The organism is Rhodanobacter sp. MP1X3 (assembly GCF_014207165.1).
Lineage (GTDB): Bacteria > Pseudomonadota > Gammaproteobacteria > Xanthomonadales > Rhodanobacteraceae > Rhodanobacter.
Map to the genome: position 1 here is coordinate 115344 of NZ_JACHCO010000007.1, position 115343 is coordinate 230686.

General features: G+C 60.6%; 92 protein-coding genes and 3 tRNA genes (2 of these 95 cut by a window edge). 47 read left to right on the plus strand and 48 right to left on the minus strand.

The features are described 5' to 3' along the window. The 3 genes in view from HDE79_RS17630 to HDE79_RS17640 are tightly spaced (at most 5 nt apart) and all read left to right on the plus strand, a layout consistent with a single transcriptional unit that may run on beyond the window. A protein-coding gene (locus tag HDE79_RS17630; protein ID WP_184603876.1) for a PilC/PilY family type IV pilus protein crosses the window boundary here: on the plus strand, positions 1–288 show its 3' end. Its footprint begins 3447 nt before the window's first position; 288 of the gene's 3735 nt are visible here — the last part of the coding sequence; its start codon lies off the left edge, out of view; its stop codon occupies positions 286–288. Beyond that, positions 278–736, plus strand: a complete 459-nt coding sequence (locus HDE79_RS17635; protein WP_221440228.1) for a type IV pilin protein — start codon at positions 278–280, stop codon at positions 734–736. The genes HDE79_RS17630 and HDE79_RS17635 overlap by 11 nt, the downstream gene beginning before the upstream one ends. A 5-nt stretch (positions 737–741) precedes the next feature. Then, the gene (locus tag HDE79_RS17640) at positions 742–1338 is read left to right on the plus strand and encodes a GspH/FimT family pseudopilin (protein WP_184603877.1); all 597 of its coding nucleotides are present in this window, start codon (positions 742–744) and stop codon (positions 1336–1338) included. 114 nt (positions 1339–1452) lie between these two features. Here HDE79_RS17640 and recD read toward each other — a convergent pair whose 3' ends face one another. The 3 genes from recD to recC are packed head-to-tail and all read right to left on the minus strand — an operon-like array spanning position 1453 to position 10453. Next, a complete protein-coding gene (gene recD / locus HDE79_RS17645) occupies positions 1453–3306 on the minus strand; it encodes an exodeoxyribonuclease V subunit alpha (protein ID WP_184603878.1) in 1854 nt (617 codons plus the stop codon). Next, the gene (locus HDE79_RS17650; protein WP_184603880.1) at positions 3303–6947 is read right to left on the minus strand and encodes a UvrD-helicase domain-containing protein; all 3645 of its coding nucleotides are present in this window, start codon (positions 6945–6947) and stop codon (positions 3303–3305) included. The genes recD and HDE79_RS17650 overlap by 4 nt, the downstream gene beginning before the upstream one ends. Beyond that, the gene (gene recC, locus HDE79_RS17655; RefSeq protein WP_184603881.1) at positions 6944–10453 is read right to left on the minus strand and encodes an exodeoxyribonuclease V subunit gamma; all 3510 of its coding nucleotides are present in this window, start codon (positions 10451–10453) and stop codon (positions 6944–6946) included. Before recC ends, HDE79_RS17650 begins: the two co-directional genes overlap by 4 nt. 201 nt (positions 10454–10654) lie before the next feature. Here recC and HDE79_RS17660 point away from each other — a divergent pair, with 201 nt between their 5' ends. Next, the gene (locus HDE79_RS17660) at positions 10655–14419 is read left to right on the plus strand and encodes an EAL domain-containing protein (protein WP_184603888.1); all 3765 of its coding nucleotides are present in this window, start codon (positions 10655–10657) and stop codon (positions 14417–14419) included. A gap of 184 nt (positions 14420–14603) precedes the next feature. Here HDE79_RS17660 and HDE79_RS17665 read toward each other — a convergent pair whose 3' ends face one another. Further along, positions 14604–15209, minus strand: coding sequence for a helix-turn-helix domain-containing protein (locus HDE79_RS17665; RefSeq protein ID WP_184603889.1), 606 nt, complete (start codon positions 15207–15209; stop codon positions 14604–14606). Positions 15210–15629: 420 nt separating this feature from the next. Here HDE79_RS17665 and HDE79_RS17670 point away from each other — a divergent pair, with 420 nt between their 5' ends. The 5 genes from HDE79_RS17670 (at position 15630) to HDE79_RS17690 (ending at position 24565) form a co-directional block, all read left to right on the plus strand. Next, positions 15630–17444: a CocE/NonD family hydrolase gene (locus HDE79_RS17670; RefSeq protein ID WP_184603891.1), complete on the plus strand. Its 1815-nt coding sequence runs from the start codon at positions 15630–15632 to the stop codon at positions 17442–17444. Positions 17445–18317: 873 nt separating this feature from the next. Then, positions 18318–18611 (plus strand): hypothetical protein, encoded by a 294-nt coding sequence (locus tag HDE79_RS17675; protein WP_184603893.1) that lies wholly within the window; start codon positions 18318–18320, stop codon positions 18609–18611. 1174 nt (positions 18612–19785) lie between these two features. Continuing rightward, positions 19786–22197, plus strand: coding sequence for an RHS repeat domain-containing protein (locus HDE79_RS17680; protein WP_255488493.1), 2412 nt, complete (start codon positions 19786–19788; stop codon positions 22195–22197). Positions 22198–22207: 10 nt separating this feature from the next. Then, positions 22208–24103, plus strand: coding sequence for an RHS repeat-associated core domain-containing protein (locus tag HDE79_RS17685; RefSeq protein WP_255488494.1), 1896 nt, complete (start codon positions 22208–22210; stop codon positions 24101–24103). A gap of 18 nt (positions 24104–24121) precedes the next feature. Further along, entirely contained in the window at positions 24122–24565 is a 444-nt protein-coding gene (locus HDE79_RS17690; protein WP_184603898.1) for a hypothetical protein, read from the plus strand. A gap of 165 nt (positions 24566–24730) precedes the next feature. On the opposite strand, the gene HDE79_RS17695 is transcribed toward HDE79_RS17690, so the two are convergent. Next, a complete protein-coding gene (locus HDE79_RS17695) occupies positions 24731–24907 on the minus strand; it encodes a hypothetical protein (protein ID WP_221440230.1) in 177 nt (58 codons plus the stop codon). 186 nt (positions 24908–25093) lie between these two features. After that, positions 25094–25168: transfer RNA gene (locus tag HDE79_RS17700), tRNA-Val, on the minus strand. Positions 25169–25321: 153 nt separating this feature from the next. On the opposite strand from HDE79_RS17700, the gene HDE79_RS17705 reads away from it, so the two are divergent. Then, positions 25322–25663, plus strand: a complete 342-nt coding sequence (locus tag HDE79_RS17705; RefSeq protein WP_184604124.1) for a lipid-A-disaccharide synthase N-terminal domain-containing protein — start codon at positions 25322–25324, stop codon at positions 25661–25663. Between the two features lie 28 nt (positions 25664–25691). Here HDE79_RS17705 and metH read toward each other — a convergent pair whose 3' ends face one another. The 3 genes from metH to HDE79_RS17720 form a co-directional block, all read right to left on the minus strand. Further along, positions 25692–28388: a methionine synthase gene (gene metH, locus HDE79_RS17710; RefSeq protein ID WP_184603900.1), complete on the minus strand. Its 2697-nt coding sequence runs from the start codon at positions 28386–28388 to the stop codon at positions 25692–25694. Continuing rightward, on the minus strand, positions 28389–29489 hold the full coding sequence (locus tag HDE79_RS17715) for a homocysteine S-methyltransferase family protein (protein WP_184603902.1): 1101 nt from the start codon (positions 29487–29489) through the stop codon (positions 28389–28391). A 71-nt stretch (positions 29490–29560) separates the two neighbouring features. Beyond that, positions 29561–30490, minus strand: coding sequence for a metalloregulator ArsR/SmtB family transcription factor (locus tag HDE79_RS17720; protein ID WP_184603903.1), 930 nt, complete (start codon positions 30488–30490; stop codon positions 29561–29563). 297 nt (positions 30491–30787) lie between these two features. Here HDE79_RS17720 and HDE79_RS17725 point away from each other — a divergent pair, with 297 nt between their 5' ends. Further along, positions 30788–31948 (plus strand): acyl-CoA dehydrogenase family protein, encoded by a 1161-nt coding sequence (locus HDE79_RS17725; RefSeq protein ID WP_184603905.1) that lies wholly within the window; start codon positions 30788–30790, stop codon positions 31946–31948. A 134-nt stretch (positions 31949–32082) separates the two neighbouring features. Here HDE79_RS17725 and HDE79_RS17730 read toward each other — a convergent pair whose 3' ends face one another. Further along, positions 32083–35319, minus strand: coding sequence for a multidrug efflux RND transporter permease subunit (locus HDE79_RS17730; RefSeq protein WP_184604126.1), 3237 nt, complete (start codon positions 35317–35319; stop codon positions 32083–32085). A gap of 15 nt (positions 35320–35334) precedes the next feature. Continuing rightward, a complete protein-coding gene (locus HDE79_RS17735; RefSeq protein WP_184603906.1) occupies positions 35335–36606 on the minus strand; it encodes an efflux RND transporter periplasmic adaptor subunit in 1272 nt (423 codons plus the stop codon). A 568-nt stretch (positions 36607–37174) separates the two neighbouring features. On the opposite strand from HDE79_RS17735, the gene HDE79_RS17740 reads away from it, so the two are divergent. The 3 genes from HDE79_RS17740 (at position 37175) to HDE79_RS17750 (ending at position 44063) form a co-directional block, all read left to right on the plus strand. Beyond that, the gene (locus HDE79_RS17740; RefSeq protein WP_184603909.1) at positions 37175–42121 is read left to right on the plus strand and encodes an NAD-glutamate dehydrogenase domain-containing protein; all 4947 of its coding nucleotides are present in this window, start codon (positions 37175–37177) and stop codon (positions 42119–42121) included. A gap of 123 nt (positions 42122–42244) precedes the next feature. Then, positions 42245–43018 (plus strand): NAD kinase, encoded by a 774-nt coding sequence (locus tag HDE79_RS17745; RefSeq protein WP_184603910.1) that lies wholly within the window; start codon positions 42245–42247, stop codon positions 43016–43018. A 97-nt stretch (positions 43019–43115) separates the two neighbouring features. Next, positions 43116–44063 carry a 5'-nucleotidase gene (locus HDE79_RS17750; RefSeq protein WP_343206001.1) on the plus strand — a complete coding sequence of 316 codons (948 nt, stop codon included), beginning with the start codon at positions 43116–43118 and terminating at the stop codon, positions 44061–44063. Positions 44064–44082: 19 nt separating this feature from the next. On the opposite strand, the gene HDE79_RS17755 is transcribed toward HDE79_RS17750, so the two are convergent. Next, entirely contained in the window at positions 44083–44958 is an 876-nt protein-coding gene (locus HDE79_RS17755) for a DMT family transporter (protein WP_184604130.1), read from the minus strand. A gap of 134 nt (positions 44959–45092) precedes the next feature. Beyond that, positions 45093–45746, minus strand: a complete 654-nt coding sequence (locus HDE79_RS17760) for a hypothetical protein (RefSeq protein ID WP_221440232.1) — start codon at positions 45744–45746, stop codon at positions 45093–45095. A 67-nt stretch (positions 45747–45813) separates the two neighbouring features. Here HDE79_RS17760 and HDE79_RS17765 point away from each other — a divergent pair, with 67 nt between their 5' ends. From HDE79_RS17765 to HDE79_RS17785, 5 genes are read left to right on the plus strand one after another with little or no spacing between them, the layout of a single operon-like run. Beyond that, positions 45814–46983 (plus strand): acyl-CoA dehydrogenase family protein, encoded by a 1170-nt coding sequence (locus tag HDE79_RS17765; RefSeq protein ID WP_184603912.1) that lies wholly within the window; start codon positions 45814–45816, stop codon positions 46981–46983. 17 nt (positions 46984–47000) lie between these two features. Continuing rightward, a complete protein-coding gene (locus tag HDE79_RS17770) occupies positions 47001–47549 on the plus strand; it encodes a GNAT family N-acetyltransferase (protein WP_184603914.1) in 549 nt (182 codons plus the stop codon). Beyond that, on the plus strand, positions 47546–48046 hold the full coding sequence (locus HDE79_RS17775; protein ID WP_184603916.1) for a hypothetical protein: 501 nt from the start codon (positions 47546–47548) through the stop codon (positions 48044–48046). The genes HDE79_RS17770 and HDE79_RS17775 overlap by 4 nt, the downstream gene beginning before the upstream one ends. After that, positions 48040–48642 carry a glutathione S-transferase family protein gene (locus tag HDE79_RS17780; RefSeq protein ID WP_184603917.1) on the plus strand — a complete coding sequence of 201 codons (603 nt, stop codon included), beginning with the start codon at positions 48040–48042 and terminating at the stop codon, positions 48640–48642. The genes HDE79_RS17775 and HDE79_RS17780 overlap by 7 nt, the downstream gene beginning before the upstream one ends. Before the next feature lie 40 nt (positions 48643–48682). Beyond that, complete coding sequence (locus tag HDE79_RS17785) at positions 48683–50968, plus strand: thiamine pyrophosphate-dependent enzyme (protein WP_184603919.1); 2286 nt, start codon at positions 48683–48685, stop codon at positions 50966–50968. Between the two features lie 20 nt (positions 50969–50988). Here the strand turns inward: HDE79_RS17785 and HDE79_RS17790 are convergent, their stop codons facing one another. The 3 genes from HDE79_RS17790 to rnd form a co-directional block, all read right to left on the minus strand. Next, a complete protein-coding gene (locus tag HDE79_RS17790) occupies positions 50989–52722 on the minus strand; it encodes a diguanylate cyclase (protein ID WP_343205995.1) in 1734 nt (577 codons plus the stop codon). Between the two features lie 693 nt (positions 52723–53415). Further along, positions 53416–53491 (minus strand) — tRNA-Ala (locus HDE79_RS17795). 101 nt (positions 53492–53592) lie between these two features. Continuing rightward, positions 53593–54708, minus strand: coding sequence for a ribonuclease D (rnd, locus tag HDE79_RS17800; protein WP_184603921.1), 1116 nt, complete (start codon positions 54706–54708; stop codon positions 53593–53595). Positions 54709–54808: 100 nt separating this feature from the next. On the opposite strand from rnd, the gene HDE79_RS17805 reads away from it, so the two are divergent. Next, positions 54809–56749 (plus strand): formylglycine-generating enzyme family protein, encoded by a 1941-nt coding sequence (locus HDE79_RS17805; RefSeq protein ID WP_184603927.1) that lies wholly within the window; start codon positions 54809–54811, stop codon positions 56747–56749. 96 nt (positions 56750–56845) lie between these two features. Here HDE79_RS17805 and HDE79_RS17810 read toward each other — a convergent pair whose 3' ends face one another. From HDE79_RS17810 to HDE79_RS17915, 22 genes are all read right to left on the minus strand, one after another. Next, positions 56846–58495 carry an FAD-dependent oxidoreductase gene (locus HDE79_RS17810; protein ID WP_184603929.1) on the minus strand — a complete coding sequence of 550 codons (1650 nt, stop codon included), beginning with the start codon at positions 58493–58495 and terminating at the stop codon, positions 56846–56848. Positions 58496–59087: 592 nt separating this feature from the next. Further along, positions 59088–59173 (minus strand) — tRNA-Leu (locus HDE79_RS17815). 25 nt (positions 59174–59198) lie between these two features. After that, positions 59199–59780 (minus strand): cysteine dioxygenase family protein, encoded by a 582-nt coding sequence (locus HDE79_RS17820; protein WP_184603930.1) that lies wholly within the window; start codon positions 59778–59780, stop codon positions 59199–59201. A gap of 127 nt (positions 59781–59907) precedes the next feature. Continuing rightward, positions 59908–61074 carry an alpha/beta fold hydrolase gene (locus HDE79_RS17825; RefSeq protein WP_184603932.1) on the minus strand — a complete coding sequence of 389 codons (1167 nt, stop codon included), beginning with the start codon at positions 61072–61074 and terminating at the stop codon, positions 59908–59910. Then, positions 61074–62135, minus strand: a complete 1062-nt coding sequence (locus HDE79_RS17830) for a hypothetical protein (protein ID WP_184603934.1) — start codon at positions 62133–62135, stop codon at positions 61074–61076. Before HDE79_RS17830 ends, HDE79_RS17825 begins: the two co-directional genes overlap by 1 nt. Beyond that, on the minus strand, positions 62132–62590 hold the full coding sequence (locus HDE79_RS17835) for a cytochrome c-type biogenesis protein (protein WP_184603936.1): 459 nt from the start codon (positions 62588–62590) through the stop codon (positions 62132–62134). The genes HDE79_RS17830 and HDE79_RS17835 overlap by 4 nt, the downstream gene beginning before the upstream one ends. After that, entirely contained in the window at positions 62590–63132 is a 543-nt protein-coding gene (locus HDE79_RS17840) for a DsbE family thiol:disulfide interchange protein (RefSeq protein ID WP_184603937.1), read from the minus strand. The genes HDE79_RS17835 and HDE79_RS17840 overlap by 1 nt, the downstream gene beginning before the upstream one ends. Then, a complete protein-coding gene (locus HDE79_RS17845; protein ID WP_184603939.1) occupies positions 63129–65111 on the minus strand; it encodes a heme lyase CcmF/NrfE family subunit in 1983 nt (660 codons plus the stop codon). Before HDE79_RS17845 ends, HDE79_RS17840 begins: the two co-directional genes overlap by 4 nt. Further along, positions 65108–65575 carry a cytochrome c maturation protein CcmE gene (gene ccmE / locus HDE79_RS17850; RefSeq protein ID WP_184603941.1) on the minus strand — a complete coding sequence of 156 codons (468 nt, stop codon included), beginning with the start codon at positions 65573–65575 and terminating at the stop codon, positions 65108–65110. The genes HDE79_RS17845 and ccmE overlap by 4 nt, the downstream gene beginning before the upstream one ends. A 34-nt stretch (positions 65576–65609) precedes the next feature. Then, positions 65610–65807 carry a heme exporter protein CcmD gene (ccmD, locus tag HDE79_RS17855; RefSeq protein ID WP_184604135.1) on the minus strand — a complete coding sequence of 66 codons (198 nt, stop codon included), beginning with the start codon at positions 65805–65807 and terminating at the stop codon, positions 65610–65612. An 11-nt stretch (positions 65808–65818) separates the two neighbouring features. Continuing rightward, entirely contained in the window at positions 65819–66577 is a 759-nt protein-coding gene (locus HDE79_RS17860) for a heme ABC transporter permease (RefSeq protein ID WP_184603942.1), read from the minus strand. Positions 66578–66848: 271 nt separating this feature from the next. Next, the gene (gene ccmB / locus HDE79_RS17865; protein WP_184603944.1) at positions 66849–67535 is read right to left on the minus strand and encodes a heme exporter protein CcmB; all 687 of its coding nucleotides are present in this window, start codon (positions 67533–67535) and stop codon (positions 66849–66851) included. After that, complete coding sequence (ccmA, locus tag HDE79_RS17870) at positions 67532–68182, minus strand: cytochrome c biogenesis heme-transporting ATPase CcmA (RefSeq protein WP_184603946.1); 651 nt, start codon at positions 68180–68182, stop codon at positions 67532–67534. Before ccmA ends, ccmB begins: the two co-directional genes overlap by 4 nt. Positions 68183–68239: 57 nt before the next feature. Next, positions 68240–68650 carry a DUF3293 domain-containing protein gene (locus HDE79_RS17875; RefSeq protein ID WP_184603947.1) on the minus strand — a complete coding sequence of 137 codons (411 nt, stop codon included), beginning with the start codon at positions 68648–68650 and terminating at the stop codon, positions 68240–68242. Beyond that, a complete protein-coding gene (locus tag HDE79_RS17880; protein WP_184603949.1) occupies positions 68643–70046 on the minus strand; it encodes an NAD(P)/FAD-dependent oxidoreductase in 1404 nt (467 codons plus the stop codon). The genes HDE79_RS17875 and HDE79_RS17880 overlap by 8 nt, the downstream gene beginning before the upstream one ends. A 114-nt stretch (positions 70047–70160) precedes the next feature. After that, positions 70161–70922 (minus strand): acetoacetyl-CoA reductase, encoded by a 762-nt coding sequence (gene phbB, locus HDE79_RS17885; RefSeq protein WP_184603951.1) that lies wholly within the window; start codon positions 70920–70922, stop codon positions 70161–70163. A gap of 117 nt (positions 70923–71039) precedes the next feature. Beyond that, positions 71040–71537, minus strand: coding sequence for a polyhydroxyalkanoate synthesis repressor PhaR (gene phaR / locus HDE79_RS17890; protein ID WP_184603953.1), 498 nt, complete (start codon positions 71535–71537; stop codon positions 71040–71042). A 100-nt stretch (positions 71538–71637) separates the two neighbouring features. Further along, positions 71638–73206 carry a DHA2 family efflux MFS transporter permease subunit gene (locus tag HDE79_RS17895; protein WP_184603955.1) on the minus strand — a complete coding sequence of 523 codons (1569 nt, stop codon included), beginning with the start codon at positions 73204–73206 and terminating at the stop codon, positions 71638–71640. A gap of 285 nt (positions 73207–73491) precedes the next feature. Next, positions 73492–74718, minus strand: a complete 1227-nt coding sequence (locus HDE79_RS17900; RefSeq protein WP_184603956.1) for an HlyD family efflux transporter periplasmic adaptor subunit — start codon at positions 74716–74718, stop codon at positions 73492–73494. After that, the gene (locus tag HDE79_RS17905; protein WP_184603958.1) at positions 74705–76231 is read right to left on the minus strand and encodes an efflux transporter outer membrane subunit; all 1527 of its coding nucleotides are present in this window, start codon (positions 76229–76231) and stop codon (positions 74705–74707) included. The genes HDE79_RS17900 and HDE79_RS17905 overlap by 14 nt, the downstream gene beginning before the upstream one ends. Before the next feature lie 25 nt (positions 76232–76256). Further along, on the minus strand, positions 76257–76781 hold the full coding sequence (locus tag HDE79_RS17910; protein ID WP_184603960.1) for a MarR family transcriptional regulator: 525 nt from the start codon (positions 76779–76781) through the stop codon (positions 76257–76259). Between the two features lie 88 nt (positions 76782–76869). Further along, positions 76870–77649: a TatD family hydrolase gene (locus tag HDE79_RS17915; RefSeq protein ID WP_184603961.1), complete on the minus strand. Its 780-nt coding sequence runs from the start codon at positions 77647–77649 to the stop codon at positions 76870–76872. A gap of 174 nt (positions 77650–77823) precedes the next feature. Here HDE79_RS17915 and HDE79_RS17920 point away from each other — a divergent pair, with 174 nt between their 5' ends. Both HDE79_RS17920 and HDE79_RS17925 read left to right on the plus strand, forming a co-directional pair. Further along, positions 77824–78441 (plus strand): glycine zipper 2TM domain-containing protein, encoded by a 618-nt coding sequence (locus HDE79_RS17920; protein ID WP_184603963.1) that lies wholly within the window; start codon positions 77824–77826, stop codon positions 78439–78441. A 30-nt stretch (positions 78442–78471) separates the two neighbouring features. Then, positions 78472–78948: a glycine zipper 2TM domain-containing protein gene (locus tag HDE79_RS17925; RefSeq protein WP_184603964.1), complete on the plus strand. Its 477-nt coding sequence runs from the start codon at positions 78472–78474 to the stop codon at positions 78946–78948. Between the two features lie 84 nt (positions 78949–79032). Here the strand turns inward: HDE79_RS17925 and HDE79_RS17930 are convergent, their stop codons facing one another. Next, complete coding sequence (locus tag HDE79_RS17930) at positions 79033–79467, minus strand: cell wall hydrolase (protein WP_255483571.1); 435 nt, start codon at positions 79465–79467, stop codon at positions 79033–79035. A 483-nt stretch (positions 79468–79950) separates the two neighbouring features. Next, positions 79951–80754, minus strand: a complete 804-nt coding sequence (locus HDE79_RS17935) for a folate-binding protein YgfZ (protein ID WP_184603966.1) — start codon at positions 80752–80754, stop codon at positions 79951–79953. 193 nt (positions 80755–80947) lie between these two features. On the opposite strand from HDE79_RS17935, the gene HDE79_RS22275 reads away from it, so the two are divergent. The 15 genes from HDE79_RS22275 to HDE79_RS18010 all read left to right on the plus strand — a co-directional run bounded on the left by HDE79_RS22275 (position 80948) and on the right by HDE79_RS18010 (position 94912). After that, the gene (locus tag HDE79_RS22275) at positions 80948–81052 is read left to right on the plus strand and encodes a DUF1674 domain-containing protein (RefSeq protein WP_343205996.1); all 105 of its coding nucleotides are present in this window, start codon (positions 80948–80950) and stop codon (positions 81050–81052) included. 89 nt (positions 81053–81141) lie between these two features. Then, the gene (gene sdhC / locus HDE79_RS17945) at positions 81142–81537 is read left to right on the plus strand and encodes a succinate dehydrogenase, cytochrome b556 subunit (protein WP_184603969.1); all 396 of its coding nucleotides are present in this window, start codon (positions 81142–81144) and stop codon (positions 81535–81537) included. Further along, positions 81534–81923 (plus strand): succinate dehydrogenase, hydrophobic membrane anchor protein, encoded by a 390-nt coding sequence (sdhD, locus tag HDE79_RS17950; RefSeq protein WP_184603971.1) that lies wholly within the window; start codon positions 81534–81536, stop codon positions 81921–81923. Before sdhC ends, sdhD begins: the two co-directional genes overlap by 4 nt. Before the next feature lie 20 nt (positions 81924–81943). Next, positions 81944–83731, plus strand: a complete 1788-nt coding sequence (gene sdhA, locus HDE79_RS17955; RefSeq protein ID WP_184603973.1) for a succinate dehydrogenase flavoprotein subunit — start codon at positions 81944–81946, stop codon at positions 83729–83731. An 84-nt stretch (positions 83732–83815) separates the two neighbouring features. Further along, positions 83816–84598 carry a succinate dehydrogenase iron-sulfur subunit gene (locus tag HDE79_RS17960; RefSeq protein ID WP_184603974.1) on the plus strand — a complete coding sequence of 261 codons (783 nt, stop codon included), beginning with the start codon at positions 83816–83818 and terminating at the stop codon, positions 84596–84598. An 86-nt stretch (positions 84599–84684) separates the two neighbouring features. Further along, positions 84685–84954: a succinate dehydrogenase assembly factor 2 gene (locus HDE79_RS17965; protein ID WP_255488495.1), complete on the plus strand. Its 270-nt coding sequence runs from the start codon at positions 84685–84687 to the stop codon at positions 84952–84954. Beyond that, a complete protein-coding gene (locus HDE79_RS17970; protein WP_184603976.1) occupies positions 84926–85363 on the plus strand; it encodes a protein YgfX in 438 nt (145 codons plus the stop codon). Before HDE79_RS17965 ends, HDE79_RS17970 begins: the two co-directional genes overlap by 29 nt. A gap of 169 nt (positions 85364–85532) precedes the next feature. Further along, the gene (locus HDE79_RS17975) at positions 85533–86774 is read left to right on the plus strand and encodes a lipoprotein-releasing ABC transporter permease subunit (protein WP_184603977.1); all 1242 of its coding nucleotides are present in this window, start codon (positions 85533–85535) and stop codon (positions 86772–86774) included. Continuing rightward, a complete protein-coding gene (lolD, locus tag HDE79_RS17980) occupies positions 86767–87498 on the plus strand; it encodes a lipoprotein-releasing ABC transporter ATP-binding protein LolD (RefSeq protein WP_184603978.1) in 732 nt (243 codons plus the stop codon). The genes HDE79_RS17975 and lolD overlap by 8 nt, the downstream gene beginning before the upstream one ends. Before the next feature lie 156 nt (positions 87499–87654). Further along, positions 87655–89997 (plus strand): DNA internalization-related competence protein ComEC/Rec2, encoded by a 2343-nt coding sequence (locus HDE79_RS17985; RefSeq protein ID WP_184604141.1) that lies wholly within the window; start codon positions 87655–87657, stop codon positions 89995–89997. A 141-nt stretch (positions 89998–90138) separates the two neighbouring features. Next, positions 90139–90804, plus strand: coding sequence for a MotA/TolQ/ExbB proton channel family protein (locus tag HDE79_RS17990; RefSeq protein ID WP_184603980.1), 666 nt, complete (start codon positions 90139–90141; stop codon positions 90802–90804). A gap of 10 nt (positions 90805–90814) precedes the next feature. Further along, a complete protein-coding gene (locus HDE79_RS17995; protein ID WP_184603982.1) occupies positions 90815–91246 on the plus strand; it encodes a biopolymer transporter ExbD in 432 nt (143 codons plus the stop codon). Continuing rightward, complete coding sequence (gene msbA, locus HDE79_RS18000; protein ID WP_184603984.1) at positions 91243–93063, plus strand: lipid A export permease/ATP-binding protein MsbA; 1821 nt, start codon at positions 91243–91245, stop codon at positions 93061–93063. The genes HDE79_RS17995 and msbA overlap by 4 nt, the downstream gene beginning before the upstream one ends. 8 nt (positions 93064–93071) lie before the next feature. Then, complete coding sequence (gene lpxK / locus HDE79_RS18005) at positions 93072–94067, plus strand: tetraacyldisaccharide 4'-kinase (protein ID WP_184603985.1); 996 nt, start codon at positions 93072–93074, stop codon at positions 94065–94067. Between the two features lie 116 nt (positions 94068–94183). Then, positions 94184–94912 carry a hypothetical protein gene (locus tag HDE79_RS18010; protein ID WP_184603987.1) on the plus strand — a complete coding sequence of 243 codons (729 nt, stop codon included), beginning with the start codon at positions 94184–94186 and terminating at the stop codon, positions 94910–94912. 34 nt (positions 94913–94946) lie between these two features. On the opposite strand, the gene hutI is transcribed toward HDE79_RS18010, so the two are convergent. The 3 genes from hutI to HDE79_RS18025 form a co-directional block, all read right to left on the minus strand. Next, complete coding sequence (hutI, locus tag HDE79_RS18015) at positions 94947–96179, minus strand: imidazolonepropionase (protein ID WP_184603989.1); 1233 nt, start codon at positions 96177–96179, stop codon at positions 94947–94949. A 23-nt stretch (positions 96180–96202) separates the two neighbouring features. Beyond that, positions 96203–97726, minus strand: a complete 1524-nt coding sequence (locus HDE79_RS18020) for a chloride channel protein (RefSeq protein ID WP_255488496.1) — start codon at positions 97724–97726, stop codon at positions 96203–96205. 115 nt (positions 97727–97841) lie between these two features. After that, positions 97842–99410: a bifunctional GNAT family N-acetyltransferase/carbon-nitrogen hydrolase family protein gene (locus tag HDE79_RS18025; RefSeq protein WP_184603993.1), complete on the minus strand. Its 1569-nt coding sequence runs from the start codon at positions 99408–99410 to the stop codon at positions 97842–97844. A 97-nt stretch (positions 99411–99507) separates the two neighbouring features. On the opposite strand from HDE79_RS18025, the gene HDE79_RS18030 reads away from it, so the two are divergent. Together HDE79_RS18030 and HDE79_RS18035 are read left to right on the plus strand one after the other, a co-directional pair. After that, positions 99508–100878: a formimidoylglutamate deiminase gene (locus HDE79_RS18030; protein ID WP_343205997.1), complete on the plus strand. Its 1371-nt coding sequence runs from the start codon at positions 99508–99510 to the stop codon at positions 100876–100878. Positions 100879–100998: 120 nt separating this feature from the next. Then, positions 100999–101169, plus strand: a complete 171-nt coding sequence (locus HDE79_RS18035) for a hypothetical protein (RefSeq protein ID WP_184603995.1) — start codon at positions 100999–101001, stop codon at positions 101167–101169. 96 nt (positions 101170–101265) lie between these two features. Here HDE79_RS18035 and HDE79_RS18040 read toward each other — a convergent pair whose 3' ends face one another. Continuing rightward, complete coding sequence (locus tag HDE79_RS18040) at positions 101266–101778, minus strand: Spy/CpxP family protein refolding chaperone (RefSeq protein WP_184603997.1); 513 nt, start codon at positions 101776–101778, stop codon at positions 101266–101268. Positions 101779–101944: 166 nt separating this feature from the next. Between HDE79_RS18040 and HDE79_RS18045 the strand changes: the two genes are divergently transcribed. The 7 genes from HDE79_RS18045 (at position 101945) to HDE79_RS18075 (ending at position 111867) form a co-directional block, all read left to right on the plus strand. Beyond that, on the plus strand, positions 101945–102631 hold the full coding sequence (locus HDE79_RS18045) for a response regulator (RefSeq protein ID WP_184603999.1): 687 nt from the start codon (positions 101945–101947) through the stop codon (positions 102629–102631). After that, positions 102628–104013 carry a HAMP domain-containing sensor histidine kinase gene (locus HDE79_RS18050; RefSeq protein ID WP_343205998.1) on the plus strand — a complete coding sequence of 462 codons (1386 nt, stop codon included), beginning with the start codon at positions 102628–102630 and terminating at the stop codon, positions 104011–104013. The genes HDE79_RS18045 and HDE79_RS18050 overlap by 4 nt, the downstream gene beginning before the upstream one ends. 253 nt (positions 104014–104266) lie before the next feature. Continuing rightward, positions 104267–105268 (plus strand): multidrug resistance efflux transporter family protein, encoded by a 1002-nt coding sequence (locus HDE79_RS18055; protein WP_184604001.1) that lies wholly within the window; start codon positions 104267–104269, stop codon positions 105266–105268. Between the two features lie 92 nt (positions 105269–105360). Further along, positions 105361–108480: a glycoside hydrolase domain-containing protein gene (locus HDE79_RS18060; protein WP_184604003.1), complete on the plus strand. Its 3120-nt coding sequence runs from the start codon at positions 105361–105363 to the stop codon at positions 108478–108480. Between the two features lie 404 nt (positions 108481–108884). Then, the gene (locus tag HDE79_RS18065) at positions 108885–110057 is read left to right on the plus strand and encodes an AAA family ATPase (RefSeq protein WP_184604006.1); all 1173 of its coding nucleotides are present in this window, start codon (positions 108885–108887) and stop codon (positions 110055–110057) included. A 149-nt stretch (positions 110058–110206) separates the two neighbouring features. Further along, a complete protein-coding gene (locus HDE79_RS18070; RefSeq protein ID WP_184604008.1) occupies positions 110207–111487 on the plus strand; it encodes an MFS transporter in 1281 nt (426 codons plus the stop codon). Then, positions 111484–111867, plus strand: a complete 384-nt coding sequence (locus HDE79_RS18075; protein WP_184604009.1) for a VOC family protein — start codon at positions 111484–111486, stop codon at positions 111865–111867. Before HDE79_RS18070 ends, HDE79_RS18075 begins: the two co-directional genes overlap by 4 nt. Before the next feature lie 9 nt (positions 111868–111876). Here the strand turns inward: HDE79_RS18075 and HDE79_RS18080 are convergent, their stop codons facing one another. Together HDE79_RS18080 and HDE79_RS18085 are read right to left on the minus strand one after the other, a co-directional pair. After that, entirely contained in the window at positions 111877–112791 is a 915-nt protein-coding gene (locus HDE79_RS18080) for a LysR family transcriptional regulator (RefSeq protein WP_184604011.1), read from the minus strand. A gap of 7 nt (positions 112792–112798) precedes the next feature. Next, a complete protein-coding gene (locus HDE79_RS18085) occupies positions 112799–114079 on the minus strand; it encodes an ectonucleotide pyrophosphatase/phosphodiesterase (RefSeq protein WP_184604024.1) in 1281 nt (426 codons plus the stop codon). A gap of 48 nt (positions 114080–114127) precedes the next feature. On the opposite strand from HDE79_RS18085, the gene HDE79_RS18090 reads away from it, so the two are divergent. Next, entirely contained in the window at positions 114128–114646 is a 519-nt protein-coding gene (locus HDE79_RS18090) for a hypothetical protein (protein ID WP_184604026.1), read from the plus strand. Positions 114647–114707: 61 nt separating this feature from the next. On the opposite strand, the gene HDE79_RS18095 is transcribed toward HDE79_RS18090, so the two are convergent. After that, complete coding sequence (locus HDE79_RS18095) at positions 114708–115229, minus strand: methylated-DNA--[protein]-cysteine S-methyltransferase (protein ID WP_184604028.1); 522 nt, start codon at positions 115227–115229, stop codon at positions 114708–114710. After that, positions 115226–115343: the final stretch of an AlkA N-terminal domain-containing protein gene (locus HDE79_RS18100; RefSeq protein ID WP_184604030.1), read on the minus strand. Its footprint extends 1400 nt past the window's final position; the window shows 118 of its 1518 coding nt (coding positions 1401–1518); its start codon lies off the right edge, out of view — the gene reads right to left on this strand; it ends in the stop codon at positions 115226–115228. The genes HDE79_RS18095 and HDE79_RS18100 overlap by 4 nt, the downstream gene beginning before the upstream one ends.

Here is a 115343-nt window from a genome sequence, read left to right on the forward strand (position 1 = left end):
GCACCACGTGGTGCCGTGATGTTTCTGGATGCAGCTACGGGAGGCGCTGCATCGGGCGTGGATTTCGGCAGCATTTCAGGCTGGCCATCCGGCTTCACGCAGGCGGGTGCGCTGGTAAAGAACCCGCCGACCGGTGGCTTCCTGCCGGTCGCCACGGCCGTGGGCGGTGGTCAGATCTATCTGCCGGGGCTGACGCTTGAAGGTGGCTCACAGGCGGGGAAAACACCGAGCGCAGGCGCACCAATCTGGCGCCGACGCTCATGGCGAGTACTCAATAATGACCAATAATGTCGGCAAGGGGATAAAGGTTGTGGCACGTGCGCGTGGCTTTACCCTGATCGAACTGATGATTGTGGTGGGGATTATTGCGATCCTCGCCGCCATCGCGATTCCAGCGTATGGCCGCTATGCATACCGTGCCCGCCGCGCGGATGGCCAGGCACTGCTGCTGCATATCGCCAATGCGCAGGAGCGAAATTATGCGACATACAATCAATACGGCACGCTCAGTGGCACACCGGGATTGGGCTATGACGACCCGGCGATTTCGGAGAAAGGCTATTACTCCGTTGCCGTGACGTTTCCGGGCGGCATCAGTTCATCGTTCCTTGCCCGGGCTACCCCGGTCAGTTCGCAGGCAAAGGACGTCTGCGGAACGTTGTCGATCGACAACACGGGTACCAAGTTGCCAGCGCAGACCGATGCCACCTACAACACCAATGGCAGCTGCTGGTGAGCATGATGATCAACAAGCCAGCTCGTCAGCATGGTTTCAGCCTGCTCGAACTGATGACCACGATTACGGTGGCGGCAATCTTGCTGGTGATCGCCGTACCCAGTTTTCGTGACGTGATCCATCGTAACCAGGTCAGTTCGGCCAGCAACGAAATACTGGCCAGCCTGGCGTATGCGCGTACCGAGGCGATCACCCGCGGCCAGCTGGTATCCCTATGTCCAAGTGCGGATGGCGCGAGCTGCACAGCAGGAGGTCAGGCATTCGGTCCAGGCTGGCTTGTCTACACCTATCCGGCGGGTGTGGTATCCGCCAACAAAGCTTACGACTCGACCAAGTCGATCTTGCTGCGTGCCACCACGGCGCGTACTGGCGTGTCGATCCAGTCCAAAAGCGCCGAGATCGTGACCTTCGGTCAGCAAGGCCAGCTGAAATCTGCCACGACCTCGCCCACGCTAACCATCGTAGCCTGCTACAGCGATAGCACTTCCAGCGGAAATAGCAGCAGCACCACGGCAGTGCTCGGCGTCGAGCTGGACGTGAACGGTTCCGGCAGCGTGCAAACGAAGACGTTGGCGGCTGGTGCATCTTGCACGCCTAGCTAAGCCGGTCTGCACCGCAGGACTGACACTGACGTGCCGGCTCACCGAGGTGTGAAACAACGGCGCAAGCATTCGTACATGGCATCTCGAACGGCTTCTGCGAATATTGAAGCCCCGCTACGGCTGACCCGGCTGCAGCCGCTCGCGCAAGCCACCCTGGCGCTGGACCGGACGGCTCAACGCTGCACACAGCGACGTATCCGTGGTCCAGATCTCGGCATGATCTCTTGCGCGCGAGATGGCGGTGTAGACCAGTTCGCGGGTTAGTACGCGACTGGTCGGGTCGGGTGGCAGCACGACGGCAACATTGCGGTATTCCGAGCCCTGGCTGCGGTGGATGGTGATAGCCCACGCGCTTTCGTGTGCAGGCAGTGCACGCGGAGAAAAACTGCACAGGCCGCTGCTGCCGTCGCGGTCGCTGAGTTCGAACCACACACGCAGTCCATCCGCACCGTCCAGCGCGATACCGACGTCACCGTTGAACAGGCCGCGCGTGTAATCGTTGCGGGTGATGATCACCGGTCGTCCGTGATGCCAGGTATGACTGACGTCGAGGTCGAACCGCGCGCCGAGTCGACGAGTCATCAGTGCGTTGATACCTTGTGCACCGAACGCGCCATCGCGCAGCGCGCAGAGTATTTGCAGCTGACGCAGAACTTGCAGCGCGGTTTCTGGAGTAACGGTTTCTGTCAGCAGCGATCGCAGCGCCTCGGCGTGACGCTCGATCCACGCATCGACACATGTGCGCAACGTATCGCTGTCGATGCAATGACGCAGATGCAGATCGCCGTCGGCGCGCTGCGCCAACAAGGCATCCAGCCACACCGGATCGGGTGTGTTGCGCAGCGCCTCGATACCGCGCTGCAGGCCGCTGCCCGCGCGCCAGGTGTGTGTGAGCGTCAGTACGTGGCCAGCAAGAGGTGCATGGCTGTCTGAGGTGTTCGGCACCTGCTGCACTAGCGGCTCCAGCAGATGGACCATTGCCGATGGCAACTGATTGATCGGTGTTGTCGAGACAATATCGGCGAGCACCGAACCGGCATCGACCGAGGCGAGCTGGTTCGGGTCGCCAAGCAGAATCAGCACAGCATCCGGACGCAACGCTTCCAGCAGCTGGCGCATCATCGCCAAGTCCACCATCGACGCCTCATCGACCACGACGATATCTTCGGCCAGGGGATGTTGGCGACCGTGATGGAAAGTGTTGTCCATTGGCCGATAACCGAGCAGGCGATGCAGGGTGCGCGCATCGACGTGTGGAATGGCCTGCAGCAGTTCGCGAAAGGGATTGTCGTCTGTCGCGCCCCAGAGATCACGCAGCTCGGCCTTGCTCTTGGCAATCGACTGCACCAGTCGCTGCGCCGCCTTGCCAGTGGGTGCCGCCAGCGCGATCGAAGGTTTTGCGGGCAGGCCGCATTCGGCTGCGTGCCGGAGCAGCATCAACAGCATGCGCAGCACCGTGGTCGTTTTGCCTGTGCCTGGGCCGCCGGTAAGTACGAAGAAATGCGTGCCGGGAACGGTCGCGACGGCGGCGCGTTGCCAGTCGTCCGCACCGGATGGTTTGTCGTTGAACAGGGTCGACAAATCATCGATCAGGGTTTTCGCAGCAATCGGCAAACGGCGACTGCGGCATCGCTGCAGAATGGCCGTTGCCAGCTTCGACTCGTGCTGCCAGTTGCGCCAGAAATAAAAGCGATGTTGAGCATCGAGCACAAAGGGCGTAAACCGCTGGCCGTTGCCAACCCAGTCGTGATTGCGCAGCAGTGTCACCGCGTCTGTGTCGAAGCCGGTACCAGTGTGTGGATCGACCAGCCATGCACACGAGTGACCCTGGCCTTCTGCCGTGCTGGTTGCGCGGACGGCGCGCGCGAGGAGACTCGAGCCTGTGCGCGCGAACACCCACTGCGCAAGGGTCTGATCGATGACGCGCTCATCGGATGGTGCCGTGTCCATCATGGTGATCTGGTTCATGCCGCCACTTCCTGCACACCGGCGAAGGCGTCGTCCAGCGCCTCGATCAAGGCCTCCGGCCAGCGGTGCCGCCATATGCCAAGGTCTTTTCGCTCCTCGGGTTCCAGCCCGATCGCACGCACAAACAAATACCAGCTGTCGCCGAGATGCTGAGCAGCGGTATAGCCGTCCATTCGCTGGCGCAGATAACGATGCAGTGCCACGGTATAGAGCAGGGCCTGCAGCGGATAATGGTGTTCGGCCATGGCCACGTTGAGCGACGATCCCTGATAATCCTGCAACCTCGTGCCGAGCCAGTTGGTCTTGTAATCGAGCACATGAAAGCGTCCATCCCATTGCACGATCAGGTCGGCAAAGCCGGTCAACATGCCGTTGAGCGTGGTGGTATCGAGGCTGGCAGGCACCACATCCGGCTGACCGTGGGCGACGCATAGTCGGCGCAACTGGGCAACGGCGACATGCTGTACCGGAAACTGGAATTCGAATTCGACCACACGCTGATCGGCGGGAATGTCGATCAGCCGCAAGCCGTCGCCAAGGTCACTCTGACGAACACGGTCGACCATTCGGCCTACACGCTCCGCGACTTCATCCGGCGACAGGCTATCTGCCTTGATCGCTTGTGCGGTGAGCTGGGTGTTAAGCAGCTGGCGCTGCTCGGGCCAGACGGGGGCAGGGCGCACCAACTCCAGCACCTGGTGGACAGCATCGCCGAAGCGTGGTCCTCGCAGCGGATACAGCGCGACCAGTCGGGCGTCGTCAGCGACTTCGAGCAGCGGCTCTTCCTCGACCTCGACGATATCCGAACCGACTTCATCGGCGGCACCGCTGTCGTCGATCACCACGGCCGCTGCGGCATAGCGGCTGAGGCCACTGAAACTGTGCAGCCACTGGAACGGTCGCGGACGCGGCAGTGGCGTTTGCGTAGCACGCGAACTGCTCGATTCCACCCGCTTTTGATAGCGACAGGGGACACCATCAAAGGCGGGTGTCAACGTCATGCCAGGGAGCAGGTCTGTCATGGTTTGCAGCGATGCCTCGCCTTGTTCAAGCCCAAGTTGCTGCTGCGCCTGCAGCACGATCGGGTCGATCGCGGCAATGCGCCAGGCGAAACTATCCGGGCTTGATCCATGGCCGCGATCGATCCAGTACACGTGGACCGCGTGGACGGCGCGAGTCAGCGCGACGTACAGCAGGCGCAGGCGTTCTTGCAGATCCTCGCGGAAATGGCGCCCCCGGTGCTCGATAAAGTTCGCCGAGCCGAGGTCGATGCGGCGCCCACCAGCATCGTCGTGGTAGCGAAGCACGCTCGGTGCACGTGTGCCGCTGCGATCGCCTACGCGCCAGATCAACGGCAGAAAGACGATCGGAAACTCCAGCCCTTTGCTGGCATGGATGGTAAGCAGCTGCACACGCCGCGCATCGCTTTCGATTCGCAGCTGGCGTTCGTCGGCAGCCTCCGCATCGCCGTCGCTACCTTCCTGGCGCATCTCGGTCAGCCAGGCATAGAGACCATCCAGTCCTTGCAGGCCACTTTCCTCGGCGGCCAGCAACTCACCCAGATGGCGCAAGTCGGTGAGTACGCGCTCCCCCTCGGGCAGTGCCAGCAAGACCGTCGCGCGCTCGGCGAGAAGCGCATCGATCAGGGCCAGTACACCGCGCGTGCGGATCAGCGCACGCCATGATTCAAAGCGTTCGAGTTCGCGTTCAAACGCGGCGGCATCGCTTTGCCACATGTTGAACTGATCCAGCGTCGCGCCGAGTAGAGGGGTAGCCAGCGCACCGCGCACGGCCTTGTCATCATCGGCATGCAGCACGGCGTAAAGAATCAGCTCCAGCTCGCGTGCGACATCACCCGCAAAAATATTGCCGCGGCCACTGCCCACGCACGGAACGCCGCGCGCGAGAAGGCGCGCACGCAAAGCGACGATTTGAGTGTTGGTCGAAAGCAACACGGCGATATCGCCTGGGGAGACACGCCTGCCGTCGATCTCGTGCTGCGGATCATTGAGCAGCTCGACGATGCGATCGGCGCAATCATCCAGCGCCAGTGGTTCGAGTGCGGTGGCGCTGCTCAGTGGCTGGCCTTTCTTGTCGATCGCGTCACCGCGAAAATCGTGGATGATCAGCGGCCGTGTAACTGCTTCGCCATTCACCGTATACGGCTGCTTGTTCGTTTTGTCGGCGGCGCTTACGCGCTGGTAGCGGATTTGCGGATGATCGAAGCCGCCATCGGTGTGGCTATACAGCGCATTCATCGCTTCGACCAGGGCGCTGCTTGAACGGTAATTGGTTACCAGCGAAAAGCGTTGGTTCGCCTGTGCGCTGGCGCGCAGATAGGCCGCGATATCGCCGCCACGAAAACTGTAGATGGCCTGCTTGGGGTCGCCGATCATCACCAGCGTGCCGCGCTCGCGATAGATGCGGTCGAAGATCGCGAACTGGCGTTGGTCGGTATCCTGGAACTCGTCGATCAGCGCAACCGGAAACGCCTCGAATAGTCGATCGGCCAACGTGCTGTCAGCGGCTTCACTGCACAGCCGCTGATACACCGCGTCGATCAGCATGGAAAAGGTCAGCACGTGACGCTGTTGCGCGCGACGGGGAAGCTCATCGCGGCAAGCATGTGCGGCATCGGCCAGCACCGCACCACGGGTGAAGATGATACGCAGTGAAAGCAATGAATCGATTTCCTGCAGCGCAATGATCAACGGATGCCGGCTCAGTGCCCCGGAATGTTCGGCAGACTCTTGCTTGGCAACATTTGCAGGATCCAATTTATCTTTGAAAAGGCTTGCGAGTGAATCCTCGATGCTATTGGTGTCGCCACTTTTAAGGAGCTGTGCCACATCTTTCAACAGACCAGACAAGGCGCGGACTCTCGGAGCGAAGAGCTTCTTGTCTTCCGCGAGGCGCAACAGCCCGGTAGCGGTTTCTTCCGTGCATAGCGCTGCGATGCTTTGCTGCAGATATTCAAGGCCGCCTGATTCGATTTTGGCATCCGGGCTGTTCGCCACCACGGCCAGATCCCAAAGCAGCTTTTCCGGGCCATCCCTCAGTAGCAGCGCCGCTTCGCGTGGGTCGACGGTGCCGACCAGGTAACGTCGACGCCAGAAGTCCTCGACGCATTCGCGCAGTAACTGCTGTTCGTCGAAGAGTTTGTCGCTGGCGAATGCGGCGCCGCTTTCCAGCGGGTAATCGCGCTGGATGCGTTGGCACAGTGCGTGGATGGTCGAGACCGGTGCGCGATCCAGATCGGCACGAGCCAGCTGGATCTTTCGCAGTGCACGCCGCCGGCTTTCCTGATCAGGGCACAGTACAGCGAGATAATTTTCCAGCGAATGATCGTCCGCCGCTACGGAGTCGGTCGCCGTCGAATCGAGTAGCCAACGCTCGGCTTCGATGAGCCGTCGGCGCAGACGTTCGCGCAACTCCTGCGCGGCGGCATCGGTGAACGTGGTAACCAGAATCTGTTCCACGCGCAGTTCGCGTTCCAGCAGAAGACGCAAGTAGATCACGCCGATGTTCCAGGTCTTGCCGGTGCCGGCGCTGGCCTCGATCAGGATGCGGCCGTGTAGCGGCATGCGTTGCCAGTCGAGCGCGGTCGGCGTTGTCGTATTGATGGTGCTCGTGCTGATCATGCGTCCGCTCCGTTGACGTCAACGGATTCGTTGGCGTGCGGCTTCAACAGCAGCGTATGTATGGGATCAAGCACGTCGCAGACCAGCTTCGTGGCTTCCACAAAGGCCCGGTGAGCGGGGCTGTGCTCGTCGAAAAAATCCAGTCCCTGACACAGCAGTGCGGCGTAGCCTGGCGCGTAATTGCGCTCGCCCATGCCGCCGTGATCGCTACCCTCCCATGCGGCGGCAGCCTTGAACAGTCGATCGTTCGGCGAGCCGCTGGCGTAAGCGAGGGCGGTTTTGGGAAAGAACAGTAGCGGCTGCTGGTCGGTTGCCAGCGACGTTTCGATCAGTCGGCGCAATCCGCGCCTGAGATCGTCATTGCCCTGTTTCAACACAGGATCAAGTCGCTTTGACTGAACAGCGTTGCCTGAGGATGAGTACTCGAGCAGAATGCCTTGCAGCTTTTCATGTTGCATCAGACGCAATGCGGCCCAGTCGATATAGAAGGCTAGAAGCTCTTTCAGCCCGGCTGTGCCGGTGGGCTTGGCGTCGAACAGCATCAGGCCAGCCGCCGCCGCATGAAACACGCGGTCAACGGTACCGGTCAGGCGCATGCCGCTGCCGAGGTCCAGATCGATGACCTGTGCATCGGCTATTGCCGAGCCATCGGCAAAGAAGGGTTTCGCATGATCGAGCATGCCCTGCACCGATTCGCGCAGTTGACGATAAGCCTGGATGCCGATGGCGCCGCCAGCGAGCATGCCGGAACGGGCGAGCCATGCCGGCGGCTCCTTGGGCAAATGATTTTCCCCGGCAATCAGTGCGTCGAACAATAGCTGGCTCTCGACGCGTTCGATCCGACTGACGCCGGTTTCGAGCGGTTCGCGGTCGGGCCAGCTGCTGCTTTCGAGTGCCTGCAAGCTGATGCCTTGGCTGCGCAGCAGATATTCCTTTACCGGATCGCGCCAGTAACGCTTGAGGCTGGCCAGTGAAACCTCGCCGCTAGCCACGGGGCTCGATTGGCCACGCTCTGCCGCGATGTCCTTGAGTTGAAGAAAGCTTGGGATGCTCTTTGTCGAGGGCAACGCGAGAAATGCTGGATCGTACGAGAACAGCCGTTGATCATGCTGCGGATGACCCTGGGCATCGCGTTCGTAGTAGCGCGCATCGAACGGCTGCAGCGGATGATGGATGCGCCACGGCCGATCGACTTTTTCATCATCGGCGATGCCGTGCTGCTCGTCGAGAAACTGCAGCAACTCGGCCAGCGGTGCAGCGGGATTGCGCGGCTTGCCGTCACGCACGCCTTCGCCGACGTAGCTGATGTGCAGGACATCGCGTGCCGACATCATTGCTTCGAGAAACAGATAGCGATCCTCGCTGCGCGTGTCGCGATCGCCACGCCGTGGCTGGCTGAGGATCTTGTTGAGGCCGGCGTCGTTGCTGGGGCGCGGGAATTCACCCTCGTTCATGCCAAGCAGGCAAACCACGCGGAAGGGAATCGAGCGCTGTGGCACCAGTCCGCAGAACGTCACGCCGCCGAGTAGAAAGGCCTGGCGCTCCGGCACGGCATCCAGTGCGCTACCGATGGCTTCGCGTACCACGCTCCACGGTAATGGCGTGCTGATGCCGGCTTCGCTGGCCTGGCTGCCAAGGCTGGCGGCTAGACGGCGCAGCGTGTCGAGCGCATTGTTTTCGGCGTCGTCGCGCATGTCAGTGAGGAATAGCGCGTCGATGCGCTCCAGCAACCACTGGCTCCAGGCGGCCAGCGGTCTCGGTGTGTTGAAGGCCTGGCGTATGGTCCGTAGCTCGCCAAGCAGACGGTCAAGCTGGCCGATGGCTTCGATCGTGCTACCGGAGACGCCATCGAGTGGAAGGATGTTGTCAAGCAAAAGGTCATGGGGCGATTGGCCGTCCAAATCGTTCTCGCTTTCTTCGGCTGATTCGTCTGTGCCTTCGCCGACGATCAGTCCGGCATACATGCGATCCAGTCCGAACTGCCAGGAATTGGCATCGGTGGCTGCAGCGCCTGCTTCAGCCTTCATCGCCGCATCCAGCCCCCACGCCACGTGCGCGCGCTGCAGCCAACGCTCCAGCGCATCGCGGCTGCTGCGGTCGATAGCGAAGCGGCGGGCCACGGCGGGCACGTCGAGAAAGTCCAGCACTTCGCTGACAGTGAAGCGACTCTCCGCCAGATCCATCATTTGCGCAAAGGCGCTCATCAGCGGATGCGTGCGCGCCAGCCCGACGTCGGCCAGATGCCATGGGATATGCAATGGATCGCTGCGGTACTGCGCTTGCTCACCAAACACGGCGGCCAGATACGGCGCGTACGCACTGATGTCCGGTGCCATGACGACGATGTCCCGATGTTGCAGGGTCGGGTCATCGGCCAGGGCGCGTAGCAGGGCGTTTTTCAATACTTCCAGCTCGCGCAGGCGTGTGTGGCAGGCATGCACGTGCAGACTGGCGTCCACGCGCAAGGCGATCAGGACGTTAGCCGGGTCAGTGCCGTTCTCGATGGCATTGCGAATCGGCTCACCCACCAGCTCCGGTTGCAGGCAACGGATGCTGGATTGCAGTTGCGCCAGCAGCGACGTTTCGCCGGGCAGCGGTTCGGCCTCGTCCAGCGGGTCGCGCTCGTCGATGGCCTCGCAGTCGTCCAGGGTGAGACAGAAATCCTGTGCGATGCGGCCAAGCGCAACCAGCAGCGGGTGGCCGACCTCGAAGTACAGCGCATCCGGATCATCCTGCCGCTCCAGCAGGAAACGCTGTCGGCGCAGATACACCCAGTGCTCGCGGCAAGGATCCGGAAAATAAAGATGCACTGGCCGGTGCAGTGCGCAGGCCTGCAGCGCCGCGAGCACGTCGGGCGGTAGATGACTGATGCCGAACACGTGCAGCGGTGTGATGTCGTGGCTGCGTTCGCTGCGCAGCGCATCGAGCAGGACGTTGCTGCGCTGCGCGCGATGTGGGCGGTTGATCGTGTGCTGCACCTGGCGCCACAGCGCGGCCTGCCAGTCGCGGTTGTGCTTGCCCGGGTGTTGCTCCCAGTCGAGGATCCAGTCCGGTCGGTAAATCAGGTATTGCGTGTAGAGCCCCGCCAGATACTCGGCTAGCTGGAAGCTGCGTCGCGCAGCATCATCTCCGGCCAGATAGGCGGTGACTTCCGGTGAGGCTAGCGCGGGCAGCGCCATCAGCAGGCGCCAGCGCAGTAGCTCGTGGCGATACGCGCCGCCGATCAGTGCCTCGTCACCCAGCGTGCCTCGCGCCACGCGCTCGAACCATTGCCACGGCAGGATCATTTCGATATTGGCGGCGATGCCGTGGCCACCGTTCGGTCCGGCACGATGGGCAAAACGACCGAGCAGCCAGCGTTTGAGTCCCGGATGCGCCACGACTACCGTTTGCGCGGTGAGCGGATTGGCCGGTCGCTCCGCTTCCAGATACTGTGCCAGCGCGTCGGCCAGCCGTTCGGTACGGCTGCCGCGGTGGACGATCAGACCGCCTGCATCTGCATTCATGGGGCCAGCCTAGAGTATGTCGGTCTCATCTGAGGACACAGGATACCTAGGCGTTTGATACATGGCTGGAGATTGCATTAGCTGGCGGTGGGTGATGGATCATGGGTTGAAGACGGGTGGCTGCAAACTTTCATGATATTGCCACTGACGTTCGCTTCATGATTCAGGCACGATGCGGGTGTAAGAGGGGTGGGGTGATTGATGTCCAGTCTGGAAAAGGCACGAGGGGAGCTGCGCGAGCGCTTTTATCAAAGCGTGGCAGAAACCTTGACGCTGTTGCATACCGCACCGGGCTACGACCGTCGACTGGCGATGGTCGAGATTACGCGCATCCTTTCATCGATTGTCGATTTGCCTCTTGTGTGGATTGGGCGGCGTGAGCCGCATCGGTTCGAGATCGAGATGGTCGCTGCGGGTGGGCCCGCCTCGGACTACGTGGCGCAGCTTCGGCTGAGCGTCGATGCGAACGAACCGGGTGGGCAGGGGCCGTTAGGGGCAACGTATCGCCAGGGCGGAGCCCGCATCACCTCCATCGATGCACCGATATTTGCGCATTGGCGTGATGCCGCCAGATCCTATGGCTTCGGTTCCAACATCGTCGCGGTATCGAGTACCCGCGATGGTGGTCAGATCAGCTTGAGCGCGTTTGCTCGCGAGGATGGTCTGGCGCTGAATGACGAGCTGCTGGACTGGGCGCAGCGGCTTGCCGAGGAGTTGGCGCGCTTCTGGGATCACCAGGGTCTGCTGGAACGCAACCAGCGGATGAGCCGTTATCGCGATGCGCAGCGCACGATTCAGCGTGCGCTGCTCGAACAACCTGATCCGGATGCGGTGTATCGCACACTCGCTCACGCATTGGCTGAAATTGCCGGTGCGGCCGCGGTGGATGTATACGCGGCCGACGACGCGGCTGAAACCCTGCAGCGCGTTGCCCTGGTCGGGCCGATGGCCGAGGCGATGCGCAAGCTGCCGCTGCCGGAGCGTTACAGCGCCGATGAGAATGCACCTTCGCGTACGCGCGTCTTCATGCATGGCCGGCCGATCGTTCTGATCCGTCCCTCCGACTATCCCGGCGTCTCTGCGCCGTGGCTCGAACTTCCGCTCTCGCAGACGGGCGCCGTGGGTTGCTGGCCGGTGTTTGCAGTCTCCGATGACCAAGGCGAGCCCACGCCGGTCGCCGTTTTTGCCGTGGTCACCATCGAGGCGGACGCGTTTGATGAAGAGATGCGTCGATTGTTCGATGAAATTGCCGACGCGGCCGGTCTTGCGCTGCGTCAGCACAGCCAGCGGCGCTCGCTGTTGCAGGAGCAGCAGCGGCAAACCTACCTCGCATTGCATGATGCGTTGACCAGTTTGCCCAATCGCCGCGCGCTGGATTTCCATCTTGAGAAGGTACTGGCCAAAGCAAAGCGACACGGTTACATGGTGGCGCTGGGTTTGCTGGATCTGGACGATCTGAAACCGATCAACGATCGCTATGGTCATGCGGTGGGCGACAGCCTTTTGATAGGGGTCGCTGCGCGCCTGCGTAGTGCGCTGCGAACCGAAGATTACGTGGCGCGCCTTGGTGGTGACGAGTTTGTGCTGCTGTTCGATCAGTTGGAGCGCGAGGAGGATCTCGACGCCTTGCTTGCGCGTGTGGGCGAGGCTTTGCAGCAGCCGATAGTTATCGACGATGCGACGTTCCAGCTGTCGGCCAGCCTCGGGATAGCGCTATTCCCGATTCACGCGGATGCCAATGGTGAGCAGCTGCTGCGGCGCGCGGATCAGGCGATGTATCAGGTCAAGGCGCACAAGCGCAAACGTGGCCGCTGGTGGTCGTTGCCCACATCACCGGAGCATGTGACGGTGTTGCCTGGTGAACTCGACAGGCATGGCATGGTGCCTTACGGGGACGCGGCGGGTGACCTGCTCAGGAATGGTTTTAGCGCCGTGGACTCGAAGCTTCCGCGCGTGATGGAGCATTTTTACGCCGAACTTCTGCTGCACGAGGGTATGGCTGGATTGCTTGGTGTGCTGCCCGTCGATGGTGTGGAAGAGTTCAAGAGTCGTCTGGCGAACCACATACAGATGCTCTTTGAAGCTGAGCTCAGTTTCGAGAATCACCGCAGTTACGCAATGCAGGCTGGGCTGGTCTATGCCGCCTGCGGCGTCGAGGAAGTCTGGGTGCTGGAAGTGATCGAGCGGCTTCGTGAGGTATTGGCATCGACACTGGGCTTTGGCGTGGAACGTGATGCTCGCCCGCTGAGTATCGTGCTGCAGCGGCTCGGGCTGGAGCGGCAGTGGCAGCTGGAGAGCATGCGCGCGCTCCAGCGACGCCGCGTTGCGGTGCTGGCCACACTCAACGCTTTGGCATGGTCGGCGGAAAGCTATCTGGATCTCATCGAGGGTGCAGTCAAGATCCTTGCCACGCATGACGAAGTTCTCGCCTGCACGGTAGGGCGCCCGGACATATCGGGTGAGCTCACCCACGAAGCGGTAGCAGGCGACGTGTTTGCAGGCTATCTGCGGGCGTTGGCACGCGGCGCGACAGCACTGATTCTTGTCAACGCCGATAGCGCCGAGGGTGGTGGCCCGAGTGGCCGCGCGTGGCGCACAGCGACCGTGCAGCGCTGCGCTCACTACGCCACCGACCCGGCAATGCTGAGCTGGCGTGAACTGTCGATATCCCTCGGGATTATTTCCAACGTCGCCATACCGCTGTGCCCCTTGCCACGCGCGCCAGCGGCGGTGCTTACGATCTACAGTGCCTATGCCGGTGGGTTTCAGAGCGAAGATCAGCAGGCCTTTATCGAACAGATCAAGACCGTGCTGGATTTAGCGCTATCGCGGCTGGCGCCGCCGCGGCCCGGTGCCGAACTGTTGCCATTCTTCGTGCGCGAACGATGGCGCACCATGATCACTACCGATGCGCTGCAGATGCATTACCAGCCGGTGGTAAGGCTGGCCGACGGGCAGGTCACCGAACTGGAAGCACTGGCCCGATTGCGCGATACCGATGGCAGCTTGTTGCAGCCGTCGCGGTTTCTTCCCGCACTTGGCGAGGATGAGCTGGTCCAGCTGTTTGGCCAGGGCCTCTCACAAGCGACCACGTGTCGCCAGCGGCTGGCGGTGGTTGGCCATACGCTGGATGTCTCGGTGAACATTCCCGCCGCTGCGGTGGAGGATTCCCGCTACGTCGAGATGGCGGCAACCGTGCTGGCGGCCAGCAGCTGTCCGCCAGACGCGGTGCTGCTGGAAATACTGGAGTCACCGATTGGCGCGGTTGATTCTTCACCCAGCGTACTCACTGGCATGAAGGCGCTGAAAGAGCTCGGTGTGCGCCTGGTCGAGGATGATCTTGGGGCGGGTTACAGCTCACTGATCCGGCTGCGGCAGTGGCCGTTCGATCGGGTAAAGATCGATCAGGCCCTGGTGCTGCAGGTGACGGAAGATCCCCTGCGTACCCTGCGCTTCATTCGTCAACTGATCCGTCTTGGCCACGACCTCGATCTGGAAGTGGTGGTGGAAGGTCTTGAGACCCGCGGATTGATTGAAGCGGCGTTGATCCTGGGCGCGGACCTGGGGCAGGGCTATGCGCTTGCGCGGCCGATGCCTGCCGAACGGCTCCAGCAATGGCTCACAGGTTTTCATTTGCGCGCGGATGCGGCACATCCGATGACGGCGTTGGGGGCCCTGGCCGCGGCACTTTTCTGGGAAGAGCGTTTTATGGGTTTGCCAGCCACTCCAACCTTCTGGAGAAAGCACGCTGAAGCCAGTTCTGCCCTGGTCAGCTACCTGGCATCCGGTGACAGCATATCCGCGAGCCTGATCGACAGCCATGCCGCCATGCATGAGGCATCCGTCAACGGCCCCATGAATCCGGCTTATCGGAAGACGCGCGGGGAATTCATTGCGCTATTGACCGAACACGTCCGCGCTGAAGAGAAACGCCAGGATCCCATCCTGTCGGACGCTTTGGCTTGATATCACCGAACTGAAATGATCGTTGTTGAAATAACAAAAGGCCATGGTAGTGCCGGGCCCTTTGTCGTGCCGATCATCATCCTGTGCTCCACATACCTTCTTGCCCGGCTTGAAGTGAAGCTGGTTCTTCGCGCTGAAATTTCGATGTTGGCGCATGGCGGTAATGCAAGCCAGATGAGATTTCTCAGTTGGCTTTTGGCGCATGTGCGCTGCGCTTGGCCGGCTTTACGTCTAGTGGCGCAAGCAGCCAGGTCAGTGCGATGAGTTTGCGTGCACGCGCCGGGCGCGGCCGGTCCAGAATTTTGGCAAGGCTGACGAGCAGACGATTGATTTCGGCAACATCTGTCGCACTGACCCAGCCTTTGAGTCGCGCTACCCAGAGTTCGCGCCGCGGGCCTTCAACGATCGTATCGTGTTGGTTTGAGGCACGGATAAAGTCACGCTCGGCCATGCGCAACATACCCGCGGCAACGCGGCGAACGGCTTTTGCATTGCCGGACTCACCCAGCTTGTAGCGCAGACGCACACGCTGACCTCGTGGTGTGGTCGACTGGAAGCGTTGGTCGCCGGCTTCGGTGTGCTCCTCCAGCAAACCACTGCTAACCAGCGCGCGCAAATGGTAGTAGAGCCCATCAGCTGGCCGCCCCATTTCGGCAGCCAATTCGGCAACGGTGGTCGGACTCGCCAACGCTTCCAGGGTCATGACGATCTCCATACGCGTCGGCGAGGCGAGCATGGCGATCTGATCGACATCCTCGACGGTTCCACGTATTTGCTTGGACTGTGCCATTGGTCTACTTGCAGTTTTTGAAAATTCATTGAATTATTCAATCAACGGTAATTTTCGGCAAGCGTTGAAATCATCGCAGGAGGGGCTGTGCACTTCAGGCGATCTATTCCGATGTCATGCGGCACGCTGCAAGAGCGCAAGAGGAAGTGCGCAAAGGGTGCAGCGAAGGATTCGTTCGCTTGCAGCGACCAGCGGTTATTCGATGGCGACGTATTGAAGGTTCTCAGAGTTGAAGGGCGGCACGTCGTACCATGCAGAATCGAGTCTCTGCGGGATAGCGCGGCGAACAGGAGCTAGCTGGTACTGGCCGATGGCATGCCGCTGACATGAGATGAAAAAGCGGGGTGTATGAAGTAGCGCGTTTTCCACAGTCTGTCGGATATTTTATCCGGCAAGGAATATCTACGGAGGGGAATCAACATGTTTCTTCGTTTCGCATTTCTGCTGCTGGCTGTGTTGTTTTCCGCTGACTCTGTTGCCGAACTATCAGCACCGAATGCTGACAAAGGCGGCCCGGTCGATTTCCAGTGGGGCGTCAAGATACCGCTGCATGACGGTATCAAGCTCAATGCCACGCTATACCATCCGCAGGGCCAGAAAGATCCGCTGCCATGCATCTTTACCCTCACACCGTATATCTCGCAGACCTATCACGAGCGCGGCATGTATTTCGCCGCGCACGGCTACGTGTTTCTGACTGTCGATGTGCGTGGTCGCGGCAACTCCGAAGGCGAGTTCACGCCGCTGCTGCAGGAGGCAAAGGATAGCCCCGAAATTGTCGAGTGGCTGGCGAAACAAAGCTACTGCAACGGCAAGGTCACGATGTGGGGCGGCTCCTACGCCGGCTACGATCAATGGGCAACGGCGAAGGAATTTCCGCCGCATCTGGCCACCATCGTGCCAGTCGCATCGCCGAGACCCGGTGTCGACTTTCCGGGATTCAACAACATCTATTACTCCTACGACATGCAGTGGATCACGCTGACCAGCGGCCATGCCGCGCAGGACAATATATTTGGCGACGGCGAGTTCTGGGATGCACAGTTCGAAAAAATGTATTCAGGCCATCGCGCATTCAAGGACCTGGATACGATCGTCGGCAATCCGTCGTCCAGCTTCCAGACCTGGCTCGCGCATCCTGCAGTCGACGCGTACTGGGACAGCTATAGCCCGACACCGCAGCAGTTCGCCAAGATCGATCTGCCGATTCTGACCATCACCGGCCAGTACGATGGCGATCAACCGGGTGCGTTGTCGTTCTACCGTGAGCATTTCCAGTACGGCTCGTCCGCAGCGAAGGCGAAGCACTACTTGGTCATCGGCCCCTGGGATCATGCTGGCACGCGTACACCAACGGCGAAATACGGCGGTCTCACATTCGGCCCGGCCAGCCTGCTCGACATGAACAAGCTACACAAGGACTGGTACGACTGGACACTGAAGAGCGGCAGCAAACCCGACTTTCTGAAGAACAAAGTCGCTTACTACGTACTCGGCGATGGCGCCGAACAATGGCGCTATGCCGATTCGCTGGATGCGATCACCGCCGAATCACGCCCGATGTATCTCACCTCGTCGAACGGCACTGCCAATGATGTGTTCGCCTCCGGCAGTTTGAGGGCAACCAAGCCTGGGAGTTCAAGCAAGCCCGATCACTATGTCTACGATCCGCTCGATACGCAATTCTGGGCATGGGATCCTACGGATTCGAGTGAGGACAACTTGACTGATGTTAGCGGGCTGCTTGCCTCATCCGGGAAGATTCTCGTCTATCACACACCAGCATTTGCACAAGACATCGAGCTTGCGGGCTTCTTCAAGCTTCCGGTGTGGATCGCGCTCGACCAACCGGACACCGATATCGCTGCCGCGGTCTACGAGATCAAGGCCGATGGCAGCAGCGCGCTGCTAGCCATGGATATGCAGCGTGCGCGCTATCGCCAAAGTCTGCGCGAAGCTGTGTTCGCAAAGCCGGGCGTGATCGAGCGCTATGACTTCGATCATTTCACCTTCATCGCACGGCGCATTACCAAAGGGAGTCGGCTGCGACTCGTGATCGCTCCCGTTAACTCGAGGTCTTTGGAGAAAAACTACAACGGAAACGGTGTTGTCGCCGAAGAGTCCGGCAAGGATGCACACACGGTAACGGTAACCCTCTACCACGACGCGGCACATCCAAGCGCACTCTATCTACCGATCGCGGCACCGGACAAAAGTGCAACGAAAAGCCAATAAGAAGGGACATTCACAATGGGGTATTTTGAATGTTGCCAGTTCCGCCTCTGCCGGATCGAGAATGGTAATCGCTTCATTCACGCGGCCCATTCGCGCGTTGGCTATGGCCATGTACGCTGACACGTTCTTCTGAGGTGCAGTCTTGATGTAGCGGAGCCAAGATGTCATACGCTTGCTGAGGCTGTCCCAATGCCAAGAGAAGGACTGCCTTATTCAATTGAATGCATTCCAATTCGCTTCACAGACGCCGTGGGCCTCAGCGATCCTTTGGTATGCCTCCCGCAATATCTGACGACCCCGTTCCGCAGTATGGGCACCCAGCGTCGCGACAAGACCCTATCGAGCTTGACCTATCTGCGCCACAAGTAGATTGATGGTACAGCTTGTGGTTGAGAGGCGCTGTTCGACCTCCACATATAGACCAGCACCACTTGCAAGTCGGGTCGACAACAACGCCTCCATACACGCGAGCGCCTTGGGGGAGGAACAGTTCTCTGGCTTTTTCCCGGTTGTTGGGGACTGGAATGGCGCTGCTGTGTCATTTGTAATTGATTTCTACCCCGATTTTCGTCACTGGCAATGAGCGCGACGTCGATCCGATCCTTCCTTTGGGCGGAAAGCGGCTTCCTGACGTTGAATAATGATATTGACAACTACGTGCCTGATGGGAGCAGAATAGCGCGCTGACTTACCGCTGCGACGGCAATCGGTCAGCCACAGGGGATCACGATGATAGGGACGTTGTCATTCGGGCACATAGCCAAGCGGCCGTCTGCGCCCGCGCGCGATGCTCATACGACAACAGCACCCGGTGGACATCCGTGCATTCGAAACGCGCACGACACCGTGCGTCTGGCCTCGTACGTAAGGCTCATGCCGATCGTAATTTTGCGACGCCCTATTCGCTCAAAAGTGAAAATTACTCGTCAATGGAGTGGTCATTCATTAACGGCGATCAATAAAAAAGTTACCGCTGAGAGGGTGATTTATGCCTTTCCAACGACAGGCTCTTCCGGCGGCGTGGCGATGATCGAGTCATTGCATCATTCATCACTCTGTGTCCAATACACGATCGTTCGCGCGACGCGCGATATCGACTTTGCACAGCAATATCTATTGAAATATATACTTAATCTCGGTGGAATATATGCAAAAACATTCCAATAAGAAGTCGACACATTTTCCCGTGCGAATAGTCATTTTTTTACTTTTATTGACTTCTTTTTCGGCCTATTGCGGGACTCCCGGTCTTCGTTTAACAACCACTAATTTGAGTGGCGTCAATGTTGTTGCCCAATATACGCCACCCACTCCCATGGTTGACCCCAGTCAAACTAACGGCGTATCCATAACCAATTTGAGCAGCGTCACTGTTACTGGACACTCGGGCAGTGGCAATAAATATTCACCCAATAACGCGACAGCCGCCGCCATTCCCACCAATGATAAAAATGGGTGTCCCGATATAAAAAGCGATCCCATTGAACTCAGTTTCGGTGCAAAAGTAGATTCGACGACCTATTTCAAATTGCCCGGTGAGATGGGGCTAAGTTATTCGCTCTACTATAATAGCTCTAGAAACAGCTCAAGTGCTGTGGCGCCATGGGCAGATAATCTTTCCTATAAGTTAGACACTATTTGTAACGGAGCCGTTACGTGTACCTCCATAACATTAAATCGTCCCGATGGATCCAGCATTCTTTTTAAAGGTCGCGCCGATGGAATCAACCGAATTCATACGGAGAGTGGTGGTGGTAATCTCGCCACTTTAGTCCAGAACGCAGACAATACGTATACGCTTCAGGACGAGGATTCCACCACACAGGTGTATTCGCAATCGGGCCAGCTGATTTCGATTAAAGACGCCTCGGGTATCGGCTGGACATTAACCTATTCCAGCAATTCAGCTGCCCAAACAAGTACGACGCAAGTTACGCATACGAATGGCCAGTCTTTCACCATTTCCTCCCAGAGCTATATCAGTAATGGTGTTTACACGACACAAGAGACCCTTACTGATCCCGGACAAAATGCGTATGTGTTTGTTTATGGACCTAACGGACTGATTTCAGCAAGCTTACCGGGAAGCCCATCGACGGTCTTTGCCTACAAGTATGCTCCCGGCGCGAATGTGAACGGCGGTCTTAATGAGGTGGATATAAATTCCGTTCCTTACGCCTATACCACTTATGATGCCAATTTACGAGCCAATGGCACTCATCTGGCGGATAACTCGCAAACGAGTTCGATTATTTATTCGACAAATAGTACGGGATTAGTCGCTGCCCTCACCAATCCTTTGGGCCATACGACTTCCAACCAATATAACGCGTTGAATCAGTTGGTTTCCGTCAGTGACAATGCGGTATCCGATTGCGGCGCCACGGTGAACTCGCGTCAGTACGACGGCAACGGCAACCTACAGCAGACGGTCGACAACAACGGCAACGTCCACACCTACACGTACGCCGTGAACGGCCAGCTGCAAACAGAGACCGAGGCTTCCGGCACCACGCAGGCACGAACCACCGATTACGTATGGGATCCCAATCAGCAACTCAATCGCCTGACCAGCGTGACGGTCGAAGGCTGGTCCAAGACCGCCTACACCTATAACGCGCAGAATCGCTTGGCGTCCGTGGCCGTCACCAACCTGTCAGCCAATGGCAGCGCCAACCAGACATTGACCACCACCTACAACTACACGTTGTACGGTAACGGCATGGTGCAGACGCTGTCGGTGACACACCCGTCACCGAACAACAGCGATACCGACGTATCAACCTACGATGCGCTGGGCAACCTGAGCACCTTTGCCGATGGCCTGGGCCACACCACGACTTACAGCAACTACAACGGGCTCGACGAAGTCCAGCATGTCGTTGGCCCCAATGGCGATGCCACCGATTACACCTACGATGCGCGCGGCCGGATCGCCACCAAGACGACGTATCCCTATGGCATTGCTGGAACGTGGACGTATACCTACGACGGCTTCGGGTTGCTCTATACGCTGACAACGCCGGATAACGAGGTGACCACCTGGAACCGCAATGCGGAAATGATGGTGCAGACCATCACCCACAACGACAAGGACGGCACGTCGACAGAGACCTTTGGCTACGACCCCAACGGCGATGTGACGAGCCACGTCGTGACGCGTGGCAGCGATGTTGGCTTGTCTGAGACGGCGCAGTACGACGCTTTGGGTCGGCTCTATCAGAAGATTGGCAATAATGGCCAGACACTGACCTACGGTTACGACGGCAACGGCAATGTGGTCTCCACCACCAATGCCGCCGGTCACGTCACCACGAATCAGTACGATCATCTGGACCGGGTCAGCCAGACGACCGAGACCGGTGGCGCGAGTCCGCCAATGCCTACAGCGGCACCGACACTGACGGTCCCGGCCACCAATGCGAGCGGTGCGTATACCGTGACCTGGACGACGGTGAGTGGGGCGACGAGTTACATTCTGCAGGAACAGACCAACGGGGGCGGTGCTGTCGTTGTCGCCAATGGCGCAGCGACGAGCTGGAGCACTAGCGGTAGAGCCAACGGCACCTATGCTTATCAGGTAAAGGCCTGTAACTCGACGGGTTGCGGTCCGTTGAGTGCGGCTAGTTCTGTGACGGTCAATGTACCGTCGCCACCCACCTCCGCCCCGTCACTCACGGTACCGGCGAGCAGCGCCACGGGCAGCTATTCGGTGACCTGGACCAGTGTCGCGAACATAAGCAGCTACACCCTGCAGGAGCGGTTGAACGGCGGTAGCTGGGCGACGGTGCAATCGGCAGCCGTCCTGAGCTGGAATCCTGTGGGGCGGGCCAATGGCAGCTACGGGTATCAGGTGCAGGCCTGTAATGCGGTGGGCTGTGGTCCGTGGAGTGCGGTGGGAACGATCACGGTCAGCTTGCCACCGGTGCCAAGTGCGGCGCCGGCACTGACGGTACCGGCGGCGAATGCTACGGGTAGTTACTCGGTGAGCTGGGGCACGGTGAGTGGTGCGGCCACCTATATCGTGCAGCAGCAGGTCAATGGTGGCGGCTGGACGACGCTGCAGAACTCCGCGTCGACGAGTGTGGCAGTCAGCGGCGAAACGAACGGGAGTTACGGGTATCGCGTGCAGGGCTGCAACATCAGTGGCTGTGGACCGAACAGCGCCACGGGTACGACCGTGGTGACCTTCGCTCCTACGGGTTCACCGAGCTTGACCGCACCAAGCAACAGTGCCACGGGAAGCTACACCGTGAGCTGGTCGGGGGTGGCCGGTGCGAGTACTTACCTTTTGCAGCAGCAGGTCAATGGTGGAAGCTTCACGACGGTACAAAATTCGGCGGCCACGAGTTGGGCAGCCAGCGCAGAAACGAATGGCAGCTACGGTTACAGGGTTCAAGCGTGCAACGCTGGCGGATGCGGACCAGTGAGCGGCGTTAGTACGGTTCTCGTCACCCAGGCGCCAGCGGCCCCAGGCGGCGTCACTGCTCCATCGTATGTCCATGGAGTTCAGTACTACGTGAGGTGGACAACTGCCGCCACGGCGACGTCCTATAACGTGCAAAGAACCAATGCTATTACCGGCGCTACGGCGCTCGCATACACCACGTCAGGCACCAGCGTAACCATAGCCGCACCGGGTGCGTCACAAACGCTCCAGTATGCCGTGCAGGCGTGTAATGCGTCGGGCTGCTCGGCCTATGCAAACGCACCAAACACCACAGAAACAGATCCACCTGGCCCAATTAACTGAGACTATGGATATGGATGCCTACCTGAAACTGCACCTAAGGCCCAGACTTCTACCGCTGCTGCTGTCATTGTTCCCGGGGTCGCTGCTAGCCCAGAGTGTCACTACGGTGATGACCTACGACGCCGGTGATCATGTGGCGAGCGTCACCGATCCGCGAGGTCTGGTGACGACCTATGCGCACGATGGCCTGGGCCAACTGTGGCGACAGGCCAGTCCGGACACGGGCACCACGAATTTCGCCTACGATGGCTATGGCCGTCAGTCCAGCATGACGCGTGCCGATGGCGTGCAGACCAACTATGGCTACGATGGCCTCAACCGCCGCACGAGCGTGAGTGCCGGTGGCCTGACCCAGACGTTCGCCTACGACAACTGCACCAACGGCCTGGGTCGTCTGTGCTCAGACAGCGATGCTACCGGCGCGACGTCCTACAGCTATACGCCGGAAGGATGGATCGGCGGGCGTGGCTTTACTATAGGTAGCACGACGTATGCGCTGGGTTTCAATTACGATGAAGTAGGTCGCCTTACCGTAGTGAATTACCCCGATAGCAATCAAGTCGTTTATTACTACACCAACGGCGTGGTCTCCGGCGTCTCCTTGAAGATCGGCAGCGCCTCACCGATCAACGGCGCGACGGCGATTACGTATCGGCCGACGGACATGGCGATGGCGTCGTGGACCTCCAGCAACGGGCTGATCAACACCCTGAACTACGACACCGATGGCCGGCTGGCGGGCATTAGCGTGCCTGGCAAGCAGAGCCTGGGTTTCACCTACGACACCACCGACCGCATCACGCAGATCACCAACGGCGTCGACAACACGCTGACGCAGAACTTTGGCTACGACTACATGTCGCGGTTGGCGTCGGTCTACTCCGGAGCGGATAACGAGAGTTACCAATATGACGCCAACGGCAATCGCACCTATCAGAGCGTCAACGGAGTGGTGCTAACCGAAACGCCCAGCAGCACGAGCAATCAATTGGCGAGTGTCGCTGGGACGCTCAATGCTACCTACGGCTACGATGCAAAGGGCAACAGCACGGTAGTCAATGGTGGAGCAGCCTACAACTACGACGCCTTCAATCGACTCAACACATCGTCAGGCATGACTTACTACGTCGATCCCGAAGGTCAGCGCCTGCGCAAAACCGGGAGTGCAGGTACGACTTATTTTGCTCCAGGCAGCGACGGGGGCATGTTGGCGGAGAGCCAGGGGAGTGGTTGGACAGACTACGTGTGGCTCAACGGACGATTGATCGGTCGCATGGCCAACGGTCAGGCCTACGCCATCCATGACGACCAGGTGGGTCGACCGGAAGCGGTGACGGATGCCTCGCAGAACGTGGTGTGGCGAGCACAGAACTTTGCTTTTACCCAGAAAGTGATCGTTTCGAACATCACGCTTAACTTGGGTTTTCCAGGGCAATATTACGATGCCGAGACGCTGACCTGGAACAACGGTTATCGCGATTTCAACTCAGGGCTGGGGCGCTATCTGGAGAGTGATCCCAGCGGCTTGGCAGGGGGCATCAATACCTACATTTACGTAAATAATAGACCTACTAGCCTTGTCGATCCAATGGGATTGTGGCCTTTCGGCTTACCGGGCAAAGCAGCAGCGACACAACAACTCCCAGGAATATTGCAAAGCTTTGTGCCATCACTAACGCAAGAAGAAAACGCTCAGATTTCAAGTGATGTTATCGATAGCCTAAGCTGGTCGGACGTAATGGCAGCTAGAAAAGTTTTTCCTGACATTCAGAATATGACAATGCCTGATTCTTTATCAGATTTAACGCCGGCACAGATAGCGTTAATATTGAAGTTCCTGAATAAATTGCCGGCGCGTGACAAGGAAGCTATCGGTAAAATTAAAACAAAATGCCCTTCTAAATAGGAATAGGATAATAATCTAATGAAAATTAACGTCATCGCGCTATTTTTTCTTTCAATTTTCCCTATCGTTGCATATTCAAATAGTCAGTCTTTTTTTTATAACAAAGGCGAGTTGAAAGTTAAGCTTTCAAATGAAGATCTGGGAAAGACAATTTCAGATCTGAAAAATGCCGATGCTGAGCATATACCTCATGGCATGGAGGGAGGCTCCCTCTTTGAAGCCGAGCTTGTGGAAAAATTACCATCGGATAAATTCGGACAATCAAACTGGCTTGTCAAGTTAAACAGCGTAATTCTTCCTGGAGATATTCGACCCGGAGCTGCAGAAATAAAATTAACTTCGCCAAAAATGACTGAGGGAGGAATTAATTTTTTGCGTAACAAAAAATATAAGATATTCGCAGTAAAAATTGACGGAAATTTTTACACGTGGAAAGGCCTGTCAGTGGAGTCGGGGTTGTAACAGGCGAGCTAAATATAGGTTGCAACTAAGTCGGGAATTGCTGTAGGAACAGCTCTAGGCGTTAAAGTAAAATTTAATCGGTTTCCGCCAGGAATTAATCGGCGTCGTTTCGATTTCTCAAAATTGGGACATGGCCATCAGACTGAGAGCAGCGTGTAGGCGCTTTCATCCCCGTGTTGCTTGCCAAACCACCAGTATCACGACGGTGATGGCGTACTTGATGTTGAAAAACTCATCCTTGGCCGCGACTTCGCTGATCGGGATCATCTGGGTGCCGTCTTTCTTGCCGCCCGGCGCATACAGAAACAGGTTACGGAAATTGCCCGGCCCCTTGCTTTCCATTCAACGCTTTTTTCAGATATTCGCCTCTCTAGGCAGGGCTCAATCCCCGTGGATCAATAGAGTTAGGGGCATTCATGTACAGAATTTGCTATGCACGACTATGCGCGACAGGGCTACTTGGTGAACGTTCCTCAGCCACAAAAGAATAAAGCCATCGCAAGGATGGCTTCAGACTTAGTGTTTTAGTGGTGGGCGATGCAAGGATCGAACTTGCGACACCTGCCGTGTGAAGGCAGTGCTCTACCGCTGAGCTAATCGCCCGCCGAGAGCGCGCAAATATACGGGGAGAGCGGCTTCGGGTCAATCTTTGTCGCCTTTGCGCCAGCATTTTGTTGTCGAAGTGGGGTTGGTGCGGGGCATCCGTTGGGGCGGATGGTTGGTAAACTGGCGCGCTTGACTGACGAGGCCGCCCCGATGGAATTCCTGCAGCACGAGTTCAACCATATTCTCGCGGCGCTGCACGGCTTCGAGATCACGCCATGGAAAACCGTTGGCCTGATCGGCTCGCTGATGTTCACCAGCCGCTGGTTTGTGCAGATGTACTACACGCGCAAGTTGAAGCGGGTGGTGATGCCGCTGTCGTTCTGGTGGTTGTCGGTGATCGGCAGCGCCCTGCTGCTGAGCTATTTCATCGTCGGCAAGAACGACTCGGTCGGCATTCTGTCGAACTTCTTTCCGGCCTTTGTCTCGGTTTACAACTTGATCGTGCATATGCGCGAGGTGAAGCGTCGCGGCGTGGTCGAAAGCGAAGTCTGATCAGCGTCAGACTTCGCTTTGGAATCGATTACTCGACTTCGTAGCCCAGGTACGGTGCCAGCCAGCGTTCGGCAAGCTCGCGTGTCCAGCCTTTGCGTTTGGCGTAGTCCTCGACTTGGTCGCGGCTGAGTTTGCCGACCACGAAGTACTGGCTTTGCGGGTGCGAGAAATACCAGCCGGAGACGGCGGCCGTGGGATGCATGGCGAAGCTTTCGGTTAGCTGGATGGTGGTGTGTTCGGTTGCGTTGAGCAGTTCGAACAGCGTGGCTTTTTCCGAATGCTCGGGGCAGGCAGGGTAGCCGGGGGCCGGACGGATGCCGCGGTATTTCTCGGCAATGAGATCGTCGTTGGCCAGGGTTTCGTCGGGCTGGTAACCCCAGAATTCCTTGCGCACGCGTTCGTGCAGGCGCTCGGCGAACGCTTCGGCCAGGCGGTCGGCCAGCGCCTTGAGCATGATCGACGAGTAGTCATCGTGGTCGGCTTCAAAGCGGGCTACGTGCGGCTCGATGCCGATGCCGGTGGTCACGGCGAAGCCGCCGACCCAATCCTTTACACCGCTGTCCTTGGGCGCCACAAAATCGGCGAGGCAGAAGTCCGGACGATCGGCAGGCTTCTCCACCTGCTGGCGCAAGTGGCGCAGCATGGCGACGGGTTTGGCTTTGGCCGTCGTATCGACGGCATAAACCTCGATGTCATCGCCGATGTTGGCGGCCGGCCAGAAGCCGATCACGCCCTTGGCCGTGAGCCAGCGTTCGGCGATCAGCTGATCGAGCATGCGGTTGGCATCGGTGTAGAGTTCGCGCGCCTGCGTGCCGACCACGTCGTCATCGAGGATGGCCGGGAATTTGCCGGCCAGCTCCCACGCATTGAAGAACGGCAGCCAGTCGATGTACTGGCGCAGTTCGGCCAGATCGTAGTCATCGAACACGGTGATGCCTGGCGTTTTCGGTACGGGTGGTTCGTAGGCCTGCCAGTCGCAGGTGAAGCGTTGCGCGCGCGCCTTGGCCAGCGGCACCAGCTGTTTGCCGGGACCGCGATCCTTGTGGCGTTCGCGCACGTCGGCGTACTCCAGCCGGATCTTGGCGATGAACTCTTCGACCAGATCCTTGCTGACCAGCGACTGCGCCACGCCAACGGCGCGTGAGGCGTCCTTCACCCACACGGTAGGCGACTTGTAGTGCGGCTCGATCTTCAGCGCGGTGTGCGCGCGGGAAGTGGTGGCGCCACCGATCATCAGCGGGATATGGAAATTCTGTCGCTGCATTTCGCGCGCGACCTGGCTCATTTCTTCCAGCGACGGCGTGATCAGACCGGATAGGCCGATGATGTCGGCGTTCTCGGCGATGGCCGCTTCCAGGATTTTCTGCGCCGGCACCATCACACCGAGGTCGATCACCTCGAAGTTGTTGCAGCGGAGCACCACGGCCACGATGTTCTTGCCGATGTCGTGCACGTCACCCTTGACGGTGGCCATGATGATCTTGCCGTTGTTCTTGCCCATGTCGCCGGTGCGCAGCTTTTCTTCCTTGATGAAGGGCAGCAGGTAGGCGACGGCTTTTTTCATCACGCGCGCCGATTTCACCACCTGCGGCAGAAACATTTTGCCGGCGCCAAACAGGTCGCCGACCACGTTCATGCCATCCATCAGTGGGCCTTCGATCACGTCGAGCGGGCGCGAGGAAAGCTGACGCGCTTCTTCGGTATCCTCGACCACGTATTGATCGATGCCGTGCACCAGCGCGTGGCTCAGGCGCTCGCGCACGGGAATTTCACGCCAGGCCACCGTCTCGACGACAACATCGCCTTTCTTCTTGCGGAAGTTGTCGGCGATCTCCAGCAGGCGCTCGGTGGAATCCTCGCGTCGATTGAGTACCACGTCCTCGACGCGCTCGCGCAGCTCGGGATCGAGGTTGTCGTAGATCGCCAGCGAACCGGCGTTGACGATGCCCATGTCCATGCCGGCCTTGATGGCGTGGTACAGGAACACCGAATGGATGGCCTCGCGCACGGTGTCGTTGCCGCGGAACGAGAACGAGACGTTGGAGACGCCGCCGGAAATATGGCAATCGGGGAAACGTTTTTTCAGCTCGCGCGTGGCCTCGATGAAATCCACCGCGTAGTTGTTGTGCTCCTCGATACCGGTGGCGACGGCGAAGATGTTGGGATCGAAGATGATGTCTTCCGGCGGGAAGTCGAGCTCACGGGTCAGCAGTTCGTAGGCGCGTGAACAGATCTCGACCTTGCGCGCGCAGGTGTCGGCCTGGCCTTGTTCGTCGAAGGCCATCACCACGGCGGCGGCGCCGTACTGTTGCACCTTGCGCGCATGGTCGAGGAACTGCGCCTCGCCTTCCTTCATCGAGATGGAGTTGACGATGCCCTTGCCCTGCAGGCAGCGCAGACCGGCCTCGATTACCGTCCACTTGGACGAGTCGATCATGAAGGGCACGCGCGCGATATCGGGTTCGGAGGAGATCAGATTGACGAAGCGCGTCATCGCTGCTTCGGAATCGATCAGACCCTCGTCCATGTTGATATCGATGATCTGCGCGCCGTTCTCGACTTGCTGGCGCGCCACGTCGATCGCCTCGTCGTAGCGTTCTTCCTTTATCAGCTTCTTGAACTGGGCCGAGCCGGTGACATTGGTGCGCTCGCCCACGTTGACGAACAGCAGCTCAGGCGTGAGTACCAGCGGCTCAAGACCCGACAGGCGGGTGTAACGTCTCACTTACGCAGCCTCCGCTTGCGTGGCAGACGGAATGACCCGTGGCGCGTAGTAGCGCACCGCCTCGGCAATCGCCTTGATATGCGCGGGCGTAGTCCCACAGCAGCCGCCGACCAGATTCAGCAGACCGTCGCGCGCGAAATCACCGATCACGCCGGCCATATGCTCGGGTGATTCGTCGTATTCGCCGAATGCATTCGGCAGGCCGGCGTTGGGATGCGTACTGACGAAACTCTGCGCGATGTTGGAGAGCGTCTGTACATGCGGACGCAGATCTTCCGCACCGAGCGCGCAGTTGAAGCCGACCGACAGCGGACGTGCATGCGCGACCGAGTAGTAGAACGCTTCGGCTGTCTGACCCGACAGCGTACGGCCGGAGCGGTCGGTGATGGTGCCGGAAATCATCACGGGCATGCGCGCGCCGCGCTGGTGAAACAGCTCGCTTAGCGCAAACAGGGCGGCCTTTGCGTTCAAGGTATCGAAGATCGTTTCGACCATGATGACATCGGCACCGCCATCGATTAGGCCGATGGTGGATTCGGTATAGTTTTCGGCCAGCTCTTCGAACGTGACGTTGCGATAGCCCGGGTCGTTGACGTCGGGCGACAGCGACGCGGTGCGGCTGGTCGGGCCGAGTACGCCGATCACAAAGCGCGGTTTGTCCGGCGTTTTTGCCGTCATTTCATCGCAGGCAGCGCGCGCGAGTCTGGCGCCCTCGCGGTTCAACTCATAGGCGAGATGTTGCAGCCTGTAATCGGCCTGGCTGATGCGGGTGGAGTTGAAGGTGTTGGTTTCGACCAGATCGGCGCCGGCTTCGAGATAAGCCGTATGCACGCCACGGATGATGTCTGGCTTGGTGAGGGTCAGCAGGTCGTTGTTGCCCTTCAGATCGCAGCTGCCAGGGTGATCGTGTGCGTGGCCATCGTCGGTCTGCGCGTGGCCATCGTGGCCGTGCTCGAAGCGCTCGCCACGAAAACCGCTTTCATCCAGCTCGTGCGCCTGCAGCATGGTGCCCATGCCGCCATCCAGGATCAGGATGCGCTGATGCAGCGCCTGTTCCAGCAGGGCAACGCGGTCGGGGTGTAGCCAGGGCAGGGCGCTCATTGTGGTTCCTTACGTTTTGCTTTTTCGCGTGCGGCGAAGCGGTATTCAAGATGGTGTTTGGTGTACGCCGATCAATGCGGCTTGCGCGCCAGCAGGCTGATCACTTCGAAATGCGGCGCCTTGCGCTCGCGGCTGATTTGATGGCAACTGATCACGTCCAGTTTCGCGGCATCGGCAAAGCCGCGTAGTTGGTCGCCATGAAAGCCGAGATTGCGGTGGTCGAACGGTTCGACCGCTGTGCGATGGTCGTGCTGGCCCAGCGTGACTGCGAGCAGGCGACCGCCGGGGCGCAAGACGCGAGCTGCCTCTGCCACGGCCAGGGCGGGATCCTCGGCATATGTCAGTGCGTGCAGCATCAAGACCAGGTCGAAGCGTTGCTCGCCGAGATCGAGCGCCTGCATATCACCCTGCATCACCTGCACGTTGGTGAATGCGCGCAGTCGCTTGGCGGCGGCGTCGACCACCCGTTCGCTGGAGTCCACGCAGGTGATCGAATGCGCGTGCGGTGCCAGCAGTTCGGCGGTGATGCCGTCGCCGGAGGCGATATCCAGTACATCGCCGGTTTCCAGCAATTGCAGCAATGACCGCGCCAGCGTTTCCCAGGTACGGCCGGGCGAGTAGTGGCGCTCCATGTCGCCGGCCACGGTGTCGGCCCAGCCTTCGGTGCCAGCTCGTTGCGCCAGAACAGCGGGCAGGCGCGCGGCGTCCTCGCGCAGCAGGGCGTCGTCGATGCTCTGGCGCAGCGAGTCGAGCAATTTGCGCTGCGCCTCCTCGCCTTCGCTGTTGGCACGGTAATACGCCGACACACCAGCACGGCGGTCACGCACGAGGCCAGCCTCCTTCAGTTTGGCCAGATGGGTGGACACGCGCGGTTGCGCCAGATGCAGCACGGCGGCCAGTTCGGCGACTGTCAGCTCCTCGTGTTCAAGCAGGGCCAGCAGGCGGACACGCGTCGGATCCGCGAGCAGGCGCAGAACGCTGGAAGCACTGGCCAGGTCCATCGAGCATCCTTTTATCGCGATAAAGAGATGACAAGGCTAGGCGCGGTTTGTCAGGGCGTCAAGCAGGGAAGTTGTTGATTGCCGTGCTTTGTTCAGTCCAGGGCCCAACGAGCCTGACGTTCGCGACAACAAAACGTGGTCCCAACGGAGGAGCGTCCACCGTGGCTTTGCGTCCGTATGTCATGTCTGTGATGCCCGGGATATGACTCGCGTTGATGTTGATGCTGCGTTCGCACAATGGTGTTTTATTGCCGCCGCTACAATGGGCGGCTGGCCAGTTCACTGCGGAGCTTTTCCATGGATTTCAGCTTTACCGAAGATCAGTTGTCGATCCAGTCGATCGCCCGCGACTTTGCCCAGAAACGCATTGCGCCGGTGGCTGCCGAGTTTGATGCCAAGGGCGAGTTTCCGCTGGAAAACATTCGCGAGATGGGCCGGCTGGGCTTGATGGGCATCGAGGTGCCTGAACAGTACGGCGGTGCGGCGATGGACACGATTGCCTACGTGCTGGCGATGATCGAGATCGCCGCGGCCGATGCGGCGACCTCGACCATCATGTCGGTCAACAATTCGCTGTTCTGCAACGCCATCCTCAAGCACGGCACCGAGGAGCAGAAGCAGACCTACGTACGCGCCATTGCCACCGGCGAAGCGATCGGTGCGTATGCGCTCACCGAGCCGCAGTCGGGCTCGGATGCGTCGGCCATGCACACCCGCGCAACCAAGAACGCGCAGGGCGACTGGGTCATCAACGGCAAGAAGAGCTGGATTACCTCCGGTCCGGTGGCCCGCTACATTCTGCTGTTCGCAATTTCCACACCGGGCGTCGGGGCGCGTGGTGTGTCGGCTTTCATCATCGATACGAAGCTGGCCGGCTTCCATGCCGGCAAGAGTGAGCCGAAGCTGGGCATTCGTGCATCGGCGACCTGCGAGATCGAATTCCTCGACTACGTTTGCCCGAAGGAAAACCTGCTGGGCGAAGTTGGCAAGGGATTTTCTATCGCGATGGGCGTGCTTGATGCCGGCCGTATCGGTATCGCTTCGCAAGCGATCGGGATTTCGCGTGCCGCGTACGAAGCGACCTTGCAGTGGGCGCGTGACCGCAAGGCGTTCGGTGCACCGATCGGTACATTCCAGATGACCCAGTCGAAGATTGCCGACATGAAGTGCAAGCTCGATACCTCGATGTTGTTGACCCTGCGTGCGGCATGGCAGAAGGGCGAGGCCGACAAGACCGGCGGGCGTTTTGGCACCGAAGCGGCAATCGCCAAGCTCACGGCATCGGAAGCGGCGATGTGGATTACCCATCAGGCCGTGCAGATTCATGGTGGCATGGGCTACTCGAAGGAGATGCCGCTGGAGCGCTATTTCCGTGACGCCAAGATCACCGAGATATACGAAGGCACCAGCGAGATCCAGCGAATGGTGATTGCTCGCGCGGAAACCGGTTTGCGTTGAGGCCAGCAGTCGCAAGTGGGATAGCACTTTTTCGCGAGCCAGATCGAAAGCGCATCGTCAAACGACAAGACGACAGGCAATAAAAAAAGCCCCGGCATGCCGGGGCTTTTTGTTGAGCACGTTACTTGGCTGGATCAGCCGCCGCGGTAGGGGTCCGCTTCCGGTGGTGACAGAGACTTCGGCTCGTTACTCACTGGCTGATCCTTGCCATCAACATCGAGCTTGTCACCCAGCATGCGACGCACGCTCACGTAGAACACCGGGATCAGCAGCAGACCGAGGAAGGTGGCGAAAAGCATGCCACCGATCACGCCGGTGCCGATCGAGTGGCGCGCGTTGGCGCCGGCGCCGGTGGAGATGAACAGCGGGAACACGCCGAGGATGAAGGCGAACGAGGTCATCAGGATCGGCCGCAGTCGCAGCCTGGCCGCTTCGACCACCGCTACGCCCAACGCCTTGCCTTCCTTCTGCAGGTCCACGGCGAATTCGATGATCAGAATGGCGTTCTTCGCCGCCAAGCCCATCACCGTCACCATGCCGATCTTGAAGAACACGTCGTTCGGCATGCCGCGCAACATCGAAAACACCACCACGCCGAGCAGGCCTAGTGGCACTACCAGCAGCACGGCCACGGGGATCGACCAGCTGTTGTACAGCGCCGATAGGCACAGGAACACGATCAGCACCGACAGCAGCAGCAGCAGGGTCGCGGTATTGCCGGCCAGCAACTCCTGGTAGGACTGGCCGGTCCAGTCGTAACCGAACTGAGCTGACAGGTTCTTGCCGACGATGTTTTCCATCGTCTTCATCGCTTGGCCGGTGGAATTGCCGGGCGCCGGGTTGCCGACAATCTCCACTGCCGCGTAGCCGTTGTAGCGCTGCAAAGCAGGCGAGCCGGTAGTCCACTTCGCATGCACCACGCTGGACAGCGGGATCATGTTCTGGGTGATGTCGGTTGTGCCGGAGGCCGTGCTTGAACTTGACGTCGTGCCACTTGACGTGGTGCCGTTCGTGCTGGGCGTGTAGAGATGATCCAGCGCGTCCACCCCCATGCGGTAAGGCGCATCGGCCTGGATCTCCACGCGCTTGACGCGGCCGCCGTAGCTGAAGTCGTTGACATACACCGGTGCCAGCGCCAGCGAGATCGCATTGTAGATATCGCTGACCGACAGGCCCATCGCCTGCGCCTGCACACGATCCACGGTCAAGCTCAGCTGCGGTGTCGGCGGCAACATGTTCGGGCGGATGCCGAGCAGCGTCTTGTCCTGCGCCGCCTTGCCCAGCACGGTCATCATGGCGCCGGCCAGCTCATCGCGGGTTTGCCCGGCACGTGCCTGCAGATACATGTCGACGCCGCCGAACTGGCTCAGGCCACGGATGGTCGGCAGATTCACCACGAAGATCTGTGCATCGCGGATGCCATGCAGCATGCCGTTGGCCTTGCCGATGAACTGCTCGATGGTAACGCTGCGTTGGTCCCAGTCCTTCATCTTGATAAAGGCCATACCGGTGTTCTCGGCATTGCCGACGAAGCTGAAACCGGCGATTTCGAACACGTCATCGACGGCTGGGTCTTTCTTCAGTATCAGGCGGGCCTGATCCAGTACGGCCTGGGTGCGCTGCATGGTGGCGCCCGACGGCAGCGACACAATCGCCAGTGCGAAGCCCTGATCTTCATCGGGTACAAAGCTGGTCGGTAGACGACTGAACAAGAAACCCATCAGCAAAGCCAGCACCACGAAAACTGTCATCCAGATTGGTGTGTGTTTCACTGCGCTGCTGATATGGCCGGTATAGGTGTGAGTGACCCGATCAAACAGCTTGTTGAAACCGCGGTAGATGAAGTTCTTGTTCTCGTTTTCGTTTTCTTCCCTGTGCTTCAGGAAACTCGCGCATAGTGCCGGGGTGAACGTCAATGCGAGGAAAGCGGAGAACAGCACCGACATCGCGATGGTCAACGCGAACTGCTTGTAGATCACGCCCACCGCACCGGCCTGGAACGCCGACGGCACGAACACCGCCGCAAGCACCACGGTAATCGCGATGATCGCGCCGCTGATCTGGCTCATCGCCTTGCGCGTGGCCTCCTGTGGCGAGAGATTGTCCTCGGACATGATGCGTTCGACGTTCTCGATCACCACGATCGCGTCGTCGACCACGATGCCGATCGACAGCACCATGCCGAACAGGGTCAACTGGTTCACGGTGAAGCCAAGCACCAGCATGCCGATGAAGGTGCCGAGCAAGGCGACTGGAATAACCAGGGTGGGGATGATCGTGGCGCGCAAGTTCTGCAGGAAGATCAACATCACCAGGAACACCAGCACGATCGCTTCGGCCAGGGTCTGGATCACTTCCTCGATCGAGGTCCGCACGAACGGCGTGGTGTCGTAGGGCACCTCGTACTTCACGCCGGGCGGAAACGACTTGGCCAGCTCGTCCATCTTGGCGCGCACGGCGGTGGCCACGTTCAGCGCATTGGCGCCCGGCAGCAGCTGTACGCCCATGCCGGCGGTCGGTTTGCCGGCCCAAGTCGAACCCGAGCCGTAGCTTTGCGGGCCGAACACGATCCGCGCGACATCCTTCAACTTTACCGTGGTGCCGTCGGAGTTGGCGCGCAGGATAATGTTGCCGAATTGCTCCGGTGTGGTGAAGCGGCTCTCCGCCGATACCGTGGCATTGAACTGCTGGCCAGCCGGCGCCGGGTCGGCGCCAAGCGATCCGGCGGCGAACTGCACGTTCTGGCCGGCGATGGCGGTTTGCACGTCGGTTGCCGATAGTCCGTAACCCTGCAGCTTGTCCGGGTTCAGCCAGATGCGCATGGCGTATTCGGAACCGAGCTGAAGCGTATTGCCGACACCAGAGATGCGGCCGATCTGGTTGATGACCTGCGACGCCACCAGGTCGTTGAGCCTGCCGTTGTCAATATCCGGATTGTCCGAGGTTATCGCGAGGAACATCAGGAAGTCGGGATTGTTCTTGGCTACCACAACGCCTTGCGAGATTACTGCGGTGGGCAGACGCGGATTGGCCAGATTCATCTTGTTCTGCACCTGCACCTGAGCGATATCCGCGTTGGTGCCGGTTTCGAAGGTGGCCGTGATGGTGGCCTGGCCGTTGGAGCTGGAAGAAGAGCTGAAATACAGCAGGTGGTCGATGCCGGTCAGTTGTTGCTCGATCACCTGGGTGACGTTCTGTTCCACTGTATCGGCACTGGCGCCGGGATAGGTGGCGGTTATCGAAACCTGCGGCGGTGCGATAGCTGGATAGGACTCGATGCCCAGTTCGAGCATGGAGATCGCGCCCACCAGACTGACGAGGATCGCCAGCACCCAAGCGAAAATCGGGCGGTCAATAAAGAAATTCGACAACATGTATGAGCTCCGTTACTGCTTGGCGGCAGGCTTGTTGCCGCCGTTTGCAGAGTTATCGGCTGGCTTGTCGCCAGGCTTGCCTGCGTCGGGCTTGGCCGAAGCGGCCCCCGGACCGGCGGCCCCTTTGTTGTCCTGGCCCGGCTGCCACGGCGTGGCCTTGGCCTGTATGCCTTCCTGCACCTGCGGCAGACCGGAGACGATCACCTGATCGCCGGCGACAAGGCCCTTGGTAATCACCCAGTTGTTGCCGCTGGACTGGTCGGCGTCGACGTTCTTGCGCACCACCTTGCCTTCGGCGCTCACCGTCAACGCATAGGCACCGGCGGTGTCGCGCAGAATTGCCTGCTGTGGCACCAGAAATACCTTGTTGCGTTCACCCAGATTCGCCTTGAGGGTGACGTACTGGCCCGGCAGCAGCGCCTGCTGCGGGTTGGGAAGCAATGCACGCAGACTGATCGCGCCGGTGGACTGGTTCACCGCGGTGTCGGAGAAATCCAGCGTGCCCTGCTGGTTGTACAAGGTGCCGTCGGGCAGGGCAACCTGCACGTGGGTCTGGTCCTGCGCGGACAAGGTGACATTGCCGTTGCTCTGCGCGTTGCGCAGCTGGTTGAAGTCGGACGAGCTGAGGGTGAAGTTGACGTACAGTGGATCGAGCTGATCGACCGTGGTCAGCAGGGTCGAGCCGGAACCGGTATCGGCCGTGCCACTGCCCACGATGGCGCCTTCGGTCACTTGCTGCTGACCGGCGTGGCCATCGATGGGTGAAACCACGTTGGTATAGCCGAGGCTGATCCGTGCGCTGGCCACGGCGGCCTGCGCCTGCTGAATCGCAGCAGCAGCGGTACGCTCGGTGGCTTCGTCGCTGTCCAGTTGGGCATGCGATATATAGCCTTGCGGAATGAGCGAGCGGTCGCGTTCAGCCACGACATGGGCATTGGTATAAGTCGCCTTGGCCGAGGTCAGGTTGGCCAGACTGGAATCAAGTGTTGCCTTGTAAGTAGCCGGATCGATCTGGAACAGCAGCTGGCCTTGCTTGACGTCGGAGCCTTCCTTGTACACGCGCTTAAGCAGCACGCCGGACACGCGGGCGCGTACATCGGCGCTGCGATAAGCGGACAGGCGGCCGACCAGATCCTTGGTCAGTGGTGCCGACTGCGGCTGCACGGTGAGTACGCCGACTTCGGGCGCTGGCGGCTTCTGTTGCTCCTGGCCTTTGCCACTGCAGGCAGCGAGCGCAAGCAGACTCAGGCAAAGAATCGGAGTGTGCAGTGACGAGAGCTTCATGAAGACTCCATGGCTTGTATTGGGGGATTCGAGGGTTACCGGCGATGTTGTGCTGGCTTGTTGAGGCGTAGTGTGCATTTTGGCCTTGCACTGCGATGCGCTTTTCCGTCCCCGCGCCAGGAATTTGACGCAGGGAAGAGGCAATCTTGCTTGTCACGCAGTCCTATACCGACCAGTTTACAATTTATCCGGAGCGTTGTGCCAGCCCTCAATTTAACGGTGGCGGCGGGGATGCCATCAAGCCGTAGTACTGGATCATTACGCTCTCGTGGTCGCTGGCTGGCACGGCAGCGAAATGCAAGATGCATGTATCGCGTGACAGTTTGGCCATGCTCGACTATGCCGGGGCACCTCCCCTTAGTCAGACGCCGCCATTACCGCGCGATGACGATAGTGACCGGCAAGTGGCGATCCGTTTGTTGCGATGCGCGTACGAGTGTGAACGTAGGGTCCATGCGTAGCAGCATGGTAGCCAAATGGATGGTGTCTGCTGTGGATTAGCCCCGGGTCGCGGCGTATCCTTTTGCGGCTAAGCCTTACCTTTGTATCCACTAGAACAGTAGATTCCATGAATGCCATTCGTGCAGCCAACGACATGCCCCTTCCGTCGGTCGTCCTCGACGCATTGAAACAACGCGGTCTGTCCGCTGACCGCCTGACGGAGGCGCGAGTTTTCTGCGACGCCTTTTTCGCCCGTGTCGCCAGTAGCGACATCGAACTTCACACGTCGGAGCAGTGGGCTGTATTGATCGCCAGCCTGCTGGACTTCGTGCAGCAACGACCGCCGGGCCATGCACTGGTGCGCGTGATCAATCCCGAGCAGGGTTCCGCCGGTCGCAGCCTGCTGCAGATCGTCACCGACGACATGCCGTTTCTGATCGACACCACCAGCATGGTGCTGTCGGACACCGTGCAGATTCACGCGGTGATCCACCCGGTGATCACGGTGGAGCGTGACGCGTCCGGCAAGCTGCTGCAGCTGTGTGATGAAGCGGATGCGGCGCCATCGCGCAAGCCCGAATCCGTGATGCATTTCGAGATCGACCGGGTTGCCGATGAAGCCGCGCAGGCGCAGTTGAAGGCGCATGTTGAAGCGGCGCTGGACGATGTGCGTTCGGTGGTGGGCGACTGGTCGGCGATGCGCGACATGGCGCTGGCTATTGCCACCGACCTGCCGCAGCGCAACTTGCCGCTGGATGCGGCCTCGGTCGAGGAGGCCAGCGAGTTTCTGCGCTGGATCGCCGATGACAATTTCACTTTCTTTGGTTATCGCGAATACGAAGTCGCCGACGCTGACGGCGAGCAGGAGTTGCGCTCTGTCGATGCTTCCGGCTTGGGTTTGCTGCACAAGAAAGAGCGCTCGATCGCACCGCGCTCGCTGCGTTCGCTGACTGCCGGCGAGCTGCCGCAGGCGGGTGCAACTGACGCCATCATTCTTACCAAGACCAATGCGCGTTCGCCGGTCCATCGTGCCGGCCATATGGATTACATCGGTGTGCTGAAGTTCGACGCTAACGGCCGCCCGGTGGCCGAGCAGCGTTTCCTTGGCCTGTTTTCGACCAACGCCTATATGGCACGGCCGCAGGATGTACCGCTGGTGCGCCAGAACGTCGAGGCGGTAATGACGCGCTCGGGGCTGAAGCGTGATTCCTACTCCGGCAAATCGCTGCGTCACGTGCTCGAAGCGTTGCCGCGCGAGGAACTGTTCCAGAGTACGGAAGACGAACTCTTTGAAACTGCGATGGGTATCCTGGAACTGAACCAGCGAGCGCGCACGCGGTTGTTCGTGCGCCGCGATCGCTACGGCCGGTTCTTTACCTGTCTGGTTTTTGTGCCACGTGATCGCTTCAACACCGCGGTACGCGAGCGGATTGCGGCGCTATTGGACACGGCGCTGCACGGCGAGCGGAGCGAATCGACGGTGCTGTTGGGTGAGGCGGCACTGGCACAGCTGACGATCGTGGTGCGACCGAAGATCGGTGATGAGTTCTCTTACGATCTGGCCGAGCTGGAACAGAGCGTCGCCGGCATCGTGCGCAACTGGCACGACGAAGTGCGCGATGCACTGGTGCGATCGCGTGGCGATCATCAGGGCGTGGTACTGGCCAACCGCTACGCGCGTTTGCTGCCGGCTGGGTACGTCGAAGACGTGACACCAAAGGTGGCTGCCGAAGATATCCATCAGCTGTCACTGCTACAGGGTGACAACGTGCTGCGCATGTCGTTCTACCACCCGCCGCAGGCACCGGAAACACTGCGCTTCAAGGTCTATCGCAGCGGTGGCGATATCGCGCTGTCCGAAGTGTTGCCGCAATTGGAGAACCTCGGCCTGCGTGTGCTGACCGAACACGTCTACGAAATTCCCTGCGATCCCGCACCGCTGTCGATCCAGGATTTCGAAGTGCAGCCGGCGGGCAAGCTCACTTTCACGGTAGAGCAGGTCGGTGCGTTGTTTGAGGATGCGTTCGAGCATATCTGGCGCGGCAACGCCGAGAACGACGGTTTCAACCGGCTGGTGCTCGGCGCCAAGCTGAGCTGGCGGCAGATCGCGATGCTGCGCGGTTATTGCAAATATCTGCTGCAGGCCGGCGTCGCGTTTTCGCAGCCGTATATGGAAGACACGCTCAATCAGTATCCGGCGATTGCCGGTTTGCTGGTTGAATTGTTCCTGGCCAAGTTCGATCCGCAGCGCGAAAGCCTGTCTGCCGAAGAACTGAAAGTCGCCAGCGACACGCTTGCCGTCGAAATGACCGCGCTGATTCCGCAGTCCGTGCAGGAATTGCACCCGACGCTGATCACTGATCTGGGTAACGCGCTGTTGCTGCCACGCGCCGAGCAGGTCAGTACGATCGAAAATGCTATTGGTGTGCTGCTGGAAAACGTGGCCAGCCTCGATGAGGACCGCATTCTGCGCAGCTTCGTGGCGGCAATCCATGCCACCTTGCGCACCAGCTTCTTCCAGCGTTGGGATGGCGCACACCGGGGTTACATCAGCTTCAAGCTGGACTCGCACAAGGTGCCCGAGTTGCCCAAGCCGGTGCCGTATCGCGAGATCTGGGTCTGTGCGCCACGCGTGGAAGGCATCCACCTGCGCTTCGGCGCGGTGGCGCGCGGCGGTCTGCGCTGGTCCGACCGTCGCGAGGATTTCCGCACCGAGGTGCTGGGCCTGGTCAAGGCGCAGATGGTCAAGAACACGGTGATCGTACCGGTCGGTTCCAAGGGAGGTTTCTTCGTCAAGAAGGCGCCAGTGGGTGGTGATCGTGATGCGCAGCTGGCCGAGGGTATCGCCTGCTATCGCCTGTTCATCAACGGCCTGCTCGACATCACCGACAATCTGGTCGAAGGCAAGGTGGTCAACCCGCACGATGTGGTGCGCCACGACGCGGATGACCCGTATCTGGTGGTGGCGGCCGACAAGGGCACGGCCACGTTCTCCGACATCGCCAATGCGATCTCGATCGAACACAACTACTGGCTGGGTGACGCGTTCGCCTCGGGCGGCTCCAATGGCTATGACCACAAGGGCATGGGCATCACCGCCAAGGGCGCATGGGAGTCGGTCAAGCGCCATTTCCGCTCGCTCGGCCGCGACTGCCAGACGCAGGACTTCACCTGTGTGGGTATCGGCGATATGTCGGGTGATGTGTTCGGCAACGGCATGCTGCTGTCACGGCATATCAAGCTGGTGGTGGCGTTCGATCATCGTCACATCTTCTTCGACCCGAATCCGAACATCGAGGCATCGTTCGTCGAACGCGAGCGCATGTTCAAGCTGCCACGTTCGAGCTGGGACGATTACGACCGTTCGCTGATTTCCGCCGGTGGCGGTATCTACCCGCGCAGCGCGAAATCGATTCCGGTCACGCCGGAAGTGCGCGCCGTACTGGGCATCAAGGCCGACGTGACGCAGATGGCGCCAAGCGACCTGCTCAGCGCGATCCTCAAGGCGCCGGTCGATCTGTTGTGGAACGGCGGCATCGGCACTTACGTCAAGGCCAGTAGCGAGACGCATGCCGATGTGGGCGATCGTGCCAACAACGCACTGCGTGTCAACGGTGCCGAGCTGCGCTGCAAGGTCGTGGGTGAGGGCGGCAACCTGGGCATGACCCAGAAAGGTCGCATCGAGGCGGCGCAGCACGGCGTGCTGCTCAACACCGACTTCATCGACAACTCGGCCGGCGTGGATACCTCCGATCACGAGGTCAACATCAAGATTCTGCTTAACGACGCTGTGCAGCGTGGCGAGCTGAGCGAGGATGCGCGCAACAAACAGCTCGCGGCGATGACCGACGAGGTCGGCCAGCTGGTGCTGTTCGACAATTATCGGCAGAACCAGGCCATTACCCTGATGGAGCACCAGTCGGTGCGTCGCATCGGCTCGCTGGCGCATTTCATCCGCACGCTGGAGGCCGAAGGCCTGCTCGACCGTCAGGTGGAAAATCTGCCCAGCGAAGCGGAGCTGACCGAGCGCAAGACGCGCGGCGTCGGCATGACCCGACCGGAGCTGTCGGTGCTGCTGTCCTACGACAAGATCAAGCTGTACCAGCAACTGCTCGATTCGGACGTGCCGGAAGATCCGTACCTGTCTAAAGAACTGGTGCGCTACTTCCCCGAGCCGCTGCATCAGAAGTACGCCGAGCACATGCAGCGCCATCGCCTGAAGCGCGAGATCATTGCCACCGCAGTGACCAACTCGACGCTCAACCGCATGGGCGCGACCTTCATGATGCGCATGCAGGAGGACACCGGCCAGCGGCCGGCAGCGATCGCCAAGGCTTACACCGCCGCCCGCGAGATTCTTGACGCGCGGGAACTCTGGGCGCAGATCGAAGCGCTCGACAGCCAGGTTGCCGAGAACACCCAGATCGACGCGGTGATGCAGATCTGGTCGCTGCTGCGCCATCTCACGCGCTGGTTGCTCAATCGTCCCGGCGGCACGCTGGACATTGCGGACAACGTGGAGCGCTATCAATCCAGTGTGTCGGCTCTGCGTGAGGCGTTGCCCGAAGTGCTGACGCCGACCGGGAAGGGCGACTTTTCCGGCAATCAGGAAAAGTGGGAAGGTCTGGGCTTGCCCGCCGAACTTGCGCTGCGCCTGGCACGCTTGCCGGTGCTGCGTGCAGCGCTGGATATGGCTGAAGTGGCGCAGCTCAGCGGCCGTCCGATTGCCAAGGTGGCCCAGGTGTTCTACGAGCTGGGCGAGGCGCTGGATCTCGAATGGCTGCGTGACCAGATCGAGGCGCTGCCGGTCGAAGGTCATTGGCATGCGCAGGCTCGCGGCTCGCTTCTGGATGAGCTCAACCATCAGCACCGTGCACTGGCCTCGCAGGTGCTGGCGCTGGCCAGCGATCGCACGGATGTCTCGCCGGTGCAGGCGTGGCTGCAGCGCGACAACGCCACGCTGCAGTACACCCGCAGCATGCTGGCGGAAATCCTCACCCAGAACGCCGATTACCCGATCGCCTCGGTCGCGGTGCGTCGTCTGGCCCAGCTGGCGCAGGTGCCGATCGGCTGATGGGTTTCAGTCGGTTGACCTGATGCGAAACGCATAGGTCAGCAGTGAAGGCGCAGGAGCCAGCATGGTCTTGCGCCTTCATGCTGTGTACTCTCCTCTCACTTGATTGCCAGGTGGATCAGCATGCGCTTTGCCTTCGTCGCCAGCGATACCAGCATTGCCCAGCAGGCGCGACGCAAACTGGTGGACCGCTATGGCGATGTACCGCCGGAGCAGGCTGAGCTGATCGTGGCGTTGGGCGGCGATGGTTTCATGTTGCGGACCTTGCACGATTGGCATGCGCTGGATGTGCCGGTGTATGGCATGAAGCTGGGTCGCGTCGGCTTTCTGATGAACAAGCATGTTGTCGATGACCTTCCTGGACGCGTCGAGCGCGCGCACACCGCCTCGCTGTTTCCGCTGCAGATGCAGGTGACCGACGTCAGCGGCAAGGAATATTCGGCGCTGGCTTTCAACGAGGTGTCGCTGTTGCGTCAGACCAACCAGGCCACGCATCTGGAAGTAAAGCTCAACGGCATTGTTAAACTCGACACACTGGTCTGCGACGGCATTCTGGTTTCCACGCCGGCCGGTTCCACGGCCTATAACCTCTCCGCGCACGGACCGATTCTGCCGCTGGATGCGAACGTGCTGGCGATTACGCCGATAAGCCCGTTTCGCCCGCGTCGCTGGCGTGGCGCGATTCTTCCGCATCGCACGGAAGTGGTCCTCAGTGTGCTCGATCCCGACAAGCGTCCGGTCAGCGCCACCGCCGATTTCCATGAAGTGCGCAACGTACTCACGGTGGCCATCCGTCAATCGGGCGGCGAGGGCGTGCGGCTTCTGTTTGATCCCGAACATAATCTTGAGCAGCGAATTCTCGACGAACAGTTCGCGTCGGAACAGCCTGCGGATTGAAGCGGCCGCACGCCAGATTGAGACATGCTAGATTGAAACCAGAGGGTCCACACCGGATCTCTGCGTGCTGCCCATCGTGAACGTGCCTCTCTTGCCAATCGATACTGCTGACTCTGTGGCTACGGGTGCCGATGCGCACGACGCCAGTGCCGCCGCCGACAATCGGCTGGTGGTGGCCATTTCTTCGCGCGCGCTGTTCGATCTCGGGGATAGTCATGCGTTGTTCGAGCGCGATGGTCTGGATGCCTACCGCAACTTCCAGATCGATCACGAGAACGAGATTCTGAAACCGGGCGTCGCCTTTCCGCTGGTGCAGAAACTGCTCGGTCTCAACAAACTGGCCGGTAACGTACCGCCGGTCGAGGTCATTCTGCTGTCGCGCAATTCCGGCGATACCGGCCTGCGCATCTTCAACGCGATCCAGCATTACGGGTTGCAGATCAGCCGTGCCGCATTTACCAGCGGCGCGCCGACTTCGGATTACATTGCACCGTTCAAGGCCGATCTTTTTCTTTCCGCCAATGCCGAAGACGTCGGTCGCGCGCTTGCCGCCGGTGTCGCCGCGGCGACCATCTTGCCCAGCACCGCGCCACCGCGCGCCTCCGAGCAGTTGCGCATCGCCTTCGACGGCGATGCAGTGATCTTCGGCGACGAGGGTGAGCGCGTGTCGCGCGAGGAGGGGCTGGAGGCCTTCCATCGCAGCGAAACCGAGCACGCCGCCGAACCGCTGTCAGTCGGTCCGTTCCAGGGTTTCCTCACGGCATTGCATCGCCTGCAGATCGCGTTCCCCGCCGAAGACTCGCCGATTCGTACCGCGTTGGTCACCGCGCGCTCCGCACCGGCACACAAACGGGTGATCCTCACCCTGCGTCGTTGGGGTGTGCGCATCGACGAGGCCCTGTTTCTCGGTGGTCGCGACAAGGGGCCGTTCCTGGATGCCTTTGGGGCCGACATCTTCTTCGACGACTCCCCGGTCAACGTGGAATCAGCGCGCAAGCACGTTGCTACTGGACATGTACCGCATGGTGTGAGTAATCGCGGCTGAGGCGTCGAGCTTGGCGGCCTCAAACCATCCTGGTCCGCTTCCACCAGCGCGTGACTTTGTATTCCCGCACAAATGTGAAAAGTCCCGAAGCCAGGATGATCACGATGCCGATCAGCATCGGCCAGTCCAGTGGATCGTTGAACAACAGGTAGCCGAATGCCACCGCCCACAGCATCTGGCTGTATTGAGTCGGCGCGACATGGTTGGCTGGTGCTTTTTGCGTAGCAAGCATCAGCAATACGGCGCCCAGTGCGGCGAGTAATCCATAACCGAGCAAGAGCAGCCACTGGTGCCACTGCGGCCAACGGAAGTCCCACAGCATGAGTATGCCGGTCAGCAGCAGCGGGCCGATCACGCCGGCGCCATAAAGCGTGATGCGCTTTTCCTGCGCACCGGTCATGCGCAAGGCGATCATCGAGATCGCGCCGGACAGTCCGCAGACCAGTGCGGCAAGGTGACCGATGCCCAAGGCGCGAAAGCCCGGCCGCAGCACCACAAGCACACCGATAAACCCTGCGATCACCGCCGACCAGCGGCGCCAGCCGACATGCTCCTTGAGAAATATAACCGACAGGATGGTGACGAAGATCGGCATCAGGAAAATCAGTGCAAAGGCTTCGGCCATCGGCAGTGCGGTAAAGCTGATCACGGCGGCCGTACTGCCGATGGCACCGAAGATCGCACGCACCAGCCACAGGCTTGGTCGCTTGGCGATCAGCACTTCGCGCCAGCGATCACCTTTGCGTTTTATGAAGGGCAGTGCGGTCAGGCCGAGCAGGGCGCCGAAAAACACTGCCTCATACGACGGCAGCGAACCGCGCAGCATCTTCACGAACGCATCGCTGATGGCATACGCCGCGAACGCCATGAAACCTAGCAGCACACCTTTGTACATTTTTCGCAGCTTTTCGAAACTAGGGATAGCCACAGTATCCGTGTTTCCAAAGTTCGCCGCATGAAAGGTTTTCAGATTTCGGCCAACTGCACTGTTTACCGGCACACCAGCAAAAGCTGGCGTGCCGGTTTGGATCAGAGACAGTCGACCAATCCGTCGTAAATCGACTTGCTCGTTCCCGGCAGAATCGCGTGTATGGGATTGGTCACATTCAGTGTTGCGATGAGATCGGCTATACGTGTCTTCGGCGCCAGCGGGCTGCGGCAGCGCCAGTGCTGGTTGTCGACGAGGATGTTGCCGGTTTTCGCGTTCACTTCCGTATTGCTGGCGGCGAATACCCAGACGCAGCGCCCGATGACGCCGGTGTTTTTCTCCACTGAGCAGCGGTAATCGAGTGACTCGATGTTGCTGTAGTCGCCCTCGCAGAACGTGTCGCCGCAAACGTCGTCGAAGTTCTTCCTCAGTTGGCTGGTGGCGCTATACCACGCGTTGATATCCGCGTCGCTGGTCAGGTATTCGCTGATATCGACATACTCAGCGCTGCGGCTTGCAACAGAGGATTGGGCGGTTTGCGGCGCCGCGTTGGCGGCATGGGAGGTGAGGGCAAGCAGAACAATCAACAGCCCGAAAAGGACAGTGCGCATGGAAAACTCCTCTAACGATGGTGTGTGGAAGCCTTGGTGGCTGCCGGTGGTGGCTTTGCAGAGCCGATCCGCCGACGTTTTCTTTTTAGAACGCTGGCAGGACGCCGTGCAGCGGGCTTTACCGATACCTGCCGTCAGTGTCACTGCCGGTGACCCTCATCCTCGTCCCCGCTACACTAGGCGGATTGCCTGACCACTTTGGACCTTGACCATGGCTACGCGCCTCGATCCGCTCGATCTTTACGATGTCCGTTCACTGCTCACCGACGAGGAGCGCATGGTCCAGGACAGCGTCGGCCGTTTCGTCGATGAACGCGTGCTGCCGATCATCGGTGACTGCTTCGATCAGGCGCGTTTTCCGATAGAACTGATCCCGGAAATCGCCAGTCTCGGCCTGCTGGGCGCGACCATTCCCGAGGAATACGGCGGTGGCGGCATGAACAGTGTCAGTTACGGCCTGATCTGCCAGGAGCTCGAGCGCGGTGATTCGGGTCTGCGCAGCTTCGCTTCGGTGCAAAGCTCGCTGTGCATGTACCCGATCTTTGCTTACGGTAGTGAAGAGCAGAAGCGCCAGTACCTGCCGGGCATGGCGGCGGGCGAGATCATCGGTTGCTTCGGCCTGACTGAGCCGCACGGTGGCTCCGATCCGGCCAACATGAAAACGAACGCGAAAAAGGATGGCGGTGACTGGGTCATCAACGGCGCCAAGATGTGGATCACCAACGGCAACCTCGCGCATATCGCCATCGTCTGGGCGATGACCGAGGACGGTATCCAGGGTTTCGTCGTGCCCACCGACACGGCTGGCTTCAAGGCGCAGGAAATCCATAAGAAGATGAGTCTGCGCGCGTCGGTCACGTCCGCGCTGTTCTTCGACAGCGTGCGTGTGCCCGACAGCGCTCGCCTGCCTAACGTCAAGGGTCTGAAGGGTCCACTGGGCTGCCTGACGCAGGCACGCTTCGGCATTACCTGGGGGCCGATCGGCGCCGCGCAGGCCTGTCTGAAGGAAGTGCTCGACTACACCGCCGAGCGCATCCTGTTTGATCGTCCGCTGTCGTCCAATCAGGCTGTGCAGTTGAAGATGGCCGACATGGCCCGCCGCATCACCACGGCGCAGCTGCTGTCGCTGCAGCTCGGTCGCCTGAAGGACGCTGGCAAGATGCAGCCGACTCAGGTGTCACTGGCCAAGTGGAACAACTGCCGCATGGCGATCGATATCGCGCGCCAGTGCCGCGATATCCTTGGCGGCGCAGGTATCACCACCGAACACGGCGCGATCCGTCATGCGCTCAATCTGGAATCGGTGATCACCTACGAAGGCACCGAAACCGTGCACGAGCTGGTGGTTGGCCGTGAGCTGACTGGTATCAACGCATTCTGAAGCGGAGTACCGCGCACATGAATCTCGATTCGCTGCGCATCGAAACGGATCGGCTGATCCTCCGCCCCACGCGGGCGGAGGATTTCGAAGGGTGGGCTGCGCTGATGGCTGATGGCGAAGGTTCCCGGCATATCGGTGGTCCGCAATCACGTGCTGTGGCATGGCGCGGGTTTCTCAGCATGGCTGGCGCGTGGGCAATCCAGGGTTACGCAATGTTTTCGGTGATCGAGAAATCCACCGGTCACTGGATTGGTCGGCTCGGCCCGTGGCAGCCGGAAGGCTGGCCGGGTACGGAAGTGGGTTGGGGCCTGGTGCGCGAGGCGTGGGGCAACGGCTATGCGCCGGAAGGTGCTGTCGCTGCCATGGACTGGGCTTTCGACGTGCTGGGATGGGACGAGATCATCCACTGCATCGCGCCGGACAACCTCGCTTCGCAAGCAGTGGCACACAAGCTTGGCTCGCAGTTGCTGCGGCCTGGCCGCATGCCCGAGCCGTTTCAGGATCATCCCATCGAGATCTGGGGCCAGACGCGCGAGCAATGGCGGAAACGCCGAGTCCGCGCGTGAATCAGTCCCTGCATGCTGAAACGCAGGCGGTCTTGCATGATGCACTCGTCATCGCACTGCCGGATTTGCAAAGCTGCTGCCGAGATCCATGGACCGTGATCGGCAGCGCTGCTGCGTGGCTTGTCGGTGCCGAGGTCGTGGTGGCTGATCTGGATGTATTTACCAGTGTTCGCGATGCGGAAACATTGATCGATCACTGGCAAGCCAAGCGTGTCGGTGATCATGCGCCAGCTGGCGCAGACCGCTTTCGATCGCACTTTGCGCGCTTCGCATTTTCCGCCCTGCCGGTAGAGGTCATGGGTGGCCTTGAAGTGTTCGGCACCCATGGCTGGGAGCCATTGCGGATAGATCAAACCATTACGGTGGATTTCGCCGGTCTGGCCATACCCGTTCCCACGATCGCGGAACAAATACGCGTGTTGAAGATCTTTGGTCGTCCCAAGGACCTGCAACGTGTGACCCTGCTGGAATCGATAAAAGGAAGTAAGCCATGCTGACCATCTACGGTATGCGTTCGTCCGGTAACTGCTACAAGCTGCAGCTGCTATTGGACCAGCTCGGCCGCGCTTATCGCTGGGTTGACGTGGATAGTGCTCATGGCGATACGCGCACGGCGGAGTACCTGGCCAAGAACCCCAATGGCCAAGTACCGCTACTGGAGTTGGACGATGGTCGCCGACTGGCGGAGTCCAATGCAATTCTCTGTTATCTCGCCGCAGGCACCGCGCTCTTGCCGGGCGATGCGTGGCTGCGTGCGTTGACCCTGCAATGGCTGTTTTTCGAGCAGTACAGCCACGAGCCATATATCGCGGTGGCACGCTTCATTTCGCTTTATCTGCCCTCGGATCACCCGCGTCGTTCGGAATTGCCGCAACTGCATCAGCGCGGTGCGCAGGCGCTGGCCGTGATGGAAAAGCATCTGCACGAACACGAATGGTTCGTCGGCGACTGCTACAGCATTGCCGATATTGCGCTTTACGCGTATACCCACTGCGCCAGCGACGGTGGTTTCGATCTGGCCATCTATCCGGCTATTACGGCATGGCTGGCGCGCGTGAAAGCGCAGCCCGGTCATTCGCCATTGCAGCGCTGACTCATTTACAAAATCCACTCTTCATTCCGATATCGAGCCCATGTCCATTCCGTTTGCCATTGCCGCGCGTCACAAGGGTTTCAACCGAGCCGAGATCGTCGATCAGAACTTCATCGAGTTCGTACAGCTCTGGCAGGGCGAGGCGCATGACGTGCCGCGGGATGACCAGCCCGTGCTGCCGGGCAGCGCGCTCGATGCCCGCGGCTTTCGCGAATTGCTCGAATCGCAGCTGATCAGCCGCCATCTGGACTTGATGGCGCGCGTGCTGCGCGTGCAGAACAAGGTGTTCTACACGATCGGTTCCAGCGGTCACGAAGGCAATGCCATGGTGGCGCGATTGACCCGGCATACTGATCCGGCGTTTCTGCACTATCGCTCGGGTGGTTTCATGGCCGAGCGCTTCCGAAAGTTGCCGGGTACTGATGGAAAACCACGTGACCCCGTGATGGATTCGGCGCTGAGTTTTGCGGCGAGCAAGGATGATCCGGCCTCGGGCGGCCGTCACAAGGTTTGGGGTAGCAAGCCGCTGTGGGTGTTGCCGCAGACGTCGACCATCGCCTCGCACCTGCCCAAGGCACTGGGTACCGCGGTAGCGATCGAGCAGGCGCGGCGCATCGGTCATACCTTGCCGATTCCCGAGGACAGCATCACCGTTTGCTCGTTCGGCGATGCATCGAGCAATCACGCTACGGCGCAGACCGCGTTCAACACGGCAGCGTGGACGGCATACCAGAAGCTGCCGGCGCCGGTGCTTTTCGTTTGCGAGGACAACGGCATCGGCATCTCGGTGAAAACGCCGACCGGCTGGGTCGCCAGCAATTTTCAGCAGCGCTCCAATCTCGATTATTTCTTTGCCGACGGACTGGATCTGGCGGAGGGCTATGCACAAGTGCGGCGCGCGGTGGAGCATTGTCGCGGCACACGTCGCCCGACGTTTCTGCACCTGAAGACGACGCGCGTGATGGGACACGCCGGCACCGATTTCGAGATTGAGTGGCGCAGCATCGAGGAGCTGGTCAGTGTGGAATCGACCGACCCACTGCTGCGTTCGGCGGGTATCGCGCTGGAGTCCGGCCTTTACAGCAAGGATGCGCTGCTCAATCTCTATGAAAGCACCCGCAAGCGCTGTTTCGCGGCTGCCGAAGATGCCGACTTGCGCCCGCGCCTCACTTCGCTGATCGACGTAATGAAGCCGCTGGCACCATACACGCCCGAAGCGGTGAAGGCCGAAGCCACGCGCGCCGATCACGTCGACAAGCGCCTTGCCGTATTCGGCAGTGAAGCAAAGCTGCCAGAGAACCAACCGCCGCGGCATCTGGCTATCCAGATCAATCAGGCGCTGCATGACCTGCTGGCCAAGTATCCGCAGTCGCTGTTGTTTGGCGAGGATGTGGCGCAGAAGGGTGGCGTCTACACCGTGACCAAGGGATTGAACAAAGTTTTCAAGGGCAGTCGCGTGTTCAACACGCTGCTCGACGAAACGATGATTCTCGGTCTGGCCCAGGGCTACGCCAATATGGGCATGCTGCCACTGCCGGAAATCCAGTATCTGGCGTATTTCCACAACGCCTGTGATCAGATTCGTGGCGAAGCGGCATCGCTGCAGTTTTTCTCCAACGATCAGTACCGCAATCCGATGGTGATGCGTGTGGCCTCACTAGGTTACCAGAAAGGCTTCGGTGGGCACTTTCATAACGACAACTCGATTACCGCCTTGCGTGATATTCCGGGTCTGGTAGTCGGTTGCTCCAGTCGCGGCGACGATGCGGCGATGATGCTGCGTACGATGATGGCCCTGGCGAAAGTTGATGGTCGCGTCTGCGCGTTCCTCGAACCCATCGCGCTGTACATGACCAAGGATTTGTACGAAGCCGGTGATGGCCAGTGGCAGTTCGCGTATCCCGCGCTTGATCAGGCGATGACCTTGGGCGAGGGTCGTGTCTACAACGAGTCGGCCAACGACTTGGTGATCTTCACCTTTGGTAATGGCGTACCGATGGCGTTGCGGTCCGCCAAAACCATCGAGGCAAATCACGGCTGGAAGGTCCGCGTGGTCGACCTGCGCTGGCTGGCGCCGCTCAACAATGCGTTTATCGCAGCTCAGGCCAAGACGGCCAAACGCATTCTCGTGCTCGATGAGGGGCGGCGCAGCGCAGGCGTTGGCGAAGGCGTGATCACGGCTATCGTGGAAGGCGGCAGCGGCGCCACACCGATGCATCGTGTGGTGGGCGCTGACACCTTCACGCCGTTGGCGGGCGCGGCCTTGCTGGTGTTGCCGGGCGAAGCTGAGATAGTTGCAGCGGCAGAACAACTGGCCTCGCAATAGCGCTTGCTGCAATGCCGAACTCAGATATCCCTGCGGCGCTTTTCAACAACGTGCAGGCCGGACGTAGTTGTTGCCGATGACTTGCTGCCACTATAAAGACTGACCTGATTTCTACCGCCGAGTTTGGCGGTATACATGGCCTGATCGGCACGTTCCGCCAGTGATTCCACGTCGTCGTCGTCCCGGCGCATGGCGACACCGATGCTGATGCTCAACATAACCTTCTCGTTGACCGGAATTTCCAGTCGATGCACGCGGCGGCACAGGCGAGTTGCCACGTGCATCGCGTGTTCTTCAGTGGTGCCGTCAATCAGTGCGACGAATTCTTCGCCGCCGTAGCGACCGAAGATGTCGGTCGGTCGCAGCTCGGCACTCAGTGCCCTGGAAACGGCCACTAGCGCACGATCTCCGGCGTTATGGCCCTGGCAGTCGTTCAGCAGCTTGAAGTGATCAAGGTCGAGAAACAGCAGGGCGACGGGGCGTGGCTCACCCGAGCTCAGAATAATGTTGGCGCGCTCGCTCCATGCTCGGCGATTCAAGGTATTGGTCAGCGCATCGTGATCGGCCAGCACACGCACGAGATCGCGATCCTGGCGTAGCCTCAGCGCCCGATCTGCGAGGCCCAGCGACAGCACGATGGCTTCAAATGCACCACCGGCCAGGCTGGCGTCGTTGAGCCAATCCAGGCTGGGCAGGGCGCCGTTGGCCTGGGCACTGGTCACGGCGTTGAGCAACAGCAGCGGCGTCCAGCCGAGCAGGAAAAACCACGCTTGTCGCGAACCTCGTACACCGGCCGCGATGGCCGACAACAGGAGCAGCACTGCGCCGATCATCAGCAGTGGGTTGAGCAGGATCTGCGCCGTGTCGGTGAGCAATGTGATCTGGCTGCAGCGCATCACCACCAGCAGGCTCATGCCGACGGCCAGCGCGATAACCGGTACGCGAAGGAGTGGCGCGCGGGTACGCAGTTCACAAAACCGCATCATGAACAACGAGGCAAATGCTACCGATAGCGAGACGGCGATCGAACCGCTCGTCATGCCCATGCCGGACAACCATTCCCATTCGAGCGGGTGGAAAAGGAAGCCGGTCTGCACGCCCTGGATGAACGTGTAACAGAGGATAAAGCCGGCATACCAGGCAAACGTGATGTCGCGCAGCATCAGGGCAAAACACAGGGCCATCAGCACCATCGCCAGCATGATGGCAAAGCAGGCGCTGGCGAAAACCAGCCACTGTGCATCCTGCTGCAGATACTCGTTCCATGGCTGTATTTCAAAGCGTACCGGTGCGCTCAAGGTGACGGACGGTTCGAACTTCAGCAGGATAGGCACCGAAGCGGCCTGGCTCAGCGGCACGCGCCAGGCCAGCCGGCCATGACCATGCGCGGAAACCTTGAAATCGTCCAGAGCCAGTGCCGTGGTCTGGTCTTGCTCGTACACCGTCACCGTATCGAACGGCGGCGGATAAATCGTCAATACACGTTCGTTGTTATCCCAGGGCGGCTTTGGCGCGATGACCACCCAACTTCCGAGTGCGCTGACCTGAAACCGCTGAAGAATCGACGGGTCAAAGCCTTTGAGCTGACCGTCGCGGTATTCCTGCATTACCGTTTGCGGCGTGTCTGTTGAGAGAGCGGGACGCCATGCACCGTTGAGCTGCGCGGATGCGTGAACGGAGCCCATCCACACCAGGCAAAGCACAAAACCAGCCCAGAGTCGTTGATAGCGACCTGATGCCGTTAATGTGATCAACCTCTCCACTTATCTTGTCTTCCTTATGCAAGGATCCAGCAGAAGAAAATTCAATTTTTCATCTATTTGAATAGCGAAACCTCGTCTACAGCTCGATAGATCGTTATTCGTAGACATAGCCAATAGACGGCTATTTCCCGCAGTCCCATGCCGCTTCAATGACAGCCCCAATCTCAAGACGTCAGACAACAGCGAGCCAGTTTAGGCATTTGCTGCCAAGGCTCGGTGAACGTCATATCTCATGGCGCCAGAAGTCGATTCGTGCCCCATTTATAGCTTGACTTCGATCATATCCAAGTGGCTGTTCAAATGGCATCGCAGCACGATACGTGCCAGTGACTCAAATGGGTCATTGGCACGGATTGGTCGGGGTTATACGGTTGTCACGGTCGTTTGCGACCCCGGATAAAAGCTTCACAGGGCAAGCTTCGAACAGCTAAACCCGACGTGGAGTGTCACTAAATACGCAAGATGACGATTCCGTGTTGATCGTTATGCGGAATGGGCGTGCATCTGAACATGTGCCGTCATCCAACCCGCCCAGCACCTGTACACATCGGTCGTGCGCACGATGTTGCCGGGAAAATGCGTACCGGCCGGATAGGCGTAGTGAAGTGTCATCCTTAATCCGAGCCAAGAAGCAAAACAGCGCATCACACCGCAAGGTGTAATACGCTGCTTTTGCGGGGTAATTGGTGGAGCGGATGGGGATCGAACCCACGACCTCTGCATTGCGAACGCAGCGCTCTCCCAGCTGAGCTACCGCCCCACTTGAGTCAAGGATGTTAGCAGCGCGTGGCGGGATTCGCCAAGGCCCTGCCGAGCATGCCATGTGCCGTCTTCGAGCCGATAGGGGGTGGATATCAAGATCTAGTTGGGCAAAAGGTTGCTGAGGCGGTCGTGCAACACGTCGCGGCGCCAGCCGTCGAGAAATTCCGGCCACTCGGTGGTGACGACGTATTCCTCCAATACTTTTCGCGGGCACAACAAACCGGGCGGCAGATCAAGCTCACCGGCGAGGGTGTCAACGCTGTCCTTCATGGCGCCGAGCGCCTTTTTCGCTTCGCCTTGCGGATGGCCAGGGATACTGGCGGTCGCGGTTATTTCTTCGGTGCTGACTGCCGGCACCAGCAGATCGAACAGCTCGCTGCGCTGGGCGGATCGCAACGCACGCTGGCCGCGGCTGCGCTGATCGAGTTCACTCGGGCTACCGGGTGGATGCTGGGCCAAGGTCAGGGCAAGTGTATCGTCCAGCAGCCACGGGCGAGGCACGTCGAGCTGGCGTGCGCTGCGGTCGCGCCATAGCAGCAGCCGACGTAGCAATGCCTGCTGGGGGGGCGTCCAGTCGGCGGCGCCGCGCATGGCGCGCTGGGGTTGCGGATCGCCAGCGCGCTGGCTGGCACGACGCTTCAGCCGCTCGCAATCTTCAGCGTGCCACGCACTGCGGTCGCGCTGGTGTAGCCGGTCGCTGAGCTGCTCGTGGATGGTTTTCAGATACACCACATCCAATGCGGCGTAGCTGGTTTGCGACGCTGTCAGCGGGCGCTGCATCCAGTCCGAACGCGTCTCGCCCTTGTCCAGTTCCACGCCGGCCAGCTCGGCGACCAGCGCCCGGTAGCTGATACCCAGGCCCATGCCGACAAAGGCCGCCGCGATTTGCGTATCGAACAAGATCTTCGGGCCGTTCGGCAGCATCGGCGACAGCGTTTCCAGATCCTCGCTGGCGCTATGCATGATGGTGACGGCTGCACCGTCGCCGAGCAGCGGCTGCAGCGCGCCGCCGATCTCGAAGGCGAGCGGATCGATCAGCGCGTGACGGCCGTTCCAACCCAGCTGCAGCAGCGCCAGTTGCGGATAAAACGTATTGCGGCGCATGAACTCGGTATCGAGGCCGATCGCCGCGTCATCAGGTATGCCGGCCAGCCACGACTGCAGCGCATCGCGATTATCAATCCAGTCGGCGCTGGCGGTGTCGGGCAGTGACATCAAACTTCCTTTGAAAGCGCCGGGCATGCATTGCCCTGGCGGCGGTTTGTACTTATGGTGAGCAGCGCACGATAACAGGCCACTCTCAGGACGCCCATCCATGCCGAGCAATGCAATTCTGCGCAATCAGCGCGCGCTTGGCGGAGCGGCGGGCATCATTGTGCTGGGATTTGCGTTGACGTATCACTTTTTCCCGCGCCTGCTGCATGTCGATCCCACGCAGGCGCCGCGCCGATCGATGTCGATGGGTGAGGCCGTGCCGGGCAGAGATATCGCGCCAACGGACATCCCAGCGATCGCCGAGGTCAACGCCGGGCCACCGCTGACACTCGCCTCCACCAGTGTGATTGTTGCGCACAGTAAAAAGAAGGCCGACCTGCCCGAACAGCTGAGTGCCGATCCGCCGGCCGTTCAAGACTTGCTGACGCGTGCCGCCAAGGCACTGCAGGCCGGTCAGGTGGCCGGTGACAAGAACAGTGCCGCTACGTTGTTCGCGCAAGCGCTGAAAGCCAAGCCGGACAGTCGCCGTGCCGCGCAGGGGCTGTTCGATGTGAAGGCACGACTCGTCGCGGACATCGATCAGGATATTGCCGTGGGCGATGCCGATGCAGCGAAAGATCAGCTCGATGCGCTACGTACACTGCCCAATGCGGCTGAGGATGTCGCACTGCTGTCTGCCAACCTGAAAACCCTGACCAAGGTGCGGCCGATGCTGGCCAAAGGCGCAGCCTTGCTGGCGCAGGGCAAGGCCGATCAACCGGTCGACGGCAGCGCGCTGGATATGTATCGGCAGGTGCAGAAGCTGGATCCACAAAACGCGGTGGCTGAGCAGGGCATCATGCAGGTGCAGCGCGCGGTGCTCGATCGCGCGCTGGCCGGTCTGGCCCAGAGCAATTTCGTCGATGCGGACCGGGCGCTTGCCGAAGCGCAGGCGATCCGTCCCGGTTCGCAACAGATGCAGGATGTGAGCAAGCGCGTCGACGACATGCGCCAGCAGCGTGCCAGCGGTGTGCTGGCACAGGCGCACTCGGCGCTGGACGGCGGCAATCTTGCGTTGGCCAGCAAGCTCGCGACGCAGGCACAGCAGATCAACCCGAACCTGAGCGGCCTGACTGAGTTCGAGAATCAGCTGACCAATGCGCGGCTCTACGCCGGTTACAAACCCGGTCAGGTGTTCAGCGATGGCTACGTCGATATGCCGGGCAAATCGCCGGCGATGCTGGTGGTTCCCACCGGCAGTTTCCAGATGGGTGCGCCGGACAATCAGGATGGTTACAGCCAGAACCAAAAGCCGCAACACCCAGTCACCCTCGACAAGGGTTTTGCGATGGCACGCAGCGCCATCACTGTCGGACAGTTCCGCGAGTTTGTGCGCAACAGCGGTTACGTGCCCGACTCGATAAAGTTGGGCGGCGCCAGCATCTACGACGAGCGCAGCGGTGCCATGCATGATGACGAGCGTGCCAGCTGGCAGGACGATTACGTCGGCAACAAGGCCGCGGACGATCTGCCCGTGATCAATATTTCGTGGAACGATGCCAAGGCCTACGCTGACTGGCTCAGCCAGCGCACAGGCAAAATTTACCGGCTTCCGAATGAGTCCGAATTCGAATACGCACTGCGTGGCGGTACCAGAACGCGCTACTGGTGGGGCGACGGCACACCGACCAAACTAGTGGAAAACCTCACCGGCTCCGGCGACCGTTCGCGCAACGGCCGTCATTGGAGCAACGCTTTTCGCGGCTATCGCGATGGCTACTGGGGTCCGGCGCCGGTGATGCACTTTGCGTCCAACCCATTCGGTCTTTACGACATCGATGGCAACGTCTCGGAGTGGGTGCAGGACTGCTGGCACGAAAGTTACGTGCGATCGCCCAATGACGGCAGCGCGTGGCTTAACCCTGGTTGCAGTGCGCACGTGGTGCGCGGCGGCTCGTGGGGCAGTTCACCGGATCAGGTGAATTCGGCCTATCGTCAAGGTACCGATGGCAGCGTACGCAGTGGCCGGATCGGGTTTCGCGTGGTGCGCGAACTGCAGTAGCCACCGACGCTACGGATAGACGGCACAAATCGAGGTCGTGTTCGACCTCTGCACTGCCGCTTGCGTCGGGCGCTACATAGGTGCCGTAACTGCCAGCTACTGAGCAGTTGTGCCCGGGATGTCCAGCACGGCATGCTCGGTTTTCAGCTGCGCCTGCATGGCTGCCAGCGGAATTTGGTAAACGGTAGTATCCCCATGCACGGCAAACGTCGCCGCAAGACCTGCAGCCTGGCCGACGATCATGTACTGGGGTTCCATGCGTAACGAAGCATAGGCGACATGGCTGGCCGACAAACACACTGTGACCAGCAGGTTGTCGGTTTCGCTCGGCATGGGCAACAGGCTCCGGTACGGAATCTGATACGCCTTGACCGGCACGTACGTGCCGCCCTCGTTCTGCACTAGGCCATTGGAGAGTGGGATGCGCTCCACGTTATGCATATCCATGGCGTAGGAACCTAGGCCTATCGCATCTGTTTTGCTTCGATCAATTACCGGATCGTTTTCAAGATCGCGCTCGGTCAGGATATATTCGCCCAACATGCGTCGCGATTCGCGTACGTAGAGTTGCCATGGCCAGCCGTGATTGGCGATAAATTCATCTTTGGCCAAGCCGTAGCTGTTGACTTCATTGCGCAGCGAAACGGGTACGCTCGGATCGTGACCGAGAAAATAAAAGAAACCCGCCTCATAATCGTAATGCGCTTGCCAGATCGTGGCACGTTGCGCCGCGTTAGCCGCCGGATAGCGCCAACTTGAGCCAAGGTCATCGGTGGAAATCGCACCCAAGTCGTTGACGTCGAATTTGTCGTTCGGCAGCGCTCCCAGGCTGACTAATTCACCCAAATCAGGTGCGTGGCCATGGGCAACCGTTAGTGCCTCGAGTTGGCGTGCCAGCAGTGCATAATCGGCCGGCTGGTAGTTTACGGGCTTGGGAAACGGCAGCTTGTTGTCGTCGCGCTGAGTGATACAAAGACGGAATCCGTAAGCCTGGATCTTGCCGTCGAAATCTCCCAGCTTTTCGTCCGGACTGGACTGTACTCCCGGCAACAAGGTGCCATTCGCGGCATAGGGCGAGACCTGCGTGGTGAAGTTATCCCGGCTCGGCCCGGATTGATCAGCTACGCGGTAACCGGCCAAGCCCTCGCCATATTTGTTCTCGCTCTCGCGACCCCAGGTGTAGGACACGCCGGATGCACCCATCAGTGTGCCTTCGTAGGTCGCATCGATAAACACCTTTGCCCGGAACAACTGATTGTCGGCAGTAGCCAAGGCGAGGATGGTCTGGCCCTGTTTCTGCACGCCCCCTTGTTCCAGGATGGGTTTGTTCATGTAGATATCGACATGCGCGTCGCGCAGCATCTGGTCGAACACTGCCGAAGCCACATGTGGCTCGAAATTCCATTCGATTGGCTGGCCATAACGAGCGCCGACGCGCTCGAAGAATTCGCGGGCGATACCACCGATCACGATCTTGTTGCCAGTATCGGTACGGCTCAGGCCACCTGCCATCATGCCGCCTATGTGCGCGCCTGGCTCGATTATCGCGACATGCAGATCATGGCGCGCGGCCTCCACGGCCGCGCTGATGCCCGATGGGGTGGCACCATAAACGACCAGATCGTATTGATGGTCGTATACATGTGGTTGCACCTGAGCCATCGCCATGCTGCTGGTGCCTGCGAGCAGCAGTGCCGCGGGCAGCTGAAAATTTTTGAACCAATGATTCAATCGAGAATTACGCATGCGGATGTTCTTCGTCTGGATGCTCAGTGGCAGGAGCCGAGGCTTCCTTTTTCTGGTGCAGTGGCTGACCCGAGGCTTGACAGTGGGTTCGCAACGGCGCGTTGGGAACGAGAGATCGAGAATGCCATCGCTGGCTGGCAGACAAGTATGGGATCAACTCTGTTACAGAATTGGACAGCCCACCTTTCGATGTTCTTTCGCTATATGCCAAATAGTCAGGGGCTGTTCCGTTTCACCGATCGTGAAACGGAACGCTATTCACACGATTCCAATCCAACGTTACCAAAACCAGGCGTCCGTTCTGACTTAAGTCCGAGACCTGGCTTGGCCCTGCTATCCGCAGCTTCAGCACAATCGTCCTGTCCCGCAATCGTTTCGAAGCGACCTTGAGGTGCGATAGCGATCGGGCAGTGCGTTGCATTCAACGCAGACGCCAATTGCCCCATAGACCGTGGTGTAGCTCGATCAAGCGTCGAGCTACAAATGGGCTGGACCCGATGTTGATGTTGGCGCTGCTGGCATGAAAAAGCCCGCTGTTATGCGGGCTTGGGGTGTTTCATGGGTCTCGCTGATACTGCTTGAAACCCTGATCTGGTACCGGTGATAGGACTCGAACCTACACGACATCGCTGCCAGCGGATTTTGAGTCCGCCGCGTCTACCATTCCGCCACACCGGCAGATCAGCTGCACATTATGCCGGGATCAGTGGATTTGGTCGAGCCCCAGCTGACGTTCGTCGCGGTGATACCAGCCATCGTCAGGCAATGGCTGGAACACGGCGCAGCGGGTCATGCGGCCGGAGTAGATATGCAGGCTCACCGCGATGGAGTCGTCGCTCGGGTTGCGGATAGTGTGGTACTCGTGCGGCGGTATCAAGCTGCCGGCCGAACCTGGACCGGCCTGAATCGAACCGACGGGGCGGAAGTGATAGCGAGCATCCTCGTTTTCCATCCGTTCGTATTGAACCACTTCAAGCGCGCCGTTCCACACGCCTTCCACGCACCACATCCCGTCATGATCGTGGATCAACGTGCCCTGGCCCGGGCCCCAGGTCATCGCGACGACGCAGTAGCCATGGTCTTCGCTGCAATACAGCTCGCGCCGGGCATAGTGACCTTCGTTGGCTTCGAACACGCAGGCGGGGAGTTTGACCTCGTTACTACGGATCAGCTTGCACAGGCTGTTGCGCAGGCTATCGGTAATGGCCGGGGTGGAATGCTTGCTCACGGCTTCGTCGATCGTATCGATGAGCGTGCGGCTACCGGGGAAATCGAGTGTGAGCATGATGGGCTCCGTAAATCAGGTGAAGCGAGAAGACGTTGCGTCGCTTTGGATTATAGGCGATGCGGTCGCCGGTGGCGGGAGAAAATAAAATGCCAGTCATGCTGAGGCGCTGGATTCCGCCGTGCGACTAGATCCGACCGAGAAATCTGCCAATGGCCTTGCTGTAATTTTCGATGTCGACGAGGAACGCATCATGGCCTTGGGGTGAGTCGAGCGCCACGAACTCCACCTGCGCGCCCGTAGCCTCCAGACCTTCGGCAATCTGCTCCTGCTGTTGCAGGGGGAACAGGATATCGGTGCTGACACCGATCACCATGGCCTGCTCGACGTGGATGCGCTTGAGCCCTTCATGCACACTGCCGTTGCCGTATTCGGCCATGTCGAACCAGTCGCTGGCGCGCGAGAGGTAGAGGTAGCTGTTCGGATCGAAGGTGCGCACGAAGCGCTGCGCGTGGCCTTCGAGGTAGGACTCGACTTGAAACTCGCGGCCGAACGGGTCGTCGTCGCGTTGCTCGGGGTCGAGCCGGATGCGGGCGAAACGGCCGTTCCATTCCATCGCGGATCGATAGGTGATCACACCGAGCTTGCGCGCGATGCTCATACCGATATCGGGATAGGTGCCACCTTCCGCCGCGTGGATATCGGCCGCTCCTGCACTTCCTGTGCTCGTGGCACTCATCCGTCCCTGGATATCGTAATTGCCGTCCTTCCAGTTCGGATCGAGCCGGATCGCCTCGCGTTGCAGCGAGCGGATGGCGATGGCGAACGGCTGTGCCTGCGGTGCGGTGTCGACGCTGATATGGGTGCGCACACTGCCGGGATGCAAGAACATATAGGCCAGCGCGCTCATGCCGCCCATCGAGCAGCCGATCAGGCACGCCAGTTGGGTGATGCCAATGCTGCTGACGGCGGCGTGTGCTGCATTGGCCACATCTTCCAGCGACAGGTCGGGGAAATTCAGCCGGTAGGCCTCACCGGTGGCTGGATCGATCGAGGCGGGGCAGGTGGAGCCTTTGTCGCTGCCCAGCGAGTTGACACAGATCACGAACCAGCGCGAGGTGTCGATAGCGCTGCAGTCGCTAAGCATCGCTTCCCACCAGCCGGGCGACGTGTCGCCGGCATTCGATGCGGCGTGAGCGCTGGGCGACAAGCCGGTAAGGATCAGCACGGCATTATCGCGCGAGGCATTCAGTGTGCCCCAGGTTTCGTAGGCAACATGTGCGCCGTGCAGTTCGCCACCGCGTTTCATCGCGAACGGCGAGGGTAGGGCGAAGTACTGGCGTGCGTCGCCCATCAGTGCACCGTGTCGATGATGATATTGATTGATTTCGTGGAGTCGACCGCTACCACGCCGGCGTCGCCTTCCAGATCGCCGGGCTGCGCGATGGCCTGACCGCTGTGGCTGACGCGTGCGCCAACGAATACTTGGGATACCGATGAGAGCTTCAACTGGGGCGTCATCGCCATGGCATCGGTCAGCGTGATGCTGACCGGCAGTGTGCTTGCGTCCATGCGCGCAACAGCCAGCGGCATAGGCGGGCCATTGGGCGCACGGGCATAGATAAAGAGGGTGTCGCCACTGCCGATACGCGCCTTCAATGCCGGCGCCAAGCGTACCTTTACCTGCAGGGCTGGGCCACCGGGTACAGCGTTGCCTGTGGTGGGATTGGTGGATTTTGGCGCTGAGTTTGACGCGCCACCAGCATGTGCATCGGCGGCTGCAATTTGCTCGGCGACAGCATTGGCCACCGTGCTGCCGGGTTGCAGCATCGGCTGCAGATGACGCCAGGTTGCGGCGGCTTCGGCAAACTGGTTTTGTTGGAACTGGCTGATACCGAGCAGCCACAGACCGCGCTGATTATCCGGCTGCTTCTGCACCGCCTGCCGGAGCAGATCACGCGCACGTTCGCCCATCACGTGGCCGGGCTGCAGCACGGCGTCGACTTCGGCCCAGCCGACCATCGCTTCGGTGCTGCCGGCGTCGAGTTTCAACATGTGGTCGTAGGCATCGCGTGCGTCGGAAGGCTGATGCATGGCCATACTGGTTTGTGCCAACAGTGACCAGCCGCGCAGATCATCCGGCTGTTGCGCCAGGTGCGCGTGCAGATCAGCCAGCGCCTGATCGATCGTCATCGCCGGCGGCTGCACGGCGACACCATCGAGCGTGGCTGGCGTGCCGATCTTGAGATACAGGCCGAGTGTGAGCAGAGGCACTGCAACGATGACGAACAGCGCGAGCGCGAACACGCTGCGCGAATGCCCCTGCTGACGGCCGCGGCGGAGCAGGGGTGCTACGACGACGGCAATGGTGATGATGACCATCACCACGACGGCAATCACGAAGGCTGGCTTCACCAATCATCCCCTTCATCGACCGTGGCATGTGCCGTGGGTGATGTCGCCGGCGTCACCGCACGGCTGCGCTTGCGAATGGTAGCGAACACGGTGCCAGCTCCTGCCAGCAGGATCAGCAGCGGCCCGAACCACAGCAGCCACGTATTGCGCGCCACCGGCGGGTCATACAGCACGAACTCCGAATAGCGGTCGACCAGATATTGTTTGATCTGCGCATCGCTCTGACCGTGTTGCATCAGCTGAAAAATCTGGTTGCGCAGGTCGCGTGCGATCGGTGCGTTGGAGTCGGCGAGGGTTTCGTTCTGGCACATCGGGCAGCGCAGTTGCGCGGTGAGGTGCTGGTAGCGCAGTTCTTCGACGTGATCCTTGAATGGCAGCGGCTCGATCGCCTGAGCGAAGGCCGCGCCGGCAAACAGCAGCAGCGCGAGCAACAAGATACGCGGCAACGTACGCATCAATGCGGCTCCTGCTGCAGCGATGCGATCGCCGGTTTCAACTCATCGTTGACCACATCCATCGTTATCGGACCGATGTGCTTGTAGCGGATGACACCGTGCGCATCGACCAGGAAACTTTCCGGCGCAGCGTAGACACCGAAGTCAATGGCTGTCTGTCCGCTGGTGTCCGCCATCAACACGCTGTAGGGATTGCCGTGGGTTGCCAGCCACGCTTTCGCATCGTCCGGCGCATCCTTGTAGTTGTAGCCGACCAGGGCCACGCCCAGCGTCGGCGCTTCCGCCTGCAGTACCGGATGCTCCACCCCACATTCTATGCACCAGCTGGCGAAGACGTTCAGCAGATAGGGTTTGCCCATCAGCGACGCGCGACTCACGGTCTGCGCCGGTTCGTACAGCAAAGGCAATTTGAAATCCGGCGCAGGCTTGTTGATCAGCGGCGAAGGGATCGCCGTCTGGTCATGTCCGGTGTTCCACCAGATACCGAAGCCGAGCAGGCCGGCCAGCAGCAGGAAACCGATGAAGGGCAGCAGACGAGTCATGCGCGGGTCTCCGATAGCAACGCCGCGCCAACTGGCTCGGGGGCATCGGCATTGGCCGGGCGACGCACGCGGAACCGACGATCGCCGGCGCTGACAAAGCCGCCCAACATCATCATCAGTCCGCCGAACCACAGCCAGCGGATGAACGGCTTGTAGTAAAGCCGCAGTGCCCATGCACCGTCGATATGCTCCTTGTCCATCGGCTCGCCCAGCGCGACGTAAAGATCGCGGGTGACGCCCGGGTCGATCGCCGACTCGGTCTGGATCTGCTCGCGCGTATAGGTGCGCTTCTGCGGATGCATCACCGCCACCGGCTCGCCGTTGCGGGTAACCATCACTGTGCCCTGATCGGCGCGCCAGTTCGGCCCCTGCGTCTCGTGCACACCATCGAAGCGGAAGTCATAGCCGCCAATCTGTTTGGTGTCGCCAGGTGCCATGCGTACGTCGCTGGTAGCGCTGAGCGATTCGGAGAGCAGCACGCCGATCAGGAAAATCGCCACCCCGGCGTGCGCGAACAGCATGCCGGCCATCTCGGCGGGATAACGCCGGCCGCGCGGCATTTCACGCCAGCGCTTGACGATGTAAAGCAGCACGCCGACCGCGACCCAGACGGCCGCTGCCACGCCGGCAATCGCCTTGAGTTTGCCGTCGACAAAAAACGCCGCGACGACCGCGCAAGCGACAGCGGCAAGCAGGGCGCGTAGCATCACGCGCTTCAATACCTGAGGCTCGCCTTTACCCCAGCGCAGGTACGGGCCAAACGGCAGCAACAGCACGATCGGCAACATCAGCAGCGGGAATAGCAGGCCGAAGTAGGGCGGCCCGACCGAGATCTTGCCCAGATTCAGCGCATCGCCGATCAGCGGAAACAGCGTGCCCAGCAGCACCATCGCCGCGGCCACGGTAAACATCAGATTGCCGACCAGGATCGCGCTCTCCCGCGACACCACGGCAAAGGGTTTGCCACCGGCCACTTTCGGCGCGCGCAGCGCATACAGCAGCAGCGAACCGCCGACGACAAAAATCAAAAAGCACAGAATAAAGAGGCCGCGGCGCGGGTCCGACGCAAATGAATGCACCGAGGTCAACACGCCCGAACGCACCAGGAACGTGCCCAGCAGCGACAGCGAGAAAGCGAAAATCGACAGCAGGATCGTCCATGCACGCAGCGAGCCGCGCTTCTCGGTGACCGCCTGCGCGTGGATCAGCGCGGTGCCGACCAGCCACGGCATGAAGCTGGCGTTCTCCACCGGATCCCAGAACCACCAGCCGCCCCAGCCCAATTCGGCATACGCCCACCAGCTGCCAGCGACGATGCCACAGGTGAGAAACGCCCATGCGATATTCGTCCAAGGTCGCGCCCAGCGCACCCATGCCTGCTCCAGCTCGCCACCAAGCAGCGCGGCGATAGAAAAGGCGAATGCCACCGAGAAGCCCACGTAGCCCATGTAGATCACGGGCGGATGGAAGGTCATGCCCGGATCCTGCAGCACCGGATTCAGATCGCCGCCGTCCGGTGGCATCGGCAACAAACGTCCAAACGGATCAGAGGTGAACAGGATAAAGGCGATGAATCCGACCGAGATGATGCCGAGTACGCCGAGTACCCGCGCAGCAAACGCCTCGGGCAGCTGCCGACTGAACAACGCCAGCGCCAGCGTCCATACGTTGAGGATGAAGATCCACAGCAGCATCGAACCCTCGTGTGCGCCCCACACGGCGGTGATGCGGTAGTACCAGGGCAGGGCGAGGTTGGAGTTATCGGCCACGTACTGCACCGAGAAATCGAAGCGCAGAAAAGCCCAGACCAACAGCGCAAAGGCCAGCACCACGAAAAATCCCTGGCCAAACGCGGCAGGACGCGCCACCGCCATCATGGCGCTGTTGTTTCGCCATGCGCCAATAATCGGCAGAATGCTTTGCGCCAGCGCCAGCAGCAGCGCGAGGATCAGCGCGATCTGGCCAAGTTCCGGCGTCACGGCGAGCCACCCATGTCGCCGCCTTCCGGCACTGGTTTGCCCTTGTGCGCCTTCGCCATCGCGTCCTTCAATTCCTTTGGCATATAGGTTTCGTCGTGCTTGGCCAGCACTTCGGTGGCAACGAAATGGGCGTTGTCCATATGGCCGGTGGCGATCACCGACTGATTGTCACGGAACAGATCGGGAAGGATGCCGGTGTATTCGACCGGCATCGCGCCATCGGCATCGACCACAGTAAAAGTGACCAGAAGTGAACTCTTGCTGCGCTGGATCGAACCGGCCTTGACCATGCCGCCGAGTCGGAAGGTCTTGTGGTTCGATGCCTCACCGGTCTGTACCTGGCTCGGGGTAAACAGGTAATTCATGTTCTGCTGCAGGGCGAAAACGCCCAGGCCAACCGCGACGGCAGCGGCGGCGACAACCAATAGAACAACGATGAGTCTGCGTTTGCGGGTGGGGTTCATGGATGCTCTTGCGACGTTCGTTGACGCTCCGGCATCAAGCCGGTTCGGTCGGAGTAGGTGCCTGGCGCTGCTGACGCACGGCCTTGCGTGCCAGCCTTGAACGCAATTCGCGCAGCAGCCGGCGACGGCGTAGCAGGGGCGCGAAAAAGTCGGCCAGCAGCACGATGAAAAATACTGCGTACGCCGGCCACAGATAGCCGGCATAACCACCCATTGCCAGAAAGTGTTGCAGCGAGCTGGCGTTCATTGGTGCGTGCTTCCCGTGGCAATCGTGCGCACCCAGTCCTTGCCGCTTTCCAGATCGAGCAGGTCGGTGCGCACGCGCCCAAACAGGCTGGCCAGATAATAAAACTTCGTCGCCAGCATCATGGTCAGCAACGGCCACAGCATGCCTGGCGCGATGGTCGAGGGGCCGAGCAGGCGGATGGTCGAACCCTGATGCAGGGTGTTCCACCAGTTCACCGAAAAATGCACGATTGGCACGTTGATGATGCCGATCAGCGCGAGAAAGGCCGCGGCGCGCGCACCCTGTCGGCGATCCTCGAACGCGTGATACAGACCGATCACGCCGAGATACAGGAACAGCAGCACCAGCTCGGAGGTCAGCCGTGCGTCCCAGGTCCACCAGGTGCCCCACATCGGCTTACCCCAGAGCGAGCCGGTGACCAGGGTGATGAAGGTGAAGGCAGCCCCGATCGGCGCCGACTCCATCGCTACCACCTCCGCCAGCTTGATCCGCCAGACCAGGGCCAGAAAGGCGGCAAAGCCCATGACGCCGTAAATGAACAAACTCATCCAGGCGCTGGGCACGTGGATGAAGATGATGCGATAGGCATCACCCTGCTGGTAATCCGCCGGTGCCATGACCAGGCCGCCGTAAAGCGCGATCGCGCCAGTCAGCAGTGCAAGCGCGAGCATCCATGGCCGCAATGTGCCAGCGAACCGGTAGAACGTCGGCGGCGAACCGAGTTTGTGCAGCCAGAGTGGAATCCACTTGGACATCATAGAGTCTGCCCATGATCTCCAAAGCCCCCGCGTCGGAAACTGTTTGCGCGCAGGACAAGGAAGAGAGAAGGAGTGTATGTCGATACACGACTGAGCGATGACGCGGTCATGTGCGCAAACAGGCCTGACCCGGAGGGTTGCCATTGAGCGGCCACCAGGCGGTAGCGCGCGACTTGACCTGACCACCAGTCAGGCACTGCGCCACGCACTACCGCCTGGCGACCGCTCAATGGCAACGCGGGGGGGTTGGAGATCATGGGCAGACTCTTTAAGCGTCCAGAGCAATACGAAGAGCGGCCGCGCAAGCCAGGGGTGCCAGCACCAGCAATAGCACCAGCGCAGCGCCCAGCCAGGCGATGGGGGCGAGCCAGGGCAACCCTTGCTGGGATGCTGCCACGGCGCCTGCGGCAAAGATCACGACCGGCACGCACAGCGGTAACAACATCAGAGCAAGCAGCATACCAGAGCGCCGCGTGCCGGCCGTCAGCGCCACCAGAATCGCGCCCAGCAGGCTGAGCATCGGTGTCGACAGCAGCAAGGCCAGCACCAGCACCGGCATCACGGCAGTAGGCAGGTGCAACATGCCGGCCAGCAGCGGCGCGATCACGATCAATGGCAGCGCCGTGGTCAGCCAATGGGCCAGGATCTTCATCGCCAGCATCAGCGCCAGCGGCTGCGGGGCCAGCACCAGCTGCTCCAGTGAGCCGTCCTCGATATCACTGGAGAACATGGCGTCGAGTGCCAGCAGCATCGCCAGCAGCACCGTAACCAGTACAACGCCGCCAGCAATGCGTTGCAGCAGGGTATCTTCCGGCCCCAGCGCAAACGGAAACAGCATCGTGACGATGAGTGCGTATAGCACCGGCATCGCGATATCGCCGCGTCGTCGCCACGCCAGCGTGAGATCGCGCCGCAACATTGCTGCGCAGGCGGTGGTGAGTCCCGGCGGATTCATGCATGCATCCGGATGCGTTGCGGCTCGCCACCGTGAAAGCTCACCGCACCATGGCTGGCGACCAGCGCTGCGCCACCGCACGCGAGATGATTTTCCAGTAGCCGATTAACCAGTGCGATACCGGTGCGATCGAGGTTGGCGTAAGGCTCATCGAGCAACCACAGTGTGGCCGGAAGCAAAAGCAGCCGGGCCAGCGCCACGCGCTTTTTCTGGCCGGCGGACAGTCGGCGCACGGATTCATCGTCGTAACCGCTCAGGCCAATCTCGGCGAGCGCCGAAGCGATGCTGACCTGCTCGCGGCAGCCGTGCAGGCCGAGGGAAATTCGCAGATTCTCCGATGGGCTGAGATCGGCTTTCAGCCCCAGCTGATGGCCGAGGAAAAGAATTTCGCCGATGCAGCGGTCGCGCTGCAGCAGTGGTTCGCCGCGCCAATAAAGTTCGCCTTCGTCGACATGCAGCAAACCGGCGAGAATCCGCATCAGGGTGGTCTTGCCACTGCCGTTGTCACCCTCAATAAGGGCCAGCTCGCCCTCGCACAGACGAAAATCCAGTGCCGCAAATACCGGTTCTTCCTGGCGATGAAAGCTCAGGGCCCGCGCTTCAAGCAGGGGCGTGTTATTGGGAGCAGCAGTAGGAGCGGCAGTCATTCCCTTGATTGTCCGCAATGCGCGAGGCGCTTGTCCATGCGGCGTGCTGTCATCAACTCAAGGAGACAAGACGCATAAATGAGCGATCTCGCTGCCTTGGCCATAAACATAGGCGTTTTGTTGATAGCGATGAGCCAGCGCATCAAGCGTTGATTGATCGGGGCCGATCACGAAGAGACTGGGTTCGTACCAGCCGCTGTTGCCGATACCGATGGCGGAAAAGATCACGCTTTCAGGTAGGGCTTGCAGTGCCACAAGCAACGCACGCTGCGCAGCATGATTGTCAGCCGATGCACTGGCTTTCGAGTGAGGATTCCATGCCGTGATAAATCCCCACGAGCGTGTGCCAACCTCTAGCTGCAAAGACTCCGGGAGTGTCTGATCGATACGAATGCACGCCCACGTCGCGGCGTTCAGGCAAACCAGGTAGTCGGTTTCGCCATAGGCCTGCAGCAGTGTTTCAATCATGACGAAGTGGAGGTAATGGCGGCAGGCGGTTTTTGAGCAGGGTGACCGCTGCATCGAGATTGACGCTGGCGATATCGTTCGAGTTGTGCAACAACTCATCAAGTAGCGCGTCCTGCGCCCGCCCGCGTTCGAGCGCGTAGGCATAGGGTAGGTGGGTGAAGGTAACCATGCGATAGCGGGCCATGTAGTGCTCTGGTGCTCGCTCGGCGAGCAGGACGCCCAGCTCGCGTTTAGCCAGATAGTGCGGATCAGCCACCGAGTCGCGCATCTCGATGTAGTTTTCCAGCGCCATGGTGGCAATCGCGTTGGCGTCGGGCCGGCGGATTCGCTGGAACTCGGCAAATACATCGGCGCTGTCGCACGGTGCCTCGGCCAGCAGATCAGTCAGCACCACGGTGTCCTCGAAACCGCAGTTCATGCCCTGGCCGTGAAACGGCACGATCGCGTGGGCGGCATCGCCGATCAACAGCGCACGACCGTCCAGATGCCAGCGGTCCAGATAGAGCGTAGACAGGGTACCGACGGGATGACCGTCGTAATCTTCGGCAAATTTGGGGATCAGCGGCAGCAGGCCGGGGAAGTCTTCGCGGAAAAAAGCCGCCGCGGCGTTTGAATCCTGCAGGCTGGCAAAGCTCGGTGCGCTGCCATCGTTCGGCAGGAACAGCGTCACCGTGAAGCTGCCTTCGGTATTGGGCAGCGCGATGCACATGTAGCCGCCGCGCGGCCAGATATGCAGTGCATGCGGCTCGATCGCGAACGGGCCGTAGGCGCCGTTGCCGCGTACGAGTGAGGTGGGCAGTTCATCGGTGGGGGGGATTTCCAGTTCCTTGTACCCATGCCCCAGCGATTCGATACGTTCGCCCAGCGGTGCGTAGGCGTTCATCGCGGCGCGCACGCCGGAGCCGGCACCATCGGCACCAATCAGCATGCCGAAGGGCACGCTGCGCGTGGCTCCGGCCGCATCGGTGACGTCCATACGCTGGCTGTCAAAGTCGATGTTGTGCGGCGACTGGCCGAAGTGAATCTGCGCACCTGCGGCCTCGGCGGCATCCAGCAGCAAGGTATTCAAGGTGCTGCGTGAGACCGACCAGATAACTTCGCTGTCGTCGACGCCATAGCGCTGCAAACTGGTGCTGTTTTCGCGACCGTGCACCATCCGGCCACGCATCATCACGGCGTGGCGCAGCACATCGTCAGCCAGGCCTGCGGTGCGCAGAGCCTGCAAGCCTCGCTCAGCCAGGGCCAGATTGATCGAGCGTCCACCCGAGAAGCCGATAAAGCGTGGATCGGGAAACTTCTCGAATACTTCGACGGCAAAGCCGCGCTGCGCCAGCTGCTGGGCCAACAGTGCACCGACCAGACCACCGCCGATGAGGGTAATGGGTTGCTTCGCCATGCCGCTTTCCAAAGAAGGTAAAACAACCCGCGGTGTTGATCTGCCGCCGGCCAAGTCCAGTGTCTCAATGTCCAAGAGTAACCAGCTCGACGGCTCGCGCCGCGGGCTGCGCCACTAAAAACTCATGAAGTAGCCGCCGTTGACCGGCAGGTTGGCGCCGGTGATGTAACCGGTGTCATCGGCGTTGAAGAAACCGACGGCGCGCGCAATATCGCCCGGTGTACCCAGTCGTCCCACGGGGATGCTGGCGATGATCTGCTCGCGAATGTCTTCGGATACTGCTGCCACCATCTGGGTATCGCAGTAGCCCGGCGACACCGTATTCACGGTGATGCCCTTGCTCGCCGTTTCGCGCGCCAGCGCCATGCTGAAACCGTGCACGCCGGCCTTGGCCGCCGAATAGTTCGTCTGCCCGAACTGGCCGGTTTGTCCATTCACCGAACTGATATTGATGATGCGGCCGAACTCGCGCTCGATCATGCCCTCGATGACGTTGCGGCACATGTTGAACACGCCGTCGAGATTTACCTGCATCAGCTGATGCCATTGCTCGGGTGTCATCTTGCGCAAACTGGCGTCGCGAGTGATGCCGGCAGCATTGACCAGTATGTCCACACTGCCGTGTTCGGCTTCGATCCGCGAAACGAGCTGCCTGCAGCTGTCAAAGTCGGTGACGTCGACCGGCTCGAAGCTGATCGCCTCGCCCAAGTCGGCGACGTCTTCGTAGAATTGGGCGACACGCTCTTCGCGCACAGCCAGGTCTACGGCAACCACCCGGCGTCCAGCCTTTGTCAGGTGGCGGCATATTTCCGTGCCCAGACCACCGATACCGCCGGTGACAATCGCGATGCGCTTGTGAGCGACAGATGCACTCATGGACTTTCCAACATTGTCTGAATCATGCCGCAGGGCAGCACGTGCTGTGCCGCAGCGGATGAAGATAAGGAAAAGGACACACGATGCGTCAGCGTGGTTTGACGCCCAGGGGGCAGCTCAGCCGGGCTTCTTGCCGCCGCGACCGGTGCTGCCGGGCGGTTGGACCACCTGTGCGGCGGTATCCATGAAGCCACGTTGCATCGCCTTCCATGCGTCCATATTGCGCTCGGTCAGGTCGTTCAACATGGTCCAGGGCGTCTGGCCCATCAAGCTGTTGAGCTGGCTGCGGAACTGCGTCTGCTGGTCGAGAAAGACCTGCAGGCTGCGCTCCAGATACGGTCCCATGAAACCCTGCAGCGAATCGCCGTAGAACCGGATGATCTGGCTGAGCAGCTGCGGCGAAAGCATCGGCTGCCCATCGCCCTCATTCTCGGAGATGATCTGCAGCAGTACCGAACGCGTCAGATCCTCACCGGACTTGGCATCGCGGACTTCGAAATCCTCGTTGTCCAGTACCAGCTGTCGGACCTCTTCCAGCGTGATGTAGCTGGAGATCTCCGTGTCATAAAGACGCCGGTTTGGATACTTCTTGATGATGCGTTTGGTTTGTGCCATGCCGCACAAACTACCAGAAGGTATTGCGCTGCACCAGCCATCCCTTGCTGCAGAAATTGCTGCGGATGGTGGGGTGCAGCAATCGGCGGCTTTGGGTTATTCAGTGGCCTGGCGCACCGCTGGCATTGCCAAACGGCGGTCGGGCGAGCCAGAGCACCGGGATCAGCAAGATGAAGACGATGCTGCAGGCCCAAAATACGTCGTTGACGGCCAGGGTGGCCGCTTCCTTGCTGAGCAGCTGTTCCACCACGCTCAGGCCCTGTTGGCTGGCCAGTCCCGCGCCCTTCAATTGCTGCAGGAATCCGGTGGTGGCGGGCGCCGCTGCCGTGATGTTTTCCGTCAGTGTGGCGTGATGAAACTCGGTACGGTGCTGCCACAGTGTCACGGTAATCGCCGTGGATACGCTGGCGCCCAGTGTGCGGAAGAAATTGGCCAGGCCGGAGGCGCTGGCGATCTGCTCCGGTGGCAGGCCCGACAGGTAGATCTGGTTCAGCGGAATGAAGAACAGCGGAATGCCAATGCCCATCACTAGCCGCGGCCAGACCATGTTGATGTAGGACACACTGCTGTCGAAGGTAGATAGCCAGAGCGAGCAGCTGGCCAGGATCACAAACGCCGTAGTAATCATTGCCCGTAGATCGAACTTGCCCAGCAGGCTGCCAACCAGCGGCGAGAACAGGAACGCCAGTACCCCGACCCACGCACTGGTAAGGCCGGACCAGCTTGCGGTATATCCCAGCGTGGTCTGCAGCCACAGCGGCGACACCACGTTGATGGCAAAGAACGCCAGCATGCCCAGCGACATCGCGATCACGCCGATGGTGAAATTGCGCTGTTTGAACAGCGACAGGTCGATGACTGGGTACTTTGCATTGAGCTCCCAGACGACCAGAAAAACCAGGCTCACGAGCGCCACCAGGCCGAGGACAAGAATCAGTGGCGAAGAGAACCAGTCCTTGTCGTTGCCATTGTCCAGCATGAACTGCAGGCAGCCGATGCCGAGCACGAGCAGCACGAGGCCGATCATGTCGATCGGCGCGTACACCATCTTCGACTCGCGCTTGTGCAGCAGGAACCAGGTCGACACCGCCGCCATGATGCCCACCGGCACATTGATGTAGAAGATCCATGGCCACGAATAGTTGTCGGTCAGCCAGCCACCGAGAATCGGCCCCAGCACGGGCGCGATCACCACGGTCATCGCCCACAGCGCCAGCGCCATGCCCTGTTTGCTCTTGGGGTAATTGGCCAGCAGCAGCGAGAGCGCCAGCGCCACCATCGGGCCGGAGCCGGCGCCCTGCAGCAGGCGGGCGACGACCAGCATCGGCATGCTGGTGACCATGCCGCACATCATCGAAAACACCACGAACAAGCCGACCGACACGACGAAGGTGCGCACTTCGCCGAAGCGCTTGGCGATCCACCCGGTCAGCGGCTGCATGATCGCGCTGGCCATCGAGTATGAGCTGATCGCCCAGGTGCCTTCATTCGGGCTCACGCCCAGGCTGCCGGCTATGTGCGGTACAGCGACGTTGACGATCGTCGTGTCCAGCACTTCCATGAAGGTGCTGAACGCGACGGCGACGGTCATCAGCGCCAGCATGGCGCCTTGCAGTGGCTTCAGCGGCGTCGCATCGGCGGGTGTGGCATCGGAAGAAATGGCGGCCATGGGCTTAGAGCCTGTTCATGATCTCCCCGTGCCCCGCGCCGGGAGCTGTTTGCGCGCAGGCCAAGGAAGAACGAGAGAGTGGACGTCGGTCCACGACGGAGTGATGACGCCGGGATGCGGGCAAACAGCCCCGGCCCGCAGGGTTGCCACCGAGCGGCCGCCATGCGGCAGCGCGCGACTTGGCTTGCCAGCCAGGCAAGCCGGCGCCACGCCCTACCACCTGGCGACCGCTCGATGACAACGCGAGGTACGGGTAGATCATGAGCAGGCTCTCGGGACTCGACTTCAGTTCGGGCGGTCGCTGCTGGTTTTGTTCGATGAACCGAGATTGGCCTGGATCACCTTGTCTGCCTCGGCATCGGCCTTGCTGGCCATCTGTTCGTAGACGGTGGTTTCGGCCACCGGTTCGCGCTCGCCTTGCGGTGCCAGCACCGGACCTTTGTCATCGGTGATGTTGACCGTGACGTCGCTGGACAGGCCGATGCGCAGCGGGTGCTTGTCCAGTTCCTGATTGTCCAGCGCAATCCTCACCGGCACGCGCTGCACCACCTTGATCCAGTTGCCCGTGGCGTTCTGCGCGGGCAGCAGGGAGAACACGCTGCCGGTGCCGGCGCCCAGACCGATCACCTTGCCGTGATACTCGACGCTGCCACCGTAGATGTCGGCTTCGATTTTGGCTGGCTGGCCGATGCGAATGTGGCGCAGCTGGCTTTCCTTGAAGTTGGCGTCGATCCACAGGTTATGCAGTGGCAGCACGGTCATCAGCTGCTGGCCCGCCTGCACGCTGTTGCCCACTTGCACGCTGCGCTGGGCCACGTAGCCGGAGACCGGCGCGTAGATCGCATTGCGCTGCGCAGCCACCCACATGGCGCGAAAATTCGCGCGCGCCTGCAGCACGGATGGGTTGTTGGCGATGTCGGTGCCTGAGATCGACGCGTGTTGGGCCGAAGCCTGTGCCTGTGCGGTGTTCAGCGCGGCGCGGGCCTGGGCTACGGCATCGCGCAAATGCTGGATGGTTTCCGGCGCCTCAGCCTGTTGCGCCACTAGCGGCAGGCGGCGTTTGAGATCGGCTTCGGCTTTCTTCAGAGCCACTTGTTGTTCGGCGACGGCGGCATCGCTACCGCTGGCTGAATCAGTCTGCTGACGTACCTGGCGCACAGCCGATGCCAGTGTGGCCTCGGCCTGGGCCAGACGGACGCTGGCATCGGTATTGTCGAGTTTGACCAGGATCTGGCCTGCTTCGACGTGCTGGGTGTCGTCGGCAAGAATGGCCACGACGGTACCGGGTACCTGGGCAGAAATCGCCACCTGATTGCCGCCGACATAAGCATCGTCGGTGGTTTCACGGGTGGAGAAAACCAGCAACCACAACAGCAACCAGATGATGCCGGCAGCGATGAAGATCAACAGCACGATCAGCAGCGTCTTGCGACGCTTGGCCGGATTCTTGGCCGCCATGCCGCTGTCATGGGTGTCGGCGTTCTGGGGCTTGTCGGACTCAGTGGCGCTCATGGGCGTCGTCTCCGGACGGGTTCGAAGGGGAGGGGGAGGATGTCTTGGCGGATGCCGTGTCGCTGGAGGCGTGATAACCGCCACCCAGCGCCTTGATCAAGGCCAGATCGGTGGATACGGCCTGTGCTTGCAGGCTGGCGGCATCATCGCGCTGCTGTAGCAGCTGTGCGGCGGCAGCGATGCTCTCCCGGGCGTCGCGTACGCCCTGGTTCTGGCGCGCTTGCGCAGTCGCCACCAGGCGCTCGTTGGCGGTGATCTGGGCCGATTGCTCTTTGCGCCGTGCCGCAATCTGCTGCGCGGTGAGCGCCTGATTAGCCACGTCGCGCGCCGCGTCGATAACGGTGCTGTTGTAGCCGGCCACTGCGCCCGCCAGCTGCGCCTTGCTGATGCCGTAATTGGCCTGCAGCTGGCCGCCTTCGAAGATGGGCAGATGCAGCGCCGGCGTTAGCGAGAACGCGCGGCTGTCGGTGCTGAGCAGTTTGCCCACCTCAAGGCTGGACAGGCCCGCCATCGCGCTGATGCTGAGGTCGGGGAAAAACTGCGCACGCGCCACCTCGGTCTGTTTCAGCGCCGCTTCGACTTGCCAGCGGCTGGCGGCGATATCGGGGCGTCGTGCGATCAGGTCGAGTCGTGCATCGGCTGGGACGCGGCTGTCCACTTCGGGCAGCGGCTTTACCTGCAGGGTCGGCAGGTCGGCAGGCGCGATACCCAGCAGCGAAGCCAGCGCCACCTTGCGGATCGCGGCCGAGCCGACTAGCGCCACGTTCATTTCGCGCGCCGCGGCCAGATCAGCCTTGGCTTGCTGGGCGGTGTCCTCCAGATCGACACCGCGCGCCACGCGCAGTTCGGCGATATGCAGGAATCGGGTTTGCGCGGCCACCAGCTGGTTGGAGAGTGCCAGTCGTGCCTCGTCGCCCTGCCAGCCAAAATACGTATCGGCGACAGCATTCTGGATGGTCAGCGCGGCGGCGCTGCGTTGCGCTTCCGCGGCATGCGCCTGATCAAGTGCAGCCTCGATGCTCGAGCGCTTCTTGCCCCACCAGTCGAACGTATATTGCGCCTGCAGACCGAGGTCGGCCTGGTTGTACCAGGGGTCGATCGTGAAGTTTTGCGGCAGCAGGCTGATGATGCCGTTCTTGCTTATGCGCTGACGTTCGAACTGCGCACTGCCGTTGATGTTGAGCCCGGCCTGCGCCGCCGCCAGACGTACCGACTGTTGGGCATTGAGCAGGCGGCTGCGCGCCTGCTCGAGATCGGGTGAGTTCTTGAGCGCGATCGTGATCAGCTGATCCAGCTGCGGATCGCCGTAGGCATGCCACCATTGCGCGTCCGGCCAGCCATCGCGGGTCGCTGTTTGCAGGCCGGCGAGGGGAACGTCGTCGCGCAGCACCGGATGGCTGAGCTTCGCCGGTGCCGCGCAGGCACCAAGCAGCAGCGTCAGCGACAGCATCGCAGTGTAGCGACGCATCAGGGCAAGCTTTACAGGGGCAGGCTTTATCAGAGCAGTCTTCATTTCGTTGCCTTCATGGTCCCGGCGTTCACGCCTGGATATCCGAATCGGCCTGATCGAGGTTATGGGCCAGCTTTCGCAGCAGCCGGCTCAGGTTGCGTTTGTCGACATCGCTGAAGCCGACAAACATCGCGTCCAGGCGGGGGAACAGCGGGGGGAGCATTTTCAGGATCAGGCGTTTCCCGGCGGCGGTGATGCGAATCACCACCCGGCGGCGGTCGTCATCGCTACCGCCGCGGGTGATCAGGCCGCGCTTGACCAGCGCGTTGCCGATGCGGGTCATGTTGGTCGCCCCCTGCTTGGTGAACTCGCACAGCTCGCCGGGGGTTGAGCTACTTTCGGGCCGACTGTTCAAAAACATCAGCGTGAGAAACTCGCTGTGGTTGAGCTTGTACGGTTTCAGCTCAAGCTCGAGCTCGTCGTTAAGGCTGCCGCTGACCATCAGCATCAGTCGACTCAGCTTGGCCTCGGCCACAGGCAGCTGCGGAATGAGCCGAATCGTTCGCTCGATTCCCTCATTCATCATGTCGATACACTTCGTCAGCGACGCCATTTCATCAGCTTATATTTCACCAGTGAAGTAAAAGATAGCAATATGCCGCCGTGGCTGCAAGAGTCAATCGGTCGATCGGTGGAAGTGACTACCGATGTGAACGATCGAGGCCGAACAGGCGTCGTGTGTTGTCGGTAGTGGTGGCGGCAACGTCGGCTCGGGGTTCGTCGCGCAGTGCGGCAATGCATTGCAATACATCGACGACGTATGCAGGTTCGTTGCGTTGGCCGCGGTGCGCGGCATCCGGTTGATCGGGTGCGTCGCTTTCCAGCAGCAGAAACTCGAGCGGCATCGCGGCCACGATTCGGCGCAGTCGCTGAGCCCGATCATAAGTGACTGGGCCGCCGATGCCGATATGAAAACCCATCTGCCACAGTTGCTTCGCCTGCTGTTCACTGCCGGAAAAGCTGTGCACGACACCACGAAGGCCGGGCATGCGCCGCAGAGTCTGGATGACTTCTTCCAGTGCGCCGCGGGCATGCATGATCACCGGCAGATCAAATTGTTGCGCAAGCTTCAGTTGTTTCAGGAAGTATTCGCGCTGCTGTTGCGGATCAAGACCCGCCACATGAAAGTCCAGTCCGATCTCGCCCACCGCCACTGCGTCGCCGTGGGCTAACCAGGTGGCGAGTTGGTCGACATGCTCGGGCACATGTTGCGCCAGATACATCGGATGCAGACCGAAAGCGGGAAAGACATGTTCGTTCACCTCGCTGAGCGCCCTGATTCCCGACCAGCTGGCCGCGTCGACGGCAGGCAGAATCAGGGTGCTGACGCCGGCATCCGCGGCGCGCGTTATTACGGCATCTCGATCCTCTGCAAAGGCGGCAGCATCGAGATGCACGTGACTGTCGGCGAGCTTGAGCATGATTTGTGTCCAGGGCTTGTCCGAGGCAGCCATCTGCAATGCGGATGTGAAAATTGTGTAGTTAACCCGGTCTAGCTCTGATTCAGTTGCATAACCGTTCAATAGTGTCGCAAGTAATTGCTTCGGCGTTACCGGGCTTCGGATACTTCACTTAAACAAACAAGGGAGATAGTAATGAACAGGCTGATGATCAACACGCTCAACATAGCAATCACCGCAGCGCTCGCACTGGGGCTGTCGGCCTGTAACCGCAATGCGGCCGCGGATACCTCGAGCGATGCAGCGGCCATGTCGAATGGCAGCAATGTCGCTGCGGCGCCGGCACCGCAGCCTGCGCCTGACAATGGCCCCCAGTACGCCCAGGTCGTGAGCGTGGAGCCGGTGCGCCAGTCCATCAACGATCCGCAGCGCGTCTGCCATGACCAGGTGATTACTCATACTGCGCCACCAAGGGATCAAAATCGTATCGCTGGCACCGCTATCGGTGCCGTCGCGGGTGGCCTGCTGGGTCATATGGTTGGCGGTGGCAGGGGTAACACACTCACGACGGTGGCTGGTGCGGTCGGTGGTGGTTACGCCGGTAACCGCATTGAAGCGGCTCATCAACAAGGGCAGGTAACCCAGACGGTGGAGCGTCGATGCGATACGGTCGATAACACCAGCAGCAAGGTTGTCGCCTTTGATGTGCATTACGTCTATAACGGTGTCACCCGCACTGTTCGTATGGATCACGATCCGGGCGATCGTGTACAAGTGCAGCAGGGAATAATCGCCGTTTCTGACGCTCGCTAAGTTGGATCAATGAATATGAAAACGATGACCATGAAATTACGATCCATCCATTTTCCCTTGATTGTTGCAATGGTAGCGAGCGTTACGCTTGCCGGTTGCGTGACACCTCAATACGGCGGCTACCAGCAGCGTTCCGGCTACACGAACCGCTGCCTGAGCTGCGGTGTTGTGCAGCAGGTCGATCAGGTTTACGTCCAGGGTGGCGGCAGTGGTAACGGCGGCACCTTGGGTGCCGTGATCGGTGCCGTCGCTGGCGGGGTGCTGGGCAGCACGATCGGCAAGGGTGACGGGCGCACCGCGGCCACCGTCGTTGGTGCCGTGGGTGGTGGCCTTGTCGGTAACCAGATTGGCAAGAATAACGATGCCAATAATGCCAACAGCACCGCCTGGCGCATCGTGGTGCAGATGGATAACGGTCAGTACGCCACCGTTACTCAGCGCGAGGATCCGGGTGTGCGCCCTGGCGCTTACGTTTCGATCCATGATGGTCACGTCTACGTTCGCTGAAATAGGCGTCTAGACATTTAGCCGTCCAAATAAAAAGCCCTCAATCGAGGGCTTTTTATTTTTGTCGAATATGCGATGTATGAATCAATTCACTGCATAAAAGGCATGTTCGCCGATGGTCACCGTGTGGCGATTGCGCGACCACGCAGGAGAAACAGCGACTGTCGCGAAATGATCGGCGCGCGGTACAAGCATCTTTCGCTGTGCAATCGGCAGTTGCCAGTTCTGTATTGATTTTCCTGCAACCTGCCAGGCCTTGTGGAAAGCATCGAGGTTGGATACGTCGAAAGAACCTGGTGTGGTGGTGGTTGCGAATTGGTGTGGTGCACTGACAACTTCACAAACGGTATTGCCCCAGCTGCCTCGATCGCGACGTCGCATGGCGACTTCCGCAACGGCCAACTGTCCGTTCATGGGTTCACTGCGTGCTTCCAGATAGACGGTTGTGGCCAGACAGGCCTGGTCCGCAACTGGTTGTGGCATGAGAGAGGTCAGCCACAACAGCATGGATAATTTCATTGGTCGTTCTGCCTCCAACGTGCTGTACGCCCAAAGCTAAACGTCTGCTTTGGAACGCCATTGCGATGGACGGGCTGGCAGGCCGTTCCATCTGGATCAATCGCTGCAACCTGATTCGGTGGTTGAGCGCTTTGCCACGGGATTGTGGCGTTCCGTACGGCGGATTCGATGCCGATCGGGGTAAGTGTCGCCTGGCGTTGCACATGCCTTTGTGGCTGCGCTGCCTGCAACTTGTCTGCACTCGCTGAGGCGAGGCGGTTATGCCATCCGACAGTTCAGTGTCGGGTCGCGCCGATTCGGATTCTTCCGGTTCGTCGCGTAATTCGGTGTCGGTATTTCGAGACGCCGTTTTTTAATAGTTGGCGGAGCGTAGTGGCGGATTTCTCTGATGGCAAGTGCCTAGGTTTGTGAATTTAACCTTCACTCACTTTCAATCATCACGTTGTTTGCATGGCCGAACGATGTTTCGACATCACATGATGCTCAAACGTTCCACGTTTCGCGAAGACGTATCATCAAGTCATCATCCATCGAATCAAGTTGTCCATTGATGGCTTGCGCAACAACATCATCGTTCAACACGGCCAATGCTTCGATACCGATATCGCTGTTGACGACATCAAGCAGACAACCTTTTTCATGCGCATCGACACGCAATATTTCACCGGGAATTTTCGGTGACGATAATTCGATCCGATGAAGATGCTTTTTGTTGCCGCCGCGAAAATGCAGTCGCGCAACAATCTCCTGGCCTGGATAACAACCCTTGTCGATCACCACAGCCTGCAGCCTCTGCAGCGATAACGCGGGCGGCAGCAGTTCGTTCAACAACACATCGGGCAACCACGGCCAGCCTTCGCGCAGCTGCGGCAAACGCCATGCGCCATCGCCGATGCCTTCGCTGGAGATCTGCAAGCTGTGTGTGTCGCAACCAAGCAAAAGATTTTCCCGGTCGTGACGGACGGCATGCAAAGACAGCGATGGGCCAGCAGACAATGCGCGCGGCGTGAGTGCTGTCAGCGTCAGTTTTGAACGAAACACAAAACGCCGTAATGCCTCAGTCGTGATTGCGGCATTGCCACCACGCAACAGCAGCAGCAACTGATCGTCGGCAATGCGGGCGAGATGGAAGAACGTCTTGACGCGACCTTGCGGGTCCAGCCAGGCACTGAATTGCCAGTGCCCGGTAGCGAGCGCCATGACGTTGCTGCTGAACTGGGCGTGTGCGAACGCCATCGCGTCCGGCCCCTCGATCAGCAATGTTTCCGCGGGATAAGGTTTTGTCATTCTGCGTGATGAATTGGGGCTGGTGTGGCCATGCGCAAGGGAGGTTTGCTGATGCAGCGATTGCTGCTATGGAGTAGGGCAAGGTTGTGCGGCAGTGCGGCAAGTATTAATATTTGCGAGGTAACCAATCATGTCCGACACCTCTACGCCAGCTGAGTCAAAGTCTGTTTCCGTTCCTACGGAAACGTCTATCGTGACCAAAACACCGGTACCGGACAAAGCGCCGGTGACACGGCCAGCTCTTGATCCCACGCGCTATGGCGACTGGGAAAAGAACGGACGCTGCATCGACTTCTGAACGAACGCGATGGCTATCTTTGCCATACGCGCACGCAGTAGTGACAAGGGTCGGCATGGATCAGCGATTCCATTTTTAGGATAGCCGCCATGGCAGATACGCGACGACCGCTCTCTCCGCATCTTCAGATCTACAAGTGGCAAGTGCAGATGGTGAGTTCCATCCTGCATCGAGCGACAGGCATAGCATTGGCGGTGGGCACCTTGCTGGTGGTTGCCGGGCTACTGCATCTGGCCAGCGGCGAGCAGAGCTTCAACCAGTTCAAGGAAATCGTCGGAAGCCCGATTGGCGAGATCTTGCTGATCGGTTGGACCTGGGCGCTTTTCTATCATCTATGTAACGGCATCCGGCACCTAGTGCAGGATACCGGCGCGGGCTATGCCATTCCGCAGTTCGTTCGATCCAGCTGGCTGTCGGTGGTGCTGAGCCTGGTGCTCACCGCGGTGGTCTGGGCTTATGTCTTGACCGCAGGAGGTGCGGCATGACCGCGAAGGATTTACGCAACCCACTGAAGGTCGCTCGCGGCCTGGGTTCATCGCAGTCGGGCGTCGGTCACTGGTGGACACAGCGGGTCACCGCTGCTGCGCTCGTCGTGCTGCTGATCTGGTTCGTGATCACCGTGCTTAGCCTGCTGCACGCGGACTATGCCACCGCGCTGGCCACGGTGGCCAAGCCGTGGAATGCCATGCTGCTGATCATTTTTCTGATCACCATGTTCTGGCATGCCGTGCTCGGCCTGCAAGTCGTGATTGAAGACTATGTGACCACCCGCTGGAAGGAAGTCCTTTCGTTGGTGCTGATCAAGTTCCTCGCGGTTCTCGGCGCGCTTGCGAGCGTGCTGGCCGTGCTGCGCATTGCGCTGACCCACTGAGACGCGGGAGCCAAGATTCGATGGAAAGCTACAAGATCCAGCAGCACAACTATGACGTGATCGTGGTCGGTGCCGGCGGCGCTGGCCTGCGCGCTACATTCGGCCTTGCCGAAAAAGGCCTCAAGGCCGCTTGCATCTCCAAGGTGTTTCCGACGCGCTCGCATACGGTGGCAGCGCAGGGCGGCATCTCTGCAGCGCTCGGCAACATGGGCGAAGACGATTGGCGCTTCCACTTCTACGACACGATCAAGGGTTCCGATTGGCTCGGTGATCAGGACTCGATCGAGTACATGTGCCGCGAGGCGATTCCGGCGATCATCGAGCTGGAGCATTACGGTGTGCCGTTCTCGCGTACCGAGGAAGGCAAGATCTACCAGCGCCCGTTCGGCGGCATGACCACGCATTACGGCAAGGGCACCGCGCAGCGCACCTGCGCCGCGGCCGACCGTACTGGCCACGCGATCCTGCATACGCTGTATCAGCAGGCGTTGGCGCATGACGCCACGTTCTTCATCGAATACTTCGCCATCGACCTCATCTTCGACGACGAGGGCGTCTGCCGTGGCGTACTTGCGCTGGACATGAACGAAGGCACGCTGCATTTCTTCCGCGGCCAGGCGGTGGTGATGGCGACTGGTGGTTACGGCCGCGCCTACTTCAGCGCCACCTCGGCGCACACCTGCACCGGTGACGGTGGTGGCATGGTGCTGCGCGCCGGTCTGCCGCTGCAGGATATGGAGTTCGTGCAGTTCCATCCGACCGGCATCTACGGTGCGGGCTGCCTGATTACCGAAGGCGTACGTGGCGAAGGTGGTTACCTCACCAACTCCGAAGGCGAGCGTTTCATGGAGCGCTATGCGCCCAACGCCAAGGATCTGGCATCGCGCGACGTGGTCAGCCGCGCGATGACCATCGAAATCCGCGAAGGCCGCGGCGTCGGCAAGGACAAGGATCATATCCATCTGAACCTGATGCATCTCGGGCCGGAAGTGATCAACGAACGTTTGCCGGGCATCTCCGAGAGCGCGAGGATCTTTGCCGGCGTCGACGTGACCAAGGAGCCGATCCCGGTACTGCCGACCGTCCACTACAACATGGGCGGCATCCCGACCAATTATCACGGTCAGGTCGTGCAGAAGAAGGGTGACGACGTGGATTCCGTCGTGCCGGGCCTGTTTGCCATTGGCGAAGCCGCCTGCGTGTCGGTGCACGGCGCCAACCGCCTGGGCTCCAACTCGCTGCTTGATCTGGTGGTGTTTGGCCGTGCGGTCGCGCACAAATGCGCCGAGCTGATCCAGCCCGGTGCGGCGCACAAGGATCTGCCGGCCAGTGTGCTGGATAAGGCGTTGACCCGTTTCGACAATCTGCGTCATGCCAAGGGCGGCACGCCGACGGCGAAGATTCGCGCCGAGATGCAGGCCACGATGCAAAAAGACGCCGCGGTGTTCCGCACCGGCGAGACGCTCAGCGAAGGCAGCAAGAAGATCTCCGAGGTCTATGCGTCCTTCAGCGACGTCGGCGTCAGCGATCGCTCGATGGTCTTCAACTCCGACCTGATCGAGACGCTGGAACTGTCCAATCTGCTGGCGCAATCGGTGGCCACCATGCATTCGGCGCTGCAGCGGCCGGAAAGTCGCGGCGCGCATGCGCGTGAGGACTTCCCCGATCGCGATGATCACGAGTGGCAGAAACACACGCTGGTGTGGGTGGACGACGCGGGTAACACGCGCTTCGACTACCGCCCGGTGCACATGTACACCTTGACCGATGAGGTCGAGGTCGTGCCACCGAAGAAGCGCGTGTACTGATCAACGTTTATTGATCGACTGAAAGGTTCCACCGGCGCTCGCGACGCGAGCTTTGACGGCAAGCACCAACGAAGTGAGGCAATCGTGGCCGAGTTCACGCTACCCAAAAATTCCAAGATCAAGCCCGGCAAGCATTTCGCCGCGAAAAACGCGAAAAAGCCGCGCACGTTCCGCGTCTATCGCTGGTCGCCGGACGACGGCGAAAACCCGCGCATCGACAGCTACGAAGTCGACATGGAGTCGTGCGGCCCGATGGTTCTGGACGCGCTGCTGAAGATCAAGAACGAGATCGATCCCACGCTGACCCTGCGTCGTTCCTGCCGCGAAGGTATCTGCGGTTCGTGCGCCATGAACATCGACGGCACCAATACGTTGGCCTGCACCATGGCCTCGGCCGATTGCGCCTCCGGCGACGTCAAGATCTATCCACTGCCGCACATGCCCGTGGTGAAGGATCTGGTGCCCGACCTGTCGCACTTCTACGCCCAGTTCGCCTCGATCAAGCCCTGGCTGCGCACGCAGAGCCCGGCACCGGATCGCGAACGGCTGCAGTCGCCGGAAGAGCGCAAGAAGATCGATGGCCTGTACGAGTGCATCCTGTGCGCCTGCTGCTCGACCAGCTGCCCGAGCTACTGGTGGAACGGTGACAAGTACCTTGGTCCAGCCATTCTGCTGCAGGCCTACCGCTGGATCGTCGACAGCCGTGACGAAGTCACTGGCGAGCGCCTGGACGATCTGGAAGACCCGTTCAAGCTCTATCGCTGCCACACCATCATGAACTGCACGCGTACTTGCCCGAAGGGCCTCAACCCGGCCAAGGCGATCGCGGAGATCAAGAAGCTGATGGTGGAACGTCGTTCTGCCTGACCGTAAAGACCTCAAGCTTTGTCAGAACAGGCCGCCTAGCGCGGCCTGTTCTGTTTAGACAGCGCATCGGCCGCTACACTCTCCGAATGGACAACACCTCTGCGATGCCGCAACAGGCTCGGCTCAATCGCCTGCGCTGGCGCACCCGGCGCGGTACCCGTGAGCTCGATGCGCTGTTCGGCGGCTGGTTGGACGAGCGCTTTGCGACCGCCGACGTGGCTCAGCAGCAGGCCTTTGACGAGCTGCTCGATGCACAGGACCCGGATCTGTGGGACTGGGTGATGGGCCACGCACGACCCGAGCGCCAGGACTGGCAGGCAATTATCGATGACATCCGCACCCGCCATCGGCTTTGAATACCGTCCCTCGAAGGGATTTCGCTGGGCGCTGGCCATCGTCGCCATTTTGGCCGTACTCGCGGTGCTGCTGAGTGGACTGGCATGGTGGGCAAAGCTGCTGCTGTCACTCATCGTGCTGGTCGGCACACGGCGGTCTGTCCGCTTGATGGCGCAATCGCCGGTATCTGCTGCGGGTTGGGGCGCGCAAGATAGTTGGACGGTTCATATGACTTCGCATGAGGACGTGCCTGCCACGTTGGCGTCGTTCCGGGTGCTTGGCGTCTTCGTGCTGGTGCGCCTGAAAACAGCTGGACATGGCACGCATAGCCTGCTGCTGGCGCCGGACAATAGCGATGCCGATATCCGTCGGCGGTTGCGCATGCGGCTGGCGACTTTGCAGACGGGTGAGTCGCACGCGCGTGCTTGAGGTCGGTTGTTGCTAGATCCGTCCAGGTTCTGCCACCGCTGGCTGACTTGCCGCCCTCGGCCGCTTCGGGCACTCTGCGGCGTCGACGCGGTCTATGCCTTACCGTGACGCAGCTTCGATGGCCGGTTGATCGGCTCCGCACTCTCGGCCCCCCACAGATCAGGTTGCCATGTTCCGACCGCTCGAACTCTTTATCGGCCTGCGCTACACCCGCGCCAAGCGGCGCAACCAGTTCATCTCGTTTATCTCTACGGTGTCGATCGTCTGCATCGCGATCAGCGTGATCGCACTGATCACCGTGATGTCGGTGATGAACGGCTTCGACTTCCAGATGCGCGATCGCATCCTCGGTGCGGTATCGCATGCCACCATCTCCGGCATTAACGAAAGCGTGCAGGACTGGCCACGTGCGCTTAAGACCGCCGAGGCCAACCCGCACGTGCTTGGCGCAGCGCCCTATGTCGAAGCGGAGGCCTACCTCAGCGCACAGCATTCCAGTGGTGCCATCTTGCGCGGTATCGACGCCGCGCAAGAATCGAAGGTCGACGATATCGGCAAGCACATGGTCGAAGGCTCGTTGGCTGATCTCACGCCGGACAGCTGGAACATCGTGCTTGGCAAGGAGCTGGCGATGTCATTGGGCGTGACCGTCGGCGACCGTGTGACGGTGGTGGTGCAGGAGCTGCGTGCCACGCCGATGGGCGGCGTACCGCGCATGCGCAGCTTTCACGTCGTCGGCGTGTTCGAAATGGGCATGGAACAGTTCGACTCGGGCCTTGCCCTTGTCAACATGAGCGACGCGGAAAAATTGAACAGTCTTGACGGCCCCAGCGGCATTCGCCTCAAACTCGACGATCTGTTCAACGCCGGCCCCGTGGCGAAGCAACTGGCTGACACGCTGGGACAGGTCTATCGGGTGCAGACCTGGAAGGACACCAACGCCAATCTCTTCGCCGCGCTGTCGATGGAGAAGATGGTGATGTTCGTGATCCTGTCGCTGATCATCCTGGTGGCGGTGATCAACCTGATCTCGATGTTGATGATGCTGGTCACCGACAAGCAGGCCGACATCGCGATTCTGCGTACGCTGGGCGCCACGCCGCGCAGCATCATGGGCATGTTCATGGTGCAGGGTGTGCTGGTGGGCATTGTCGGCATCGGATTTGGCGTGGGGCTGGGTTCGCTGCTCTCATGGAAGTTGCCCGGCATCATCAAGTGGATCGAACATACCTTCAACGTGACCTTTCTGTCACCGGACGTCTATTACATCAGCGAGGTGCCCAGCCTTCTGCTCTGGCACGACGTGCTCTGGGTCACCTTGCTGACGTTTACCTTCTCGCTGCTGGCCACGCTCTATCCGGCCTGGCGCGCCTCACGCACGCAGCCGGCACAGGCGCTGCGCTATGAATAAGACCGCCATGAACCCATCCTCCTCCGTGGCCAACACCGGTGACTTCGTGCTGCGCGCCAGCCACGTTGCCAAGACCTATGACGAAGGCGGCCTGCGCACCGACGTGCTCAGCGACGTCAGCTTTACCCTGAAACGCGGCGAGACGATGTCGATCGTCGGTGCCTCCGGTTCGGGCAAGAGCACCCTGCTGCACATCATCGGCGGGCTCGACACGCTGACCGCCGGCGAAGTGGAAGTGGACGGCCGCGTGCTGTCGAAACTCTCCGACGCCGAGCGTGGCCGCGTGCGCAATCGCTCGCTCGGTTTCATCTACCAGTTTCACCATTTGCTGCCGGAATTTACCGCGCTGGAAAACGTCTGCATGCCGCTGCTGATTCGCGGCACGGCCATCAGTGAGGCACAGAAGCAGGCGTCGGCGTTGCTGGAGCGCGTAGGGCTCGGCGCGCGTGCGCATCACAAGCCGTCCGAACTCTCTGGCGGTGAGCGTCAGCGATGCGCTGTCGCGCGCGCGCTGGTGACCCGTCCAGCCTGCGTCCTGGGTGACGAGCCGACCGGGAATCTCGACGAGGCCAATGCCGCGCAGGTCTATGCGTTGATGCTGGAGCTCAACCGCGAGATCGGCACCAGCTTCGTGCTGGTGACTCATGACAGCCGTCTGGCCGCGCGCATGGATCGCACGCTGACCCTGCACAATGGCGTGCTGCTGGAAAACGGCAGCGCCTGATTCTTCGCGCGGTCGATGTACGGGTCGGGTCATCGCCGCGCTGGTCTCAAGCGGCGACGGCCTACACGCCTTTCATCCTTGCGCCTTGCCGCGTCACGTTAGGCTCGTCGGCATCATGGAAGATGCGGAGCGAGCTGCGTGGCACGAAGCACAGCAATGCCGAGGGCGGTGATCGCAGCATTGACGCTGCTGTTCGGCGTGCTGCTGGTGCAGTGGCTGCCACGCTTGCCGCCATACTGGTCGCTCGGCGTACTGTCGTTGGTCGCCGTCGTGCTGGGATGGCGTTGTCCGCGCTGGCGCTGGCTGTCTTGCGTGCTGTTGGGCATCGTTTGGGCTGCCTGGCGCGGCGCTAGCGGTATGGATGAGCGCTTGCCGCGTGCGCTGGAAGGCCGGGATTTTGTGGTGATTGGCACGGTTGCCGAATTGCCGCAGGCGCGCAGCGATGCCACGTCATTCAATCTGCGCATCGAGCAAGCCACGCTGGATGGCAAGCCTGTCGCGCTGCACGGACACCTGAATGTGTCGTGGTACGACATGGCACCATCGTTGCCGCCGTGCTCGCGCTGGCATTTGTTGCTGCGGCTGAAACGACCGCGCGGCTTGCTCAATCCCGGAGGTGCCGACAGCGAACGTTCGTCGCTGGAACGAGGCATCATCGCCACCGGCTATGTACGCGAGGATCCGGCCAACAAGCCCTTGGGCAGCCATGGACTTTGTGTCAATGGCGTACGCGATGCGATCTCGCGGGGCATAGCGGCGCGCGTGCACGATCCGCACGATGTGGCGCTGCTGCAAGCTTTTTCCGTAGGCGACACGCGCGGACTGGAGCAGCGTGACTGGGAAGTGGCACGGGCCAACGGCGTATCGCACCTCATTGCCATCTCCGGCTTTCATGTCGGTGTCGCCGCGGTGTTTGGTGTCTGGCTGGCGATGCTGGTTTATGCGATTTGGCCGCGCCTTGGCTGGCGGCTACCGCGGCCGCAGGCGCAGGCTGGCGCTGCGCTGCTGGTCGCCGGCATCTACAGCGCACTTGCGGGCTTCGGTTTGCCGACGGTGCGCACGTTGCTGATGATTGCGGTGGTGGCTATCGCACGATGCAGCCGGCGAGGTGGTAGCGGCGTGCAGTCACTGGCTTTGGCGATGATCGCGATTCTGCTGGTCGATCCACTGTCGGTGCTGGAGCCCGGCTTCTGGCTGTCGTTCGTGGGCGTATCGTTTCTGATGTTGTGTCTGCAGGCGCGCGGCCGAGGTCTGAGTGCATTTCTGCATGAACTGTCGGTCGGTCAGATGGTAATGACGGTATCGCTGTTGCCGCTTAGTCTGTGGTTTTTCGGCGAGGCCTCGTTGGTCGGCGCGTTGTCCAATTTGATCGCCGTGCCGGTGATCAGCTTTGTGATCGTGCCTTGCGCGCTGGTTGGCGTCTTGCTGATGGGGTTGTGTCCGCCATTGGCCACGCCAGTGTTGTGGCTGGCCGCGCAATTGGCGCACGCGCAATGGTGGTTGCTGGAGCAGATGGCGGGCTGGCCCGGCGCGCACTGGTACTTGCCGACCGTGCAATCCTGGGCGTTATTGCTGGCGCTGTTGGGCGCGGCGTGGTTGTTCCTGCCGCGCGGCGTACCGATGCGCTGGCTCGGGATATTGCTGTTCCTGCCACTGTTGGTGCCACCTCTTGATTTGCCGGCTGAAGGTGCATTCGAGGCTTGGGTATTGGATGTGGGGCAGGGTTTGTCCGTCGTGCTTCGCACGCGCGAGCATGCGTTGGTATACGACACCGGCGCGCGTTATCCGTCGGGTTTCGATCTGGGTGAGTCGACCGTACTGCCGTCGATGCACGCGTTGGGCATCAATCAGCTGGACGTGCTGATGATCAGCCATGGCGATAACGATCACGCTGGCGGCGCCGAAGCCGTTGCCAATGCCTTTCCCAATGCATCGCGCTATGCCGGCGAACCGGTCAGGATGAAGATACCGATGCAGCAATGTATGGCGGGTCAGGCGTGGCAATGGGACGGCGTGAGTTTTCGCGTGCTGAATCCTGCGGCCGATAAATTCACAGTCAGGTTATCCGCCAAGGACGATGCCATAGCGGATCAAAAAGCCAAGAAGAACAACGATCGATCGTGCGTGCTGCTGATCGAGGGACACGGCGGACGTCTGTTGCTCACTGGCGATATCAGCATGAAGGCGGAGTCGCAGGTAATTACTGCGCTTGATCCTGGTACACCACTGGTTATGCTGGTTCCACATCACGGCAGTAGCAGCTCTTCCAGCGCCAGCTTCATCACCGCGATAAAACCAGCGTTCGCGCTGGTATCGGCGGGCTGGCGCAATCGCTTTCGCCATCCGCGACCCGATACGCTGGCGCGCTATGCGGCTGCTCACGTAGCGGTTTTCAACACCGCCGAGCAGGGTGCCATGCCGGTGAATTTTCCGGCGGACGGCGAGCCAGAGCGCCAACAGGGCTGGCGACAGCGCGATCCGCGTTACTGGCGCGAATGAGTATTTGCCTGACGTCGGCGGCGTTCGAGTGATCCGTTTGAACCGCGCACATAGCATGGAATGCCACACCCGCCGCAGTACCCGCGAGCGGGACTGCTATCATGCGCGCTCATCAAATCGTTGCTGCGATGGGGTTGGAACGTGCTGGAAATCCTGATGGCTGGCGGTTGGGCAATGGTGCCCATCCTGATCTGTTCAGCGATCGCGTTGGCGATCGTACTGGAGCGTTGCTGGACTTTGCGTCGCAGCGCGGTGTTGCCGCCGGGTCTCGGTGACGAGGTGCGCGAGTGGGCACGTTCGGGCCAGCTCGATCCCGCCCACATCGATACGCTTGCCATCGGTTCACCGCTGGGCGAATTGCTGGCCTCGGCGCTGGCCGTGCGCAACCGCTCGCGCGAGCTGATCAAGGAGCGCATCGAGGATACCGGCCGGCACGTGGTGCACCGGATGGAGCGTTACCTCAATACGCTGGGCACCATCGCTCTGATCGGCCCACTGCTCGGCCTGTTCGGTACGGTGATCGGCCTGATTCGCATGTTCATGGAAGTGATGGCCGGCGGCATCGGTGACCCCGCCAAGATGGCTGGCGGCATCGGCGAAGCGCTGATCTGCACGGCATCCGGCCTCACCGTGGCGATTCCTGCCTACGTGTTGCATCGCTATTTCCGCTCGCGCGTGGCGGGCTACTGCGTGCAGATGGAAAAACAGGCCACCGCGCTGCTGGATGATCTGACCCTGGCCGCGGCGCCTGCTCCGGCAACACGCGTCCGTCGCAGCCCGGCATCCACTGCGCCGAGCGCGAGCTGAGCGCACGACGATGCGTATTGGTAACGACCGCCGTCAGGACGATTTCGAGATCAACGTGATTCCGTTGATCGACGTGCTGCTGACCCTGTTGATGTTCTTTGTCCTCACCAGCACCTTCGTACAGCACACGCATCTGCAGGTGACGCTGCCCAGGGCCAGCTCGCAAGACCACGATACCAACGCGCCAGCGTTGACCATCGTGGTCGACCGCGATGGCAAGTTCTATGTCGGCAGCGATGAAGTGATGGGCGAGGGCATCGAGCCGCTCAAGCAGACCATCGAACGCATCGCCGGTACCGACCGCGATCGCCAGGTCACCATTCGTGCCGACGGCATGACAGCACATCAGAACGTGGTGACTGCGATGGACGCGCTGGGCCAGCTGGGCTTTACCAAGCTGTCGATCGCTACCACGCCGACGCAGCCGGACAAAGCGCAGTGAGTAATGGCAAGGGCGGCGTATGGAATGCCCATAGCCGAAAAGTCTATCGACGACTGCTGGGTTATTCGGCGCGTTACTGGCCGATAGCGCTGGTGGCGCTTGTCGGCATGCTGCTGGACGGTGGTGGTCTGACGCTGTTTAACCAGCTGTTGAAAAACATGATCGACAAGCTGTTCGCGCAAAAAGACGCTTACTGGATCTTTTGGATGCCGATCTGGATCATCGGTATTTTCTACGTGCGCGCGCTCGGCACGTTTGCCAGCGACTATGGCGTTGCCTATATCGGCCGGCACGTGGTGCAGGCGATGCAGCGGGATGTATTCGCGGCTTATCTACGACTGCCCGCGCCGTATTTCGGCAACGAACCTTCCGGCCAGCAGGTATCGCGCGTCACCTATACCAGCGAGCAGGTAGCCTCGGCGTCGACCGATGCCGCCAAGATCGCCATCACCGACGGTTTCACCGTTATCGCGATGCTGTCCTTGATGCTTTACAACAGCGCGTACTTGACGCTGTCGCTGCTGATTATGGTGCCGGCGATCGCGTTGGTGGCGACCGTGGTCGGCCGGCGCTACCGACAGATCAGTCGCCGTATACAGGGCAGCATGGGTTCGGTGACCGGTACTGTGGAAGAATCGGTCGGCGCGCATCGGGAGGTCCGCATCTATGGGGGCCAGGAGCGCGAGGCGAATCGATTCGAGCAGGTCACCAGGGACACCCGGCGGCTCAATCTGAAGATTGCCGCTACCAACGCGGCATCCAGTTCGACCGTACAGATCGTCGCCTCCACCGCGCTGGCGGCGCTGGTGTTTCTCGGTACGCGGCCGCAGGTGATCAACCAGATATCGCCGGGCACCTTTTTTACCGTGCTGACAGCGATGGGAGCCATGCTGGCATCTCTGAAGCGTCTTACTACCGTGCAGTCGAATATTCAGCGCGGCATTTCGGCAGCGGAGGATATCTTCGAAGTGATCGATCTGCCGCCGGAAATCGACAAGGGCACGCGCGAGCTCACGCGCACGCGCGGCGACATCCGTTTCGAGAGCGTGGAATTGGTTTATCCGCGCAATGATATGAAAGCGTTGCGCGGCGTCGATCTGCATTGCGCGCCGGGTACGGTAACGGCTTTGGTTGGGCGTTCCGGCAGCGGCAAGAGCAGTTTGGTCGGCCTGCTGCCGCGCTTTCATGCGCCCACCGGTGGCCGCATTGTGCTGGATGGTCAGGATTACGAAAGCTATACGTTGGCCTCGCTTCGCAAACAGATCGCTTGGGTCGGTCAAAGCGTGGTGCTGTTTGACGATACGGTGGCCAACAACATCGCCTACGGCGAACTCGCCGGCTCCAGCGAAGTAGACATCGTCGCGGCAGCTGAAGCTGCCAACGCGATGGAATTCATTTCGCGTATGCCACAGGGTTTGCAGACGCAGATCGGGCAGAGCGGAAACATGTTGTCCGGTGGCCAGCGTCAGCGCATCGCGATTGCGCGCGCGATCCTCAAGAATGCGCCGATCCTGGTGCTGGACGAAGCGACCAGCGCGCTGGATACCGAGTCTGAGCGGTTGATCCAGCAGGCGCTGCAGCGACTGATGAAGGATCGCACGACCGTTGTGATCGCGCATCGTCTATCCACCATCGAGCACGCCGACCAGATCGCAGTGATGGATCAGGGCCGCATCGTCGAGCGTGGTACGCATGCCGAACTGATCGCGCTGGGCGGACACTATGCGGCGCTGCATCGGATGCAGTTTCACGATCAAACGGTCGATCAAAGCAGCGGTCAGGCAGGCGAATCCGTTAGTCAGCCTGCGGGCATCTGAGGCTCTCCATGGCGCTGATCGATACACTCGAATCAGCCTGGTACGGTAACGGCCGCGCACCATGGTGGGCCAGGCCGCTATCCAATATATACGGCGCCGTGATCCGGCTGCGCGGATGGCTCTATCAGTCAGGCGTCAGACGCAGCGTGGTTTTGCCAGCACCTGTCATCGTGATCGGCAACCTGAGCGTCGGAGGTACTGGCAAGACGCCGCTGACCATCGCCGTAGTCGAAGCCTTGCGCGATCGCGGTTATCGACCGGGCGTCGCCAGTCGCGGTTACGGCGGTAGTCAGCGCGAGCCGCTGTTGCTGGGGGATACGCCCGATCCGGCGCAGGTAGGCGATGAGCCTTGTCTGATCCGCGTCAGCGGCGTGCCGGTGGCCGTCGGGCGCGATCGTCCAGCGGCAGCTCGACTGCTGCTCGACGCGGGCTGCAATGTGGTTATCGCCGACGATGGTTTGCAACATTATCGGTTGGCGCGTGATGTGGAAATCTGCGTGATCGATGGCGTACGCCGCTTCGGCAATGAACGGCTATTGCCATCCGGCCCCTTGCGCGAACCGATGCATCGATTGCAGCGCGTGGATTTTCGCGTATGCAACGGCGGCATCGCAGCAGACGGCGAATACTCGATGCAACTGCGCGGCGGCGAGATCGTGTCGTTGAGTGATGGTCGACGCCAGTTGCTTGCAATGTTTGCAGGGCAACGCGTCCACGCGGTCGCGGCGATTGGCAATCCACGGCGTTTCTTCGACAGCCTGCGCGAAGTCGGCATCGATGTGATCGAACATGCCTTCGCCGATCATCATCAGTTTGTACCTGCGGATCTGGATTTTTCTGATGGTTTGCCTGTGCTGATGACCGACAAGGACGCGGTGAAGTGCCAGCGCTTCGCAAAGTCTGGCTGGTGGCGCGTGCCGGTGCGCGCCGATTTACCGGATGCTTTTTACGTAGCGCTGATTGACCGTATCGGCAACGCGTCGGCTCGCCAACCGGCCGCGTAACTCGTTGGGGTTTTCGGCATTGCCATTGTCCAGCTGGATGGCTTGCGGCTCATAAAGGCTTGATGTCCGCGTGGGATGATCTCGTAGTGCCTCGTAACTTCCTGGGAGAAATCGATATGAAAGAGCAGATCGGTCAACGTTTTCTGGTGATCTACAGTGGCGTGCTTACCGCCGTATTTGCGGTCAGCGTGCTCAGCGGTTTCGTGTCGGCGCCGAAGAAGACGAGTCTTGAAGAGCTGGACGTACAGCGCATCGACTTGGTGGAGCCAGATGGCACATTGCGGATGGTTATTTCAGACAAGGCGCGTTTCCCTGGCGCAATCATCAAGGGCAAGGAGTACGCGCATGAACGTCTCGACGCCGGCATGCTGTTCTACAACGACGAAGGCACCGAGAACGGCGGCCTTATCTTCAGCGGCTACAAGGACAAGGACGGCAAGATCGTCAACTCCGGTGGCAGCCTCACCTTCGACAAATACGAGCAGGATCAGCTGGTGCAGTTACTCGGTGCACACGACAGTGATGGGCATACGGCGGGATTGATCGTCAGTGATCGACCCGATCGGCCCATCCAGCAGGATCTGGTGGAAATGCAGAAAATCGACGCCATGCCGGCCACCGAACGTGAGCAGTTGATGCAGGCGCGCAGCAAGAGCAACTATTACGGGTCGACCCGCATCGTGCTGGCACGTGGTGACGACGGTGTTGCCAAAATCAGTCTGCGCGATGCCGACGGCCATCCTCGCATCGTGATGGGCGTGGCCAAGGACGGTACCTCAAGTCTCAAGTTTCTCGATGCCAGCGGCAAAGTGTTGAATGAGCTGACGCCAACCAGCAAGCCCTGAAGTGGTTGCGCCTGAGAATGCCGAGCTAGGTCACTTAGTCTGTTGATATCGGCTCGCCGCCAAGCCAGACCTGACGCACCAAATTACCGCCGATCCAGTAACAGAGTTCAGCCGGCTGACGCGCATTCCACACAACGAGATCGGCACGCTGATCGACCGCCAGCGTGCCACGATCGGCGAGGCCGAGCGCACGTGCTGCGTTGACAGTCACGCCGCGCAGCGCCTCTTCGGGCGTCAGCCGGAACAGTGTGCAGCCCATGCCGGCGGCCAGCCGTAGCGACAGCAGCGGCGAAGTGCCGGGGTTGCAGTCGGTGGCAATCGCCATTGCTACAGCGTGCTTGCGTAGCAGTTCGACTGGCGGCAGTTTCGTTTCGCGCAGCGCGTAGAACGCACCGGGAAGCAGCACCGCGACGGTGCCGGCGGCGGCCATGGCTACAATGCCGGACTCGCTGAGGTGCTCCAGATGATCGGCAGAAAGGCCACCGTATTCAGCCACGAGCGCGGCACCATGCAGATCGGACAATTGTTCGGCATGCAGCTTCACCGGCAGGCCGAGCTGTTTGGCGCGTTCGAACAGGCGACGGGTTTCCGCATGGCTGAAACCGATCGATTCACAGAATGCATCGACCGCGTCGACCAGTTTTTCCGCCGCAAGTGTCGGCAGGATCTCGTCGCATACCAGCGTGACGTAATCGTCGCGCCGATCCTTGTACTCGGGCGGCAGCGCGTGCAGGCCGAGGAAGCTGGTACGCACCGTCATGCCAAGCTCACGCCCCAGGCGTCGGGCGACGCGCAACATGCGGCGTTCGCCATCCAGATTCAGCCCGTAGCCGGATTTGATTTCCAACGTGGTCACGCCGTCGGCGAGCAGGGCCAGGGCGCGCGGCAGCGACTGCGCGTATAGCTGCTCTTCCGAAGCGCCGCGCGTGGCCGTGACGCTGGATATGATGCCGCCGCCAGCCCGCGCAATGTCCTCATAGCTGGCACCATTCAAGCGCAGATCGAACTCGTGGGCGCGATCGCCGGCAAATACCAGATGCGTGTGGCAGTCGACCAAACCAGGTGTGACCAGCGCGCCATCGAGTGAATCCACGATCGCAGACAGTGTGTCGGGCGCCGCCGGTAAAGCGTCCACGCGCCCGACCCAGGCGATGCGGCCACGATGGATCGCGATGGCACCGCGTTCGATCAGGCCGCACGGCGCGTCGCCGGCAAACGTCGCCAGCGTGGCATTCATCAGCAGTCGATCCCAGCGTGGCGTGCTCATGTTTCGCAGGCTCCTTGATGGCCTCAGGTTGCGTTGGGTGGCGTCTTGCCGGGTGGCTCTTCGCTGTCGGAGTCGAGATCTGTCGGCTCGTCATCAACTGGTTCGTCATCAACCGGTTCGTCGGCGATGGGCCCAGCCGATTCGTCGAAAGCGGTGGTGTTGCCGACATGCTGCATCGCTTCGGCTTCAAGCTTGGCTTTCTCAGTGGTTTCAGCCTGGGCGGCCTGCTGCTTTTCGAAATCCTGCACCATCCGTTCGGCAAAATCCTTGTAGACCGGCGTGGGGCAGAACAGCGAAGCTGCAGCGCGTGCCAGCAGGCAGGCAGCCATGATTGGAATCACCATGTCCTGGTTGTCGGTCAGCTCCATCGCGATCACCGCCGAGGTCAGCGGCGCACCGGTCACGCCCGACAGATACGCACTCATGCCCAGCAATACGACCGACGCGGCCGGCACGCTGGGCAGAAACGTGGCGATGTTGTGGCCGATACCGGCGCCCACCGCAAGGGCTGGCGAAAAGATGCCGCCGGGAATGCCGGCCCAGTACGACACCACGTTCGCCAGCAGCTTGGCGATGCCGAAGGTCTGGCCTGGCGTGACCGCCGATTCCTGCACGAAGGCGCGGGCCTGGTCGTAGCCCGTGCCGTAGACCGTGTTGTGCGAGAGTACGCCGATGACCGCCAAGGCAAGCCCGCAGCCACCGGCAAACAATACGGGACCACGCGCTCGCAGCCGGCCGATATAAGCCAGCGGGCCATTGCGGCTGAGCAAAATAAGCCGGGCGAACAGCCCACCGAGCAGCCCGCAGATCACACCGCACCACAGTACGGCCAGCCACGCGTGGCCCAGCGGCAGCAGGGTTTCTACCCGGCCGAAGTAGGCGTAATTGCCCATGATGCCCAGCGACACGACGCCGCCGATAATTACCGCGGTGAGCAGCAGACCGCTGAAACGATGCTCGAACGTGCCGGCCAGTTCCTCGATGGCGAATACCACGCCGGCCAGCGGCGTATTGAAGGCTGCCGCGATACCTGCCGCGCCGCCGGCGAGAATGAAGCGCGAGGCCGCCTTGGGATCATCGAAACCAAAGCGTTTGCCCAGCGAATAGAAGATGCCGGCACCCACGTGCACGGTCGGGCCTTCACGGCCGATCGAAGCGCCAACCGCCAAGGCAACGAGGGTGAGGATCATCTTGCCCGCGGCAATCGGCAGGGCCAGCATGCGTTCGCGAAAACCCTCATCCTCGATATGCAAGGTAGCAATGACTTGCGGAATGCCGCTGCCGCGCGTGGCGCGCAGTTTGCCCTCGGTGACCCAGGCCAGCAGCGCGAACACCACCGGCGTGAGGATCAATGGAATCCAGATGCCATGCGTGAGGATCTGCTGAAACAGGTGGTACGACCAGTCGCTCGCCTTGGCAAACACGATCGCCGCCAGCGCCACCAGCAGGGCACCAGCCCACAGGGCGATGCGTCGCTTCCACTGCTGCGGTGCAAAGAACTCATGTCCCAGCACCGCCTGCAGCCGCGGGTTGGATGATTTCGTCATGGATGGCGCCCGCTCTGCCTCGTCCCGGTCAGATGGATTCGAGCGAGGCGGGGTAGAGTCGGTCATCGAGTGATTATTGCAGACCTTGCCGAGGCAGGCCGATGTCAGGTCGCGATCAGGTTCGCGGCTTGGTGTGCCAACGCATCTCGTAAAGATCGAAGCGGCGATCTTTCAGGTTCTGTACCGCGCCAGCGTTGCGCGCGCGCGCCAGACTCTCCAGCCGCAAGTCGGCAAACAGCACGGTTTCGATATTCGGGGTGGAGTCGGCGGCAATGCCGTCGCGCGCGAACGGAAAATCGCTGGGCGTCAGGATGCAGCTCTGGCCATATTGGATGTCGAAGTTGTTGACGCCGGGCAGATTGCCGACGTTGCCCGATAGCACCACGTAACACTGGTTTTCGATTGCCCGTGCCTGCGAGCAGTAGCGTACGCGCAGATAGCCTTCGCGCACGTCGGTACAGAACGGCACGAACAGGATCAGTGCGCCCTGGTCGGTGAGGTGACGCGCCACTTCCGGAAATTCCGAGTCGTAGCAGATCATCACGCCGATCGGACCGCAGTCGGTTTGCACCGTCGCTGCCGTGTCGCCGCCGGTAATGCTCCAGACGGTGCGCTCGCTGGGAGTGGGGTGCAGCTTTTCGCGTTCGTGGATCGAACCATCCCGGAGACACACGTAACAGACGTTGTGGATGTCGCCGTTGGCCTGCTCGGTGGGGTGCGTGCCGGCGATGATGTTGATGTTGTAGTGGACGGCCAGACGGCCAAACAACTCTTTTACCTGTGGGGTGTACTGACTGAGCTTGCGGATCGATTCGACCGGCGACAGCTCGGTGTTTTCGATCGACAGCAACTGCAGCGTGATCAGCTCGGGAAAGGTGACGAAATCGGCGTTGTAATCGGCGGCGATATCGGTGAAGTATTCCACCTGCGTGGCGAATTCCTCGAACGATCCGATCTTGCGCTGCTGGTACTGCACCGACGCCACGCGCACCGAATCGGGCATGTTCTGCGTCGATGGAATCGACGGCATGTCCGGGTGATCGAGCAGTTGCGGATTGCGCCAGACCATGTGAACCGCATAGCCCAATGAATCGTAGTCCGAGGGCGCGTAAGCGCGCAGCACGCCGATCGCCTCGAAATCGTTGGACAGCTGAAAGCTCAGCGTCAGGTCACGACGCTTGCCCTCTACCACGGCTTGCACATATGCCTCGGCGGTGCCGTAACGTTGCATGCTCTTGGCCAGGCCAGGAATGCGTCCGCCGAACACGATGCCGCGCAGTTTCAGATCCATGCACAGGCGCTTGCGCGCCTGGTACAGCCGCTGACCGATGCGCATGCCGCGGTAATCCGGATGCACCACCACTTCCATGCCGTACAGCCAGTCGCCGTCCTGCTTGTGGCGTGAGCCCATGCCACCGCCGGTGATCTGCATCCAGGTGTGTGGCGCCAGCGCCGTAGCCTCATCGATACGGAACGTGGCGCAATAGCCGACGACCTTGCCTTCGTATTCGACGACGAACTGACCTGCGGCGAAATGCGTTTGCTGCGAGCGCAACATTTCTGCCGAATGGCCCCATTCGGCGGTATAGATGCGCGCGGTGAGATCGACCAGCTGCGGCACGTCTTCCGGTGTTGCCAGACGAAGCAGGAGTTTGGGGCTGAGTTCACTGGTTTTCTTGGCCATTTCAGGATTATGCCGCACGTAAAGTGAAGTGAAAGCGACTGTGCCGGTTACACTTTTGGTTTACCTCACTTTGAGTTTTACGTCAGGAGCAAAGGCCGTGGGCGACGAGGCACGTATTTATAACTACAGCGCCGCCAGTAGCTGGCATGCGGATGGCTGGCAAAGCGATGTGATCCTTGGTGTGGATGTCGAGGGAAATTTGTCAGCTGCCACTGACGTTGCACCGCAGTCGATCGGCCAGTGGGTGTTGCCCGGCATGCCGAACCTGCACTCGCATGCGTTTCAGCGCGCAATGGCTGGACTGGCCGAACGTCGTAGCCGTATCGACGACAGTTTCTGGTCGTGGCGCGAAATCATGTACGGATTTGCCGCGGCGATCAGTCCGGAGGCATTGCAGGCGATTGCTGCCCAGCTCTACGTCGAAATGCTCAAGGCCGGTTACACCCAGGTCTGTGAATTTCATTATCTGCATCATCAGCCGGATGGCGCGCCTTACGCACAGCCGGAGGCGATGTCGCTGGCATTGATCGAGGCCGCACGCGAGGCGGGCATCGCGCTGACCTTGCTGCCGGTGCTCTACATGAGCGGCGGTTTCGACGGTCGCGCGCTGGCGCCGCGGCAGTGCCGCTTCGGCAACAGCGTGGATAGTTATCTGCGTCTGCTGGATTCGCTGCAGCCATACGAGAACGAGCAGTTGCGCGTCGGTATCGCACTGCACTCGCTGCGCGCTGTGCCGCCCGATGCCATGCGCGAAGTACTCGCCAGCAAAGCGGCGCAGAACTGTCCCATCCATATCCATGTCGCTGAGCAGATCGGCGAAGTACAGGATTGCCTCGCCCTGCGCGGTGCGCGGCCGGTCGAGTGGCTGCTCGATAACGCCGACGTCAACGCGCGCTGGTGCCTGGTTCACGCCACGCATCTGACCGATAACGAAACCTCGCGGCTGGCAAGCAGCGGCGCGGTGGCTGGCTTGTGTCCCACGACGGAAGCGAATCTTGGCGACGGGCTATTTCCGCTGGCGGATTACCTCGATGCCGGTGGCAGGCTCGGTATCGGTTCGGATTCGCACATCTCCATCTCACCGGTGGAAGAGCTGCGCTGGCTCGAATACGGCCAGCGGCTGGTCTCGCGCCATCGCAATATCGGTGCGCGTCGTCCCGGTGCCAGCGTGGGCGAAACCCTGTGGCGAGCGGCATTGAGCGGCGGTGCGCAGGCATCCGGGCTGCCGATCGGTGAGCTGCGCAATGGCGCGCGCGCCGACCTGCTGGTGCTGGACGAAAACTCACCACTGCTGGTCGCACGCGACGCATCATCGGTGATCGACAGTTTTCTGTTCGCGGGAAACACGCCGCTGGTGCGCGACGTGATGTGCGGCGGCGAGTGGGTGGTGCGTGATTTCCAGCATCGTGACGAGGAACGCATCGCTGCACGCTATCGCCACACTGTCACTGGGTTGGCAGCGGGCTAAGGTTCCGCCCTTGCTGACTGTTAGCCAAATGAATGACAGCTATCGACAAGGCGAGACCACGTCATCGGCTGCTGTCACGACCGCGTTACTGGGCACACATCCCCATCATGGAGTGTTCCCATGCGTCGATTCATGTCTACCCTGCTGATTTCCGCTGCCCTGATGGGCGGCGCCCTTTCATTGTCCGGCTGCATCGTGGTGCCGCCGCGGCCTTACCACCAGCGCGTCTGGGTCACGGGCTATTGGGCTCCCCAGCATGTCTGGGTTGGTGGTCACTGGGGTTATCGCTAAGTGACTACCGTTAAGTCCGCTTCAAAAAAAACCGATGGCGCCAGCTTTTGCTGCTGGCGCCATCGGGTAATGCACTATCTATCAGTGAATTGAAACTTACTGCGCTTGCGATGAAGTCGAGGCGGCCGTGGCCGACACCGGGTTCTGTGCCTTGAACTGTTCCCACTGTGCCTTGCGAGCCTGCTGCTGCGTCTTCAGTGTGGCGTACTGTGCCTTCTGCTGGGTGGTCAATACAGCATAGATCTGCGTGCGGATGGCGGCCTGCTGCTGCACGCGCTGCGTGGTGGCAGCGCCTTCGGCCTGAGCCAGGCTGGCGGCGGCTGCCTGGTAACCGACCTGATCCGGAGTCAGGGCTTCAAAAGCCTCGCGCTGCTGATGGAGCGCCTGGCGCTGGGTCTTGTTCTGCGCAAAGCTGGTCTGGACAATCTGTTTGATGCTGGCTTGCTGAGCCGTGGTCAGGTTGAGTTTGCCTAGCGGCAGGAACTGGCCATGACCATGACCGCCGTGGCCGCCATGCTCGCCGCCAGGACCTTGCTGAGCGGAGACAGCAAGTGTGGTGAGGGCCATGGCCGACGCCAGGACCAGGCTGAGTGTGAGGCTCTTGCGCATAAGAAATACCTTGGTGGTGGTTGGGGTGAGTTGTTGCGTATATTGGACGACACCCCCGCGTATATGTTCTTTGCCGCCAGGTAAAGATGGGTAAAGAACGTGGTGTTGCACCCGCTGCAAGGCTTAGCTGTCGCACGAATCCACTGGCATAAACATTCCGAGCATCATGTCCCGAATCCTGATTGTTGATGACGACCGCGCCCTGTGCAGCCTGCTGGCCGACTACCTGCAGCGCGAAGGTTTTGACGTGGATGTCGCGCACGACGGCGCTACCGCGCTGGCGCAATTGCACAATCAATCGCTGCGCCCCGATCTGCTGATACTCGACGTGATGATGCCGGGCCGCGATGGCCTGGATACCTTGCGCGAACTGCGTCTGCAATACCGGCTGCCGGTGATCATGCTGTCCGCGCGCGGCGAGCCGGTGGATCGCATCGTTGGATTGGAATTGGGTGCTGACGACTACCTGTCCAAACCGTGTCTGCCGCGCGAGCTGCTGGCACGCGTGCGCGCGCAACTGCGGCGCAATACGCCGGCCATCGCGGGCACGCTGCAGGTTGGCGTGTTGCGCCTGCTGCCGGGCGAACGTCGCGCGTTTGCCGACGACAACGAACTCTCGCTTACCGGCGCGGAATACATGCTGCTGCAAGCGCTGGCACAGCGCGCGGGCGAGCTGGTCGAAAAGGCGGTGCTGACGCGCTTTGCGCTCGGCCGCGAACTGGAGCGTTTCGATCGTAGCGTCGACGTGCATGTGAGCCGTTTGCGGCACAAGCTGGCCGAAGCCTCGGCGCAAGCGCCACGCATCGACTCCGTGCGCGGGGCAGGCTACGTGCTCGTGGTGGGTACACCGTGAGTCTGTTCAGCGGCTCGCTTTTCAGGGGCTCGCTTTATCGGCGGCTGCTGGTGTTGTTCTGCGTCGGTAATTTGCTGGTGCTGTTTGTCGGTGGGCTGCTGACGCGCGGTTTTATCGACTACACCACGGCGAAGGAAATCGACTGGGTAGCCCTCGCACAGGGTGCTGACGTGGCCTATGAAAGTGGCGGCGCGAATGCCCTGGCCGACTGGTCGATGCAGCAGCGGCATGAAGGCATCTTCCAAGCCACGCTTTACGAAAAAGGTCAGCCGCTGTCGCCGATGCGCCTGCATCCGGCCATGGAGCGATCGCTGTCGAGCTGGCTCGATGCAGACAAGGACGTGGTATTGCAGCCCTTGCCTGGTCTGTACGTGGCCGTGCAGCAGGTCACTGGCGACGACGGTCATCCGCGCCAGTTGGTGGCATTGAGTCGCACGCACGCCCGGATTGCGCCACAGACACGGCAGCTCATTTTGTGGGGCGTGCAACTGACCTTGCTGCTGCTGCTTATCGGTTTGCTGAGCTGGTGGGTTGCACGCAGCGTGGCGCGACCGGTCGAGGCCTTGCGTGATGCGACCCGGCGCATGGCTGCCGGCGAACTCTCGACGCGGGTGGGTCGTCGACGCGGCAAAAAATACGACGAGCTCGCCCAGCTTGCCTACGACTTCGACGCCATGGCCGAACGTATCGAAGCGTTGGTCGCGCATGATCGCGGCGTGCTGCAGGATCTCTCGCACGAGCTGCGTTCGCCACTGGCGAGGCTGCATCTGATCCTCAACCTGGCCCAACGCAGCAAAAATCCTGTCGAAGCCGAGCCGTATTTTCTGCAGGCCGAACAGGAGATCGATCGACTCGACCAGATGACTGGCGAAATGCTGGCGCTGTCGCGACTCGAAGGCGGCATTCCCGGCATGAACCGCGAGAGCCTCGAACTCGACGAGTTGATACGCGAGTGCGTGACTCAGGCCGAGCTGGAGGCTGGCGTGCGCAAGGTGTCATTGCGGATAACCTCCAACACGCCAGTGTTCATTACCGGCAGTCCGCTGCTGCTCGAACGCGCTGTCGGCAATTTGATTGCCAATGCGATCAAGTTCAGTCCGATCGGTGGTGCGGTGGAGCTGCGCGTGCAAGAGGTGCAGGGCAGTGCCGAGCTGTCTATCCGCGATCATGGCCCCGGCGTGCCGGAGGCTGAACTGACGTATCTGTTCCGGCCGTTCTACCGCGGTAGCAATGCGGTACGTGCGGATGGCCATGGCGTAGGTCTGGCCATCGTACAGCGCGTGGTACAGGTGCATGGTGGCGAGATTTATGCTGAGAATGCGGCAGGCGGTGGTTTGCAGGTCACGCTGCGTTTGCCAATCACGGCTTTAGCGACGAGCTGATCGCGCGGGCTGGATGTCTCCAGCCATTTGTCCCGCCGTGGTTAACGGCAATGGGATCGCGGAACAGGTTTTGTGGATGGCCTTGTCAGCCTGTTTTCGTATAGACGGCCATATAAAGGAAACCCGGTGTAGCCACATAGTGACCCGCGCAAGACAGCAGCCATGTGGTTGGCTTCACCTGCTCAATGGCCGGACTTGCATCGCGACCACTTCGCTATGGCAAACTGCTTGTTGAATCCCTTGCGGTATTTCCATGCGCTCGTCCTCGCTTACTGCTGTTGGTCTGGCGCTTTGTTCGGCGCTGTTTTTCACGTTGACTTACGTGCTCAATCGCAGCCTTGTCGCAGGCGGTGGCCATTGGCAGTGGGCGGTGATCTTGCGCTATCTGTTTACGCTGCCGCTGCTGGCGGTGGTGCTGCCGCGGCAGGGTGGCCTGGGCGCGCTGCCACAGGAGCTGCGCCGTTATCCACGTCCGTGGCTGCTATGGAGCAGTGTGGGATTCGTATTGTTTGGTATTCCGCTGACGTGGGCGGCCAGCAGCGGACCGTCGTGGCTGATCGCCGGCAGTTTCCAGATCACCGTGCTGGCCGGTCCACTACTGGCACCGCTGCTTTATCGCGATGAACGCCGCCGGCTGGCGTGGCGCAGCCTGGCGATCGGCGTGTTGATCGTCGCCGGCGTGTTCACCTTGCAGTGGGGGCACGCGCAGGGTCGTCTGTCAGCGAGCGACTGGCTGGCGATCGCCGCGGTAGCGCTGGCGGCATTCGCGTATCCGCTGGGTAACCGCGGTCTGTTGCTGCATCTTGAGCAGACCAGTCCGAAGCAGGGCGCCAGCCATATCTCAGCCGTGCAGCGAGTATTCGGCATGACGCTGTGCAGCTGGCCGCTGTGGCTGCTGTTCGCAGTGATCGCGTGGTTCACCATTGGCCCGCCAAACCTGCGCGAGATGCTGCTCGCTGCCGGCGTGGCGCTGTCGTCGGGCACCATCGCTACCGTGTTGTTTTTCCGCGCCACCGACATGGTGCGCAGCGAACCCACCGCACTGGCCGCGGTGGAGGCGATGCAGGCAGCCGAGCTGCTGTTCGCCACCTTGCTTGGCGTACTGTTTCTCGGTGAGGCGTGGCCGCACGGATATGCCGCTTTCGGCGCGCTGGGCATCGTCGTCGGCATCGGCCTGTTCAGCTGGTTCAGTGGCCGTGACTCGGCGGGCAACGATGAGGCAGTGAGCGCCTTGCGTAGTGATCGCGGCGCCTGATCTTCGCGGACAATAGGGCATCCGTTGGCTTGCGCGATCAAAAGGCACGCGCTACACCTGTCGGCTTCTAACGGTAGGTAGCTGGAAACACGATGAGTAAGCGGCGTAATACGTGGCTGGTGCTGGGTGCATTGCTGGGCTTGATGGCGACGATGGCTTGCGAGGCACAGATACCTGCATCCATGTCGACCCTACGATGGGATGCATCGAAAGTCGGTAATCATCGGTATCTGGTGCAGGTGGCCAAACCGGCCGATGCGGTGCATGTAATCATTCCATGGCGTCGGCGCGATCTCCATCCGGAACAGGTCGCGGTGATCGTTACGGCACCGGACGGAAGTGTGGTCAGTAACGTGCTGCGCGGCGCGATCGAGCAGGCCTCTGGCGAGCTGGTGTTCGCAGCGAAGCAGGCAGGCATTTACGCGATCTATTACCAGCCCTATCTGAGCAATGGGCGCAGCAATTATCCGACGGTGAGCTATGCGGCGCCGAAAGACACCGCCAGTCCCGAGTGGATAAAAACAATGGGCTCCGATCCGGTGGCTTGGAAACGTCTGCCGCAGGCGCAAGTGCTGCGCTACGAAGCGGTCGACGATTTTGATGCCTATACCGACATGGAACGCACCGCCACGCCGCAGGAGCTGCAGCATCTGCTGGCAGCCAATACCGGATCGTCCTTGCTGCTGTTTCCCGAGACACGCGAGCATCCGGTGCGCATGTTCGATCAGATCCCCGAGCGCTGGGCGATTCGCGGTACCGGCGGCGCGTTGAACGACAGCGCGCCGCGCGGCGAATATCTGAGTTTTCAGATCGGGTTGTGGGCACCGCATGTTGCGGTGAGCGATGTGAAAGTCGGCGTGGTCGATCTGCACGGACCGGATGGCGCGATCATCCCAGCCAGCGCGCTGACCTGTTTCAACCTCGGCGGCATCGACTACGCCGGTCAGCCGTTCACCACTCGCGTCGATGTAGCGCAGGGCCGCGTACAGCCCTTATGGATGGGTCTGGATATTCCTGCCGACGCGAAACCGGGCACGTATCGTGGTGAGTTGACCATTGGTGCCGATGGCGTGCCGTCGCAGAAAGTGCCGCTGGTGATTACCGTGGCGTCAGGCAACGCAGTCGCGCATGGCGATAACGATCCCTCGAAGCTCACGCGCCTGCGTTGGCTTAATTCGCGGATCGCGCAGGATGACGGGCTGGTCAGGCCGTTTACTGCCATCACCGTCAATGGTGGTCAGCTCGGCATTCTTGGTCGTGAGATTCGACTCGCCGATAGTGGTCTGCCCGCGCAGATTACGAGCTATTTCAGTGAACGCATGACGGGCTTTTCTGATAAGCCAACAACCATGTTCGTGGCACCGATCACCTTGACTTTAAAAGACGGAGCGGGAATGCATGACCTTTCTCCGCAGGATGCGGAGGGCATGCGCAAAGCAACCTCAGTCAAGATGGAGCCTAAGGCCATTGCTGCAGCGATGGAGCAGCTCTCGCAACCAGACGTCCTCATCGAAGCTGCGTCGAAGTCACCTCCCACAGTGGTGCGCGACGGACCTGGCAAGGTGCATTGGACGGTCTCTCGAAATCTGGGCGCATTGCAGTCCGAGTTGCATGGCTCGCTGGAAGCGGACGGCACGTTGAGCTACGACATCGCCCTGACGACAACCAAAGTAATGCCAATCGACGATATCCGTCTGGACATGGTTCTGCGCCATCAAGTGGCGCAGTACGAACTCGGGCTTGGTCGGCAGGGCAGTGAAGCGCCCAAAGAATTCCAATGGAAGTGGAATGTCGAGAACAACCAAGACGGTGCTTGGATCGGTTCGGTCAATGCCGGACTGGAATTCCATCTGCGCGATGAAAACTACTTGCGCCCCCTCAACACCAACTTCTATCACCAGCAACCGCTGCGGATGCCGGTGTCTTGGGATAACGGCGGGCAGGGCGGCATCCAATTGGCTCGGGAGCAAGAGGATTATCTCGTCTCCGCCTACAGCGGCCCCCGCACGCTGAGCGCCGGCCAGACGCTGCACTTCAACATCGTCATGCGCGTCACGCCGTTCAAGCTGATCAACCCGGCCGAGCATTTCGCCGAGCGCTACTTCCACAAGTACGACGACCTCGACATGATCAAGGCCGATGGTGCGAACGTAGTGAATATCCATCACGCCACCCCGATCAATCCTTGGATCAATTATCCGTTCCTCGATCCGGAGGCGATGCGTGCATACATCAATGCGGCGCACCAACGCGGCATGGAAGTGAAGATCTACGACACCGTCCGCGAGTTGTCCGATCGTGCGCCCGAACTGCCGATGCTGGAATCGCTGGGGCACGAGATCATCAGTGGTGGCAAGGGCGGCGGCTTCTCCTGGCTGCAGGAGCATCTCGATGGCGACTACATCGCCGCCTGGCATGTGCCGGAAAATCGCGACGCGGCGGTAATCGATTCCGGCCAGAGTCGCTGGAACAATTACTACATCGAAGGGTTGGACTGGCTGGCGCGCAACGTCGGCATCGATGGCCTCTACCTTGACGACGTGGCGTATGACCGCGTCACCATGAAGCGCGTGCGCAAGGTACTCGAAGCGCATCGGCCACATCCGCTGATCGATCTGCATTCGGCCAGCCAGTTCGACGCACGCGACGGCTACATCAACAGCGCGCTGCTCTACATGGAACTGTTCCCGTATATCGATCGGCTGTGGTTCGGCGAGGAATTCGATTACGAGAAAACCTCGCCCAGTTACTGGCTCACCGAAATTTCCGGCATCCCGTATGGCCTGATGGGCGAGATGCTGCAGAACGACGGGAACCCCTGGCGCGGCATGCTGTTCGGCATGACCAGCCGACTCGGATGGTCGGCAGGCAGCAACCCGCGGCCGCTATGGAAGTTGTGGGACAGCTTCGGCATCGAACAGGCGCAGATGATCGGCTGGTGGGTCCACGATGCACCAGTGAAAACCATGCGGGACGATGTGCTCGCCACGAGCTACGTACGCGACGGCAAAACGCTGATCGCGATTGCTTCATGGGCGCCGCAGAAGACCGACGTGAAGCTGCTGATCGACTGGATGGCGTTGGGACTGAAACCGCGCGACGGCAAGCTGGTTGCACCTGCGGTCGACGGCTTTCAGCCAGCTGCACAGTTCAAGCCTGGCGATGCGATTCCCGTCGAGCCGGGCAAGGGCTGGTTGTTGATACTGGATTAGCTCATTGAAGCGGAGTCGCCGCGAAAATGGAGAGTCTTGGCGACGTGCTGTTGGGCATCGCTACGCTCTCCCCAACCTACGAAACTACAAACGGCGCATTCTTACATCAAACATCGGCAGGGTGCTCGTGATTGGTAGGTTGGGTTGAGCCTGCGACCGTGAGGCGGGTGCCGAAACGAACATTCGCGCAGCGAATGGCCCGTAGGGTGGCTCGCTGATGCGAGCCATAAACCCAACGTTCGCTTGCATCAGCTGATTGATGCTTGGCGAAACGCGAAGACTGAAGGTTTTCGAAGAAACGCTGTTGGGCATCGCAGCGGCTATCGACCGTTGGTGATCTCTGCTGCGTTTAAGCCGCCAAGATGCTAAAACATCTGGGTCGACCCACGGAAGGATTTCCATCCATGCTCAGTACGCTGGCGATTGCCAACTATCGATCGCTGCGATCGCTGACGCTGCCGCTCGGACGGCTGAACCTGGTTACCGGCGCCAACGGAAGTGGCAAGTCAAACCTTTATCGTGCTTTACGCTTGCTGGCGGAGACCGCCAATGGCGGCGTAGTGAATGCGCTCGCACGCGAGGGCGGCCTTTCCTCGACGCTGTGGGCGGGCCCGGAAAAAATTACGCGCCGCATGCAGACGGGTGAGATACCGATTCAGGGCACTCGGCGCACGGAGCCGGTTGCACTCAAGTTGGGTTTTGCGGGCGAAGACTTCGGTTATGCAATTGATCTCGGAATGCCGCCACCTCCGCCTCCGGCATCTGCGTTCTCGCTTGACCCCGAGATCAAGCGCGAGGCGATCTGGGCGGGTCCGTTTCTGCGGTCGTCGAACTTGCTGGTGGATCGGCGTGGGCCGATGGTGCGCGTGCGCGTGCGCGACGGACGCAGCTGGCGTGTCGTCGCGGAGCATCTGAGTGCATTCGAAAGTATGTTTACCCAGATCGCCGACCCCGAGCGTGCGCCGGAGGTTATGGCGCTGCGCGAATCGATACGCGGCTGGCGTTTTTACGATCATTTCCGTTCCGACATGGACGCTCCTGCGCGATGGTCACAACTTGGCACACGCACTCCGGTGCTGAGTCATGACGGCCGCGATCTTGCCGCCGCATGGCAGACCATTCGCGAAATTGGCGATGTCCAGGCGCTCGATGAAGCGGTCGAGGATGCCTTTCCCGGTGCCTCGGTCAGCGTGACTAATAGCGACGACCGCTTCGGCCTGATGTTTCGCCAGCATGGTCTGCTGCGGCCGCTGTCCTCGGCCGAGCTGTCCGATGGCACGCTGCGCTACCTTCTTTGGATTGCGGCCTTGCACACTCCACGGCCGCCGCCGCTGATGGTGTTGAACGAGCCTGAAACCAGCCTCCATCCTGATCTGCTGCCAGCGCTGGCGCGGCTGATCGAGAAGGCGTCGAAGCGCAGCCAAATTTGGGTGGTATCGCACGCGCCTCGCCTTATCGCTGCGCTTGAAAACGTGTCTGACTGCAATACGGTTGCCCTTGAAAAAGACCTCAGTCAGACCCGCATCATTGGTCAGGGTCAGCTCGATGAGCCCGCGTGGTACTGGCCTGAGCGATGAGATGAGGTCGGCGCTTTGCCGGCTTTGCCCATTGCATCAATTGATAGGCTAAAAATATCAAAGCGGATGTTTTGCATGATCGATCGTCTCGATGCGATGGATTAATCTTGTTGCGTGGTGGCATGTTGCCATCGGATGGGAGCAGCAAGATGGGACGCCTGCAGAACATTCAGGCCGAGATAGCATTGGCGATCGAGCCCGACTGGATTCGCCATGGCACGCCGGCATTCCGGCGCACCAACCTGGCGCTGTTTGCAGCGGGTTTCGCCACGTTCGGACTGCTTTACTGCGTGCAGCCGCTGATGCCGGAGTTCACCCACGACTATCACGTCAGCGCGGCGACCAGCGCGCTGTCGTTGTCGCTGACTACCGGCGTGCTGGCGGTCATGATGTTGTTTGCCGGTGCGGTGTCCGACGCTGTTGGTCGCAAGTCGGTGATGGTGGTGTCGCTGCTGGTGTCGGCGGTGCTGGTGCTGATTTCCGCCTGGATGCCGAGCTGGACGGCTTTGCTGGTCGTTCGCACCTTGCTTGGGATCACTCTCAGCGGATTGCCCGCCGTGGCCATGACATATCTCAGCGAGGAGATGCATCCGGAATCGATCGGTCTTGGCATGGGTCTGTATATCAGCGGCAGCGCGGTCGGCGGCATGAGCGGGCGGCTGATTACCGGGGTGTTGTCCGATTACTTTGGCTGGCATATCGGCGTCAGTGTGGTCGGCATCATCGGTCTGGTTTGTGGTCTTGTTTTCTGGCGTGCGTTGCCGCCGACGCGTCATTTCATTCCACAGCCGCTGCACGCACGTGCCCTGTTCGAACGCTTTACCCGGATGTTTCGTGATCCCGGTCTGCCATGGCTTTTCCTCGAAGGCTTTCTGCTGCTCGGTGCTTTCGTCACCGTTTACAACTACCTCGGCTATCGCCTGCTGGCGCCACCGTTCAACCTCAGCCAGACCGTGGTCGGGCTGATCTTCGGCATCTACCTGATCGGAACCTTCAGTTCGGCATGGATGGGCAGCCTCGCCGGCAGGCTGGGTCGTCGCAAGGTGTTATGGACGGCGTTCGCGATGATGCTGGCGGGCGTCGGCCTGACGATGCTGTCGTCACTGTGGCTGATCATGCTGGGCATCGTGGCGATCACCTTCGGTTTCTTCGGCGGTCATTCGATCGTCAGTAGCTGGGTCGGCCGTCGCGCCGGTAACGCCAAGGCGCAGGCATCGTCGATGTACCTGTTCGGTTATTACATGGGCTCGAGCATCGCCGGAGCCAGCGGTGGCCTGTTCTACGCCGCCGGTGGTTGGAACGGCGTGGCGGCGTTTGTCGGCGTGTTGGTAGTGATCGGTCTGCTGATCGCCTGGAAACTCTATCAATTGCCGCCATTGGTCAACGTCGCGACACCACCAACCCCCATGACGAAAGGAGCCATGCCATGAAAATCGAAGCACTCGATCATCTTGTGCTTACCGTTGCCGATATCGACGCGACCTGTGTCTTCTACGAACGCGTGCTCGGCATGCAAACGGTCACCTTTGGTGAGGGTCGCAAGGCACTCGTATTCGGCGTGCAGAAGCTCAACCTGCATCAGTACAAACATGAGTTTGAGCCAAAGGCCGAACGACCGACACCCGGTGCGATCGACGTGTGCTTTATCACCCGCGTGCCGGTATCCGAGGTGATCACTCACTTGGAAAGCTGCGGTGTTGCGGTGCTGGAGGGTCCGGTGAAGCGCACCGGTGCGCATGGGCCGATTCTGTCGGTGTATTTTCACGATCCCGATCGCAATCTGATCGAGGTCAGCAATTATCTGGACTAAGCATGCTCGTCAAGTTCCGGCATCGCGCATGCGCGTGAGCAGCAACCGCACAAACTTGGCGACCAAGGGCGAGCGCTCGTCGCGCCGATGCACCACGTGGATCTCCGACATCGCTGCCGGATCGGTCAGTGGTACGTAGGCCACGCCGACAACGCCAATGTGTTCGCATGACGCCGGCAGTATCGACACGCCGAGTCCAGCGGCGACCAGTCCGACGATGGTGGAGGCTTCATGGGCATCCTGCACGACGCGTGGTGTAAAACCGGCATTGCGGCATAGCGTGATCACATGATCGTGGATGCCGGCGCCGGCCGATCGGCCAAACAGCACAAACGATTCCTGTGCCAGCCATTCGGTGCGCAGGCGGCGACTTTTACCGAGTTTCGCCATCACCGGATGATCCTCGCGCAGCACGGCGACCAGCGGATCGCGAAACAGCCGTTTCGATACCAATGTGTCGGGCAGCACATTGCCGCGCACGATGCCCATCTGCAGCCGTCGGTCGAGCAGGGCGTCGATCTGCTGCAGCGAATTCATTTCCTGCAGCTGCAGTTGCACGGACGGGGTCGCCTCGCGGAACGCAAAGATCGCGCGCGGAATATGCCCGGACAGCGGTGTGGAGCGGGTAAAACCGATGCGTAGCTCACCGACTTCACCGCGCTGTGCCCGCTGTGCCAGATCGATCGCGTGATCGACGCGCGTAAGGATGTCCTGCGCCTCGACCAGAAAAAGCTTGCCGGCATCGGTCAGCGTTACCCGGCGGTTGGTGCGGGTGAACAGGCGCGCGCTGACCAGTGCCTCGAGCTGACGTATCTGCTGACTGAGCGGCGGCTGCGACATGCCAAGCCGCTCCGCTGCGCGGCCAAAGTGCAACTCGTCGGCCACAGCGAGAAAATAGCGCAGATGACGCAGCTCGATGCTCATGCGAGTTTCAACGAGCGTCCGGCTTCAGCATGCTCTTCATCGCATCGTAATTGCCATCGTTCGGCGCGGCGGGGATCTGCAGCAGATGCGTCATCAGCGGATAGACGTCTACATTCGGGAACGCGGGTACCTTCGCGCCGTCGCGAAAGTCCGGGCCATGCGCGATAAACAGTGCCTGCATCAGCGGGTCGGCATTGTCGTAACCGTGTTCACCGACACTGATATGGCCTACATGGCTGGCGGCGTAATCCGCGGTGGTAATGCGCCAGCCGACATCGGCCAGGCACAGCAGTTGCGGCACGCGCGGGTTGCTGCCGTACGCAAGGCGTTTTGGCACACGGGTCTTGTCCCAGCAGTGCATGTGCTGCTGGGGCTGTTCCATCGTCCGTTCGATCGATGCGAAATCGCTGTCGGCGTTCGTGGTACCCGATTTCGGATTGAAGCCGGCAAGAACGCCCAAGCCCACCGTCTGTACCTTGTCGAGCGGTATCAGCTTGTCGATCATCACGCTGTTCGCCAACGGCACACTGGCCATGCCGTGATCGGCGAGCACGATGATGTTCATTTGATCGAACAGGCCATCCTGTTTCAGTCCGCGCACCAATCGCGCCATCGCGTCGTCGGTATGGCGCAGCGCGTCGTTGACCTGCGGCGAGTCCGGGCCGTATTCGTGACCGGCGTGATCCACTGCATCGAAATACAGGGTGAGAAAGGTCGGCCGCTGTGCCGCCGGTACATTGAGCCAGGCCAGTACCTGGTCCACCCGGGCATCCGCCGTCACGGCGCCATCGAACGGCTTCCAGTCATCCGGATGTTGGCCGTGGATGTCCGCTTCCGCGCCGGGCCAGAACATGGTGGCAGTGCGCAGGCCGTGGGCATCGGCGGTTTCCCAGATCGGCGTGCCCTCGTCCCACCAGCGACCGTCGCTCACCGCCTTGCGATTCTTCAACGAAAACTTGCCCAGCTGTGGATCGGTCATCGTGTTGTCGACGATGCCGTGGTGATCGGGGCGCAGGCCGGTGACGATGGTGTAGTGGTTGGGAAACGTCAGCGACGGAAACGACGGCTGCATGGAGTCCGCCTGTACGCCGTCCTGCGCCAGCATTGCGAGCGTGGGGCTCAAGCCGCGCGTAATGTAGTCGGCGCGGTACGCGTCGATCGAAATCAGCAGTAGCGGAGCAGGCTGGCTGACTGGCGAGTGGGGTGTTGACGATGGGTGTGGCCGCGTGACGCAACCGGTGCTGAATGCCACCAGCAGAACTAACAAAGGGCGCAACAGGATTTTCATGCAGAGGCTCTCAATATGCTTTCACTGTCCCCATGATCGCGCAGAGCCATGACGAATACATCTCAGATCCCGGCGGCATCGGTTGAGTGTGCACTGAGTGCCTCTGCGACTATCCGGCCCGCGTCGCCAAAACAGGCGGTGTTTTCGCGACGTCTATTGACCCTGCTGGTGGTTGCGCCCATCGGCATTGCTGTCGCGGCGACGCCCCCGGCAAAGCCCCCGGCAAAGCCTGCACCACCGGCATCGGTGCCGCGAATCGTGATCGTGCAACCATCGGCCAATGCGCAGTTTCAGCAGGCGATGCGACAGGCGCAGCTGCGCGGTCAGCTGCAGCAGGCACAGGTAGAGCAACAGAACCATCAGGCCGTTCGCGACAACTCTCGCCGACCGTACGACAACAATTCGCAGATGCAGCAGCAGATGGATCAGGCCGACGCCGCGCAGCAGCGAACGGATCGGGCGCGGCAGCAGAGCATCATCGATCGCTACAACACCACACCACCGCCCTCCGGCCGGTTGGGTGTCCCGGCGAACAATCCGCCATCGAAGCCGGCAAGCGGCGGCTGATCCTGGTGACGGTCTGACCGTTCGACGAACTAGTGATCGCGCGAGCTGGAACGCTGTCAGTTCACGGACTTGCGGTAAAAAGATCGTCGCGGGCGCTTTTCTTTTCCAGCTCCAGCAAGAACTTTTTGACTGGCAGGCCGCCGCCGAAGCCAGTCAGGCTACCGTTGCTGCCGATGACGCGATGGCATGGCACCACGATGGGTATCGGGTTGCGCCCATTCGCAGCGCCCACCGCACGAACCGCGGTAGGGTGCTTGATGCGTTTGGCAAGTTCGCCATAACTGGTGGTGACGCCATAGGGAATCTGCGCCAGCTCACGCCATACGTTCAGTTGGAACGGCGTGCCCAGCGGATGCAGCGGCAGATCGAAATCTACGCGTTCACCGGCAAAATATTCCTGCAACTGCGTGCGGGCAAATGCCAATGGCGCGCTCGCGCGAACCCACGTCGCGGGAGTTGCTCGCGGATGACGCGGTTCGGCAAAACGAATCTCGCGCAGGCCTTCGTCATCCGCGACCAGCCGCAACTGGCCGATCGGGCTGTCCATGTCGTCGTAGTAGATCGTTGCGGTTTGCTTGGTCATTTGCTGGCCCTCGTTGGCTTGCTGCGTTTTTCTTTTGGTATGGGCGCGGCATCCGTCGCACCGCGCCAGAGATGCATCACGGCGTACGCGCGCCATGGTCGCCATGTTTCGGCG

Coding starts and splice junctions, on each gene's coding strand:
- HDE79_RS17635 (WP_221440228.1), top strand. CDS start 278: ATGACCAATAATGTCGGCAAGGGGATAAAGGTTGTGGCACGTGCGCGT.
- HDE79_RS17640 (WP_184603877.1), top strand. CDS start 742: ATGATCAACAAGCCAGCTCGTCAGCATGGTTTCAGCCTGCTCGAACTG.
- recD (WP_184603878.1), bottom strand. CDS start 3,306: ATGAACCAGATCACCATGATGGACACGGCACCATCCGATGAGCGCGTC.
- HDE79_RS17650 (WP_184603880.1), bottom strand. CDS start 6,947: ATGATCAGCACGAGCACCATCAATACGACAACGCCGACCGCGCTCGAC.
- recC (WP_184603881.1), bottom strand. CDS start 10,453: ATGAATGCAGATGCAGGCGGTCTGATCGTCCACCGCGGCAGCCGTACC.
- HDE79_RS17660 (WP_184603888.1), top strand. CDS start 10,655: ATGTCCAGTCTGGAAAAGGCACGAGGGGAGCTGCGCGAGCGCTTTTAT.
- HDE79_RS17665 (WP_184603889.1), bottom strand. CDS start 15,209: ATGGCACAGTCCAAGCAAATACGTGGAACCGTCGAGGATGTCGATCAG.
- HDE79_RS17670 (WP_184603891.1), top strand. CDS start 15,630: ATGTTTCTTCGTTTCGCATTTCTGCTGCTGGCTGTGTTGTTTTCCGCT.
- HDE79_RS17675 (WP_184603893.1), top strand. CDS start 18,318: ATGCCGATCGTAATTTTGCGACGCCCTATTCGCTCAAAAGTGAAAATT.
- HDE79_RS17685 (WP_255488494.1), top strand. CDS start 22,208: ATGGATGCCTACCTGAAACTGCACCTAAGGCCCAGACTTCTACCGCTG.
- HDE79_RS17690 (WP_184603898.1), top strand. CDS start 24,122: ATGAAAATTAACGTCATCGCGCTATTTTTTCTTTCAATTTTCCCTATC.
- HDE79_RS17695 (WP_221440230.1), bottom strand. CDS start 24,907: ATGGAAAGCAAGGGGCCGGGCAATTTCCGTAACCTGTTTCTGTATGCG.
- HDE79_RS17705 (WP_184604124.1), top strand. CDS start 25,322: ATGGAATTCCTGCAGCACGAGTTCAACCATATTCTCGCGGCGCTGCAC.
- HDE79_RS17715 (WP_184603902.1), bottom strand. CDS start 29,489: ATGAGCGCCCTGCCCTGGCTACACCCCGACCGCGTTGCCCTGCTGGAA.
- HDE79_RS17720 (WP_184603903.1), bottom strand. CDS start 30,490: ATGGACCTGGCCAGTGCTTCCAGCGTTCTGCGCCTGCTCGCGGATCCG.
- HDE79_RS17725 (WP_184603905.1), top strand. CDS start 30,788: ATGGATTTCAGCTTTACCGAAGATCAGTTGTCGATCCAGTCGATCGCC.
- HDE79_RS17735 (WP_184603906.1), bottom strand. CDS start 36,606: ATGAAGCTCTCGTCACTGCACACTCCGATTCTTTGCCTGAGTCTGCTT.
- HDE79_RS17740 (WP_184603909.1), top strand. CDS start 37,175: ATGAATGCCATTCGTGCAGCCAACGACATGCCCCTTCCGTCGGTCGTC.
- HDE79_RS17745 (WP_184603910.1), top strand. CDS start 42,245: ATGCGCTTTGCCTTCGTCGCCAGCGATACCAGCATTGCCCAGCAGGCG.
- HDE79_RS17755 (WP_184604130.1), bottom strand. CDS start 44,958: ATGTACAAAGGTGTGCTGCTAGGTTTCATGGCGTTCGCGGCGTATGCC.
- HDE79_RS17765 (WP_184603912.1), top strand. CDS start 45,814: ATGGCTACGCGCCTCGATCCGCTCGATCTTTACGATGTCCGTTCACTG.
- HDE79_RS17770 (WP_184603914.1), top strand. CDS start 47,001: ATGAATCTCGATTCGCTGCGCATCGAAACGGATCGGCTGATCCTCCGC.
- HDE79_RS17780 (WP_184603917.1), top strand. CDS start 48,040: ATGCTGACCATCTACGGTATGCGTTCGTCCGGTAACTGCTACAAGCTG.
- HDE79_RS17785 (WP_184603919.1), top strand. CDS start 48,683: ATGTCCATTCCGTTTGCCATTGCCGCGCGTCACAAGGGTTTCAACCGA.
- rnd (WP_184603921.1), bottom strand. CDS start 54,708: ATGTCACTGCCCGACACCGCCAGCGCCGACTGGATTGATAATCGCGAT.
- HDE79_RS17805 (WP_184603927.1), top strand. CDS start 54,809: ATGCCGAGCAATGCAATTCTGCGCAATCAGCGCGCGCTTGGCGGAGCG.
- HDE79_RS17810 (WP_184603929.1), bottom strand. CDS start 58,495: ATGCGTAATTCTCGATTGAATCATTGGTTCAAAAATTTTCAGCTGCCC.
- HDE79_RS17820 (WP_184603930.1), bottom strand. CDS start 59,780: ATGCTCACACTCGATTTCCCCGGTAGCCGCACGCTCATCGATACGATC.
- HDE79_RS17825 (WP_184603932.1), bottom strand. CDS start 61,074: ATGGGCGACGCACGCCAGTACTTCGCCCTACCCTCGCCGTTCGCGATG.
- HDE79_RS17835 (WP_184603936.1), bottom strand. CDS start 62,590: ATGCGTACGTTGCCGCGTATCTTGTTGCTCGCGCTGCTGCTGTTTGCC.
- HDE79_RS17840 (WP_184603937.1), bottom strand. CDS start 63,132: ATGACTCGTCTGCTGCCCTTCATCGGTTTCCTGCTGCTGGCCGGCCTG.
- ccmE (WP_184603941.1), bottom strand. CDS start 65,575: ATGAACCCCACCCGCAAACGCAGACTCATCGTTGTTCTATTGGTTGTC.
- HDE79_RS17860 (WP_184603942.1), bottom strand. CDS start 66,577: ATGTCCAAGTGGATTCCACTCTGGCTGCACAAACTCGGTTCGCCGCCG.
- ccmB (WP_184603944.1), bottom strand. CDS start 67,535: ATGAATCCGCCGGGACTCACCACCGCCTGCGCAGCAATGTTGCGGCGC.
- ccmA (WP_184603946.1), bottom strand. CDS start 68,182: ATGACTGCCGCTCCTACTGCTGCTCCCAATAACACGCCCCTGCTTGAA.
- HDE79_RS17875 (WP_184603947.1), bottom strand. CDS start 68,650: ATGATTGAAACACTGCTGCAGGCCTATGGCGAAACCGACTACCTGGTT.
- HDE79_RS17880 (WP_184603949.1), bottom strand. CDS start 70,046: ATGGCGAAGCAACCCATTACCCTCATCGGCGGTGGTCTGGTCGGTGCA.
- phbB (WP_184603951.1), bottom strand. CDS start 70,922: ATGAGTGCATCTGTCGCTCACAAGCGCATCGCGATTGTCACCGGCGGT.
- phaR (WP_184603953.1), bottom strand. CDS start 71,537: ATGGCACAAACCAAACGCATCATCAAGAAGTATCCAAACCGGCGTCTT.
- HDE79_RS17895 (WP_184603955.1), bottom strand. CDS start 73,206: ATGGCCGCCATTTCTTCCGATGCCACACCCGCCGATGCGACGCCGCTG.
- HDE79_RS17900 (WP_184603956.1), bottom strand. CDS start 74,718: ATGAGCGCCACTGAGTCCGACAAGCCCCAGAACGCCGACACCCATGAC.
- HDE79_RS17905 (WP_184603958.1), bottom strand. CDS start 76,231: ATGAAGACTGCTCTGATAAAGCCTGCCCCTGTAAAGCTTGCCCTGATG.
- HDE79_RS17910 (WP_184603960.1), bottom strand. CDS start 76,781: ATGGCGTCGCTGACGAAGTGTATCGACATGATGAATGAGGGAATCGAG.
- HDE79_RS17915 (WP_184603961.1), bottom strand. CDS start 77,649: ATGCTCAAGCTCGCCGACAGTCACGTGCATCTCGATGCTGCCGCCTTT.
- HDE79_RS17920 (WP_184603963.1), top strand. CDS start 77,824: ATGAACAGGCTGATGATCAACACGCTCAACATAGCAATCACCGCAGCG.
- HDE79_RS17925 (WP_184603964.1), top strand. CDS start 78,472: ATGAAATTACGATCCATCCATTTTCCCTTGATTGTTGCAATGGTAGCG.
- HDE79_RS17930 (WP_255483571.1), bottom strand. CDS start 79,467: ATGAAATTATCCATGCTGTTGTGGCTGACCTCTCTCATGCCACAACCA.
- HDE79_RS17935 (WP_184603966.1), bottom strand. CDS start 80,754: ATGACAAAACCTTATCCCGCGGAAACATTGCTGATCGAGGGGCCGGAC.
- sdhC (WP_184603969.1), top strand. CDS start 81,142: ATGGCAGATACGCGACGACCGCTCTCTCCGCATCTTCAGATCTACAAG.
- sdhD (WP_184603971.1), top strand. CDS start 81,534: ATGACCGCGAAGGATTTACGCAACCCACTGAAGGTCGCTCGCGGCCTG.
- sdhA (WP_184603973.1), top strand. CDS start 81,944: ATGGAAAGCTACAAGATCCAGCAGCACAACTATGACGTGATCGTGGTC.
- HDE79_RS17965 (WP_255488495.1), top strand. CDS start 84,685: ATGGACAACACCTCTGCGATGCCGCAACAGGCTCGGCTCAATCGCCTG.
- HDE79_RS17970 (WP_184603976.1), top strand. CDS start 84,926: ATGACATCCGCACCCGCCATCGGCTTTGAATACCGTCCCTCGAAGGGA.
- HDE79_RS17975 (WP_184603977.1), top strand. CDS start 85,533: ATGTTCCGACCGCTCGAACTCTTTATCGGCCTGCGCTACACCCGCGCC.
- lolD (WP_184603978.1), top strand. CDS start 86,767: ATGAATAAGACCGCCATGAACCCATCCTCCTCCGTGGCCAACACCGGT.
- HDE79_RS17985 (WP_184604141.1), top strand. CDS start 87,655: ATGCCGAGGGCGGTGATCGCAGCATTGACGCTGCTGTTCGGCGTGCTG.
- HDE79_RS17995 (WP_184603982.1), top strand. CDS start 90,815: ATGCGTATTGGTAACGACCGCCGTCAGGACGATTTCGAGATCAACGTG.
- lpxK (WP_184603985.1), top strand. CDS start 93,072: ATGGCGCTGATCGATACACTCGAATCAGCCTGGTACGGTAACGGCCGC.
- HDE79_RS18010 (WP_184603987.1), top strand. CDS start 94,184: ATGAAAGAGCAGATCGGTCAACGTTTTCTGGTGATCTACAGTGGCGTG.
- hutI (WP_184603989.1), bottom strand. CDS start 96,179: ATGAGCACGCCACGCTGGGATCGACTGCTGATGAATGCCACGCTGGCG.
- HDE79_RS18020 (WP_255488496.1), bottom strand. CDS start 97,726: ATGACGAAATCATCCAACCCGCGGCTGCAGGCGGTGCTGGGACATGAG.
- HDE79_RS18025 (WP_184603993.1), bottom strand. CDS start 99,410: ATGGCCAAGAAAACCAGTGAACTCAGCCCCAAACTCCTGCTTCGTCTG.
- HDE79_RS18035 (WP_184603995.1), top strand. CDS start 100,999: ATGCGTCGATTCATGTCTACCCTGCTGATTTCCGCTGCCCTGATGGGC.
- HDE79_RS18040 (WP_184603997.1), bottom strand. CDS start 101,778: ATGCGCAAGAGCCTCACACTCAGCCTGGTCCTGGCGTCGGCCATGGCC.
- HDE79_RS18045 (WP_184603999.1), top strand. CDS start 101,945: ATGTCCCGAATCCTGATTGTTGATGACGACCGCGCCCTGTGCAGCCTG.
- HDE79_RS18055 (WP_184604001.1), top strand. CDS start 104,267: ATGCGCTCGTCCTCGCTTACTGCTGTTGGTCTGGCGCTTTGTTCGGCG.
- HDE79_RS18060 (WP_184604003.1), top strand. CDS start 105,361: ATGAGTAAGCGGCGTAATACGTGGCTGGTGCTGGGTGCATTGCTGGGC.
- HDE79_RS18065 (WP_184604006.1), top strand. CDS start 108,885: ATGCTCAGTACGCTGGCGATTGCCAACTATCGATCGCTGCGATCGCTG.
- HDE79_RS18070 (WP_184604008.1), top strand. CDS start 110,207: ATGGGACGCCTGCAGAACATTCAGGCCGAGATAGCATTGGCGATCGAG.
- HDE79_RS18075 (WP_184604009.1), top strand. CDS start 111,484: ATGAAAATCGAAGCACTCGATCATCTTGTGCTTACCGTTGCCGATATC.
- HDE79_RS18080 (WP_184604011.1), bottom strand. CDS start 112,791: ATGAGCATCGAGCTGCGTCATCTGCGCTATTTTCTCGCTGTGGCCGAC.
- HDE79_RS18085 (WP_184604024.1), bottom strand. CDS start 114,079: ATGAAAATCCTGTTGCGCCCTTTGTTAGTTCTGCTGGTGGCATTCAGC.
- HDE79_RS18090 (WP_184604026.1), top strand. CDS start 114,128: ATGACGAATACATCTCAGATCCCGGCGGCATCGGTTGAGTGTGCACTG.
- HDE79_RS18095 (WP_184604028.1), bottom strand. CDS start 115,229: ATGACCAAGCAAACCGCAACGATCTACTACGACGACATGGACAGCCCG.